This is a genomic window from Brevundimonas sp. GW821-FHT09G01 (assembly GCF_059416065.1).
The window spans coordinates 111,082-221,846 of the sequence record NZ_JBWKOL010000005.1; the positions used below are offsets into that span (position 1 = coordinate 111,082).

The following is a 110,765-nucleotide window of genomic DNA, read 5'->3' on the forward strand; positions in this document are numbered from 1 at the left end:
GGCCGATCTGTTCGCCCCTCTCCAGGGCCGCGCCCAGTTCGTGCCGGTGGCGGACGGCGGCTTCGGCTGAGCGTCCAGGCCAGACCCGGAAGTCTGGCGCGGGCGTTCTCCCTCCCCTCCTGGGGAGGGTGGCCGAGCGCAGCGAGGACGGGTGGGGAACCGAGCGCTCGGATACGCACCCCACCCTGTCGTCGCCGGCGCGCCGACATCCCTCCTCACAAGGGGGAGGGAGATCCGGACCTCCATCCTCAAAAGATACGCGGCGGTTCATCCTGAGCGCGCACATTCTGGCCGCACAAGCTCATGTTCTTAAAAAAGAAAATCGTCGTCCACCGACCTGAGCCCGCCTTGGAAGGAGGCCCCGCTAGACTCCGTCCATCCCGTCCGTCGCGGATATCGTAGTTTATGTTTTAGCCGACTTTGGAAACGCGTTTTCGCCGCCCGAACCCTCCACGATCCGATGCGCCGGCGCGGGGCCCCGACGCCGGTCCGAAGGGGGCGGATCCGCCCACCGGAAACGCCCTTAAAACCTCGCATTCCCGTGGAAATTTCCTATATTCTGACTGCTTCGGCGCGGATCGGATTCGCGCCGCCTTCCGGGCCCTTCGCCGGGCCGCTTTACCGACCGATTGAATGACCGATCAGACCCCCGACGACGCTGTCGCCCCGGCCGAATACGGCGCCGACTCCATCAAGGTCCTCAAGGGCCTGGACGCCGTGCGCAAACGCCCCGGCATGTATATCGGCGACACCGACGACGGCTCCGGCCTGCACCACATGGTCTATGAGGTGGTCGACAACGCGATCGACGAGGCCCTGGCCGGTCACGCCGACCTGGTCGAGGTCATCCTGAACGCCGACGGCTCGGTCACCGTCACCGACAACGGTCGCGGCATCCCCACCGCCATCCACGCCGAGGAAGGCGTCTCGGCGGCCGAGGTCATCATGACCCAGCTGCACGCGGGCGGTAAGTTCGACCAGAACTCCTACAAGGTCTCCGGCGGCCTGCACGGCGTCGGCGTCTCGGTCGTCAACGCCCTGTCCGACTGGCTGAAGCTGGTCATCTTCCGCGAAGGCAAGCGCCACGAGATGCGCTTCGAGCGCGGCGACACCGCCGAGAGCCTGAAGGTCACCGGCGACGCCCCCATCCGCACCGAGGGCGCCAAGGCCGGGGAGCTTCTGACCGGCACCCAGGTCACCTTCTTCCCGTCGCTGACCACCTTCTCGCACATCGACTTCGACCTGAAGACGCTGGAGCACCGCCTGCGCGAGCTGGCCTTCCTGAACTCGGGCGTGGTCATCAAGCTGCGCGACGACCGGCACGCCGAGAAGTTCGAGGAGATCCTGCACTACGAGGGCGGCGTCGAGGCCTTCGTGCGCCACCTGGACAAGTCCAAGTCGCCCATCCTCAAGGACGTCATCGTCATCCGCGGCAAGAAGGAGGGCATCGAGCTCGATCTCGCCCTCTGGTGGAACGACAGCTACCACGAGACCATGCTGTGCTTCACCAACAACATCCCGCAGCGGGATGGGGGCACCCACCTGTCGGCCTTCCGCGCGGCCCTGACCCGCGTCATGGGCGGCTATATCGAGGCCGCCGGCGCGGCCAAGAAGGAGAAGGTCTCGGTCTCCGGCGAAGACGCCCGCGAAGGCCTGACCTGCGTCCTGTCGGTCAAGGTTCCGGATCCCAAATTCAGCTCCCAGACCAAGGACAAGCTGGTCTCGTCCGAAGTCCGCCCGGCCGTCGAGGGCCTGTGCCAGGAAGGCCTCGCCACCTGGTTCGAGGAACACCCGGTCGAGGCCAAGCTGGTGGTCGGCAAGATCATCGAGGCCGCCGCCGCCCGTGAAGCCGCCCGCAAGGCGCGCGACCTGACCCGCCGCAAGACGGCGATGGAGATCAGCTCCCTGCCCGGCAAGCTGGCCGACTGTCAGGAACGCGACCCGGCCAAGTCCGAACTGTTCATCGTCGAGGGCGACTCCGCCGGCGGCTCGGCCAAACAGGCCCGCAACCGCGAGAACCAGGCCGTCCTGCCCCTGCGCGGCAAGATCCTGAACGTCGAGCGCGCCCGCTTCGACCGCATGCTGTCGTCGGAACTGATCGGCACCCTGATCCTGGCGCTCGGCACCGGCATCGGCCGCGACGACTTCAACGCCGACAAGCTGCGCTACCACAAGATCATCCTGATGGCGGACGCCGACGTCGACGGCGCCCACATCCGCACCCTGCTGCTGACCTTCTTCTACCGTCAGATGCCGGAGCTGATCGAACGCGGCCACGTCTACATCGCCCAGCCGCCGCTCTACAAAGTCTCCAAGGGCAAGCAGTCGCGCTACCTCAAGGACCAGACGGAGATGGACTCCTACCTCATCGAGGAAGGCTCCTCCGACGCCGAGCTGGACCTGCCCACGGGCGAGCGCCGCACCGGCCTGGACCTGCAGGCGCTGGTGCGCGAGGCCAAGGCCTTCAAGGCTGGGGTCGATCGCCTCAGCCAGCGCGCGCCGACCTTCGCCATCGAGCAATCGGCCCTGGCCGGCCTGTTCGCGGAAGCGGGCGGGGATCCGGTCAAGGCCGCCGCCCGCCTGAACCTCTATGCCGAGGAGGGCGACGGTCCGTGGACCGGCGGTCCGGGCGCCCAGGGGGCCGTGGCTTTCGAACGCGTCCGCCGCGCCGTCACCGAGCGCATCGTGCTGGAAGAGGCCCTGATCCGGTCGCTGGACGCCCGCCGTCTGGCCGAACGCGCCACCGCCTTCGAGGGCCTGTTCGACAAGCCCGCCGTCTTCCGCCGCAAGGACAAGTCGGTGACCATCCGCGGTCCGCTCGACCTGCTCGAGGCCGTTCTGGACGCGGGCAAGAAGGGCATCGCCATCCAGCGCTACAAGGGCCTGGGCGAGATGAACCCCGAGCAGCTGTGGGAGACGACGCTGGACGTCAACGCCCGCACCCTGCTGCAGGTCAACGTCGCGCACGAGGAAGAGGCCTCCGACCTCTTCGCCAAGCTGATGGGCGACGTGGTCGAACCGCGCCGCGAGTTCATCCAGGAAAACGCCCTGGACGCCGCCGTCGACGCTTAACGAAATCGGCCTCGATGGGCAGCGTCCATCGAGGCCTGGATTCCGTTCCGCTCAGAAGGGCTACGGCCGTCCGGCTTCGATGAAGGCCCGGATCGTCGGGAAGGAGCCTGAGCTCGACCGCGAGCCGTCGCAGGCGATCTGCTTCAGGAAGTCGGGATTGGTGTTCGGCCGCAGCGGCTCCCAGGCGGCGCCATCCTCGGGATAGTCCTCGTGGGTGCCGTCGGCCTCGAACTCGCTGGACCCGGCGGTCCGCCATTTTCCGGCCGCGCAGTCGAACTGATAGGTCTCTTCGGTATGGGTCAGGTCGCCCGGCGGCGCCGTCATCGGCACCGAGGCGGCGCGGATCGACGTGATCGCGTCAGTGACGACGATGCTGTCCACGTCGGTCAGATAGGCCCGCGCCGCGGTCCTCGAATAGGGTTGCCAGTTTTCCGCCAGGACAGGCGTCGCCGTCGTGGCCAGGGCGACCGCGGCAATCAGCATGAATTTCATTGGATGATCTCCCCAGATCCTCTTTGTCCGCCATGATGCGCCAGACGCGGCGTTTGGCAAGCGGAGTGAGCTCAGGCCGCCTCGCGGGCCGCGCCTTTCGTTCCCGCCAGCGGTTCGAAAAGCCAGCGGGCCAGATGCCGCACCACCGGCGCGGCCACCCCGTCTCCGGTCAGCTTGCAGGCGGCGCTGTACGAGCCGGGCAGGCGATAGGCGTCCGGCAGGCCCATCAGCCGGGCCGTCTCCCGCGCCGTCATAAGCCGCGAACGGACCCGCCCCGCCTCGATCACCAGCAGGGTCTGGCGGCTGGAGCCGCCGCCCGGCGTGCGCAGGCAGCCGGCCATGTCGAAGCGCACCTCGGCCCGCTGCAGCCGGCGGCCGTCCGCGTCGCGCCGGGTGCGTCGGTACAGGGCGCCGACCTGACGCCCGCCCGCCGCGCGCGCGGCCTCGACCTTGGCCCGGTTGACCGGCGACATCAGGCTCAGCAGCCGCGCCGTCTGCGCCTCGGAATGCCAGTTCAGGTGAGCGCCGTCTGTTTCGGTCACGGCGGCCAGGCCGGCCACCGGTTCGACCGGTTCGGGCAGCCGCCACCACAGCATCCGCCGGCGCAGGGCCTCGGGCAGCCGCTCCGTCGCCCGCCGCAGATTGGCCGGGTGGAAGGGCGCTTCCGCTCCGTCGGCCAGCAGGGCCGGGTCGATGGCCACGTCGCCGCGCACCCCGATCACGAACAGACGCGGCCGCGACTGGGGCACGAAGCGGTCGGCGTTGATCACCAGGGCCCCGACGGCGTAGCCCGCCTCATCCCAGGTCCGGCACAGGATCTCGAAATCCCGCCCGCCCCGCGAGGTCAGGGCGCCGCAGACATTCTCGATGGCCACGATCCTGGGGCCCCGGCCCTCGCGCGCCAGGCCTCTGGCCAGATCCCAGAAGGCGTGGAAGGTCCCCGAGCGGGCTCCGCCCAGCCCGGCCCCCGCGCCCGCCAGCGACAGGTCCTGGCAGGGGAAGGAGCCCCACATCAGATCGGCCTGCCCCGGCAGGTCGGCGGGCGTCACCGCGCCGATGTCGCCGACCGCCAGTTCCTCGCCACCCCAGTTGGCGCGATAGGCGACGGCCTTCTGCGGGTCGATATCGTTGGCGAAGGTGCAGCGCCAGCGCTCGCCCAGCCCGGCGCGGAGCATCCCGCCGCCGGCGAAGAACTCATAGGCCTCGAAGGCGGCGGAGCGGGGCGATTCGATCATTCGGCGCACAGTCTGCGGCCTCGGCGGCGCCGGGTCCACCAGAGCGCCCTCCAAACCCGCCCGGAAGGCGAAGTGCGTTGATCCGACAACGGAAACGTGGCTTTCTCGGCGCGTTCTGGAGTCCCCTGTGCCGGTCGACGATCGCTCCCGCCCCGTCTCGTATTCGTGGGACGTCACGACGCAGTCCGACCCGGATGCGTTCGACGGCTATCACCAGAGCATGCGTGACATCTACGACGTCGAGGGCGTCGACCCGGACGCCCGCGCCGGCTTCGTCAGCCGCACCATGGGCTCGGTCTTCGACAACGGCAGCATCGCGCGCGGCTATTCGGTGCCGCAGACCCTGCGCCGCACAGCCGGCACGGTGCGCGCGTCCGGGCTGGACGCCATCAACGTCTTCGTCCTGTTCGCGCCGCTGGTCGGCGACGCCGACGGCGCCGATATCCGCTCCTCGGCCGGATCGATCCATTTCCGCGATCTCTCGCGGCCGTCGGTGTCCCGGGCCGAGGCCATCGATCTGGTCACCCTGATGATCCCCCGCATCGCCGCGCCGCTGTGGATGCGCGACGGCAGGATTCACGGGCTGGCGATCTCGCCCGACAATCCGATGGGCCGGCTTCTGGCCAGCCACCTGTGCCTGCTGGCCGATACGGCTTCGGGCCTGCGCCATGACGAGGGCGCGGCCGCCGTCGAGGCCGCCCTGCTCATCGCCGAACGCGCCGTGGGCCGTCACAGCACCGCCACGCCCGAGCAACTGTCCGCCATCCACGCCACGGTCCGCCACCGCGCGACCCGCTTCATGCGCCAGCGGCTGCTCGACCCCCAGTTGACGGTGCAGGACATCGCGGCCGCGTCGGGGGTGTCGCGCACCACCCTGTTCCGCGCCTTCGCCCCGGGCGGCCTGCGTCGCTACATGCTGGACCTGAGGCTGGACGGCGCGCGCGCGGCGCTCGGCGGCCGGGACCCGCGCCGCCAGACGGTGGCCGAGGTCGCCTATCGCCACGGCTTCGCCAGCGCGGCCCATTTCGCCCGCCTGTACCGCGAACGGTTCGGCCATGCGCCGGGAGAGATGGCGGCGCGCCGGCTCGAGACCCGGGCCCTCGCCGAGACCCCGCGCGGCCCCTTCCGGCACGACATGGTGGTCAACTGGCTGCGCGGCCGCACGACGCTCGGCGCGCGCGCGCCGCGGGTCCTGCGCTCAGCCTGACGGTTCGCTCTCGCGCCGGGCGCCGGGCGACGAGCCGAAGGCCTTGCGAAAGGCGCGGCTGAAGTGGGAATCGCTGGCGAAGCCGCAGGCCTGGGCCACCTCGCTCACGGTCGGACGCGGTCCGGTCCGGCGCATCAGCAGGTCGCGGGCATGCTCAAGCCGCCTTTGCCGGATGTAGGCCTGCACCCCGCCGACGGGTTGAAACGCCCGATACAGGCTGGAGCGCGAAAGGCCGAGGGCGTGCATCAGACTGCCGGCGTCCAGGTCCGGATCCAGCAGCCGCTCCTCGATCAGCCGCGCGGCGGCCAGCATCTCCGGATCGCCCGCCATCCCCGCTGGGGCGGCCGGCTCCGGAGGCCGCTCCAGGGCGGTTCGCGCCAGCATCAGGATGGACTCCACCACCACGGAGGCGTCGTCGGCGCGGGGGCTCGCGGCCAGCCCGGCCAACTCCTCGATCAGGTTGATGATCAGGGTGGTGAAGGCCGAGGGCGTAACCGGGCGCAAGGGCTTCAGATCCGCCAGCCATTTCGGCGCCGAGGCGCGGTCCGTGGCGAGGATCAGCCGCCCGCCGCCGTCGGGTTCGGGCTCCAGCGCCGACAGCGCGCCCATGCGCAGCCGCGCCGTATCACCGCACCCGTCGACCACCAGGCCGACGCGCTCTTCCGACCCAGCATCCGGCGCGGAGAGGGCCTCGCGATCGAGGAAGACCCAGGAGGCCGGTCCGGCGTCGGCCGACGCCGTGGAAGCCCCCTGATACGCGCTCATACTGCTCCCCATTCATCAGGCCGCCGAGGCCGCGGAACGGATCCCCGCCCGATGCCGGCGGGGAACCATGCCGGACGCCGCGCGATCCTCGCAAGTCCTTATCCTGAAACAGGAAAGCGAGGCGCCGACGGTGGAACGCCGGGACAAGCGGTTGGGACGGACGGGCATGGCGAGCGGCTCGGCGAGGCGTCTGGCAAGGCCTGTGTTCGCCCGCTGTCCGGACCCCATCTCCAGCGCCTCGCCGCCCGGCGCGCTGACGAGATCGACAACGCCCTCATCGCCGCCGCCGCATAGCCTGGGTCGCGTGTCGCGGCGGACGCCGCCGGGACACCTTCAGAACGCGATGCGCTGAAGGCGTGAGCCGGGATCGTCATGTCTGGAAGGGATGGCTCCGGCCTGGATCACGGATCCAGAAGAAGCGAATGGCGCACCCGAAGAGATTCGAACTCCTGACCCCCAGATTCGTAGTCTGGTGCTCTATCCAGCTGAGCTACGGGTGCGCACGGCCGCGAACGGCGAGGGCGGGTCTCTACCCCACGTATGCCGGGGGGGCAAGACCCGGATCGACTGTTTTCCGGGACGATTTCATGGCGGGCGCGTCAGGGGTTTCGTTCGGAGCGTTGAAGCGGCAGGGTGCCGCCCCGATTTAGGGCGTTCCTCCCCGCCGCATCAGCCGAGTTCTCCATGCCGTTTCGTCCGACCCGTCCCTTGCGTGTGCTGGCGGCGACCGCCGTCGTTCTCGGGATGGCGCTGTCGGGCTGTACGGGCTGGACCGCTCCCGCCGCCCCGGCGCCCGCGTCCGTGGCGGCGGTCCAGGCTCCCGTCGCCCCGCAGGCCAAGGGGCCGTTCATCGCCGCCGCCAATCCGTTGGCGGTGGAGGCGGGCATGCGGGTCCTGAACGCGGGCGGCTCGGCGGTCGACGCCGCCGTGGCCGTTCAGGCGGTGCTGGGCCTGGTCGAGCCCCAGTCGTCCGGCCTGGGCGGCGGCGCCTTCATGATGGTCTATGACGCCGCCACGGGCGAGGTGACCAGCTACGACGGCCGGGAGACCGCCCCCGCCGCCGCGACGCCCGAACTGTTCTACGAGAACGGTCAGCCGCTCGACGTCATGTCCGCCGTGCTCAGCGGCCGCTCGACCGGCGCGCCCGGCGCGGTGTCCATGCTGGCCATGGCCCAGAAGGAACACGGCCGCCTGCCGTGGAGCGCCCTGTTCGGCGACGCAGAGCGTCTGGCCCGGGACGGCTTCACGGTCAGTCCGCGCCTCGCCGGCATGATCGCCCTGACCCGGGGGCAGGCTCGCACCCGCTGGGCCGACGCCTATTTCACCAAGGCGGACGGATCCCGCTACGTCGCCGGCGACACCCTGAAGAACCCCGAGTACGCCCGCACCGTCGCTGATCTGGCGGCGCAGGGGACAGAGGTCTTCTACCGCGGCCGCATCGCGCGCGAGATCGCCGCCACGGTGGCGCAGGACCCCCGCCCGGGCGCCCTGACCGCCGCCGACATCGCCGCCTACCAGCCGATCGAGCGTGGAGCCCTGTGCCGCCCCTACCGCATCTATGTGGTCTGCGTGCCGCCGCCGCCGTCCTCGGGCGTGGCGGTGCTGCAGCTGCTGGCCATGGCCGAGCGTACGCCGGACATCGACGCCGGCCCCGACAGCGTCGCCGCCTGGACCGCCTTCGCCCAGCTGCAGCGGCTGATGTACGCCGACCGCGACCGCTATGTCGGCGATCCGGCCTTTGTCGGTGTGCCGGTGCAGGGGCTGCTGGACCCGGCCTATGTCGCCTCACGCGCGGCCCTGGCCCCCGGCCTGACCGGCGCCGCCCAGTCGGGCACGCCGCCGGGCGGAGCGCTGACCGGACCGGACGCCACGCGTGAGCCCGCGGGCACCAGCCACATGGTCATCGTCGATGCGGCCGGGAACGCGGTCAGCATGACCACCACGGTCGAGAGCATCTTCGGCTCGGGCCGGATGGCGGCGGGCTTCTTCCTCAACAACCAGCTGACCGACTTCTCCTTCTCGCCCGCCCGCGCCGACGGCGGCCCCGCGGCCAATGCGGTGGCGGCGGGCAAGCGGCCGCGCTCGTCGATGTCGCCCATTATCGTGCTGGACCGCGAAGGCCGGCTGGTCGGCGCCTTCGGCTCGCCCGGCGGTCCCTCGATCCTGGCCTACAACACCAAGGCCCTGATCGCCGTGCTGGACTGGAACATGCCGGTCGCGGAGGCCTTCGCCCTGCCCAATCTGGTGGCGCGCGGCGACGGCTTCGGCGCCGACACGGACCGCTTCAGCCCCGCGCTGCGGGACGGCCTGAACGCCGGCGGGATCACCCTGCGTCCCAACGCCAGTGAGAACTCCGGCCTGCACGGCGGCCTCTGGCGGCAGCGGGCGGACGGCCAATGGGCCTGGGACGGCGCGGCGGACGACCGGCGCGAGGGCGTGGCGAGGACGCAGTAGGAGGCAATGGGCAGTAGGCGGATAGGCGATAGGGAAGGCCGAGGCGGACGAGCAGCGGGCCTACTGCCTACTGCCTATTCCCTACTGCCTCACTCGGGCTTGATGCTCAGCTGGAAGGCGATCAGCCCCTCGGACACGTCGGTGTCCACCCCGGGCCCGGCCCGCAGGCCTTCGACGCCGATCTCGCGATAGACCAGGCCGACCGAGCTCTGGACCGCGCCCCGGCGCATGGCCACGCCGATCGAAGCGTCCCCCATGAAGTTGCCGCTGTCATGGCTGACGCCCGAGCGGGCGTAGTCGCCGTCGCGGTTGCGGGCGAAGTTGTAGCCGACGGCCCGGCCCGAACCGGCGGCGTAGATGTACCAGCGCTGGCGCTCGCCGAAGGCTTCCGTCCCGTCGGGCACCATCCGATCCAGATCCGGCCCGATGCGCAGGGTGGCGCCGGCCTCGGTCGAGCCGCCGCGGCTGCCCACGCCCACGCCGATATGCGGCGTCAGGGTGACGTCGAGGCCCGAGCCGGTCTGGCCCAGGGTCTCGGTCCAGCCGCGCACATAGGTCAGGTCATAGTGCTCGGCGTCATAGGCGGCGGGATCCAGCGGTCCCGGAGGCAGGGGCGCGCCGTCCTCGCGGCGGACGCGGCCCTCGGTGCGCAGGCGCAGGCGGTCGTTGTAGGCGCCGCCCTCGAACCAGACGTCCCGGTTGGACGCCGCCCAGGGCGAGGCGCGGTCGCGCGGCGCATAGCCGGTGCGGTCGGCGACGGTGTCGAACCCGCGCGCATCCGCCTCGGCGAAGCGCTCCTCGCGGTCCAATTGGGTCAGAAGGTCGGAGACGTTGGTGGGCCGGTCGCGGGCCACGGCCCAGGGATCCGGAACGGCGACCTGTCCGGACACGGCTTCGCCCGCGACGGCCGGGGCCGTGCAGGCTGCGAACACCAGAAGTCCGGCCATGGCCGTAATACGCATCAACGGTCCCCTCAGTCCGTTAACAGCCTCGACCCTGCACGATCCGGGGCGGCCCGCCAACAGACATTTTCACGACACTCTTCCGCCCCTTGAACGTCAGCCTTTGGACGCGGTTCCTGACGGACGCCGCTTCCCGTCAGGGCGACAAGAGAGAACCCGCCGCGGCGGGGCCGGGCGGGTTCCTGTCTCATGGCGATGTCGGAGGCCTTACTGGCAGGCCAGGCACTCGTCGTAGTCGGTGCGGGCCGCCGAGAAGAGGTCCGGCTGGTTCGGATCGACCTCGGCCTCGACCTTGTCTTCCGAGCCCGCGAAGGACGCGCGCTGCACCGACTTGGAGCGCAGGTAGTAGAGCGACTTCACGCCGGTCTCCCACGCGCGCCAGTGCAGCATGTGCAAGTCCCACTTATCGACGTCGCCGGGGATGAACAGGTTGATCGACTGGGCTTGGCAGATTTCCGGGGCGCGGTCGGCCGACAGTTCGACGACCCAGCGCTGGTCCAGTTCGAAGGCGGTCTTGAACACGCCCTTCTCGTCCTCGCTCAGCTGGTCCAGGTGCTGCACCGAACCTTCGTGCTCGAGGATCGAGTTCCACACCGCCTCGGTGTCGATGCCCTTCTCGCCCAGCAGGCGCTGGAGGTAGGGGTTCTTGACCGCGAACGAGCCCGACAGGGTCTTGTGGGTGTAGATGTTGGCCGGGATCGGCTCGATGCCGGCCGAGGTGCCGCCGCAGATGATCGAGATCGAGGCGGTCGGGGCGATGGCCAGCTTGTGCGAGAAGCGCTCCATGACGCCGCGCTCGGCGGCGTCCTCGCAGGCGCCCTTCTCTTCGGCCAGCAGGCGGCTGGCCTTGTCGGCCTCGCGGCGCAGGTGCTTGAACAGGCGCATGTTCCACGACTTGGCCATGGCGCTTTCAAAGGCCACGCCCTGACCCTGCAGGAAGGAGTGGAAGCCCATCAGGCCCAGGCCTACCGAACGCTCGCGCTTGGCCGAATAGACGGCGGCGGCCATGGCGGGCGGGGCGCGGCGGATGAAGTCTTCCAGCACGTTGTCGAGGAAGCGCATCACGTCCTCGATGAACTTGGGCTCTTCGCGCCACTCCAGGAAGGTCTCGGCGTTGACCGAGGACAGGCAGCAGACCGCGGTGCGGTCGACGCCCAGGTGGTCGCGGCCGGTGTGCAGCATGATCTCGGCGCACAGGTTGGACTGCTTGACCGACAGGCCCAGGTCCTTCTGGTGCTGCGGCATCTGCCGGTTCACCGTGTCGGAGAAGATCAGGTAGGGCTCGCCGGTTTGCAGGCGGATCTCGAGGATCTTCTGCCACAGGGCGCGCGCGTCGACCGTCTTCATCACTTCCTTGTTCTTGGGCGACAGCAGGTCGAAGGTCTTGCCGTCGCGAACCGCCTCCATGAAGGCGTCGGTGATCGAGATGCCGTGGTGCAGGTTCAGGGACTTTCGGTTGAAGTCGCCCGACGGTTTGCGGATTTCGAGGAACTCCTCGATCTCCGGGTGGTGGATGTCCAGGTAGACGGCGGCCGAGCCGCGGCGCAGCGAGCCCTGCGAGATCGCCAGCGTCAGCGAGTCCATCACGCGGATGAAGGGGATGATGCCCGAGGTCTGGCCCGCGCCCTTGACCTTCTCGCCGATGGAGCGGACGCCGCCCCAGTAGGTGCCGATGCCGCCGCCGTTCGAGGCCAGGGCCACGTTTTCGTTCCAGACGCTCTGGATGCCGTCCAGCGAGTCGCCGACCGCGTTCAGGAAGCAGCTGATCGGCAGGCCGCGATCCGCGCCGCCGTTCGACAGCACCGGGGTCGCCGGCATGAACCACAGCTTCGACATATAGTCGTAGACGCGCTGGGCGTGCTCGGCGTCGTCCGAGAAGGCCGTGGCGACCCGGGCGAACATGTCCTGGTAGCTCTCGCCGGCCAGCAGATAGCGGTCCTCGAGGGTCTTCTTGCCGAAGTCCGTGAGCAGATCATCCCGCGAACGGTCGATCTGGATCGAGGGAACGACCGACAGATGCGGGCGGGCTTCGCCGTCGGCGTCCGCAACCGTCTGGAATTCCATCGTCTTCAACGCTTCGCCGCCAGCCATTTGATCGTCGCCCTGAACAAAAATCTAAGAGGTATCCCCGCGCTCCGAACCACAAGACCTAGTGGCTGAAGCGCTCCCCAAGCCCACATATGGGGCGCAGATGGCTAACCAACCGTCAACGGGCTTGACGATCACTTTCTATCCGAATCGGCTTCAAGGCGGGGGATGAGCCTGTGGACAGGCCGCGACGCGGGCATGACAAGGCGCTGTCGATTTGAATCACGAACGCGTGAGGGGAACGTCCCACAAACGGGACCGTTAGCTTGGCCATGACCGGGGAACAGCAAGTCGTTTTTTGGCGCCGCGCACTGCGCATCGCCCGCACCGAAATCGCCGCCTTGAGCGCGCTTCTGATCATCGCCTTGGGCGTCATGACCTTTGTCGAGGTCGCCGACGACATGACCGAGGCGGACGGCCAGATGTTCGATCAGGCGGTGCTGCACTGGCTCCAGCCGGTCGCGGGACAGCCGCGCGGCCCCTGGTGGCTCCAGGAGGCGGCGGCCGACCTGACGTCCCTGGGCGGCATCTCCGTCCTGACCCTGTTCGCGGTGATCGCCTTCAGCTTCCTGCTGATCCAGCGCAAGCGGCTGTCGGCCCTGCTGCTCGTCGTCGGCCTGGCCGGCGGCGTGGCCCTGAGTGAAGGCCTCAAGGCCCTGTTCGAGCGCGCCCGCCCGCCCGCCGCCTATCAGGCGGTCGAGACGCTGAACGCCAGCTTCCCCTCGGGCCACGCCCTGCTGTCGACGGTCTTCTACCTGACGCTGGGCGTCATGCTGACCCGGGCCTTCCCCCAGAAACGATTCAAGGCCTTCGTGCTGGGCAGCGCCATCCTGATCGCCCTGCTGATCGGCCTGACCCGCGTCTACCTCGGCGCCCACTGGGCCACCGACGTGCTGGCCGGCTGGTGCGCCGGCGCCGCCTGGGCCATGGCCCTGTGGCTGGTCGCCTATGCGGTCGAGCGCCGGCAGGTCGTCCACCACGCGCCGCTGCAGGACGACGAGCCGGGCTGAGCCCTAGACCTGGAACACCCGATAGGGCTGATCCCCCAGCGTTCGCAGCACCGGCAGGGCCACGTTGTAGACCGGCACGCCCTTGTGGGTCCGGCCCTCGGGCGCGCCGCGGTGGGCGTGGCCGTGGACGACAAGGCTGACGTTGTCATAGCGGTCGATGGTCTCGCCCAGACGTGAGGAGCCGAGGAAGGCGTGGATTTCGGGCGGCTCGCCCATCACGGTGTCGACGACGGGGGCGTAGTGCAGCAGCACCACCGAGCGCTCGGTGCGCAGCATGCGGATCGAGTTCTCGATCTGGTTGGCGTCCTCGACCGCCTCCTGCACGAAACTCTTGATCGTCGCCTCGCCGAAGGGGCTCAGCATGTAGCGGCCGAAGCCGCCGACGAAGCCCTTGCCGCCCGCGAAGCCGACGCCCTCGATCTCGAAGGCCTGGCCGGTCAGCATCTGGACCCCGGCGTCGCATAGCATCTTGGTCACATGCTCGGGCTGGCCGCATTCGTGCTCGTGATTGCCCAGCACCCCGACCATGGGAATCTTGCAGGCGCGGATGTCCTCCAGGAGGATCTCCACCTCGCGCGTCTTGCCGAAATTGGTCAGGTCGCCGCACAGGCACAGCACGTCGGCGTCGTCGGACACGCGCTCGAACAGTTCGCGGTGCGGCCGCTCATGGTTTTCGCCCACATGCAGGTCGCCGACGGCGGCCACGCGCAGCTTTCTGGTCGGTCCGGGCTCGAGGCCGGGCTGGGGCGTCTGGGGATCGACGGGGGCGTCAGTGGATGGGGTCATGCCGCTCCTCAAGCCCCTTGCCGACGATGTCGCCGAAGCCCCATTCGGTGATGTCGGCGATGTAGTCGCGCGGGCTGAACAGGCGGCCGCGGCAGACCTTCACCCGCGGCGCCGGCAGGTCGACCTGGGCGCGCAGCCGCTCGTTCAGCTCGACGATCAGCCAGGCCGGAACATTGTCCCGCTCGGTGGGGTAGGCGAAGCGGAAGTTCAGCAGATGGGCGAACAGCACCTCCCAGTAGAGGTCCATCTGGTCCAGCAGGCTCTTCCAGTCGATGGCCGCGGACTGTTTCAGGATGACGTGGTTCACATCGGCCCCGTCGTAGCGGTAGCGGTCCTGGATGAAGACCTTGGACAGGATCAGGGCCGTCGGCGGGGTGATGCCGACCGTGTGGCCGTAGACCTCGATCGTGTCGCCGCCGAACCAGCTGTCGTTCACGGCGATGGTGCCGTTCGACATGGCGAAGATCACGTCGAAGAAATGCTTCTCGTCCTTCCAGACCTTGGCGATCCAGCGCTCGTCCTCGACGTCGGTGCGGTACCCGCGCGCCTGGAAGTAGGCGAGGATGCGCGGGTAGTCCCCGGGCTTGCAGAAGACGTCCAGGTCCTTGGTCGGGCGGCTGATGCCCGTATAGGCCGTCACCGCATAGGTGCCGGACAGCAGGAAGGGTATGCCGCTCTCCTGCAGCAGCCGAAGCGACTCCTCGTAGAAGGCCAAGGCCTCCTTCGGCGGATGGAAGCTCGGGTCGGCGACGGTGTCTGACATTCACGCACTCCTCCCGCGACGGGGAACCGGCGCGGCGAAAAAACGGCTCCGCCGGTCCGGGGGTTCCGTCTCGTCGGGGGACTCCCGCGTTACGTGAAGTCCCTCATCCGCCCTCAGGCCAGTTTGTTTACGGATTGACCTTAACCGTAGTCGCTCGGGTTGGAGCCGGGAGGGCTTCGGGTTGAAGGGTCGTTGGCGTCTGTTCAGACATGAGGCAGGCCGGGTCGCAGGCCCGCCGCCCTGGCTCTATGTGCTGCTCTTCGCCCTGTCGCAGCTGATCGGCCACTGGAGCGTCGCGACCTACGGAACGGTCGCCGTCTGGTTGTCCAACGGCGTCATGGTCGCGGCCCTGCTTCAGCTGCACCGTCGCCCCGCGATGATGGTGCTCACCGCCTGTTTCGCGATCAACCTGCTCTCCAACACCTTCCGGGGCGATCCCGGCGTCTTCCTCTGGATCAATGCGGTTCTGAACCTGGGCGAAGCGGTGCTGGCGGCCCTGATCGCCCGCCGCTACTGCGGCGCCGCGCTGGACATGCGCCGCCCGCGTCGGCTGTTCCGCTTCATGGCCATCTCCGTCACCGCCGTGGCAGCCACCGCCATGGTCGGCTTCAGCCTGGCCTGGGCCCTGCGCCATCCGCCGCTGACGATCTGGCTGTTCAATCTGCAGTCCTTCCTGATCATGGAGGTGATGGGGCTGCTGCTGGTCACGCCGGTGCTGCTGCTGTTCGCCCGCGCCCATCGCTTCAAGGGCTTGGCCCGCGCCTCGGCGCCCGAGGCCGTCGCCCTGATCGCCGTGATGACCGTCGTCACCGCCGCCGTCTTCCTGCAGAACGACTACCCCCTGCTGTTCCTGACCCTGCTGCCCATGCTGCTGATCGGCCTGCGCCTTTCGCCGACCATGACGGCGACGGCCCTGATCATCACGTCGGCCATCAGCGGCGCCGCCACCCTGACCGGCTATGGACCCGTGCAACTGGCCCACCTGCTGGACATTCCAGGGCTGGAAGCCGTTCCGGACCTGCTGCGCCGGCTGGGCATCTACAACCTCTACATGCTGGCCATGGTGGCGACCGTCCTGCCGCTGTCGACGGTGATGAGCGAGCGCCGCCGGCTGGAGGCGCGCCTGCGGACCCGCACCCTGGTCGCCCAGGAGGCCCGCCGCCGGGCCGAGGACGCGGCCGCCGCCCGCTCGCGCTTCCTGGCCGTGATGAGCCATGAGATGCGCACGCCCCTGAATGGCGTCGCGGGCTTCGCCGACCTGCTGGCCGCCCGCCCCGGCCTGGACGCCGAGGCCCTGCGCCAGATTCGCCAGATCCGCGAGTCGAGCGACGGCCTGCTGATGCTGGTCGAGGACATTCTGGATTTCGCCCGCGGCGACGACGCCCTGTCGCCCGAGCCGCTCGACCTGGCCGCCGTGGCGCGCGAAGCCATGACGCCCAGCCGCGCCGCCGCCGACGCGCGCGGCCTCACGCTGACCGTCGATGACCGCCTGCCGATCCGGGCGCGGTTCGCCTGCGATCGCCGCGCCCTGCGCCAGGCCGTGCATCCGCTGATCGCCAACGCCGTGAAATTCACCGAGGCGGGCGAGGTCTCCGTGCGTCTCGACCGCGTGGCCGACGGCGTCGTCATCCGTGTCGCCGACACCGGCTGCGGCATCCCGCCTGAAGTCCTGCCGGACCTGTTCGAAGCCTTCGCCCAGGGCGACGCCTCGATCCGCCGCCGTCACTCCGGCGCCGGCCTGGGCCTGGCGCTCGCGGCGCGTCACGTGGGCCGCCTGGGCGGCCGCATCGACGTGGACAGCGTTCCCGGCGAGGGCGCGACCTTCACCCTGCACCTGCCGCTGGTCCGTCTGGCCGACGCGGAGCCCGAGCCGGCTCCGGTGGTCGAACTGCGCCCGGTCCCCGAGGTCGAAACCGAAGCGGCGATCGAGCGGGTGCCGCGCATCCTCGTCGTCGACGACCATCCCGTGAACCGCGAGATCGCCCGCATCATGCTGCAGGCCTTCGGCTGCGAGGTGATCGAGGTCTGCGACGGAATCGAGGCGGTCGAGGCCGTTCAGGCCGAGGTCTTCGATCTTGTGCTGATGGATGTCCGCATGCCGCGCATGGACGGACTTGAGGCCACCCGCCGCATCCGCGCCTTGCCGGGCGCCGCCGGACAGCTGGCCGTCGTCGCCATGACCGCCGACGCCATGCCCGAGGACGTGGTGCGCTGCCTCGCCGCGGGCATGAACGCCCACCTGGCCAAGCCGGTGAACCAGGCGGGACTGTTCGACGCCGTCAACCGCGCCCTTACCGGCGCCCTGCCGCAGGCCCACGTCAGCCGGGCGGCCTGATCTACTCCGCCGGAAACCGTTCGGCCCAGAACGTCTGAAGTTCGGGCAGGGCGTCGACCCGTCTCACGACCTCGGCCATTCCCGGCGCGACCTCGGCGAACCGGCCGCGGCCCGGGGTCCAGCGGCTGGCGGTGGCGACATAAAGGTCCAGCACCGTCAGCTCGTCGCCCAGCAGCCAGCGGCCGGGCTCAAGCTGGCTGTCCATCACGCCCCAGCAGTCCGCGATCCGTTCGGCGGTGCGGGTCCGGATCGTCGCCTGCGCCGACGGATCGTCGCCGCCCAGCCGGGACGGGACATCCCGGACCCAGAACATCGAATAGATCGAGGCGGGGATGAAGCTCATCCAGCGCAGGAACTGCGCCCGGCGCGGGTCGCCGGGCTCGGGCGCCAGCACCGCCTCCGGGTGCTGTTCGGTCAGCCAGATCAGGATGGCCGCGCTCTCGGTGACGGTCTCCCCGTCGGGGGTGATCAGAGCCGGGATCTGCCGCATCGGATTGACCGGGGCGACCTTGTCTCGCTCCCGGTCGCCCTCCCAGGTGACCGCCTCGATCACCTTGTAGGGGGCGCCGATCAGGGTCAGGGCGGCCTCGACGGGCACCGAGCCCGAGCCGGCGGCGCCGTAGACGGTGTAGGTCATGACAGTCCTCCTTGGGTCGGAAACCTGCACCCGGCGGCGGGGCTGCGCACCCAAGTCCTTGGCCTGGCGGCATAAGTCCGGCTTGAGACTGTCCCCGGCTCCATCCCCAGAAGACTATGGCTCAGCTACTACATCTAGCGTCTGTGAAAAATGTGATCGCAAAATAGCCTTGTTTCGGCTTGGCGCCGGGGCCGCTCGCCCGCATGGTGAAAACCACTTCCACGGATTCGCCGTCAGAGCTCCCACGATGAACGCGCATGTCTCGCCCACCGGTCTTGTCTCGCCGGGCCTGTTGACCCCTTCGGCCGCCTACAAGCCGTTCCGCTACCCGTGGGCGTTCGACATGTGGAAGAAACAGCAGCAGGTCCACTGGATGCCTGAAGAGGTGCCGCTGGGCGAGGACATGAAGGACTGGGCGGTCAATCTGACCGACAGCGAGCGCAACCTGCTGACCCAGATCTTCCGCTTCTTCACCCAGGCCGACATCGAGGTGCAGGACAACTACATGGAAAAATACGGTCGGGTGTTCAAACCGACCGAGGTCAAGATGATGCTGGCGAGCTTCGCCAACATGGAGACCATCCACATCGCGGCCTACGCCCTGCTGCTCGAGACCATCGGCATGCCCGAGAGCGAGTTCGGCGCCTTCATGGAATACGAGGCCATGCGGGACAAGCACGACTACATGGGTCAGTTCGGGGTCGAGACGAACGCCGACATCGCCCGCACCCTGGCCATGTTCGGCGGCTTCGCCGAAGGCCTGCAGCTGTTCGCCTCGTTCGCGATGCTGATGAACTTCCCGCGCCAGAACAAGATGAAGGGCATGGGCCAGATCGTCAGCTGGTCGGTGCGCGATGAAAGCCTGCACTGCGAAGGCATCATCAAGCTGTACCACGCCTTCAACAAGGAGACGGGCGCGGTCACCCCCCAGGTCGCCGCCGACATCGTCGAGTGCTGCCGCACCGTGGTCGAGATGGAAGACAAATTCATCGACCTGGCCTTCGAGATGGGCCCGGTGAACGGCATGGTCGCCGACGACATCAAGCAGTACATCCGCTTCATCGCCGACTGGCGCCTGCGTCAGCTGCACCTGCCCGAGCTGTTCGGCGTCAAGGAAAACCCGCTGCCCTGGCTGCAGTCGCTGCTGTCGGGCGTCGAGCACGCCAACTTCTTCGAAGCCCGCGCCACCGAATACTCCAAGGCCGCGACCAAGGGCTCGTGGCACGGCGCCGAAGGCGTCTGGGGCTCGTTCGACGCCCTGATGAAGAAGCGTCAGGAAGAGACGGAGGCCTGAGCCTCCATCTAGCGGCTCGCCGCCGCCGTCACTCCCCGGTGACGGCCTCCGGCAGTTCGGTGCTGCACGAATAGGCGGCGCAGTATTCGGTCCGCATCCGCGCGGCCATGCGCTCGTTGGCGGCGAAGAACTCGGGGCTCTGGGCCTCCATCTGGTGCAGCGTCGGGAACATCACGTAGCCGGTCGGCTTGGCCAGCTCGCGCCGGTCCGCCGGCAGCAGGGTCTGCACCACGGCCAGCGGCATGACCGCCCGCCGGGCGGCGCCGTCGGCGGCGTAGGCCCGGTCGACCATCCCGCCCACGGCGGTCATCCGATCCAGATCGACGCTGCGGCTGGCCCGGTACTGGGCCGACCGGTTCTCGGCCTCGCCCATGTAGGACAGGCTGCGGCGGACCACGGCCACGTCGGCGTCGCGCACCGGCTCGCCGGCGTAGGGGCCGGGCGCCGGCGGCGGGGTGAAGCTGATGACGAAGGTGATGGGCGCGGGCGCCGGACGGCCGTCATAGGTCTGGGGCAGGACCGTGTATTTCGACAGCAGGCGCGGCACGCCGGCTTCGAAATTCAGCCCTTCCGGCGCGACGGCGACCTGGCGGCAGCGCTGCAGCGTGCCCGAGATCGAATATTCGCAGCGCATCTTCACCTTGCCCGGAATGCGCGCCATGCGGGCGAAGGCGGGATAGGCCTCGGCCAGCTCATCGGCCGACGGCCGGGCGGTGAATTTCGCCGGGACGATCTCGGGTCCCTTCTCGCACGCGGTCAGGCTCGCGACGACCGCCAGCACGGCTAGTCCCGGAAGCGTCCGGTTCAGCATGGATGTCCCCCTTGAGCCGGCGCCGTCCCCTCCGGCGGCGCGGTCCGGTTCCTTATCGCGTCGATATCGCCGGTCTGGCAAGCCGGGCATGGCGCCGAACGTGACCCCCGCCGGGGCGGCGGTTGCGCTAGAAAGGCGATCATGACCGCACCCAACGTCGCCCTCGTCGGCTTCGGCTACGCCGGACAGACCTTCCACGCCCCCCTGATCGCCGCCTGCCCGGGTCTGCGCCTCCACACCATCGTGACCAGCCGGCCGGATGAGGTCGCGGCGGCCTGGCCCGGCGCCCGCGCCGTCCCTGCCTTCGAGACCGTGCTGGCCGATCCGGAGATCGCCTTGGTCGTCCTCGCCACGCCCAACGCCCTTCACGCGCCGCAGGCCCGGGCCGCGCTGGAGGCGGGCAAGGCGGTGGTCGTCGACAAGCCCTTCGCCCTGTCGCCGGCCGAGGCGCGCGCGGTGGCCGATCTGGCCCGGGCGAAGGGGCTGTTCCTGTCGGTCTTCCACAACCGTCGCTGGGACGCCGACTTCCTGTCGCTGCAGCAGCAGATCGCCTCGGGCGTTCTTGGGGCCGTCCGCACCTTCGAGAGCCATTTCGACCGCTTCCGGCCCGAGGTCCGCGACCGCTGGCGCGAGCGGGACGGCCCCGGCGGCGGCGTCTGGAACGACCTGGGTCCCCATCTGATCGATCAGGCCCTGGTCCTGTTCGGCCGCCCGCTGGGCGTCTCCTGCGACCTGGCCGTGCTGCGCGAGGGCGGTCAGGCCGTGGACTGGGCCCACGCCGTGCTGCGCTATGCGGACAAGCGGGTGATCCTGCACGCCGACATGACCACCCCGGCGCCCGACCTCCGCTTCGCCGTCCACGGCGCGAAGGCGAGCTGGCTCAAGTCCGGCCTCGACGTGCAGGAGGATCAGCTGAAGGCGGGCCTGCCCGTCGGCGGGCCCGGCTGGGGCGTTGATCCCCGTCCCGCCATGGTCGTCGACGGCGCCACGGGCGCGCGGGCGCCGGCGCCCTGTCCGCCCGGCGACTATCCCGCCTACTACGCCGCCGTCGCCGCCGCCCTGACCGGCCAGGGACCGAACCCCGTCCCGCCCGAGCAGGCGCTGGCCGTCATGGAGGTGCTGGAGGCGGGGATCGAGAGCGACCGGCTCAGGGCCGAGGTTGCGCTCGCCTAGGGGCGGACGGAATCGGCGGGCGGGGCGGACAGGACCGGGCACTCGAACTGGGTGCAGTACAGGGCCCTCAGGCGATCCATTTGCGCCCGGCTGACTGCTTCGGACTGATCGCTCGCGCTGGCGATGGCCTCGTCGGAGGGAGTCGTCGGAGGCGGGCCTCCGGCAGCCATGACGGCCAGCTGGGCGGGTGACAACAGACGGGCCATCGTGAGGACGGTCGCTGTCTTGTCGCGTTCGAGGAACTCCTCGTGGGCCTGCACCAGCATCGCGCGCACCTTGTCGACCCGATCCGCATCGACGTCGATGTGCTCCAGCGAGTCGAGGAAGTCGGCCCGGATCGCCGGCGCCAGACGGTCGGCGATGACCCGGGCCGCGGCAAGATGCGCGGTGTCGGGTTCGGGGCCTGTCCAGGGCGCGATGGGATCATACGGCCGCGTCCGGAAGCGGATGGGGAATTGGACGGTCGACTTGGTGTCCTGGCCGTCGACCACCCGCGGGTTCACGCGGTACAGCGACTACAGCGACAGACCCGCGCGATCAAAGCCCAGACCTCGCGGCTTGACGTCCACGACCTCGCAACGGTCCAGCCCGCCGCTGGCCAGAGCCGTGCAGCGTAATGTCACCTCGCCCTCCTGGCCGATCGCAGTGGCGAACTCCGGATAGGCCGCGCTCAGCTCTTCTCCGCTGGGAACTGAGGCCCAGGTCGGATCGGTGACCGTCGCGGGGCGCGGCGGCGCGGGCGGCGGCGTCTGGGCGCTCGCCGTTCCCGTCATCAGCATCAGACCGGCCGGCAGGGCCGCCATCCACGTCGCACGCATTCCTTCCCCCTCAGGTCCCCGGCTGGACATACGGGATTCGCCCGAAGAAGCGCCGCTCGTCACCGCGCGGATCGTTCTCCATCCGCGAGGCCCGGTCCAGCACCATCGTTTCGCGGCGCTCCAGCGAATAGGGCGTCCAGCGCGGCAGGCCGGGATGGTTGGGATCTCCGTTGCGGGCGAAGGCCAGCAGGGCGTCCGCCATCCGGTCCGCCATGGCCTGCCCCTCCGGCCCGGAAGCGCCAGAGCCTTCGGTCTCGACATTGTCCAGCATCAGCGGGATGTCGGAGGTGTGCCAGGCTCCCGTGCGGCCGTTGCTCCGGCGGCTGGGGAAGTCCAGCTGGTAGACATACGCCGGCGCCCCCTGCGCGGCCCGCGCCTCGGCCTCGATCACCGCCGCGCGCCACGACCGCGCCGCCGTCGTGGCCCGGATCAGCACGTCGTCGGGGCTCAGCTCAGGATGTTCGGCGCGGTACCAGGCGACGACCTCCTCGGGCGCCACGTCGATGCGCATCTGCGACGGCGTCAGCCTGGCGGGCAGGCTGTCCCACGTCAGCCCGGCGTTGGCCGGATCGTCGCCGAGGAAGGCCAGGGTCTCCTCGCGGCAGTTGCCGATCATCATCGGAATGGACGCCGACTGCGCCGGGGCGTCGGGCCAGAACGGGTGCCGCGTCAGGCTGCGCCCATCCAGCACCGGCCCGAAATACAGAGAGCCGCCGAGGATGGGGTCGGTCGCGCCCGCCGCCTCGATCAGCCGCTCGACCGGCAGGGTGCGCACCTCTTCGATCCGGTCAGGCGTCAGCCCCAGCGCCTCCAGCCAGACCTGCCCGCGCCGGGTGGCGTTCAGCGGGCCGGACACCGTCACCTGCTGACCGCTCATGGTCACGGCGCGGTGGAACAGGCCCGCCGCCGCGGGCATGGCCATCAGGGTGGCGATCTTGGCGCCGCCGCCGGACTGGCCCACCAGGGTGACGCAGCCCGGGTCGCCGCCGAAGGCCGCGATATTGTCCCGCACCCACTCCAGAGCCAGCACGAGATCCAGCTGGCCCAGATTGCCGCTGTCCTCGAACCCCGGCGCGATCCGCGCCAGAGGCGCATAGCCGAAAGGTCCCAGCCGGTGGTTGACCGTGACCACGACCACGTCGCCCCGGGCCGCCAGCCGCGCCCCGTTGGTCAGCGGGCTGGAGCCCGACCCGGTCGAATAGGCCCCGCCGTGGATGTAGACGATCACCGGGCGGCGGCCCGGACGGGTGTCCGGCGTCCAGACGTTCAGGCGCAGGCAGTCCTCCGCCTGGTTCGGCTCGCTACCCCGCTGGGGCGAGGCGGGGCCGTAAGCGTCGGCGGCGTAAGGTTCGCTCCACGATGCGGAGCGTTGCGGGCGGGCGAAGCGTCCGGCCCGACCGTAGGGCACGCCCTTGGCGGCGGCGACAAGGCCGTCGGCGAACAGGCGCACGCGCCCCGAGGTGGTCGGGACGATCATGGGAATGCGCGTTCGAGCCGTTGCTCCGTTCGCCCCAGCGATCAGCACGACCCCCGCCGCCCATCCCAGTCCTTGCCCCAGTCCCCGACGGGTCAGATCCCCGCGTACCACTCGTACCCCCGGTCTTCCCAATAGCCGCCCTTGCCCCGGCCGAGATGGGCGAAGCTCTCCACCACCTCGATGCGGCGGATGTATTTGGCGTGCTTGTAGCCCAGCTGCCGTTCGACCCTGAGCCGCAGCGGCGCCCCGTGCGGCACGGGCAGGGTCTCGCCGTTCATCAGGTAGGCCAGGATGGTCTGCGGATGTCGGGCGTCGATCAGGTCGATGCTCTCGTAATAGCGCTCGCCGTCCTCGCGTTGATCCAGCGCGTCGAAACAGTGGAAGACCACATAGCGGGCCTCGGGCTTCAGCCCGGCCTCGTCCAGCAGGGTTTCCAGCCGCACGCCCGTCCATTCGGCGATGGAGGTCCAGCCCTCGACGCAGTCATGCTTGGTGATCTGGGTCTGGCCCGGACGGGCGCGTAGCTCGGCCAGCGACAGCGACAGGGGCCGCTGGACGAGCCCGCCGATCTCCAGCCGGTAGTCGGCGAACCCGTTCGCCTTCAGCGCCAGATAGTCCGACGCCGCTGGATCGACCGAGCCGTTGGGCCGGAAGTCCGGCGAGATCTCGGCCTTGCTGTAGGTCGGCGCCAGGGCGTCCCGAGGCACCACCAGCCGCTGCGCCCGTCGGGTCAGCCCCTCGGCCATCCGCCGCGCCTGATCCGTCACGGCGTAGACGGCGCGGTCGCAGGCCGACAGGGCGGCGGCCCCGGCGGTCGCCAGCGCTCCGATGAGCCATCGGCGGCGGTTCATTCCGTGTCTCCGGCGTTGCGCTCGATCCGGAACCAGCCCGTGACCATCGCCCGCATGTTGTTGGCCAGTCCCGTCCAGATCACCAGCCCGACGTGGATCAGGATGAAACCGACGATCAGCCCGGCGGAGATGAAATGCAGCGTCCGCGCCGACTGCCGTCCGCCCATGATCTCCAGCAGCACCCCGCCGACGGCGTTGAAGCCCGGCGACATGGACAGGCCGGTGATCAGCATCATCGGCAGGACGATCAGGACCATCGCCAGATAGGTCAGCTTCTGGATCACATTATAGACCCGCGCCCGGTCGTCCTTCGGGAAGTCGAATTTCGCATGCTCGACCACCGAATGCGGCAGGTCGCGGATATCCGCCTTCGTCGGCCACAGCCGGCGGGGGAACCGGCGCGAGAGGAAGCCCCAGGCCAGATAGACCAGGCCGTTGGTCACGAAGATCCAGGCGAACAGGAAATGCCAGCTGCGCGCCGTGGCCAGGTCCCGCACCGACGGCAGCATCAGCCATCCGGGCGGCGCCGGCGGGCTGAACCAGGGATCCGCGAAGGTCGAGCGCAGGCCCCAGTACAGGTGCGGATGCGCCTGCAGGATGTTCAGCCCGGTCATCAGCAGCACCACGACCGCGACGACGTTCAGCCAGTGGGTGATCCTGACCCACGCCGGATGTCGGAACGTCTCGACCCGCCCGTCCGCCAGCAGGCGGTCGGCGTACGGATCAGGCGGCGGGGCCGGGGTCTCGGTCATGTGGGCCGGACGGTGTCACGCCCCAGCGGCGTGTTCAATCGGTTCAGTACCGAGGCGCGACCGGCGCGGCGGGCGTGATGCACTGGCGGCGACTGGCGCGGCAGGCGGCGACTTCGGCCTCCCAGGCGGCGCGGTCTCGCTCCCACTGGGCCTGGGCCGCGTTGGCGGCGGCCACGTCGGCCTCCCACTGGACGCGGGCGGTGCTGGAACGGGCGCTGTCCGCCTCCCAGCGCTGGGTCTCGCTGTCGAAGCGGGCCTGTTCGGCGGCCTCCGCCTGTTCGGCGGCGGCGTTGCGGGCCGCGATGCTCTCGTTCAGCTTGGCGGTGGCTGAAATCTCGGCCGGATCCTGGGCGGACTCCGGGGCCGAGTGATAGGTCTCGCCGCGCAGGCGCAGCCACTCGTCCGAGCCGGGCGCCGGCGCGGCCGCCTGCGGTTCCGCGACCGGCTTTGCGGCCTGGGCTGCGGTCTGGGCCACGGCGGGGGCGGCTGCCATCGTCAGGGCAGTGATACAGGTCAGGACGATACGGATCATGTCAGGTCTCCTGAAGCGGGACGTCGCGGACAAGCTGGACCGTTTCGAGGCGCCCCGCGAGGGTTAACGCCATTCACGCGATTTGGCTCAGTTCGGCAGGCGCAGTTCGAACGTCGTGCCCGACGGCCCGGTCTCGACCAGGGTCAGGGTTCCGCCGTTGTTGACCGCCAGCTCGCGCGAGATCGTCAGGCCCAGTCCGCTCCCGCCGGACGCCTTGCCGCTGACGAAGGCCTCGAACAGCTTCTCCGACAGGCGCGGCGGGATGCCCGGCCCATCGTCGCTGACCAGGATCACGCAGTCGCCGTCGGCGGTCGAGCCGCTCACCCGCACCGTGCCGCGCTTGTCCGTCCGCGTGGCGTCGCCCTCGATGGCCTGCCGGGCGTTGCGCATCAGATTGACCAGGATGCGGTACAGCTGGTCGGGATCGGCGTGGACGTTGAACCGCGGGGGCAGGCTCTTCACCAGCCGCACTCCGTCCGGGGACAGCCCCGCATCCTCGGCGGCGAGCGTCAGGGCGGCGGCCAGCGGCGCGCGCACCTTCTGCGGCTCCGGCTCTTCGCTGCGCCCATATTCCAGCACGTTGCGCGACAGGGCGGCGGCGCGGCTCAGCGCCCGTTCCAGCCGCGGCAGGGCCTTGGCCACCGCCGGGTCCGGCGAGTCCGCCAGCCGCTCGGACGCCATCTGGGCCGAGGTCAGCATGTTGCGCAGGTCATGATTGATCTTGGCCACCGCCTCGCCCAGGGCCACCAGTCGGGCGCGCGAGCGCAGGGAGTGGCGCACTTCTTCCTGCATCCGGGCCAGTTCGCGCTCGACCCGACCGATCTCGTCCTGCCGGTCGCTGGGCGGATCGCCCTCGCTCTCGGGGTCCTCGGCGAAATGCTCGATCGAGCGGGTGACCCGCCGAAGCGGCTGCAGCACCAGGAAGGCCAGGCCGGCGTACAGCAGGGCCCCCGCCACCAGGGAGACGAACAGCGAGGTGATCAGGCTGTTCAGCAGGAAGGTCTTCAGCTCCACCTTCAGCGGCTGGGCCGGGGCCAGGATCTCGATGAAGTCGCCCGAGCGGTAGCGCGGCCGCGCCTGCACCCGGATCGAGCGGTCAGGGTGGCCGAACAGGGTCTGCCACGGGTCGATCAGCCGCGCGACGGGCCGTTGCCTGCGCAGGTCGATCAGGTCCGGCGTGCGGGGCAGGTTGGGGGCCTGCAGCAGCAGCCGCCGCACGCCCTGGTCGCCGACCACCACGGCCTGCACCCCGCCGATGGCCAGCAGCTGTTCGGCCGTGTCGTCCTCGACCGCGGAATAGGGCAGGGCCTCGACGCCCACGGACGCCAGCTCCGCCGACTGCAGCCGGTCCAGCAGCCAGCGCTCGTGGAAGCTGGCGGCGCTCGGCGCGATGATCAGCACCTCGACCGAGGCGGCGAAGACGAAGGTCAGCAGCAGCAGCCGCCACGCCAGCGCGTCCGGCGCGTGGAATTTCACGTGCTCGCGCCAGTCGGCGGGAACACGCAATCCCTTGCGGACATCGCTCAGAAGGGCGCGCAGGCGCGTCATGCTCCCCCTAACGCAAGGCTTGGCTGAAGGGCTGCTTGTCTCACGTCGCGGCCTTCCGGCCCAGAGCCGCCTGCAGCCCCTTCATCGCGAACGGCAGCACCACCGCCAGCACGAAGACCCCGGTCATGGGCGCCCAGAACTGGCCGAACAGGGCCTGGAAGTCCGGGTTGGGGTCGGTGGCCAGCAGGCTGTTCAGCCGGGCGCCGATCCAGCAGTAGATAATGTGCGCCGGCAGCAGGCCGATCACGGTGGCGATGGTGTAGGGCGTCAGCCGCACCGCCATGACGCCCGCGGCGATGTTGATCATGTGGAACGGCACCACCACCGCCAGCCGGCTGGCCAGCACGTACCAGAACGTATCCTTGTCGATGGCCGCGCAGACCTTCTGCATCAGCCCCTGGTCGCGCTCGGCCTTCTCCCGAAGACTGCGGCCCAGCGCCGTGCGCGCCACGCCATAGACGATCAGGGCGCCCACCGTGGCCGCGATGGAGGTCGACACCCCGCCCACCCACGGCCCGAACAGATAGCCCGCGGTGATGGTGACGAAGAAGACGCCGGGCACCACGCTGGCGGTCAGAATGGCGAACACGGCCATCAGGGCCAGCAGGCTCAGGATGTAGTTGTCGGCGGTGAAGGCCCGGAATTCGGCCCCGTGGTCGCGGATGGTGTCCAGGGACAGGTAGCGATTCCAGCCCATGCCGAAGATCAGGGCGATGACGGCTCCGAGCACGATCAGGGGCAGGAAGCGCTTCAGGCGGGCCATATTCTCTCCGTACAGGGGCGGCTGGAGGGACGCTACGGCGTTGACTCCGGCGGATCGTCCCCTTATACGCCCGCCCTTCCTGCGGCGGACGCGTTCCGTCGTATCTCAGTCACTTAATCCCAGGAGCCGACCGTGAAGCGGACCTATCAGCCGTCGCGACTCGTGCGCAAGCGCCGTCACGGCTTCCGTTCGCGGATGGCCACCAAGAACGGTCAGAAGATCGTTCAGCGCCGCCGCGCCAAGGGCCGCAAGCGCCTGACGGCTTAAGTCGTCGGCGCTCGCGCGGGCGCATGACCGATGACCTCAAAATCCATCGCCTGACGTCGCGGCCCCAGTTTCTGGCGGCCGCGAAAGGCGTTTCAGAGGCCCGCGGCGCCGTGGTTGTGCAGCGCCTCGACCGCGCCGACGGAAACGCCGCCGTCGGCCTCGGCTTCACCGCCACCCGCAAGATCGGCGGGGCCGTGGTCCGCAACCGCGCCAAACGCCGTCTGCGTGAAGCCGCCCGCGCGCTTGCGCCGCAGTTTGGCGTGGCCGGAAGCGACTATGTCTTCATCGCCCGCATGGGGACGGCCGACCGCCCCTGGGACCGTTTGCTTGACGATGTGAAATCGGCGCTTACAAGGCTGGCGACCCCGCGGTCGGCGCCTCAACCCGCGCCCTCGACGCCCGCGCCCGCCGGCCAGGATTCCTGATCTCCATGCCCCCTCAGTCCAATAGCCGTAACACGATCATCTTCTTCGTGGTCGCGGCGCTCCTGTTCGCCGCCTACGTCATGCTGGTCGTGCCCGCTCAGACGGCTCAGCGCCGCCAGGCGCAGCAGGCCGCCGCCGAGAAGGTCGGCGACGCTCCGGCCGCTGGCGGAGCCGCTGGCACGGCGTCGCCCCCGCCCGCGACCTTCGTCGCCGATCGCACGGCCGCGCTCGGCGCCGGCCCCCGCGTCCGCATCCAGACGCCGACCCTGACCGGCTCGCTGTCGCTGACCGGCTCGCGCATCGACGATCTGTTCCTGACCAAATACCGCGAGACGATCGACAAGGACTCGCCGCCGGTGGAGCTGTTCCGCCCGCAAGGCATGCGCCACGCCTTCTTCGCGGAATTCGCCTGGGGCGGCCCGAACATCCCCGGCGGGGTGCCGACGGCCGCGACCGCCTGGCAACTGACCGAGGGCTCGGTCCTGACGCCGACGACCCCGATCAAGCTGGTGTGGGACAACGGTCAAGGCCTGCGCTTCACCCGTCAGATCACCGTGGACGAACAGTATCTGTTCACCGTCACTGACACGGTCTCCAACTTCAGCCCGCGTCCGGTGACCCTGAACGCCGTCTCCGGCATTCAGCGTCAGGGCATCCCCGACGACCTGGGCAAGAACCAGGTCCTGCACGAGGGCGCCATCGGCACCTTCGGCACCGATGGCAACTACGCCACCACCCAGCTCAAGTACGGCGCCTGGGCCAAGAAGCCGAATCAGGAGCACAGCTCCACCGGCGGCTGGATGGGCATCACCGACAAATACTGGCTGGCGGCGCTGATCCCGAGCCAGGATGAGAAGATCGAGGGCGCCTTCCGTGTCGTCGATTCGGCCCATGCCGACATCCACCAGGCCAACATGGTCGGCGAAGCGCGGACCATCCAACCGAACGCCACGATCACCGAGACGACCCGCCTGTTCGCCGGCGCCAAGCGCAACGAGATCCTGGCCGGCTACGAGAAGAGCCTCGATCTGCCGCGCTTCATCTACGCGATCGACTGGGGCTTCCTGTTCTTCCTGACGCGACCGATCTTCCTGCTGGTCGAGTTCTTCTACGGACTGGTCGGCAATTTCGGGATCGCCATCCTGCTGCTGACCCTGACCGTGCGCCTGATCATGTTCCCGCTCGCCAACAAGAGCTACGAGAGCATGTCCAAGATGCGGAACCTCCAGCCCAAGATGGAGGAGATCAAGAAGAAGCACCCTGACGACGCGCAGAAGCAGCAGCAGGAGCTGATGGCCCTGTACCAGAAGGAGAAGATCAATCCTCTGGCCGGCTGCCTTCCGCTGCTGCTCCAGATCCCGGTCTTCTACGCCGTCTACAAGATGCTGTTCGTGACCATCGAGATGCGGCATGCGCCCTTCTTCGGCTGGCTGCGCGACCTGTCGGCGCCGGATCACACCACCATCTGGAACCTGTTCGGCCTGATCCCCTGGGATCCGTCGACGGCGCCCCTGATCGGCAATCTGCTGGTCAGCCATCCGGGCGGCGGCTTCAGCCTGGGCCTCAGCGTGCTGGCCATCGTCTACGGCGCGACCATGTGGCTGCAGATGGCCATGAGCCCGCCCGCGCCGGATCCCATGCAGCGCAAGATCTTCCAGTTCATGCCGGTGGTGTTCACCTTCATCATGGCCAACTTCCCGGCCGGCCTGCTGATCTACTGGGCCTGGTCCAACGTGCTGACCATCTTCCAGCAGTACATCATCATGCACCGCTTCAAGGCCGAGAACCCGATCGACACCTTCCTGGCCCGGTTCCAGAAGGCGAAGGTCTAGTTGGACGCTTTCACCCCAGAGGAACTGGAACAGGCGCGCATCCTCTTCGCGCGTCCGGCGACCTTCGTCATGGGCTGCGCCAAGATCGAGCAACTGCCCGATCCCGACCTGCCCGAGATCGCCTTCGCGGGTCGGTCGAACGTGGGCAAGTCCAGCCTGATCAACGGCCTGGTCGGCATGCACAAGCTGGCCCGGGCGTCGAACGAGCCGGGGCGCACGCGCGAGGTCAATTTCTTCGACCTCGACGGCAAGATGCGTCTGGTCGACCTGCCCGGCTACGGCTGGGCCAAGGCGTCCAAGTCGACGGTCAAGAAGTTCCAGGACCTGGGCCGCGACTACCTGCGCGGCCGGGTGACCCTGAAGCGGGTCTATCTGCTGATCGACGCCCGTCACGGGCTGAAGTCGGTGGACACCGAGGCGCTGGACGCCCTCGACCTCGCCGCCGTCAGCTACCAGATCGTCCTGACCAAGGCCGACAAGCTGAAGAAGGGCGAGGCCGAAAAGGTCCAGGCCGAGACCCTCAAGGCCATCGCCAAACGCCCCGCCGCCTTCCCGGCGGTCATCGTCACCTCGGCGGAAAAGGGCGACGGCATGCCCGAACTGCGCGCCGAGATCATGCGCACCACGGGCGTCGAGCTCTAAACGGCTTGCGCCTGTTCGCGCCCGGTGATCGGGTGCGTCCATGCAGACCCGCCACATCCAGACCGACGGCCTGACCCAGCAGATCCTCGAGGCCGGCTCCGGCCCGCTGGTCCTGCTGGTCCACGGCTTCCCCGAACTCGGGATCAGCTGGCGCGCCCAGGTGCAGGCCCTGGCCGGGGCCGGCTATCACGCGGTCGCCCCCGACATGCGCGGCTATGGCGGGACCGACAAACCCGCCGAGCGCGAGGCCTATTCCATCCTCCATCTGGTCGGCGACATGGTCGATCTGGTCCGGGCGCTGGGCCATCAGGCCTGCACCGTCGTCGGGCACGACTGGGGCGCGCCGGTGGCCTGGCACTGCGCCCTGATGCGGCCCGACGTCTTCACCGCCGTCGCCGCCCTGTCTGTGCCGCTGCAGCCGCGCCGGGCCAAGGGGCCGCCCACCGTCGCCATGGCCGCCATCACCAAGCGCGCGGGCCTGGGCGAGCTCTACATCAACCAGTTTCAGGCCCCGGACGCCCACGCCGTCTTCGAGACCGACGTGGCGGCGGGCCTGCGCAAGGGCTTCTGGGCCTATGACGGCGCCACCCCGCCGGAGCTGCAGTCGACCGGCTTCATCCAGCCCGGCGAAAACTTCATCTCCACCGTCCCCGAGGACGCCCCCCTGCCGCCGTGGATGAGCCCGGAGCATTTCGCGGAATACGTCGCGGCCTTCTCGGCGGGCGGCTTCCGCGCCCCGCTGGACTGGTATCGATGCATCGACCTGAACTGGTCGCTGACGGCCTTCCTGCAGGAGGCGCGGGTCCGCGTCCCGGGCGCCTTCATGGTCGGCGACCGCGACCCTGTCCGTCATTATTCGGGCCAGCACGAGGCGGGACTGAAGGACATCGTCCCCGACCTGCGCTCGCAGGTCGTCGTCCCCGGCGCCGGCCACTGGATCCAGCAGGAACGGCCCGAGGCGGTGAACGCCTGGCTGATCGATTTCCTGAAGGGGCTCTAGAGCCCGCCGATCGCCTCGGCCGTCACCTCGAGGCTGTGCAGCCGGGCGTCCAGATCGTGGATCATGCCGGTGACCATCACCTCGTCCACCTTGGTCAGGGCGATGAACTCGGCCAGCTTGGTCCGCACGGTCTCCACCCCGCCGACGGCGGCGTAGGTCAGGCGGCTCTCGACCGCCGCGATCTGACGGGCGTCCAGCACCGTGGTGATGTCGTCCACCGCCGGCTTCAGCTTGCCGGGCTTGCCGGTGACCACCGCGGCGAAGGCCTGCTGCATCGAGGTCGAGACGCGCTGCGCCTCCGCGTCGCTGTCGGCGGCGAAGACGTTGATGGCGGCCATCGCATAGGGCGCGGCCAGTTGCTTCGACGGCCGGAACCCGGCGCGATAGGTCTCCAGCGCCTGGAGCAGAAGCTCGGGCGCGAAATGGCTGGCGAAGGCGAAGGGCAGGCCCAGGTGGGCGGCCAGTTCGGCGCTGAACAGGCTGGAGCCCAGCAGCCAGACCGGCACCTTGGATCCCGCCCCCGGCCAGGCGGTGACCCGCTGACCCTCGACCGGATCGCCCAGGAAGTTTTGCAGCTCCATCACGTCGCGCGGGAACTGGTCGGCGGCCTCGAAATAGCGGCGCAGCGCCCGGGCGGTCTCGCCGTCGGTGCCGGGCGCGCGGCCCAGCCCCAGGTCGATCCGGTCCGGATAGAGGGCGGCGAGGGTCCCGAACTGTTCGGCGACCACCAGCGGCGCATGGTTGGGCAGCATGATCCCGCCCGATCCGACGCGGATGGTTTGGGTCTGGCTCGCCACGAAGCCCAGCGCCACGGCCGTGGCCGCGCTGGCGATGCCGGGCATGTTGTGGTGTTCCGCCAGCCAGAAACGCTTGAACCCCGTCCTTTCGGCGGTCCGGGCCAGTTCGGCGGTTTCCAGCAGGGCGCGGCGGGCGTCTCCGCCCTCCACGATAGGCGACAGGTCGAGCACGGAGAAAGCGGTCATGGCCGACAGATCGGGTCCCGCCGTCGGCTTTCAAGACCCGGGGCGGTTACGGATTGCGATCATCGCCATTCGAAGCGTCGCGCCTTGGCGACCGGCGGCCCGCCGCCTAGGTTCGGCTCACGGAGGACCCCATGACCATCCTCGCGCTGACCCTCGCCGCCGCCGTGTCCATCGCCGGGGCCCAGACCCCCGCCGGAGAGCTGGCGGGCCGCTGGGAAGGACGCGTGAACGTCGGCGGCCAAAGCCTGCGCGTGGTGCTGAACGTCGACGCCGTCGGCGGGGCGACGATCGACAGCCCGGACCAGGGCGTCAACGGCCTGCCGGTCAGCGGCCTGTCGGTGCAGGGCGGGGTGGTCCGCTTCGCCGTGCCCGCCGCGGGTGGAAGTTTCGAAGGCACGCTGACCGACGCCGGCCGGACCGTGAACGGCGTGCTGAGCCAGGGCGGGGCCAGCCTGCCGCTGGTCCTGACCCGGGTGATGGAGCTGGCGCCGTCCGCGCCGCCGCCGCCGCCGGTGATCACGCCCGCCGCCGCGCCGTCACGGCCGCAGACGCCGGTCCCGCCCTTCCCCTATCGCAGTCAGGACGTGGTCATCGCGACCCCGACCCCGGGCGTGCAGCTGGCCGGGACCCTGACCCTGCCGGAGGGCTCCGGCCCTTTTCCCGCGGTCCTGCTGATCACCGGTTCGGGCCAGCAGGACCGCGATGAGACCGTCTTCGGCCACAAGCCCTTCCTGGTCCTCGCCGACGCCCTGACCCGGCGCGGCGTCGCCGTGCTGCGCGTCGACGACCGGGGTGTGGGCGGCTCGACCGGTCCGGTCGCGGAGGCCACCAGCGCCGACTTTGCCGTCGACGCCGAGGCGTCGGTGGCCTTCCTGGAGGCGCGCGCCGACATCGCGCACGACCGCATCGGTCTGATCGGCCACAGCGAGGGCGGGACCATCGCGCCGCTGGTCGCCGGGGCCGATCCGGACGTGGCCTTCCTCGTCATGATCGCCGGGCCGGCGGTGTCCGGCGGCGACCTGCTGGTCGAACAGTCGCGCGCCATCCAGCAGGCTTCGGGCCTGCCGCCCGCGACGGTCGAGGCCAATGTCGCCCTGCAGGCCCGGATCATGGCGGCCGTCGCGGCCAACGCCGGATCGGCGCGGGATGTCGCGGCGGCGGTCGATCCCATCTTCGCCGAAGCCGGCCTGCCCGAGGCCCAGCGCCAGGCCGCCGCCGCCCAGGTCAGCGCCCCGTGGACCCGCTGGTTCGTCGCCCACGACCCCCGGCCGTCGCTGGCGGCGCTGCATATCCCCGTGCTGGCCCTCTACGGCGGCAAGGATGCCCAGGTCCCGGCCGAACAGAACGCGACGGCCCTGCGCGCGATCCTGCCCTCGGCCGAGATCGTGGTCCTGCCGAACCTGAACCATCTGATGCAGCCGGCCGTGACCGGGCTGCCGGCGGAGTACGCCGGCATCGCCACCACCCTCGACCCCCAGGCCCTGAAGACCATCGTCGACTGGGTGGCGGCGCGATAAACGCCGCGCCCTGGATGGCGGATCAGACGGGGTGGGTCGGTTCCGGCTTCGTCGGCGCCGGCTCCGGCGTCGACGGCGTGTCGGGCAGGGGGATGAACTCCAGGTCGTCCTCGGCGGGCAGGGCCATCCGCCCGGCCTTCCAGTCTTCCTTGGCCTGGTCGATCCGGGCCTGGGTGGACGAGACGAAATTCCACCAGATCACACGCGGCCCGACCGGCTCGCCGCCCAGCACCATGACGGTCGAGGGGCGGATCGCCTTGACCGTGGGCTCGGCCGTGGGCTCCAGCACGATCATCTGGCCTTCGTGGAAGATCCGGTCGCCGACCTCGATCTCGCCCTTGGCGACATACAGGGCGCGCTCGGAATAGCCGCCGGCTCCCGTGCCCGGCGGCGGCGCGGTGCGCACCCCCTCGGCCAGCTCCCAGTGGACGTAGAACAGCGGCGACGAGATCGGCGCGGCGGCCTTGGCGCCGTAGGCCTCGCCGGCCACCAGCCGCGCGAACAGGCCGCCGTTCTCATAGGCGGGCTGGCCGTCCTCCCCCAGGTGGTGGAAGGCCGGGGCCGTCTCCTCATGCTCGGTCGGCAGGGCGATCCAGGCCTGCATCCCGTGCATGGGCCCGCCCTGGCTCTTCTTCAGCGGATCGGTGCGCTCGGAGTGGACGATGCCGCTGCCGGCGGTCATCCAGTTGACCTCGCCGGGCCGGATCGCCTGCGTCACGCCGGTGTTGTCCCGGTGCATGATCTCGCCCTCGAACAGATAGGTCAGGGTCGACAGGCCGATGTGCGGGTGCGGCCGCACATTGATCGCCTCGGCCCCCGGCGCGAACTCGGCCGGCCCCATCTGGTCCAGGAAGATGAACGGGCCGACCATGCGGCGCGAATGGAACGGCAGCACGCGTCCGACCTCGAACCCGCCCAGGTCCTTGCGCCGCGCGTCGATCACCATCTCGATCATGTCAGTCTTCCCCGTCCGGCCCTGTCGAGCCGAACGGCACTATCCGACGTGCGGGGTCACGATGCCAAGAGGCAGGGTGGTCACATTCTTCACGCCGCGCGTGACGATGTGGCTCTCGCAGTCCGACACGATGGCCAGGCTGAGAAGCTTCTCGCGCAGGAATTTGTCGAAGGCGTGCATGTCGGAGGTGATGATCCGCAGCACATAGTCCTCGCGGCCGGTGATGGTGGCGCACTGCACCACCTCCGGCCAGTGGGTCACGGCGGCCTCGAACAGGTCCAGGTTCTCGCGCGACGGCAGGCTCAGCTTGACGATGGCGTAGACCTCGAAATCCAGGCCCAGCTTCTCGGCGTCCAGCAGGGTCACCCGCTTGCGGATGAAGCCCGTATCCTCCAGCCTCTTGATCCGGCGCCAGCACGGCGAGGCCGACAAACCGACCCGGTCGGCGACCTCGGCGACCGACAGGCCGGCGTCCTGTTGCAGGATGTCAAGAATCCGGGCGTCGACGGGATCCAGCTCTTCGGCCAAGGCGTTTCTCCACTTGTTATTATGACGCAATAAAATACCCCTGATCGGCATAGTGCAAGGTCGAAATCGAGCGAGCCTTGGCACGGGCCTCGTGCTAGATCGAGGCTTGAGGAAAACGCGGTCGGATCAACCGGACAGCAGGACGGAATGAAGAAGCCCAATACCCCCCAATTGTCCCTGCGCGTGCCCGAGCCTTCGGGCCGTCCGGGCGACGCCCCTGACTTCAGCCATCTCCGCTTCGACCCCGCCGGCGCGGTCGACCGCCCGGACGTGGCGACCACCCCGTACGAGATGCGCGACCACGCCTTCAAGCTGGTCCGCGTCCTGGACGACGACGGCAAGGCGGTCGGTCCGTGGGATCCGAAGCTGGACCCGGAGACCCTGCGCAAGGGTCTGAAGGCCATGATCCTGACCCGCGCCTTCGACGACCGGATGCACCGCGCCCACCGTCAGGGCAAGACCAGCTTCTACATGAAGTGCACGGGTGAAGAGGCCATCGCGGTCGCTCAGGGCATGATCCTGGGCCGCGAGGACATGGGCTTCCCGACCTACCGCCAGCAGGGGCTGCTGATCTCGCGCGGTTATCCGCTGGTCGAGATGATGAACCAGATCTATTCGAACGCCGCCGACCCCATCAAGGGCCGCCAGCTGCCGATCATGTACTCGTCCAAGGAGTACGGCTTCTTCACGATCTCGGGCAATCTGGGCACCCAGGTGCCGCAGGCCGTCGGCTGGGCCATGGCCAGCGCCTACAAGGGCGACGACAAGATCGCCATCAGCTGGATCGGCGACGGCGCCACGGCCGAAGGCGACTTCCACAACGCCCTGACCTTCGCCGCCGTCTACCGCGCCCCGGTCATCCTGAACGTCGTCAACAACCAGTGGGCCATCTCGTCCTTCATGGGCATCGCCGGCGGGCTGGAGACGACCTTCGCGTCCAAGGCCATCGGCTACGGCCTCCCGGCCCTGCGCGTGGACGGCAACGACTTTCTCGCCGTCTGGGCCGCGACCAAGTGGGCCGAGGAGCGCGCGCGCACCAACCAGGGCGCGACGGTCATCGAGCTGTTCACCTACCGCGGCGCGCCGCACTCCACCTCGGACGACCCCAGCCGCTATCGCCCGGGCGACGAGCACGAGAAATGGCCGCTGGGCGATCCGGTCGAGCGCCTGAAGCAGCACCTGATCGCGCTCGGCGAATGGTCCGACGACCAGCAGGCCGAGGCCGAGAAGGACGCGGTCGAACAGGTCCGCGCCGCCGGCAAGGAGTCCGAGGCCATCGGCACGCTCGGCCAGTCGCGCCCCAGCGTGAAGACCATGTTCGAGGAGGTCTATGCGACCGAGGACTGGCGCCTGATCGAGCAGCGCCGCGAGGTGGGAGTCTGATCATGAGCGAGCAAACCACCTTCACCGAAGCCGACCGCAACGACGGCGTCGAACCCGACATGGTCACCGCCTCCAACGCCCCGGCCTCGACCGCGCCCAAAGGCGACGTCGTGCCGATGAACATGATCCAGGCCCTCAACTCGGCCATCGACACCAAGATGTTGGAAGACCCGAACGTCCTGTCGTTCGGCGAGGACGCCGGCTATTTCGGCGGCGTCTTCCGCGTCACCGACCAGCTGCAGCAGAAGCACGGCCTGACCCGCAGCTTCGACGCCCCGATCAGCGAATGCGGCATCGTCGCCGCCGCCATCGGCATGGGCGCCTACGGCCTGCGTCCGGTCGTCGAAATCCAGTTCGCCGACTACATCTACCCGGCCTACGACCAGATCGTCTCGGAAGCGGCCAAGCTCCGCTACCGCTCGGGCGGCCAGTTCACCTCGCCGATCACGGTCCGCAGCCCCTACGGCGGCGGCATCTTCGGCGGCCAGACGCACAGCCAGTCGCCGGAAAGCCTGTTCACCCACATCGCCGGCCTGAAGGTCGTGGTGCCGTCCAACCCCTATGACGCCAAGGGCCTGCTGACGGCCTGCATCGAGGACGACGACCCCACCATCTTCTTCGAGCCCAAGCGCCTCTACAACGGCCCCTTCGACGGCTGGCACGAGAAGCCGGTTTCGCCGTGGAAGGCCCAGGACCTGGCCCAGGTCCCGACCGGCAAATACGTCGAACCGATCGGCAAGGCGCGCATCATGAAGGAAGGCGCCGACGTCACCATCCTGGCCTGGGGCACCATGGTCTGGGTGTCGCTGGCGGGCGCCGAGCACGCGGGCGTGGACGCCGAGGTCATCGACCTGCGCACCCTCGTGCCGCTGGACATCGAGGCCATCGAGGCTTCGGTGAAGAAGACCGGCCGCTGCGTCATCGTGCACGAGGCCCCCAAGACCTCGGGCTACGGCGCCGAGCTGTCGGCCCTGGTGCAGGAGCGCTGCTTCTACCACCTGGAGGCCCCCATCGCGCGCGTGACCGGCTGGGACACCCCCTATCCGCACGCCTTCGAGTGGGAATACTTCCCCGGCCCGCAACGCGTGGCCGACGCCCTGAAAGCCACCATGAGCGGAGGTCGCTGACATGGGTCGTTTCGTCTTCAAACTGCCCGACGTGGGCGAAGGCACCGCCGAGGCCGAACTGGTCGGCTGGCACGTCAAGGTCGGCGACGTGGTCGCCGAGGACCAGATCGTCGCCGACATCATGACCGACAAGGCGACGGTGGAGATCACCGCCCCGGTCAGCGGCAAGGTCCTGGCCCTTCACGGCCAGCCCGGCGAAATGGTCCCCGTGCGCGGCCCCCTGGTCGAGTTCGAGGTCGAGGGAGCCGGCAATGCGTCCGACGCCGAACCCGCCCCGGCGCCGAAGGCCGAAGCCGCGCCGGCCCCGGCCGCCAAGGCCGATCCGGCGCCCGCCGCCGCCGCTCCGGTCGCGCAACCGGCCACCGGCGCCAACTACGTCTTCAAGCTGCCGGACGTGGGCGAAGGCACCGCCGAGGCGGAGCTGGTCGGCTGGCACGTCAAGGTCGGCGACAGCGTGTCCGAGGACCAGATCCTCGCCGACATCATGACCGACAAGGCCACCGTCGAGATCACCTCGCCCGTCACCGGCGTCGTCGTGGCCATCCACGGCGAGGCCGGTCAGCAGGTCCCCGTCGGCGGCCCGCTGGTCAGCTTCCAGGTCGAGGGCAAGGGCAATGTGGCCGCGGCCGCGGCCCCTGCGCCGCAACAAGTCGAGGCCGCGCCGGCGCCCGCCGCCAAGCCGGCGCCTGCGCCCAAGGCCGCCCCGGCTCCGGTCGCCGCCGACAGCAAGCCGCGCACCCTCTCCGACCGCAACCAGCGCCCGCTGGCCTCGCCGGCTGTCCGCAACCGCGCCCGCGACCTGGGGGTCGAGCTGCAGTTCGTTCCCGGCTCCGGCCCCGCCGGGCGCATCGAGCACGCCGACCTGGACGCCTTCGTGGCCTCGGGCGGTTCCGCATCATCCGCCTCCGGATCGACCGGCTCGACCTACGCCAGGGCCGAGGGGACGACCGAGGTCCGCATCATCGGCCTGCGCCGCAAGATCGCGGAGAAGATGGCCGAGAGCGTCCGGCGCATCCCCCACATCACCTATGTGGAAGAGATCGACGTCACGGCCCTGGAGGAGCTTCGCGCCCACCTGAACGCGACCAAGTCCAAGGACCAGCCCAAGCTGAACGTCCTGCCCTTCATCGCCCGCGCCATCGTCGTGGCCCTGCGCGACCAGCCGCAGATCAATGCGACCTACGATGACGAGGCCGGGGTCCTGACCCAGCACGCCGCCGTGCACCTGGGCATCGCCGCCCAGACGCCGAACGGGCTGATGGTGCCGGTCGTTCGCCACGCCGAGGCCCGCGATCCCTACGACACCGCCCTGGAGATCGCCCGCGTCTCGGGCGCCGCCAAGGACGGCTCGGCCAAGCGCGACGAACTGTCGGGTTCGACCATCACCATCACCTCGCTGGGCGCCTTGGGCGGCCTGGTCCACACCCCGATCATCAACCACCCGGAAGTCGCCATCGTCGGTCCCAACAAGATCGAGGAACGCGTCGTGGTGCGGAACGGCCAGATGGTCGTGCGCAAGATGATGAACCTGTCCTCGTCCTTCGATCACCGCATCGTCGACGGCCACGACGCGGCCGTCTTCGTCCAGCGGATCAAGGGGCTTCTGGAACATCCCGCGACGCTGTGGATGTGAGCTTCGGCTCGCTGATCCCGGCCGCCGCCGAGGCGAACCTAAGGAAGGGAGGCTGTCGATGACGTTCAAGGTTCTGATCGCCGCCACCGTCGTGGCCGTCTGCGCCACGTCGCCTGCGTTGGCGTGTTCGGTTGGCAAGATGAGCCCGCGCGAACTGAGGGCTGAACAGGCTCGGGATCTGCGCGACGCGGACTTGGTCTTCATCGCCAAGGTGAACGGCCAGGGAGCCTCGGACGACCCGGATACCAACGTCGTCTCCTTTGAGCCGGTCGAACGGGTTTCGGGCGCCGGGGCGATGCCCGAGAGGCTGTTGGTCGGCGTTTTCTTCTGCCTCCCGTTGCCCCAGGTCGGCTCGACCCAGGTGATCCTGATGCGGTCTGCCGACATTTCCGGCGCGCCTGACCGAACCAGCCCCGTCCTCGGCTACTACGACGTATCGGACATCGAGCATCCCAGCCTGCGCCAGCGGGTGGAGTGGGCCCTGCAAAGAGCGAATAGCGAATGACCCAGACCCTGAAGACCAAAGTCCTCATCATCGGCGCCGGCACCGGCGGCTATGTCGCCGGCATCCGTTGCGGCCAGCTGGGCCTGGACACGGTTCTGGTGGACGGCGGCGACGGCCTGGGCGGCACCTGCCTGAATGTCGGCTGCATCCCGTCCAAGGCCATCATCCACGCCGCGGGCAAGTTTGAGACGGTGTCCAAGGCCGCCGACGGTGGCACCCTGGGCATCACCGCCGCCAAGCCGGCCATCGACCTGAAGCAGACCGTCGCGTGGAAGGACGGCATCGTCCGCAAGCTGAACAACGGCGTCGCGGCCCTGCTCAAGAAGGCCAAGGTCAAGGTCATCAACGGCTGGGCTGCGTTCGCCGACGCCAAGACCTGCACGGTCAGGACCGCCGACGGCGACATCACGATCACCGCCGAACACGTCATCCTGGCCACGGGCTCCGAGCCGGTCGAACTGCCCTTCCTGAAGTTCGGCGGCGACGTCATCTCCTCGACCGAGGCCCTGTCGCTGGATGCCGTGCCGAACAGGCTGGTCGTCGTCGGCGGCGGTTATATCGGCCTGGAACTGGGCATCGCCTTCCGCAAGCTGGGCGCCGAAGTCGTCATCGTCGAGATGGCCGACCGCCTGCTGCCGCTCTACGACAAGGCCCTGACCGACCCGGTCGCCAAATGGCTGGAGAAGCACGGCGTCGAACTGCATCTCGGCGCCAAGGCCGGGTCGTTTGAGAACGGCGCGCTGAACGTCACCGCCGCTGACGGCAAGGCCCTCAAGATCAAGGCCGACAAGGTCCTGGTCACCGTCGGCCGCAAGCCGCGCACCCAGGGCTGGGGGCTGGAGAACATGGGCGTGGCCATGGCCGGTCCGTTCGTGAAGATCGACGACCGCTGCGCCACCAGCATGCGCAACGTCTGGGCCGTCGGCGACCTGACCGGCGAACCCATGCTGGCCCACAAGGGCTCGGCCCAGGGCGAGGTGGTCGCCGAGATCATCGCCGGCCACGACCGCAAGTTCGATCCCGTCACCATCGCCGCCGTCTGCTTCACCGAGCCGGAGATCGTCTCGGCGGGCCTCGGTCCGCAGGACGTGGCGGGCCGCGACGACGTCATCCAGGCGGTCTTCCCCCTGATGGCCATCGGCCGCGCCCTGGCCATCGAGGCGGGCGAGGACGGCGGCTTCGTGCGCGTCATCGCGTCCAAGACCGACCACCGCCTGCTGGGCGTCCAGGCCGTCGGCCAGCATGTGTCCGAGATGTCCAACAGCTTCGCCCAGATGCTGGAGATGGGGGCCGTGCTGGAAGACGTCGCCGGCGTCATCCACGTCCACCCGACCCTCGGCGAGGCCTTCCACGAGGCGTCCCTGCGCGCGCTGGGACACGCCATCCACATCTGACAGCTTGACCACGCGTCAGGTCTCATCAGACCGTACGGGTCCCCTGAGGCCTAGGATGGCGGCTTAAAGGAGATCGCCATGCTGATTCTCATGCTTGCCGCCCTCGTTCAGGACCCCGCTCCAGTCAAAGGCCCGTGGGTGGATTTTTCGACAGGGGCGAACCGCGTCCATGCGGACAGGGCCTCGATTTTGACTCAACACGACCGCGTCCGTCTGACCCTGACGGTCCAGGGTCCCGATGGCGCGCGACGTGAACGGGACTACTGGTTCGATTGCGCGGCGAGAACCTATTCGTCCGCGACCTGGCGAACGCTGAACGCGGCGGGCGAGGTGGACATGCGCGGTCATAGCCAGCTCCGGCCCGCCTACCGCCCCGTCAGCGGCGAAGTGGAATCCTATCGCGCCCTGGCGTGTGACGGTGACGACGGCGGCCGCCCGACGGTGGCGGAACTGCCGCGCTGAACCTTCGCCCAACCGTCACAAACCTCTGGTCTAAGCGGCGCACCTCACCCGTTGTCCGGAGACTGACGATGACCCGCACCCTGCTCGCCGCCGCCTCGGCGGTCGCCCTTCTCGCCCTCGGCGCCTGTGGCGACAACGCCGGCGCCCCCGGTTCGCAAGCGCCGCGCGCGGGCATCTGGGCCGCCGGCTCCTCGACCGTCTTCCCCTTCTCCACCCGCGTGGCCGAAAACTTCCAGCGCACCTCGGGCGGCGCCGCCCCGCGCGTCGAATCGCTGGGCACGGGCGGCGGCATCCAGGCCTTCTGCCAGGGCGTCGGCCCCTCGACCCCGGACATCGCCAACGCCTCGCGTCCGATGAAGAAGTCGGAGTTCGAGCTGTGCCAGAAGAACGGCGTCACCGACATCGTCGAGATCAAGATCGGCTTCGACGGCATCGTCATCGCCACCGCCCGCAGCGGCAATAGCTTCAACTTCCGCCTGGAAGACCTCTACCTCGGTCTGGCCAAGGAAGTTCCGGGCGCCGGCGGCGCGCTCGTCGCCAACCCGGCCACCACCTGGCAGCAGGTCAACCCGGCCCTGCCGGCCCAGCGCATCCAGGTCTACGGCCCGCCGCCCACCTCGGGCACCCGCGACGCCTTCCTGGAGCTGGGCATGGCTCCGGGCGCCAAGGAGATCCCGTCGCTGGCCGCCCTGGCCGCCGATGACAAGGACCGCTTCGAGACCCTGGCCCACACCGTCCGCGAGGACCAGCTGTGGATCGACTCGGGCGAGAACGACAACGCCATCGTCCAGACCCTGACCCGCACCCCGGGTTCGCTGGGCGTGTTCGGCTTCTCGTTCCTCGAGCAGAACATGGACACGGTGAAGGCCGAGACCATCGACGGCGTCGCCCCCTCGGCCGACACCATCGCCGACGGCTCCTACCCGCTGGCCCGCAGCCTCTACATCTACGTCAAGAAGCAGCACGTGGGCGTGACCCCGGGCCTCGAGCAGTTCGTGATGGAGTTCATGTCCGAGGCCGCCGCCGGTCGTGGCGGCTACCTGCAGGACCGCGGCCTGGTGCCGCTGCCCGAGGACCAGCTGGTCGCCCAGCGCGCCATCGCCCAGGCGCTGACGGTCATGACCGCGCCGACGAAGTAGGATCGGCCCCGCCGATACGAGAAAGGCCCCGGAGCGATCCGGGGCCTTTTCTGTCTCTGGTCTTCGCCCGTCGCGGATCGTCCGCTCGCGTAACCATAGGGTGTGTCGTTAACCTGCGATGTGTTACAGGTTGTATGTGCCGGTTTCGCCAATGCGCCGGCCCCGTCGGCGTCGTCTCGAACTCCCCCCTGACCGCGAGGCGGCGCCGACGGAAGGTTCCGGCGCTTTACGCCGCCGCTTTGCGCCGCAACCGCGCGATCCGGCGCAGCCGCCGCCAGAAGCGCCCGCGATCCGGTTCGGGATAGGGCTGCAGGTTCTCGATGAATTGCTCGGCCGAGGCCCGCCAGCTGAATTTCTCGGCATAGGCGCGCACCGTGGCCCGGTCGCACTTCAGCGCCTCCAGGCATGCGGTCCGCAGGTCCTTGTCGATCGCCCCGGCGTCGGAGCCCGGGATGATGTCGATCGGGCCGTGCGCCGGATAGGCGGCCACCGGCGTGCCCGTGGCCATGGCCTCCAGGATCACCAGGCCGAACGTGTCGGTCCAGCTCGGGAAGACGAAGACGTCCGCGTCGCGGAAGCACCGCGCCAGCTCCTCGCCGAACCGGGCGCCCAGGAATTTGGCCTCCGGATACTTCTCCTGCAGCTCGGCGCGCGCCGGCCCGTCGCCGACCACGATCTTGGTGCCGGGCAGGTCCTGTTCCAGGAAGGATTCGATGTTCTTCTCGACCGCCACCCGGCCGACGTTCAGGAAGAAGGGCCGCGGCCAGTCCTTGCCGCCCAGCTCGTCATAGATGCGCGGCAGGTCGGGGTTGAACTGTTCGGTGTCCACGCCCCGCGTCCACGGCGACACGTTGCGGAAGCCGTGCGCCGTCAGCTCGTCGCGCAGGGTCGGGGTGGCGACCATCAGCCGTCCCGACGGCTTGTGGAACCACTTCATGTAGGCGTAGCCGACCTGCACCGGAATCGGGAACCGGGCCGAGACGTACTCGGGGAATTTGGTGTGGTAGCTGGTCGTGAACGGCAGCTTCCATTCCACGCAGATGCGGCGCGTGGCGATGCCGATGGGGCCCTCGGTGGCGATGTGAACCGCCTCGGGCTCGAAGGCGCGCAGCCGTTCGCGGATCTCTTCCTCGGCGCCCAGAGCCAGCCGGATCTCCGGATAGGTGGGGCAGGGGATGGTCTTGAACTGGCTGGGCTCGACGACCTCGACCTCATGGCCCATGGCCCGGCATTCCGCCGTGATCCGGGACAGGGTGCGGACGACGCCGTTGACCTGGGGCTCCCAGGCGTCGGTGGCCAGAACGATGCGCATGTGGGCCGGGAGGCTCCGCCGTTGATCGGGCAACCGGTCTAGCGGTTTGCGACGACGTTGGCGAGACGCGGTTAAAGCGGCAACGCCGTCGTCGCCTTCACCTCTTCGAGAACGGCGTAGGTTCGGGTCTCGCGCACGCCGGGCATCCGCACCAGCACGTCGCCCAGGAAGGCGCGGTAGGCGTCCATGTCGCCGACGCGGGCCTTGATCAGATAGTCGAAGCCGCCGGCGACCATATGGCACTCCAGCACCTCGGGCTGGCGGCGCACGGCCTCGGCGAAGGCCTCGAACATGTCGCCCGTGGTCCGGTCCAGCAGCACCTCGACGAAGATCATCAGCCCCCGCCCGACCTTGGCCGGATCGATCAGGGCGGCGTAGCCGGTGATCACTTTCTTTTCGCGGAGCCGCCGGACCCGCTCGAAGCAGGCCGCGGCCGACAGATTGCACCGCCGGGCCAGTTCCGCGTTGGACAGACGGCCGTCCTCCTGCAGCGCCTTGAGCAGGCGGCGGTCCACCGCGTCGAGATTATCCATCGCCAAAACGGCTCCCGCGCCGAACGATCTTCGGCTCCTGAGAGTATCATACGATGCACATTCGGCAGTGTCCGCCATATATGCGCTTCAAGCTCAGGACATCCCGCCCATGACGACCGCCTTCTCCCCCTCCAGCGTCGCCGGCTGGGACACCCTGGATCACGGCAAATTCGCCGACGAGACCGCGACCGTCCGCAGCCTGCTGGACCGCATTCCCCTCGACGCGGGCGAGCGCGCCGCCGTCCTGGCCTCCGCCACCGACCTGGTCGAGCGGGCCCGCGCCAGCGTGAAGAAGCAGGGCGTGGTCGAAAGCTTCCTGCAGGAGTTCTCGCTCGGCACCCGCGAGGGCCTGGCCCTGATGTGCCTGGCCGAGGCCCTGCTGCGCACCCCGGATGAAGAGACCCGCGACCGCCTGATCGCCGAGAAGATCGGCTCGGCCGACTGGGCCAGCCACCTGGGCCAGTCCGACAGCCTGTTCGTCAACGCCTCGACCTGGGGCCTGATGCTGACCGGCAAGCTGGTCGACGTGGACGAAGAGGCCCGCACCGACCTGCCCGGCTTCCTCAAGCGCATCGTGGGCCGCCTGGGCGAGCCGGTGATCCGCGAGGCCGTCGCCGCCGCCGTCCGTATCATGGGCGAGCAGTTCGTGGTCGGCCGCACCATCGAGAGCGCGCTGAAGCGGTCCAACAAGGAAGGCTGGCTCTGCTCCTTCGACATGCTGGGCGAAGGCGCCCGCACCGCCCACGACGCCGAGCGCTACGAGAAGATCTACGCCGACGCCATCGAGGCGGTGGGCAAGACCTCCAAGGGCCAGGGGCCCGAGGTCGGCCACGGCGTCTCGGTCAAGCTGTCGGCCCTGTCGCCCCGCTACGAGGCGACGCATGAGGCCCGCGTCTGGTCCGAGCTCTATCCGCGCATCAAGCGCCTGGCCCTGATCGCGGCCAAGTACGACATCAACTTCACCATGGACGCGGAGGAGGCCGAACGCCTCGCCCTGTCGCTGAAGCTGCTGGACCGTCTCGCCCGCGAGCCCGAACTGGGCGGCTGGACCGGTCTGGGCCTGGCGGTGCAGGCCTATCAGAAGCGCTGCCCCGAGGTGATCCGCCGCGTGGCCGAGCTGGCGAAGTCGTCGGGCCGCCGCCTGATGGTCCGTCTGGTCAAGGGCGCCTACTGGGACACCGAGATCAAGCGCGCCCAGCAGTTCGGCCGCACCGACTATCCGGTCTTCACCACCAAGGCCGCGACCGACCTGAACTACCTGGTCTGCGCCCGCCTGATGATCGAGGCCGCGCCGCACATCTACAGCCAGTTCGCGACCCACAACGCCCACTCGCTGGCCGCCGTCTACAAGATGGCCAGCGAGCGCGGGGTGAAGATCGAGTTCCAGCGCCTGCACGGCATGGGCGAGGCCCTCTACGACGCTGCCCGCGACGCCTTCGGGCCCGTTACGGTGCGCGCCTACGCTCCCGTCGGCGGGCATGAGGACCTGCTGCCCTATCTGGTGCGCCGTCTGCTCGAGAACGGCGCCAACTCCTCCTTCGTCCACGCCCTGCTGGACGAACGCGTCCCGGCCTCCGCCGTCGCCGCCGACCCCATCACGACCGTCGAGGCCCATCCCGACCGTCACGCCAAGATCCCGACCCCGAAGGATATGTACATGGACCGCCAGAACTCGCTGGGCCGCGACTACAGCCAGGCCGCCGACCGCGAGCGCCATGCCCGCGCCCTTGAAAAGGTCGACAGTGAGAAGCTGACCTCCGGCCCCCTGATCGGCGGCAAGCTGAAGGCCGGGACCCACGCCCAGGACGTGACCAATCCCTTCGACACGACCCAGGTCCTCGGCCACGTCTCCGAAGCCACGGCCGCCGACATCGACGCCGCCGTCGACGCCGCCGCCCGCGCCCAGGTCGCCTGGGACCGCAAGGGCGGCCTGGGCCGCGCCCCGGTGCTGCGCGCCATGGCCGACGCGCTCGAGGCCGACATGGATCGTCTGGTCGCCCTGCTGTCGCGCGAAGCCGGCAAGACCCTGAACGACGCCGTCGCCGAAATCCGCGAGGCCGCCGACTTCTGCCGCTACTACGCGATGCTGGCCGAACGCGACTTCGGCGGCCCGACCGAGCTGAAGGGCCCGGTCGGCGAGATCAACCAGCTGGTCCTGCATGGCCGCGGCGTCTTCGCCTGCATCAGCCCGTGGAACTTCCCGCTGGCCATCTTCACCGGCCAGATCGCCGCAGCCCTGGCCGCCGGCAACGCCGTCCTGGCCAAGCCCGCCGAACAGACCCCGCTGATCGCCGCCGAAGCCGTGCGCCTGTACTACAAGGCCGGGCTGAACCCCGACCTGCTGGCCCTCGTCCCCGGCCGGGGCGAGACGGTCGGCGCGACCCTGGTCTCGCACCCCGGCATCGACGGCGTCGCCTTCACCGGCGGCACCGACACCGCGACCCTGATCAACCGCTCCCTGGCCGCCCGCCCGGGCGCCATCATCCCCTTCATCGCCGAGACCGGCGGCCTGAACGGCATGTTCGTGGACACCACGGCGCTGAAGGAACAGGTCATCGACGACGTCATCCTGTCGGCCTTCGGCTCGTCGGGTCAGCGCTGCTCGGCCCTGCGCCTGCTCTATGTCCCGCATGACGCCGCCGACGCCCTGATCGAGGGTCTGAAGGGCGCGCTGGCGGCCCAGGTCGTGGGCGACCCCTCCGATCCCGCCACCGACATCGGCCCGGTCATCGACGCCGACGCCAAGGCCGCGCTCGAGGCCCACCTGACCCGTCTCGGCGGCGACGCCAAGATCATCGCCCGCGCCGAACTGCCGGCGGGCGCGGAGAAGGGCCACCTGTTCGCCCCGACCATCGCCGAGATCCCGACCCCGGACTATCTGGAGCGCGAGGTCTTCGGCCCGATCCTGCACGTCTGCCGCTACGAGCCTTCGAAGCTGAAGGAGACGGCGTCCAAGCTGGCCCAGCGCGGCTACGGCCTGACCCTCGGCGTCCACAGCCGCATCGAGGCCTTCGCCGACGAGGTCGCGCGCCTGGTCCCCGCCGGCAACGTCTACATCAACCGCTCGATCATCGGCGCGGTCGTCGGCGTCCAGCCCTTCGGCGGCGAAGGCCTGTCGGGCACCGGTCCCAAGGCGGGCGGCCCCTACAGCCTGATCCGCTATGCGTCGGAAAAGGCCATCAGCAACAACATCTCCGCCCAGGGCGGCGACCCGGCGCTGCTGAACCTGTAGGCGCGAGGCGTCAGGTCCCGGCGCCTCATGGCGGCTTTCCGGTCACGGCTTTCCTCCCTAGTCTGGCGACAGGTCCAAGGGAGTTCGCCATGAAACGTCTGGTCGCCGCCGCCGCCTTCGCCGTCCTGGCCGCCTGCACCGCCGCTGAACGCGAAGCGCCCGCCGCACCCGCGGAACCCGCCCCGCCGGCCGCGGCCGCCGCGCCTGTCGCCCAGGCCGCGCCGCCGCTGTCGGCCTATGTCGGCAAGTATCCGTTCGATGAAGTGGACGGGGTCGCCTTCATCGACCATCCCGACGTGCGCCGGGCCCTGGAGACGTCGGGCGCTCCGGCGGAGGCGATCGCGCTGGCGCGTGACCGCGACACCGTGGTGGTTCCGATTTTCCGCACCGAGACCGCCCTGGTCGCCTCGGGCTACGACCCCCGCGCCGGCGGCAGCGTGAACTGGAATCTGGCCATCACGCCGAACGGCGAACAGGCGGTCGTCTGCTATCAGTCCGAACCGATCGGCCACATGTACGAGAACGGCCGCCGCACCCACCCGGTGCAGCCGCGATGCGCCAGCGACCTGGAGTCGGCCGGCGACCAGCTGTTCGAGTGGCCGTCGAACTGAGCGGGCCTGCGCTGTCCGTCTTGAACTGGATCGGCGGGGATGGGGCTCAGCTCTCCGCCGACCACGGCGGCGGCGTGTTCGCGGGGCGCCAGCAGGGTTCGATCACCGCCGCCAGATCCACGGCCCAGCCAGCGGGCGTGCCTTCCCCGGCGTCCCCGATGTAGATCGAGCGCCTGAAGTGTTGCTGGAACTCCACCCGGACAGCGTCCGCGTGGAGCGTCAGACCCTCCAGGTAGTCGGCCACCGTGGGATCGTGATCGAAACGGGTGACGGCATTGGGCGTCCACCGTGCATCGGATGCGCGCCCCAGCGCCGCGACGGCCCCGGGGCAGGCGCGCAGGTCGGCCTCCAGCCACTCCGTCCCGAGCTCGGCCAGGGCGGCCCGGATCAGCGGGGTAGAGGTCGCGCCCCGTTTGCCCAGCTCATTGAGGAGGTAAAGGCCCCGTTGGCGGAGCCGCTCCATCCCGGGCGGGGCGGGCGCCCGCACCATGCGGGCTCTCAACCGCGAAGCGCACTGATCCCCGACCGCTTCTCCGTCAACGCAGCCTTCGGCGACGGCGATGGCGTAGACAGGCCATCCATAGTCGTCCCCGGTGTAGACGATCCTGATGATCGAACGATCCCGGATGGATGGGGACGGAAAGTATGCGGTCGGGTCGAACGCCAGCGCCCGAACGGGATCGCGGAGGTCGAAGACGGAGACGCTCTGCTGATCCTGCGCCAGAACCGGCTGCGCGAGGGCGCCGAGGACTAGTGGCCACAGGGCGATATGGAGCGGAAAACGCATGGCAGGCACCCTGCCTCCGACGGCCGGTATCCGCAACGCGGCGTGGGCGGCCCCGCCCTTGGTCCGCGTCAGCGTCGGAACATGTCCATCGTGCCCAGATGGATGCTGCCGACGGGGATCAGGTTGGCGCTCAGGCGGACGTTCCCGGTGAAGCCGCCGGTCCGGCGTCCGTTCAGGGTGTAGATCATCCGGGCGCCGTCCGTCCGCATGGTGACCACCAGCCCGCCCCGGCGCAGCTGGCAGTCCGTCGGCGCGCCGTCGAGCGCGCAGGCGATACCGGCCGGTCCCCGCGGGGTGACGCTCAGGGCCATCTCCACGCGTCCGCTGTCGGTCTTGACCGTGATGTTGGCACCTTCCGCCGGCGTCATCCGCAGGGTCCAGTTCCCCAGAACCTCGGCGCGCTGCAGGGCCTGCGCGTTCGCCGCTCCCGCCGCCATGCAGGCCGACAGCAGCACCGCCACGCCCCGTCGCCGGTATCCCGCCATGCCCGTTCACCCCTGCGTTCAACCGAAGGCTAGGGCGCGCGCTGACGGTGTGGCGAGTTAACTTTTGGACAGGCCCGGCTGGCGCGAGGCCCTTCCATTCCGCCCGCGACCTACGAGAAGACTATCGGCGCCAGACAGGCCTCAGACTTGGCCTGTGATGCAGGAACCAGCCGATCATGAAGAAGCCGAAGGCCAACGCCATGAGCAAGGCGAGTCCCCAGGCCTCGTTCTGGGAGATGAAGAAGATGCGGCCATGGTTCGACATCTCGACCGTGAGATGTTCAGACCGGGCTGAACCCCGCCTGGCGAAGTTTAGGAATTGCTCGAAGGCCAGCACCCACGTCATTATCGACGCGCCGACGAGCCCCCACTTGATCATTTCGGCCAGCCCCCCGCGCGGCTGAGGGCGCTGGGGGCGGGGCGGCCGATCTTCTCGCCGATCCAGCGGGCGGTCCCGATCAGGGCGTCCAGGTCGTAGCCGGTCTCGAACCCGGCCCGCTCCAGCATGTAGACCAGGTCCTCGGTGGCGATATTGCCCGTGGCGCCCGGCGCGAACGGACAGCCGCCGATGCCGCCGACCGAGGCGTCCAGCACGTCCACCCCGGCCTCGATCCCGGCATGGGCGTTGGCCAGGCCGGTGTTGCGGGTGTCGTGGAAATGCAGGCGCAGGACCGCGTCCGGCGCCGCCTTGCGCGCCGCCTCGACCTTGCGGGTGACGGCCCAGGGGTCGCCGACGCCGATGGTGTCGGCCAGGGCGATCTCGCCGACGCCCAGCGCCGCGATCCGGCCTACCAGATCGGCGACCTGATCGACCCCGACCTCGCCGTCGAACGGGCAGCCCCAGACGCAGGACAGGGTGGCGGACAGGGACGGCGCGGCGCCCGCGGCGGCCCCGGCGTTGGCCCGGCCGGCCACGATGGCGGCCAGCATCTCGACCTGCTGGTCGACGGTCAGTCCCTGGTTCTTCAGGCCGAAGCCGTCGGTGGCGGACATGGCGACGTTGACCTCGTCCACCGCCGTGCCCAGCGCCCGGTCATAACCCTTGCCGTTCAGGACCAGCCCGATGCGGCTGCGGCCCTCCTGATGGGGCAGGGCGGCCATGACCTCCTCGGCCCCGGCCATCTGGGGCACGTATTTGGGATGGACGAAGCTGACCGCCTCGATCCGCCGCGCCCCGGCCGTCTCCAGCCGCGTCACCAGATCGGCGCGGACGGCGGGCTCCAGGATGGCCTTCTCGTTCTGCAGGCCGTCGCGGGGACCGACCTCGACGATGGTGATCCTGCGGCTCACCGGACGGGCTCCGCGGGGTTCAGGGTCGGGGCGGGCCCGTCGCCGGGCGGGGCGTAGACGAACAGGTCCACGTCGTCGCCCTGCGAGTAGTTGTAGCCCCGGACCTCGCCGACGGCCCGGCCGGGGACGCCCGTACGCGCGGTGGCGGCGCGGAAGGCCTCCGCCTCGCGTTCCTCGACGATGGCGGGGCGGCCCTCGGCCAGGGCGCGGGCGGCGCCCTCGGCGTCGGTCAGTTCGGTGTCCCGACCGGTCAGGAAGACGAAGCTGGGCTCATGATAGCCGGCGATGGCCACAGGGCCGGGCCGTCCCTGACGCGGGTGCAGGTCGGCGCGGTACAGGACCTTGTCCAGCTGGGGCGAGACCGACAGCGGGCGCAGCTGACGCAGCGTCCCGGCCAGCGCCCCGTGGGCGACGACGCCCAGCACGATGCTGACCAGAACGGCCGTCACCGCCGCCCGGTGCATCAGCAGGAAGGCCCCGATCAGGGCCGCCAGCACGGCGAAGACGATGGTGATCGTGGCCCAGGTCTGGGCGGTCGACTTGCCGTATTCGGTCAGGCCGTAGACCACCCCCGCGGCCAGCAGCACGCCGACCAGCACGGTCAGGGCGGCGCCGATGTAGCGCGACAGGTTGCCGATCGGCCGGGTCAGGGCCGCGCCCGCCAGCAAGGCCAGGGCTCCGTAGGCGGGCAGGGTGTAGTGAGCCAGCTTGGTCGGGGTCAGCTCGAAGATGATCCAGGCCGGGACCAGCCAGCACACCAGGAAGCGGATCGCCGGCTCGGCGCGGCGGCTCCACCCGGTCGACAGGGCGGCGGGCAGCAGCAGGGTGGCGGGGAAGAACATCACCAGCGCGCCCAGCACATAGTAGCCCGGAGGCGCGCCGTGGCTCTCGTGGCCGCCCGCGATCTTGGGCGCCAGGTCGCCGGCGATGGCCTCGCGCCAGAAACCGCCGTCGGTGGCGATGGTGATGGCGATCGCCCAGGGACCCACCAGCAGGGCCACCAGCGGCAGGCCCCAGCCCCAGCCCAGCCGCTTGAGCCAGCGGAAATCCCGGTCCCATGCCGAGACCGCCAGCATGGCCGGTGCGATGACGATCAGGCCGATGGGTCCCTTGATCAGGATCGACAGCCCCAGGCCCAGCCAGAACATCAGCTTGTGCGGTCTCTGTGGCGTCTCCCCGGCCCGGGAGGCCAGGTAGATGCGCGCCAGCCCCGCCATGGCCAGGGTCACGGCTCCGCACAGCATGGCGTCGGTCTTGGCGATCCCCGCCTCGGTCGACAGCAGGAAGGAGGCCCCCATGATGGCCCCGGACAGGAAGCCCGCCCGGGCGCCGAACATGGCCTGCCCCACCCAGGCGATGGCCGCCGCGGCCATCATGGCCCCGAGGATGGAGGGGATGCGGTAGGGCTGGATGTCCCGGTTCTCGACCTGGGAGGTGGCGGCCACGGCCAGGGCCTGCATCCAGTAGATGCCGACCGGCTTCTTCCAGCGCGGATCGTCCTGGAAGCGGATGTCGACATAGTCGCCGCTCTCCAGCATCTGCGAGGTCGCCTGGGCGTAGCGGCTTTCGTCGCGGTCCAGCGGCGGCAGTAGGGCCAGGACGGGCAGGCCGGCGAACAGCGCGATCAGCGCCGCCAGCACGGGGCCCCGCCATCCGGCGATGTATCGGTCGAGGTCAGGGCGCGTGATCGGAAGCGTCATGGGAGCGTCTTATCACGCCGGTTCCGCCGCCGTCATGCGTGTGCGGAGCATGTCTCCCGCGCGGCGTCAAAACCGGCTAGACAGCGGTCATGACCGAAGCCGTTCCCGACATCTCCGTCGTCGTCCCCGTCCATGACGAACAGGGCGCCGCAGGCCCGCTGGCGCGCGAGATCGCCGCCGCCTTCGCCGGGCGCTCGTTCGAGATGGTCTTCGTCAATGACGCCTCCAGGGACCGGACGCTGGAGGAGCTGCGCGCCCTGCAGGCCGAGCTGCCGCAACTGCGGGTGCTCAGCCACGGCTCCAACGCGGGCCAGAGCCGCGCGGTGCGCACCGGGGTGCTGGCCGCCCGCGGCGCCATCGTGGTGACCCTGGACGGCGACGGCCAGAACCCGCCGGCCGACGCGCCGAAGCTGGCCGACCTGCTGGCGGCCTCGCCGCCCAACGTCGCCCTGGTCGGCGGCGTCCGGGCCAAGCGGCAGGACTCGGAGGCCAAGCGCTGGGCCTCGCGCTGGGCCAACCGGATCCGCAAGAAACTGCTGGGCGACGACGCCGACGACACCGGCTGCGGTCTGAAGGCCTTCCGCCGCGACATCTTCCTGCGCCTGCCCTACTTCGATCACATCCACCGCTACCTGCCGGCGCTGATGATCCGCGAGGGGTATGAGAACCGCTACCTGGACGTCGATCACCGCCACCGCGAGACGGGCCAGTCCAAGTACACCAACTGGGGCCGGCTGATGGCCTCGTTCTCGGACCTGCTGGGCGTGATGTGGCTGAAGTCCCGCTCGCGCCGCCCCGGGGCGATCAGCGAGTTCTAGGCCTCCGCGTCGGGACGTTCGCCTGTCAGGCGACCGGGCGTAGCCGTATGGAGCGAACCGGGTTATCTATCGTTAACAAGCGCGGCCGTTACCGGCCGTGGATGCTGGAGCCCCGCCCATGTTGGTCGCCCTGCCGCTGCTGGTGATCCCGGTGATCCTGTACAACATCGTGGTGCTGTCGAGCCTGTTCACCGGCGGCGACCACGTGAACCTGGCCGCGGGCGGCGCCGACGCCATCCTGCGCGATCCGATGTTCTCGATCCCCATGGCCTCGGGGACCAGCTGGAACGTCGGCGTGGGCGACCTGATCCTGTTCCTGTCGCTGATCCTGCTGTTCTTCGAACTGCTGAAGTCGACCTCCAGCCAGAAGGTCGCGATCGTCAATCACGCCCTGTCGATGGTGCTGTTCATCGTCGTCCTGGTCGAGTTCCTGCTGATCAAGGGCTTCGCCACCTCGACCTTCTTCCTGATCGTGGCGATGGTCATGCTCGACGTGCTGGCCGGCTTCATCGTGACCATCATCTCGGCCCGCAAGGATCTGGATTTCGGGGGAGCGGCCTAAGGCGGAGGAGCTCTCTTGTCCCCATCGACATCGCGATTGTCGTGGCTGTGCTGGAGGTCGTGACCCCAACGAATTTCTGAGTGGTCCACTTCGTGGAACCCACCGAACATATCCGTGAAGGTTGCGCGCACTCGAATAACAAAGCTTCCCGTGCCCGCCTGCACATTGGCCCACTCGTTTGCAAATTCCGCTTTCTGGGTTTCGATGAACCACAAGCGGCCGTCGCCCGGAGCGAGGTCGTCAACGCGCAGCATCTCGTCGCAGATCAGCTGCTCAAGCGGGAACCGAAAAGGCCTGCCGCCAACATATTGAATGGTGCCGCCAATTCGCATTGACCGAGCAGCGGTCAAACCCTTGTTCTCATAGTTCCAGTTAAATCTAACGCTGTCTCCAAGGTCTGTGACGTTGGAAAACCTGGGCTTGGGAACATGGGCTCGCAACTCTTCCCGAGCGACGAGGTGAGACAAGTCGAGGCTTTCTCGAGTTTGTCTCAACGCGCGCTGAGTCATTATCAGGCTCCCGGCGAGACCCGCGACGGTCAGCCAGCCCAAGAAGATCTGCCAGCGCGTCAGATCGACCATTTGGTTCGCGGCTCGAACTTCTTCCCGATGAGCCTCAAGCTCTCGATCGGCGCGGTCTTCCTGATGTTCAATCAGCGCCGCATTGGGAGCCGCCGCTGCGGCGGATGTCAGGATGGCGATCGCCGTAAAGGTCAGAAGTCGCATAGTGCTCCGGGCGTCGCTGGAAGCGAAGTATCGCTCAGATGGAAGCGGCAAGCTAAAGTCTGAGACAGTGAAGCCCAAGTCTGGTCGCGCTAAGCCGCAAGCTCAGGAGAACCCGACGAAGATCAGGGCGACGACGGTGATATCGAAGGCGCGGGTCAGGAAGGTCAGCATGGAGGGGTCCGGAAACGGGTCGATCTGACCCGGTTTCAGCAAGGACCGTGCCGGTTTCCCTAGATGTCCGTGTCTTCCGTCCGACCCGGTTTGGGACGGCGTTCGCCGGCGCCGGAATACTCGGCGCCGAGGTAGGCGCTGCGGGCCGCGTCGAGGACGGGCGGGCCGCCCTTGAGGCCGCGCCGCTGGCCTGTCTGACCGATGACCTGGGCCGCGAAGATCGCCGCCGACCCGTCCGAGGGCGGGGTGGGGGCAGGTCTTGCCGGGGGCTCGGCGTCTTCTGCCGGAAACGCGACCGGGACCAGGGCGCGCGAGGCCGAGGCCGCGCGACGTTCGGCCGCCCGGCGGTCCGCGGCGCGGCGATCACGGCCTTCGACCGGGCCGACGCTGCGGATCTCGTCCGTCATCCCTTGGACAGCTTGTCGAGCTGGGCGCGCATCTCGTCCATCTGGCGGCGCATCTCGTTCAGCGGATCGGCGGCCGGAGGCGGCGTTTCAGTCTCGGCCGGGGCCGGCTGGCGGGCCACGGCGCTGAAGCCCGGCCACATCTTCATCGCCTCGGTGAACAGGGCCATGTTGCGCTTCACCGCCTCGTCCATCAGCCCGGCGCCCGGCGTGCCGCCGAAGGCCCGCGAGAACTGGCCGCGAATCTGCTCCTGCGAGCGCGAGAAGTTGTCGAGCGACATCTCCAGATACGAGGGCAGCACGCCCTGCATCTGGCCGCCGTAGAAGCCGATCAGCTGACGCAGGAACTGGACGGGCAGCAGGGCCTCGCCGCGGCTCTCTTCCTCGAAGATGATCTGGGTCAGGATCTGACGCGTCAGGTCGTCATTGGTCTTGGCGTCATAGACCACGAATTCGGTGCCCTCGCGGACCATCCGCGCCAGGTCTTCCAGTGTGACGTAAGCCGAAGTCGCCGTGTTGTAGAGCCGCCGGTTGGCGTACTTCTTGATGACGACGTTGTCTCCCGCACCGGACTTCTTGTCAGCCACGCGCTGTCCCCGTTCCTGTTGCAACGCCACAGTGTCCGCGCTGCGCGTGCGAAAGTCTAGCCGACCCCGGCGGCGGCGGGCGCGAGGACGACGCCGACCAGCACGGCGGCCCAGTGCACGGTCGCGCCGGTGACGACGAAGCCGTGCCAGATGGCGCGGCGGTACTTCACCTTCGGGCTGACGAAGACGAAGACGCCGGCGGTGTAGATCAGCCCGCCGATGACCAGCAGGGCCAGGGCCGCCGGGTGGACGGTGTCGACCATGGGCTTGAGCGCGACGACCGCCAGCCAGCCGAAGGCGACGTAGACGCAGCTCCAGAAGACGTCGGACAGGCGCGGCAGCAGCACCTTGGCGAAGGCGCCGGACAGGCCCACGGCCCAGACCAGAAGGGTGAAGCCGACGGCCCAGGCCCCCTCGAACCGCTGGGTGGTGAAGGGGGTGTAGCTGCCCGCGATCATCAGGAAGATGGCCGCCTCGTCCAGCCGGCGCAGGACGGGCCGCGCGGCGCAGGGGCGGATCTGGTTGTAGACGGTCGAGGCGGTCAGCATGGCGACCAGGCACAGGGCGTAGACCGCGATGGCCACCGCGGCGCCGACGCCGGCATAGAGGGCCGCCAGCACCGCCAGCAGGCCGCCGCCGACGACCGCCAGGGTCAGGCCTACCACATGGACGATCAGATCCGCGGTCTTCTCGGCGGGTGACAGATAGTGCTCGATCATGTCGAGTTCGTCCGGCGTGCAGACGTGGCTCAGCAGGCGTTTCAGACGCATCTTCATGGTCCCTTCTAAGACCGGACGTCGTACTTCGTTCCGGGAAATGTAAGCCTGGGCCAGTGACCATCAGGTGAATGGCGGGAAGGGGGCTGACGAAGCGACGGCGATGCGGCAAAAGCGCCACAAGATTATTCCCCGTGGAGTGAAATCATGTCCCAGGTCGTCATCGTCTCCGCCGCCCGCACCCCCGTGGGCAGCTTCATGGGCGCGCTGGCCGGCCTGCCCGCCTCGCAGCTGGGCGCCCTCGCCATCAAGGCCGCGCTGGAGCGGGCCGGGGTGGTGCCGGACGAGGTCGACGAGGTCATCCTGGGCCATGTGCTGCAGGCCGCCGCCGGGCAGGGGCCGGCGCGTCAGGCCGCCATGGCCGCGGGCCTGCCCAAGGAGGTTCCGGCCTGGAGCCTGAACCAGATCTGCGGCTCGGGCCTGCGCGCCGTGGCCATCGGCGCCCAGCAGATCGCCACCGGCGACGCCCGCATCGTGGTGGCCGGGGGCCAGGAGAGCATGAGCCAGGCGCCGCACGCCCAGCAGCTGCGCGCCGGCCACAAGATGGGCGACGTGGCCTTCGTCGACACCATGATCAAGGACGGCCTGTGGGACGCCTTCAACGGCTATCACATGGGTCAGACCGCCGAGAACGTCGCGGCGAAGTTCGACATCACCCGCGAGGCCCAGGACGCCTTCGCCCTGGCCAGCCAGCACAAGGCCGAGGCGGCGCAGGTCGCCGGCCGCTTCGACGAGGAGATCGTCCCGGTGGTGATCGCGGGCCGCAAGGGCGAGACCGTGGTCGACAAGGACGAGTACATCCGCCCGGGCGCGACCCTGGAGGCGATGGAGAAGCTGAGGCCCGCCTTCAACAAGGAGGGCAGCGTCACCGCCGCCAACGCCTCGGGCCTGAACGACGGGGCGGCGGCCCTGGTGCTGATGAGCGCCGGGGAGGCGAAGGCGCGGGGGCTGACGCCGCTGGCCCGGATCGTCTCCTCGGCCACGGCGGGCGTCGATCCGGCGATCATGGGCACCGGCCCGATCCCGGCCTCGAGGAAGGCGCTGGAGAAGGCCGGCTGGACGGTGGCCGACCTGGACCTGGTCGAGTCCAACGAGGCCTTCGCGGCCCAGTCGCTGTGTGTGGTCAAGGAACTGGGCCTCGACCCGGCCAGGGTGAACGTCAACGGCGGCGCCATCGCCATCGGCCACCCCATCGGGGCGTCGGGCGCGCGCATCCTGACCACCCTGCTGTTCGAGATGAAGCGCCGCGACGCCAAGAAGGGCCTGGCGACCCTGTGCATCGGCGGCGGCATGGGCGTCGCGATGTGCGTCGAGCGCGACTGAGGCCGGGTCAGCCCGGGTCGCGGGTGAAGACATCCAGCCGGCGTCCCGCATGGTGCAGCTCGACCCGGCTGTAGTCACGGGTCAGCAGCAGGCGGACCCGCGCCAGCTCGCGCGCCTCGGCCTCGTCGCTCGCGTCGAGCGGTTCCTCGATGGGGGCGCCGCCCGACAGGTGATGCAGGCGCAGGCTGTATGCGGACATGAGGCTTTCGCGCGGCGGAGGCGGAGGATCGGTGAAGTCGTGGTCGAGGACGCCGCGACCCGTGTCACGGGGACACCTCAGCTCACGACCCGCCCAAGCTGCGGCATTCCGAAATGAATAGATAGGGAATTCCGTCCCGTATAACTACTTACATTTCTGTGTGTCAGCCTGACCGGCCCAGGGCGGACCAGCCGAAGTCGAGCAGGGGGCGGGTGTCGGCGGCGAAGGCCGCCAGGGTGTCGGGCAGGTCCGGCGAGGCGATCTCGGGACCGGTCAGCGGACGGGTGACCAGCCAGCGGGTACGCTTTAAAGTCGTATCCAGCGGGCCGCCGGCCTGGGCCTCGAAGCCCTTGGGCATGCGCTTGACCGGGTCGCCCGGGCCGAGCGCCAGCCCCGCCTTTGCCAGGGCGGCCTCGACCGCCGCCCAGCGGGCCGGGTGGGCGACGATGGCGCGGCGCATGGCGTCGATGTCGGGCCGCTCATCCAGATAGAAGCCGGCGGCGGCGAAGGGGCCCTTGCCGAAGGGCCCGTCCTCCGCGCCCGCCGCCTCGGACGGGTGGGTCGAGGGATCCAGCGGGTCGATGGCGTCGGGATCGAAGCCGGGCCGCGAGCCGCCCTCGGGCTCGATATGGATGTAGATCATGCCCGGGCTCATCCTGGCCCCGTCGCGGGTCAGGGTGGCCGAGACGTGGGTCTTGTAGGGACGCTTGTCCCTGGAGAAGCGGGTGTCGCGGTGGATGCGGAACACGCTCTTCTTCGGATCGCCCGACAGGGGCAGGCCGCGCGCCTCGCAGGCCGCCGAGGTCGCGGCGATCAGCGCCGCCAGGGCGGGCTTGAGCCGGGCGTCGTAGGTCCCGCGATGGGCGGCGAACCAGTCGCGGTCGTTGTGGGCGGCCAGGCCGGTCAGGAAGGCCAGGTCGGCGGGGTCGAAGCCGGGGAAGGTGTCGGTCATGGCGCGATCCTGATCCTTTCCGGCCTTCAGGAGAAGATGGGGATGGCGCCCGGCGGAGCGGCTCCCATATGTGATCGACACCGTTGCGGAACCCGGAGGCCCGACCATGACCCAGCCCCTGAAGATCGATTTCGTCTCCGACGTCGTCTGTCCATGGTGCGTCGTCGGCCTGGGCGGGCTGGAGACCGCGCTGGAGCATCTGAAGGCCGAGGGCGTCGAGGCCGAGGTCGCCTTCCGCCCGTTCGAGCTGAACCCGCAGATGGCGCCCGAGGGCGAGAACATCGTCGAGCACATCGGCAGGAAATACGGCTCCACCCCCGAACAGTCGGCCCAGAACCGGGCGATGATCACCGAGCGCGCGGCGTCGGTGGGCTTCGACATGCGCATGACGTCGGACAGCCGGATCTGGAACACCTTCGACGCCCACCGCCTGCTGCACTGGGCCGGCGAGACGGCCCCGGACAAGCAGGCGGACCTGAAGAAGGCCCTCTTCCGCATCCACTTCACCGAGGGCCGCAACCTGACCGACGCGGGCGAGCTGACCACGGCCGCCGAGGCCGCCGGCCTGGACCGCGCCGAGGCCGCCGAGGTGCTGACCTCGGGCCGCTATGTGCAGGCGGTGCGGGCCGAGCAGGACCTGTGGCGCTCGCGCGGCATCAGCTCGGTCCCCGCCGTGGTGGTCGAGGGCAAATACCTGATCTCGGGCGGCCAGCCGCCGGAGGTGTTCGAGGACGCCCTGCGCAAGATCGCGGCGGAGACGCGGGGCGAGGCCGTCCAGGCCTGAGGTCTTCGCCGGGGCGCCGGCCTTCGACGCCGCGCGCCCGACCTTTCACGCAGCCGCCTTTCGCCGCCGTCGCGGCGCCGCTGGGTCCCGGCCTTCGCCGGGATGACGATAGCGTTGGGGGCGGGTCGAAGGCCCTCACGGAGGGCCGGCGGGGGCCTTTCCAATGGGCAGGCCGGGCAGGATGAAGCCGGCCGAAGGCTCGGCGGCCGGGCCGGATGGAAAAACACCGTCCGAAGCGTCCGATGCGTCCGATACTTCCGCCAGCGCGGCCTCGTAATCGGCCCGCGCGGCGGCCACGATGGCGTCGCCCAGCGCGCGGGTCTCGCGGCTCTCGGCCTTCCGGCGCTCGCTCTGGGCCTTGTCGTAGAGCCGGTTCAGGTGCGCGTCCTCGGCGTCGACGGCCAGGCGGACGCGGCGCCAGCGCAGGGCCTCGGCCGCGTCGCCGTGCAGCACCGCCCGCATCATCCGGCGGAAGGCGACCAGCGCCAGCTCGCCCAGAGGGATCTGGTCCAGGTCGCCGTTGACCCGCTCCTCCAGCGCCAGCCCCTCGTCGTCGGGATCGAGCCGCGCATTGGGCGGCGTCCACGGCTGGTCGATCCGGCGCCAGCCCTCGTCCGCGGCCCGCGCCCGCAGGGCGCTCAGGCCCACGCCGTGCCGCCGGCAGCATTCCGGGGCCGAGACGCCCGACAGATAGTCCTCGCGGACCTGCGCCCAGACCTCGTCCGGGGCGGTGCGGCGGCCGTCGCCGGAGCCGGTGAAGAGGGGGGCGTCGTCCATGTGGGGGCTCCCGTGGGGTGGATACGGGCGGGAGTATGGAACGGCGGTACGTCAGATTTGGACGGGGGTGGGGGCGAAAGCGTGCGAGTGAGGCGGCTATGCCTTCTCTTCGTAGGCCAGCACGGAGCTAATCGATGGAATCAACTTGTGTTCAAGCTCCTCTGGCGAGGAGAAGAGAATAATCCTCTGGCCAGAAATATCGAACGGCGTATCTGATGTTGTTCTGGCAACGAGAATGGTCGGCTTGCCGAGAGCTTGAGCTATGCCGAGTTCGTAGAAAACATTCGGGTTTCGACTTCCGATGTTTGCGATAACGATTCTGGCCTTGACAATATTTCTTATTATGTGGTGGAGAATTTCTCCGGCCGCATTCTGTTCATCGCCTCTAACTGCGCTGAATCCAGCTTTTGCGCATGCCTGCTTAATAGCAGAAAAAGTTTCTCCTTCCTCGTCAGAGAATGGAGTTAGAACAAATATTTTCCAATCGTCTCGCTTGGTACGCGAAGGATCAATCCCGAAAGACGATAGAAACTGCTTCGGGTTGACCGCTCGGTTTCCAAAATCTTGATAAGTTGCTTGAGATTCGATCAGGAGATGGTTTGCATCTTTCCATCGTTGTTCGGTCGCCAGCATATCGGCGGTGAGGTCTGAAATTTTCCGTTCGAAGGACGCGCGCATAAGCGAGAGTTCGGCATGCCTACGGTCCGAATCGTATTGCGCCTGAGATCGCTTGGCCAATCGTAGCTGCAGTAATGCAGCGAGCCCTCCAATCGTTGCGGCGGTTGCAGATACGGCAAGTGCAGCGATGCCTATAATGTTGCTGCTAATCATAGCGTCACCCAAGCATTAACGGACGCAATAACAATACCGATTGAGAAGAGATATGCAGGCGCAGCGAACGCCAACGTAGTGAGGTTGTTGTCTTTAATGAATGCTCTATCAGACCGTTTGCAACATACTATGACAACGGCCGATATTAGTACGCAGCCGAACAAGAAGGCGAAAACGGTTTTGACGTCGATTGGAGCGGATCCGAAGCGAGCAGAGGCAATGATGCTGGCTGCCGAGAATGAGAACGCCAAGAATGCGATATCGACGGGAAACATGATGATTGCTCGCGCGAGATCGACATCCTCGACCTTTTGATCAAGGAACAAGCGCAAGCAAAATTTCATCAGCACCAGGCTGCTTGGAAGTATAAATTCGCCCACCGGTTTTCCCCGTCTCGCCAATAAGTAGCGAGCCCGTAACTGCGGTCAAGATAGTGCGACTGCTGGAGGGCTGACCTTCACCTCGAGACCTCCGTTCCCCGGGCGCGGACCTCGAACCGGCCGTTCCCTACGGCCAGCGATCCCCCGCCGCCCGCGCGATGAAGTCGTAGTGGAAGGAGTCCTCCGCCGCGTCGGCGAAGGAGACCCCGGCGGCGCCGAGGTCCAGCTGGTCCGCGGCGACGGCCCAGTCGAGGTGGGCGAGGACGTCGTGAATGGCGGCCTGGCGTTCCGACTCCAGCATGCGGGCGATGATCTCGCGGCCGTTCCTGTCCAGCGACAGGAGCAGGGCCTTGCGGGCCTGTTCCTCGGCGGACAGGGGCAGGTCGCGGGTGTTGGTGCGCTCGGCATGGCCGTTGGCGCGGATCTGATCGGCCTCCACGTTGAGGCGCGAGACCTCGACCAGGCCGTCGATGAAGGCGCGATAGGAGGTGCGGTCGGTCATGGGGGGATCGTGCACCGGGATGGCGGCGGCGTCAGCCCCCTCCGCCATGCTGCGCCCGTTCCCCCTCCACCATGCTTCGCATGGTCCCCCTCCCCCAGAAGGGGGAGGAGAGGCGACGAGCTTAGACCTTCACCTCGATGGCGCCGCCGCCGGCGCGGAACTTGGCGCTCATCTCCGCCATACCGGCCTCCGCTTCCGCCAGCGAGCCCCCCGCGTCGTTCTGCGCCTGCGCATCCCGGCGGATGTCCTGGCTGATCTTCATCGAGCAGAATTTGGGGCCGCACATGCTGCAGAAGTGGGCGGTCTTGTGGGCCTCCTTGGGCAGGGTGGCGTCGTGGTATTTGCGGGCCGTCTCGGGGTCGAGGCCGAGGTTGAACTGGTCTTCCCAGCGGAACTCGAACCGGGCCCGTGAGAGGGCGTCGTCGTGCAGGCGGGCGGCCGGGTGGCCCTTGGCCAGGTCGGCGGCGTGGGCGGCGATCTTGTAGGTGATGACGCCGTCCTTGACGTCCTGACGGTCGGGCAGGCCGAGGTGCTCCTTGGGCGTGACGTAGCAGAGCATGGCCGTGCCGAACCAGCCGATCATGGCCGCGCCGATGGCGCTGGTGATGTGGTCGTAGCCCGGGGCGATGTCGGTGGTCAGCGGCCCGAGCGTATAGAAGGGCGCCTCGTGGCAGTGTTTCAGCTGCTCATCCATGTTGGCCTTGATCTTGTGCATCGGCACGTGGCCGGGGCCCTCGATCATGACCTGGCAGCCCTTGGCCCAGGCGATCTTGGTCAGCTCGCCGAGGGTGCGCAGTTCGGCGAACTGGGCCTCGTCATTGGCGTCGGCGATGGAGCCGGGGCGCAGGCCGTCGCCCAGGCTGAAGCTGACGTCGTACGCCCGCATGATGTCGCAGATGTCCTCGAAGTGTTCGTACAGGAACGACTCCTTGTGGTGGGCGAGGCACCACTTGGCCATGATGGAGCCGCCACGCGAGACGATGCCGGTGACGCGCCTGGCCGTCATCGGCACGAAGGGCAGGCGCACGCCCGCGTGGATGGTGAAGTAGTCGACGCCCTGTTCCGCCTGTTCGATCAGGGTGTCGCGGAACACCTCCCAGGTCAGGTCCTCGGCGACGCCGTTCACCTTCTCCAGCGCCTGATAGATGGGGACGGTGCCGATGGGGACCGAGCTGTTGCGGATGATCCAGTCGCGGATGTTGTGGATGTTGCGGCCGGTCGACAGGTCCATGACGTTGTCGGCCCCCCAGCGGGTGGCCCAGACCAGTTTGTCGACCTCGTCGTCGACGGAGGACAGGACGGCGCTGTTGCCGATGTTGGCGTTGATCTTCACCAGGAAGTTGCGGCCGATGATCATCGGCTCGACCTCGGGGTGGTTGATGTTGTGCGGGATGATGGCCCGGCCGCGGGCGATCTCCTGACGCACGAACTCGGGGGTGACGAAGTCGGGGATGCTGGCGCCGAAGCTCTCGCCGTCGCGGATGCAGGGGGCGTTCTGCTCGCGGCGCAGGTTCTCGCGGATGGCGACGTATTCCATCTCGGGCGTGATGATCCCGGCCTGGGCGTATTCGTACTGGGTGACCGGACGGCCCTCGACGCCCTTGAAGACCTGGTGGTTGGAGACGTCGAAGCGGGGGGCCAGGTGCTTGCCGCTGGCGTGACCGTTGTCCTCGGGCTTGACCTCGCGCGGGTGTTCGACACGGGCGATGTCGCCGCGGTCCAGCTGCCAGCTGGACTTCACCAGGGGCAGGCCCTTCTTGATGTCGATGGTGACGGTCGGGTCGGTGTAGGGGCCGGAGGAGTCGTAGATCGTGACCGGCGGCTCATTGGCCGACGGGTGGACGGCGACCTCGCGGAAGGGGACGCGGATGTCCGGGTAGAGTTCGCCGGCGACATAGACCTTGCGCGATCCTTCGCGCTCGCCGGTGGGGATGGACCCCGTCTCCTTCATCACCGCCTCGCGGGCGTCCTTGAGCGCGAGCTCGACATTTGGTTCGTGGCTATCGCTCGCGACGCGGTCGCTCGCTGCTTGAGCCAGGTTGGGCTCTTCGGGCAGGGCGGTCCCGGTCTTGGGGGGCGTGACGGAGATGTTCATGGCGGCCTCGAATGTGGAGGTCCGCCGACGTCGGGCGCGGTGGTCCTGTCGCGTGGACCAGAAGCGTACTCATCCCTTCGCCGGCATGACCCGGATCAGGTTCGACGGGTCAGAGGAGAAACCTCTATCTCAGCCGCTCGCTTGCGACCCCCCGGAGAACGGAAGCAGCCTTACGCCTCCGGGGGGATCGGTTCAACGGTCGGGTCAGTTGCGGCTGGGGAAGTTCCCCTCGATGCAGATGCAGTAGCTCAGCGTCAGATAGGGCTGCATCAGCGAAAGGGGCTGGGACATGCCGGCCAGGCCGATGGAGTCGGGCGCGAGCGGGCCGCGAGTCCCCTTCTCCCTGGGCGCATAGATGTTGATGTCGTTGCCGCTGGAGTCGGCGGCCTTGCCCAGGATCAGGCCAGGTCCCGGCGCGGCGGATTCGGCCGAGGCGTCCGTGGTGACCAGGCCGTGGGTGTGGCGCGGCATCTGCGCCTCCTGCAGGGTGGTCTTTTCCATGCCGCCTATCGAGGCCATCAGATAGTCGCCTCCGCCCAGGGAATGGCCGTCGCCGAGCACGGCGCGGCCGGCGAGGTTCGGCAACATGAAGGTCTGCCGTCCATCGCCGCCGTACATGGTGCCGAGCAGCGCGAACAGGGCGCTCTGCTGCGAGATGCTCATGGTCTGTCCCTGGCATTTCTGCCAGCCGCGCGGCGCGAACGTGAACGCGAACGATTGAACCGTGCCCATAAAGGCGTCCATTGTGTCTTCCCCCTGCCGGATGCGGGCGCGCCCGTCCGGCCCTGACGTCGATATAACGTCCAGTTGCCAAAGGCTTATCCCAACACGCCAGCCGGGTTCCGGCAATGCCCGGGCGTCCCAGGGGTTGCGAATTCAGTCCCGCCGGGCAGGGTGAGGCATGGATATCGCCCGCCCCTATGACACCGCCGACCGCGAGGCCTGCCTGGCCCTGTTCGACAGCAATACGCCGCGCTTCTTCGATCCGTCGGAACGGGCGGACTTCGAGCGGTTCCTGGACGAGATGCGCTGGCCCTATCAGGTGATCGAGCGTGACGGGCGCATTGTGGCCTGCGGCGGCCATGCGATGGAGGCCGACGGGAAGACCGTGGCGCTGTGCTGGGGCATGGTCGAGCAGGGACTGCACGGGCAGGGGCTGGGCCGCAGGCTGACCGAGGCGCGGCTGGCGGCGGCGCGGGCCGAGCCGGGCGCGACCGGCGCGCGGCTGAACACCGGGACCCTGACCACCGGCTTCTACGAACGGTTCGGCTTCGTCGTGGAGCGGGTGGTCAAGGACGGATACGCGCCGGGCAGCGACCAGCACGACATGACGCTGAGCTTCTGATCAGTTGCGGCTGGGGAAGATGCCCTGGACCGCGATGCAGTAGTTGTTGACCAGGAAGGGCTGCATGATCGGCGCGGGCTGGTTGCCGCCGGCCGGCCCGACGCCCTGCAGAGGCTCGGCGGCTCCGGCGGGGGCGTAGACATGGACGGTGACGGCGTCGCCCGAGGTCGGGTCGCTGCCGTTCGCTGTGCTCAGCCACTCGTTGGAGCCCGGCGCCGACGCGGTGGAGCCGTTCACGGAGGTCATCATCAGGTGCATGTGCGCGGGCAGGTTCTGCACGGTCAGGGTCACGGCCTCCGACCCGCTGGACTCGCCGATGGTGTAGGTGGAGCCCCCCGGCAGGTGGCCCTGCCCCAGGAGGATGCGGCCGCGGGTGTCGGGGATGGCGAAATTGGTCGCGCCGTTTCCGCCGTAGGTGGTGCCGATCAGCGCGAACAGCGTCTGGTACTGGGCGATGGGCAGCAGGGAGCCGTCGCAGATCTTCCAGTTGCGGGGCGCGAACGGGAAGGCGAACGGCTGCAGCACGCCGATAAAGACCTCACTCATGGATCGTCTCCCTGGACAGGACGAGGGGGGTCAATTGCGGGACGGGAAGATGCCCGAGACCGCGATGCAGTAGTTGATCACGAGGTAGGGCTGCATGATGTTGAACGCCTGAGAGCCGCCGGCGATGCCGATCGACTGGGGCGCCAGGGTCGTGTTGGCCGGGCCGGGGCCGTAGACCTGGACGGTGAGGGCGTCGCCGCTGGTCGGGTCGGACCCGTTCGCGGCGGCCAGCATCAGGCTGGAGCCGGGCGTGGCCGAGGTGGCGGCGCCGGTCGCGGCCATCAGGCCGTGGGTGTGCTGGGGCATCTGCGACTGCAGCAGGGTTTCACGTTCGACGCCCGCTGCTTCACCCATGACATAGCTGGCGCCGGTGGTGCTGGTCCCCTGGCCGGTGGCGGTGCGGCCGTTGAGGTTGGGCAGGGCGAAGGTGGTGACCCCGTCGCCGCCGTAGGTGGTGCCGATCAATGAGAACAGCGCTGAGTTCTGCGCGATGGACAGCAGCTGGCCGCTGCAGAACATCCAGCCTCGCGGCGCCCACTGGAACGCGAACGGCTGGATCGTACCGAGGTAGACTTCCATAGACCCTCCCTGCCGGGACGCTTGAATGCGTCCTTCCGGCGCCTGGCGTCGGGTAACGTCAGGTTGCTGTGGGGCATACGAACACCCGAATTCCGCGCACGGCAATGCCCGAAAGGCCCGCAGTGCGTGAATTCGTACCGGCGTTACTCGGGGAAGGCGATCAGAAGGCGGTCGAGCGCGGCCTCGATGCGGACCCAGCCGGCGTCGTCCAGGGCCACGCCGCCGACGCCGGGACGGGCGTCCGCCGACAGGGCCAGGTGCTGGACGGCGGCCAGCAGCACGGCGTTGAGGGCGACGGGATCGCCCTCGGGCGGGACGCGCAGGCGCGGGCGGCGCTCGCGCATCCAGGCCTGCAGCACGGTGGAGCGGTCGGCCTCGATCCGGTCCAGCAGGGGCGAAGCCTCGACCAGGGCCCAGGCCATGAGGCGCAGGGTCAGGGGACTGGCCCGGAGCGCGGCGACCCAGGCCGACAGGCTGAGCCGGGCGAAGGCGCGCAGGGACTCGGATTCAGTCGCCGGCGCGGCGTCCAGGCTGCGGACCAGGGCGCCGTGGGCGCGGGCGGCGATGCGTGTGACCACGCCGTCGACGCCCTCGAAATAGCGATAGACCAGCTTGCGGTCGCAGCGCGCCTCGGCGGCCAGGGTCTGGACGTTCAGGCCGGGAAAGCCGTCGCGCAGCAGGATGCGCTCGCCCGCCTCGACGATGGCGGCTTCGGTGGCGCTTCGGTCGCGCAGTCTGATCGGCGATTCGCCCATGGGGGCAGTCTCGGACCGGTCGCCTGAGTCGGACAAGGGGCCGATGACAAGGAAGGGGGAGAAGGTGCGGCCCCGGTCTGCGTCGGGGGGCGTGGCAGAGACCGGGGCCGCGAAAGGACTCTGTCGAGCGCGCATCGCCGCAAGGTCCAATGCGATAACAGGGATCGCAAAGAACGGTTCCGGACATGCGAATCATTTTTCGCGCGGGGTGCGCGGCGCGGTAGAGAGGGGCCTCGCCACGGAGCCGCCCCATGCATCTCGCCCGTTTTCCCCGCGTCCGCCTCGCCCACCTGCCGACCCCGCTGGAGCCTCTGCCCCGACTGTCGGAGGAGCTGGGCGTCGAGCTGTGGATCAAGCGCGACGACTGCACCGGCCTGGCCGGCGGCGGCAACAAGACCCGCAAGCTGGAGTTCCTGCTGGGCGAGGCCTTCGAGCAGGAGGCCGACACCCTGGTGACCCAGGGGGCGGTGCAGTCCAACCACGTGCGCCAGACCGCGGCCGCCGCGGCGGCGCACGGGCTGAAGTGCGAAGTCATCCTGGAGGAGCGGACCGGGTCCAGGGCGGCCGACTACGTCGACAACGGCAACGTCCTGCTGGACCGGCTGTTCGGGGCGGTGATCCGCCGCGTGCCGGGCGGGACGGACATGGCGGCCGAGCTGGAGAAGACGGCGGCCGAGGTGAGGGCGCGCGGCGGGCGGCCCTATGTCATTCCGGGCGGCGGCTCCAATCCGGTGGGGGCGCTGGGCTATGTCGACTGCGCGCGCGAGATCGTGGTCGGCGCCGACGAGCTGGACCTGAGGATCGACCGGATCATCACCGCGACCGGCAGCGCCGGGACCCACGCGGGCCTGGTGGCCGGGCTGGCGGTGATGGGGGCGGACATCCCGGTGCTGGGCATCGGGGTGCGGGCGCCCAAGGCCAAGCAGGAAGAGAATGTGCTGAAGCTGGCGCGCGAGACGGCGGCCCTGCTGGGGCGGCCGGACGCGGTGACGGCGGAGATGGTCGTGGCCGACTGCGACTATGTCGGCGAGGGCTACGGCCTGGTGGACGGCGCGGTGATCGAGGCGCTGAAGCTGGCGGCGCGGACCGACGGGATCGTGCTGGACCCGGTCTACAGCGGTAAGGCGATGAAGGGCCTGATCGCCCTGGCCAAGGCGGGCCGGTTCGAGGGCGAGACGGTGGTCTTCCTGCACACCGGAGGGGCGCAGGGCCTGTTCGGCTACGAGAGCGAGATCGGGGCGTCGCTGTGAAGACCCTGGGCGTCCTGGGCGGTATGGGGCCCGCCGCGACGGTGGCCTTCCTCGCGCGGGTGCAGGCGCTGACGCCCGCCGAGGGCGATCAGGACCACATCCGCATCATCGCCGACATCAATCCGCAGGTGCCGGACCGCAACCGGGCACCGGACGCCGCCGAGGCGGTTCTGGCGGGGATGGCGCTGCGGCTGCGCGACGCCGGGGCGCGGGTGCTGGCCATGCCGTGCAACACCGCCCACGCCCAGGCGGCGGGCATCCGCAAGGCGGGCCTGCCCTTCATCGACATGATCGCCGAGACGACGGCGGCGGCGACCGCGGGCGGGGCCAGGAAGATCGGCGTGCTGGCCACCCCGGGCGGGGAGGCGCTGTACACCCGGGCGCTGCAGGCGACGGGGGTGAAGATCGTGCGGTTGGGCGGCGCCGACCGCGAGGCCTTCATGGGCTGCGTCTATGCTGTGAAGCGCGGCGATATCGGCGAGGGGCCACGCGCGGAGATGAAGCGGCTGGCGGCGGCGCTGGTCACGGCGGGGGCCGAGGTGGTCATCGCCGGCTGCACCGAGGTGCCGCTGCTGCTGGGGACGGATGACGTGACGGTCCCGCTGGTGGACTCGGCGGAAGTGCTGGCCGCGGCCTGCGTGAAGGCCTGTCTGTGAGCGAGACCGGGACGCGCGCGGCCCGCAAGCGGGCGGCGGTGCAGGCCCTGCTGACGCCCGGCGAGACCGTGGTCTGGACCGGCGCGCCCCGGGGACAGCTGTTCCTGTCGCGGCGGCAGGGCGCGGCGATCGCCTTCAGCCTTGTGTGGTGGTTGGTCCTGCTGTCGGCGGCCTGGTCGATGCGGGCCTTCGCCGACAGCCCGCTGCTGATCGTCATCGGCCTGTTCGTGGCGATCGGGGCGCTGCAGGACAGCTGGCGGACCGGAAAGTGGTTGGCCGGCCGGATCGGCGAGCACTATGCGCTGACCGACCGGCGCGTGCTGGTGCTGGACCGCAAGGGCGGGCTGAAGGCCGAGGTCGGCCTGCTGACGGCGCATCCGTTCCGCGCCGCTCCCGCCACGGGCGCCCGGGGCGCGATCCTGCTGGGCGAAGACGCGCCGCTGGTCGACCTGACCCAAGGGCGGGTGTTGCGGATCAATCCGGAAGAGGACGCGCCCCGGCTGTCGGACCTGGCGGGGCATCTGGCGGTGCTGGAGCTGATCCGGACGACGGCGGCGGCGTGGGAGACGCGCGGCGTCGCTGCGCCAGGCTGAGGCTCCGCGCCGCGAACGCGGTCTGGACAGGGCAAATCCGGCGAGGCAGCGTGCTTCACGGTTACGGTTGAGGCCTCGTCATGTTGCTGTTTGTCTTCGTCGCGTCGTTGGCGCTGACCCCCCAGACGCAAGAGGCGCCGAATTTCGAGGAAGCCGATGTCAGTCGGCTCGAGACCTGCGTGTTCGGCGGCGACGATATGTCCAAATGCGGTGATTTCGCTGTTGAAGTCGCCGCGCTTGAACAGTGCGCCGCCCGGACCAATCTCGATGACGGCCCGGAAAGCTTCGTAGAGCAATGGGTTGAATGCGAGGGCGTGCTGCCTTGCATCCTGCAAAAGCCCCGGCCGGGCCAGTCGAGGCTGGCGTTGCGGAACTGTTCCGCGCGGGGCGTCGCCTCACGCAAGATCATCGCTCACCGTTGGTGGCCGGCCATAGACGCCAGGCTGGGAGAGGCGGACCGACAAGTGCTTGTCCAAGTGCAGAAGGCCTATCTGGACCAGCTTGAAATCCCGTCTGAGAGCGACGATCCCCTGCGGGCCAGCGCGCGTCAGGCCGGCAGTTGGGACAGTTGGCTGCGGTTTCTGCGTCTGGCGCAGATCACGGGCAAGCCGACCGTCTGAGCCTCGCCAGCCTTGCTCCGAAGCGCGGCGCGCGGCAGTGATGCCCGGGTGAACAGACAATCGCTGATTATCGACTGCGACCCCGGCGTGGATGACGCCGTGGCGCTGATGCTGGCCTTCGGGGCCGAGGAATTCGAACTGCTGGCCGTGACCACGGTGGGCGGGAACGTGCCGGTCGAGAAGACGGCGCGGAACGCGCGGATGCTGCGCCAGATCGCCGGACTTCAGAAGCCCGAGCGCGAGGACGTGCCGGTGTTCATGGGCGCGGGGGAGCCGCTGCGCCGGACCCTGGGCACGGCGGCGGAATTCCACGGGCCGGAAGGGACCGGCGACCTGGAGCCGTTCGAGCCGGACGCGCCCGTGGCCGAGGGCCATGCGGCGGACGCCATCCTCGCCCTGGTCAACGCCCGCCCGGCGAAGTCGGTGGCGCTGGCGGTGCTGGGGCCGCTGACCAATCTGGCGCTGGCGCTGCGCAAGGATCCGGCGCTGGCCGGGCGGCTGGGGCCGGTGGCGGTGATGGGCGGGGCGCGGTCCGAGGGCGGCAACATCACCGCCTCGGCCGAGTTCAACATCTGGGCCGATCCGGAGGCGGCGGCCGAGGTGCTGGCGACCGAGTGCGATGTCGTGATGTTCGGACTGGACGCGACCCATCAGGTGCGGGCGACGGACGAGCGGATCGCGGCCCTCGAGGCGCTGAAGACGCCGATGGGCGGCACGGCGGCGGCGATGATGCGCTTCTCGCAGGCGGTGGAGCGCCGGATCGTGGGGTGGGACGCCCCGCCCGTGCACGATCCCTGCCCGGTGGCCTGGCTGCTGAAGCCGGAGCTGTTCGTACTGCAGCCGTGCCGGATCCGGGTGGAGACGGACAGCGACCTGACCCGCGGCCATACGGCGGTCGAGTTCCGCGAGGGCGTGGCGGGCGAACCGCTGCGCCACCGCTGGGCGGTCAGCGCGGACGCGGACGGGGTGTTCAGCCTGATTGCGGAGAAGTGTGCATGAGGATCACCGTCGTCGGGTCGATCAATCTGGACTTCGTCGCCTCGGCGCCGAAGCTGCCGCGCGCGGGCGAGACCGTGACGGGCGCCGAGCTGGCGCGGCATCCGGGCGGCAAGGGCGCCAACCAGGCGCTGGCGGCGCAGCGGCTGGGGGCGGAGGTGTTCCTGATCGGCCGGGTCGGGCGCGACGCCATGGCCGAGGAGGCGCTGGCGCTGCTGCTGGCCGACGACGTGGACGCCGGCGGGGTGGTCGCCGACGCCGAGGCGCCGACGGGCGTGGCCCTGATCGCCGTCGCGCCGGATGGCGAGAACCAGATCGTGGTGGCGGCGGGCGCCAACCACAGCGCCTTCCCCGAACAGCTGCCGCAGCGGATCGAGACCCCGCTGATCCTTCAACTCGAATTGCCGATCGAGACGGTCGAGGCGGCGGTGGGGCGGGCGACGGACTTCGTCTGCGTGAACCTGGCGCCCGCCCAGCCGGTGTCGGACCAGCTGCTGCGCCGGGCCGACCTGATCGTGGTCAACGAGACCGAGGCGGCCTTCTACGGCGACTTGCTGCATCACGGCGGCGGACGTGTGGTGGTGACCCTGGGGGCCGCCGGCGCGGTCATGTACCAGCGCGGGGCCGAGATCGCGCGGGCCGCCCCGCCCCGGGTGCGGGCCGTCGACGCCACCGGCGCGGGCGACTGTTTCGTCGGCGCGATCTGCGTCGCCCTGCTGGAGGGAATGGAGCCCGAGGCGGCGCTGCGCTTCGCCTGCGCGGCGGGGGCCGTCGCCGCGACCCGGCCCGGCGCCCAGCCCTCGATGCCGACGCGGGACGAGGTCGAGGACCGGCTCTAGCCCTCCCGGGGATGGAGCGACGGACTTCCGCCCGCCCCCGCGTGAAAGGATCGCCGGTCAGGATCCGGCGGCCGACCTTTCATTACGAACTTGAAATCCGACCCGGGCTTCGCCGCTGTTAGGGTCGCGAGGTTCAGATCACTGTCCTTGGGGGACCCCATGATGACCCGCACCGCCGCCCTGCTGGGCGCCTCGCTGCTCGCCCTGACCGCCCCGGCCTTCCCGGCCCTCGCGCAGGACGCGGCGACCATCACCGTGCCGCCGCTGCAGTACACGCATCGCCAGCTGGCCAACGGGCTGAATGTCTATTCCATGCCCGACGCGACCGCCGGAACGGTGACCGTGCAGGTCTGGTACGACGTGGGCGGCAAGGACGATCCTGAGGGCCGCTCGGGCTTCGCCCACCTGTTCGAACACATCCTGAGCCGCAAGACGGTCAACCTGCCCTACGGCCAGATCTCGACGCTGGTCGAGAACGCGGGGGGCAGCCGCAACGCCTCCACCGGCCAGGACATGACCAACTACTACGAGACTGTGCCGCCGCAGTATCTGGAGACGATGCTGTGGACCCACGCCGAGCGGATGGCGCGGCCGGTGGTCGACCAGGCCGTGTTCGACGCCGAGCGCTCCATCGTGAAGGAAGAGCTGCGCCAGCGGGTCTATGCGCCGCCGTACGGCCGGCTGGACCGCTTCGTCATCGGCGACAACGAGTTCGACCGGTCCATCTATCGCCGCAGCGTGATCGGCTCGATCGAGCAGCTGGACAGCGCCACCATCGACGACGCGCGCGCCTTCCACGAGGCCTATTACCGCCCGGCCACGGCGACCCTGATCGTGTCGGGCAATTTCGACCAGGCGCAGCTGGACCGCTGGGTCGACCAGTATTTCGCCGAGATCCAGAACCCCGCCCGCCCGGTGCCGGTGTTCGAACGTCCGGTGTCGCCGCCGCGCACCCAGCCGCGTCTGGTCGAGGCCTATGCGCCGAACGTGCCCCTGCCGGCGATCGCCGCCATCTTCCCCGGCGTGAAGGCGTCGGATCCGGACGCGGCGGCGCTGGACGTGCTGTCCGGCATCATGTCGCGCGGCGACAGCTCGCGCCTGCACCAGGCGCTGGTCTACGGCAGCCAGCTGGCCACCAACGCCAGCTTCGGCGCCGACCAGATGGAGGAGGCGGGCACGATCACCGTCCAGGCGACCGTGGCCCAGGGCAAGGCGATCCCCGACGTGGAGGCGGCGCTGAACGCCCAGCTGGCCCGCGTCCGCGACGAGCCGGTGACCGCCGCCGAACTGGCCGAGGCCAAGATGGAGATCGTGGCGTCGGCCCTGCGCCAGCGCGAGACGGCCTCGGGCCGGGCCTTCATCCTGGGCCGGGCCCTGGTCGACGAGGGCGATCCCACGGCGCCGGACGCCAACCTGGCCGCCGTGCAGGCGGTGACCGCCGCCGACGTGCAGCGCGTGGCCCGCAAATACCTGGACGAACAGGCGCGGGTCTCGATCCGCTATCAGGACGAGAGCCAGCGTCCGGCGGGCGTCAGCGAGGACAGCTATCGCAACCCGGTTCCGGTCCCGACCTTCCTGAGCGTGCCGCCGGCCGTCCTGCCGCCGAACGAACTGCTGCCCGAGGGGCAGCGGATGGCGCCGCCGGCCGCGGGCGCGCCGCGTCCGATGGCGACGCCGCATGTGGTGGAGCGGACCCTGTCCAACGGCCTGCGGGTGATCGTGGCCAAGTCCACCGACCTGCCGATCGTCAACGCCCAGCTGGTCATCGGCGGCGGCGCGGCGGCGGATCCGGCGGACCGTCCGGGTCTGGCCTCGATGACCGCCGGCCTGGCCACCGAGGGCGCGGGCGGACGCTCGGCCCCCGAGATCGCGCGCACCCTGGAGGCGCTGGGCGCCAACATCGGCGGCGGCGCGGGACAGGATGCGTCGGCGGTCTTCATGTCGGCGCCCGTGGCCGCGGCCGATCAGGTCGGGGCCGTGCTGGCGGACGTGATCCAGCGCCCGGACTATGCGCCCGAAGAGGTGGCGCGCAACCGCACGCGGGCGGTCAACGCCCTCAGGGTGAACCTGCGCCAGCCGGGGCCGCTGGCCAATCTGGTGCTGAACCGCCTGGCCTTCGGCGCCTCGCCCTACGGCGCGCCGACCTCGGGCACGCCGACCTCGATCGGGGCCGTGACCCGCGAGGAGATCGTCGCCTTCCACGACCGCTGGTGGCGGCCGGACAACGCCGCCCTGATCATCACCGGCGGCATGGAGCCGGAGGAAGCCTTCGCCTTCGCCGAGCGGACCCTGGGCGGCTGGACGCGGCCGTCAGGCGCCGTGCCGGCGACGGGCCCTCGCGCGGGCGCCGTTCCGGGACCGCGCGTCGTCGTGATCGACCTGCCGGGCGCCGGTCAGGCAGCGGTGGCGGCGGCGGTGCGCGGACCGCGCCGGGCCGAGGACAGCTTCTATCCCCTGTCGGTGGTCAACAGCATCATGGGCGGCGGCCAGAACGGCCACCTGTTCCAGGAAGTGCGGGCCAAGCGCGGCCTGAGCTACGGCGCCTACTCCTCGCTGGGCGCGCGGCTGGACGGCGGCATGCTGAGCGCCACCACCCAGACCAAGAACGAGAGCGCCGCCGAGGTGGTGGGCCTGGTGCTGGCCGAGTTCGACCGGCTGAAGACCGAAGCCGTGACCGAACAGGCGGTGACCGACCGAGAGGCCTTCCTGACCGGCGGCTTCTCGCGCAACGTGGAGACGACCGGCGGCCTGGGCGGGGTGCTGGCCGAGGCCGTCACCTACGGCCTGCCGCTGACTGAGATCGGGACCTACGCCGGCAAGATCAACGCGACGACGCCGGAGACGGTGCGCGCGGCGGCGCAGGGTATCGGCTCGGACCAGGCTTATGTGGTGGTGGTGGGCCAGGCCTCGATGTTCATCGACGCCCTGCGCGCGGCGCACCCGGACGTGGTGGTGATCCCGGCGGCGGAGCTGGACCTGGACAGCGCGACGCTGGGGCTGTGAGCAGGGGTAGGGGTTAGGCCCTAGGCCCTAGGGGTTAGGAGGACGGTGGGGGTTGATCAACCCTAGCCCCTAGCCCCTAGCCCCTAGCCCCTACTTGCTCCGGAAGGCGGCGATCGCGTCGACCGTCTTCTTCACCTGCGCCTCGATGCCGGCCCAGTCGCCGGACGTCAGGGCGGCGTCAGTGATCAGCTTGGAGCCCATGCCCGCGGCGACGATGCCGCTGCCGAACCATTTGGCGATGCTGGCCTCGTCGGGGTCGACGCCGCCGGTGGGCATGATCTTGGTCCAGGGCATGGGGCCGAGCACCGCTTTGACGAAGTCCACGCCGCCGACGCTGGCGCCCGGGAACAGCTTGACGATCTCGCAGCCCAGCTCGTGCGCCTGACCGATCTCGGTGACGGAGCCGCAGCCGGGGAAGTAGGCCGTCATGCGCCGGTTGCAGACCCTGGCCACGTCCGGGACGAGGCAGGGGCTGACGATGAAGCGCGCGCCCCGGTTCAGATAGAGGCTGGCCGTGCCCGCATCGACGACGGAGCCGATGCCGAGGATGATGTCCGGATCGGTCTTCTGCAGCTCGCGCGCGATGTCGCCGAACAGGTCGACGGCGAAGTCGCCCCGGTTGGTGAACTCGATGGCCTTGGCCCCGCCGCGCGAACAGGCGCGGATGACGTTCAGGCAGACCTCGGGATCGGCGTTGTAGAAGACGGGGGCCACGCCCTGTGCTTCGAGGGCGGTGAGGACGGCGAGGCGGTCGTGGCGCATTTCAATCTCCGCTCATCCCGGCGAAAGCCGGGATCCAGTCCTTTGGGCGACCGGTAGAGCCCATGATTCGTCATGCTTATCCCACCCGGACCGCCAGGCGAAAGCACTGGGTCCCGGCTTTCGCCGGGATGAGCGGAACTTATTGTTTCGCTAGCGCCACGATCCGCTCGACCAGCGCGCTCTCCGGATCGAACAGCGGGTCCAGGACGGTGAAGTGGTTCAGGCCGGGCAGGGCCTCGTAGCGGGTCTGGACGCCGTTGTTTCCCCAGTGGTCGGCCATCATCCGCGACTGGCGCAGGAACTCGGGGCTTTCGTCGGCGCCGACGACGCAGTCCAGGATCGTGCCGCCCGGCGTCGAGCCGTCGGGGATCGGCCAGAAGATCGGCGACAGGGCGGCGGCCTCGTTGGCGTCCAGGTCCAGCGCCATGTTCAGCGAGGTGTGGATCAGGGGGCGCAGGTCGAAGACGCCGCTGATGGCGACGGCGGCGGAGGCGCGGGCCTCGCTGAGCATGCAGGCGGCCATGTGGCCCCCGGCGGAATGGCCGAAGACCACGGGGCGCTTGCCGCCGTTGCGGGCGCGGATCAGGTCCACGGCGGCGCGTACCTGCTTCAGGATGGCGCCTAGCCGCACGGCGGGGGCGAGATCGTAGGACGGGATGGCGAGGCTGACGCCGTGCTGAAGGAAGGCGGGGGCGATCCCGCTGAACCAGTCCTTGTCCAGCGCCTGCCAGTAGCCGCCGTGCAGGAAGACGGCGACGGGAGCGTCGGGGCCGGCGGAGAACAGGTCCATGACTTGGCGGTCGCCGGGGCCGTAGGCGAGGGTCTCGGGCGCATGGGCCGCAACGGCGGCCTCGGCGGCGGCCTTCCAGCGGTTCAGGACGGCCGGATGGTCCGGCACGCGGGCGCGGTTATTGTACTCGGCCTCGTAGTCGATCTCGCCAACCGCCTTATCAGCCACGTCGCCATCCGCTAGACCACCCCCGAACCGCCAGGAGAGACAGCCGCCATGATGACCGCCATCTTCGTCTTCATCAAATGCGAGCTGGGCCACGCCAACGACGTGGCCGCCGACATCGTGGACAACGTCGAATACGTCTCGGAGGTCTATTCGACCTCGGGCCAGTACGACCTGCTGGCCAAGTTCCAGCTGCCGAAGGATCTGGACATCGGCACCTTCGTGACCCGGTCGGTGCAGACACGGCCGAACATCCGTGACAGCTTCACCGTGATCACCTTCTCGCCGTTCCTGCCGACCAAGGGCTAGGGTTCTGCAGACATTCGGAGGACGTCGCGCGTGAACCGTATCCTCCTGAGTGTGATCGCCGTCGCCATGATCGGCTGCGCGCCACCGTTCGGGGGACCCGACCCGGTCTTTCCGATCAGCGCGCGGGACCGGGAGGGCGCGGCCTGGTTTCCGCAGGCTCTACAGGAGACGATCCTGCGATGCGGACCTTTCGGACCGGGCGCCCGGCGGGAGCTGATGGACGAGCACAAGGCCGCCTGGTACGGCGGACATCTGGCCGCCGCGGGGGAGGCGCCGCTGTTCCGGAGCAACGGGCGGAGCCTGCGCTTCACCTGGCTGAGGACCTTCGATGCGCCGGTGGTGATCCGTCTGGACACGGGGGCTGACGGCGCGGTGACGATGGCGGCGACCGAACTGTCCGGGCACGGCGGCTATGAGCCGGGGACGATCGCGAGGCGGATCGAGCGCCGCCTGTCCACCGGCGAGGTCGCGGCCCTGAAGCGGGTGGTGGAGCCGACCGGGGTCCTGAAACAGACGGCCGCCACGTGCGACACAGGGCTGGACGGCGCTCAATGGGTTGTCGAGTCCAACGGGCCGGACGGCTATCGCTTCGTGGAACGGCAGTCGCCTGAGAGCGGGCCGGTGCGCGTGTTCGGGCTGCACCTGATCGGGCTGACGGGCTGGGCCTACGACAGCGTGTACTGAGGCCAGGTCGTCAGGTTTTCGCCCGTTCAGGCCTGGCGCGGGCAGGGCGGGCGGGACGACCCTCGTCGCGGGCCTCTTCGGCGTCATCGTCGTCGCCGACCTTTTCCTCCACCGTGGCCGAGAGGCGCTGGAACACGCCGAGCCCCACCAGAACGAGAACGGCCGCGACGATCAGGGCGGTCGGATAGAGCATCTGGGTGATGTCCTCCCGCGCGGTCTTGAAGACCATGACCAGGCCTTCGAGGAAGAGGGCGATGATGATGGTGGAGAGGAATTTGGTCAGGCTGCGGCGCGCCTCGGAGGCGCTGCGCCGTTCTGACCCGCGACGGACCTCGTCCTCGAACAGGTATTTGGCCACGTCGAAGACGGCGATGGCGACGATGACGTAGCCCAGGGTGTCGAGGATGGCGTCCGCCGAGCTGTCGCCGGATGAGGTGAAGGCCCCCGCCGCTTCCCTGAGACCGAGGACGACGAGGCCGATGGCGAGCAGCATCAGCAGCAGGCTGGCCGCCGCGAAGACGGCGCGGGTGATGTAGGTCATGCAGGCTCCTTCTTCGGCGTAACGCGATCACGGGTTCGAGCGTTGCCGCGACGTCACCCGTGGTCAAACGCAACGGAGTGCTGCTAGCGTCGTCGAAAGAGGAAACGCGGCCCCCGCCTGCGGGGGGATGACGGGGATTCAAATGACCGATCTCGAGACCTTCCGCGCGGAGACCCGCGCCTGGCTGGAAGAGAACTGCCCGCCGGAGGTGCGCGGGCCGCTGGACAATGACGAGGACCGGGTCTGGGGCGGGCGCAATCCGACCTTCAAGACGCCGGCCCACAAGCTCTGGATGGAGCGGATGGGCGCGCGCGGCTGGACCGCGCCGGAGTGGCCCAAGGAATACGGCGGCGGGGGGCTGAGCCGCGAGGAGGCCAAGGTGCTGGGCTCCGAGCTGCGCCGCATCGGCGCGCAGATGGCGCTGTCCAGCTTCGGCATCTGGATGCTGGGCCCGGCGCTGCTGCAGTTCGGGACCGAGGAACAGAAGAAGCGCTTCCTGCCCGAGATCGTGCGCGGCGAGATCCGCTGGTGCCAGGGCTATTCCGAGCCGGGCGCCGGGTCGGACCTGGCCAATGTGCAGACGAAAGCAGAGGACAAGGGCGACCACTGGATCGTCAACGGCCAGAAGATCTGGACGTCGTACGCCGACAAGGCCGACTGGATCTTCTGCCTGGTGCGGACCGATCCGGCGGCGCCGAAACACCTGGGCATCTCGTTCGTGCTGTTCGACATGGCCACGCCCGGCGTGACGACCAAGCCGATCACCCTGATCAGCGGCAAGAGCCCGTTCTGCGAGACCTTCTTCGACGACGTGCGCGTGGAGAAGGAGAACCTGGTCGGGACGCTGAACCGCGGCTGGGACGTGGCCAAGGCGCTGCTGGCCCATGAGCGGACCATGATCGGCGCCATCGGCGAGGCGGGCGGCGGACGGCCGCTGGGCCAGGTGGCGACGGACTCCATCGGCAGCGACGACGAGGGCCGGCTGGACGACCTGATGCTGCGCGCGCGGGTGGCCGAACTGGAGATCGACGCCGCGGCCTTCCGTCTGGCGATGGAGCGGGCGGGCGATCAGATGAAGGCCCGCCAGGCCCATCCGGCCATCGCCTCGATGCTGAAATACTACGGCTCGGAGCTGAACAAGCGCCGCCACGAACTGTTGATGGCGGCGGGCGGCGCCGAGGCGCTGGAGTGGGAAGGCGAGCGGTCGCGCAACGGCACCGCGGCCCGCGACTGGCTGCGCACCAAGGCCAACTCGATCGAAGGCGGCACCAGCGAGGTGCAGCTGAACATCATCGCCAAACACCTTCTGCAACTGCCGGGAGCCTGACGCCCATGCCGCTGATCCTGACGGAAGAGCAGACCATGCTGAAGGAGGCCGCCGACGGCTTCCTGAACGAGAATGCGCCCATCGCCCACCTGCGGAAATTGCGCGACAGCCGCGACGCCGACGGGGTGTCGCGCGACCTGTGGAAGGCGTTTGGCGAGATGGGCTTCGCCGGGGTCATCATCCCCGAGGAGCACGGCGGCTCGGGCCTGGGCGCGGTCGAGGCCGGGGTGGTGGCCGAGGCGTTGGGGCGGACCCTGACGCCGTCGCCCTTCATGGGCTCGGGCGTGCTGTCGGCCAAGGTGCTGACCGACGGCGGCTCGGCCGAGCAGCAGGCGGCCTGGCTGCCCCGGATCGCAGCGGGCGAGGCGATCCTGTCGCTGGCCGTCGACGAGGGCGCCAAGCATGCGCCGTCCAGGATCGCGACGGTGGCCGAACGCGCGGGCAACGGCTTCAAGCTGAACGGCGCCAAGGGCTTCGTGCTGGACGGCCACGTGGCCGACGCCCTGATCGTGGCGGCCCTGACCGAGGCCGGCCTGACCCTGTTCCTGGTCGATCCGAAGACCCAGGGCGTGGAGATCGAGCGCACGGTGATGGTCGATGCGCACAATGCGGCGCGGGTGACCCTGACCGATGTCGAGGTCGATGCGGACGCGGTGATCGGCTCGGTGGACGGCGGCGAGGACCTGCTGGAAGGCGCGCTGAACCTGGGCCGGGCCTGCGCGGCGGCGTCGCTGAACGGCGCGGGCGACCAGGCCTTCCAGGTCACGCTGGAGTACCTGCGGACCCGCCAGCAGTTCGGCAAGCTGATCGGCGAGTTCCAGGCGCTGCAGCACCGGGCGGCCCACCTGTACAGCGAGATCGAGATCGCCCGGGCGGCGACGATCGGCGCCCTGCAGGCGCTGGACGCCGGCAAGCCGAACGCGGCGCTGGCCGTGTCGGTGGCCAAGGCCAAGGCGGGCCGGGTGGCCGAACTGGCGGTGCAGGAAGCGGTGCAGATGCATGGCGGCGTGGGCATGACCGACGAGTTCGACGTCGGCCTGTTCATGAAGCGGGTGCGGGTGCTGAACGAACTGCTGGGCGACGCGGGGTTCCACCAGGAGCGGATGGCGCAGAGCCAGGGGTTCTGAAGCCCCGAAAGCGTCACAATGGCGGGCGGAAGTAGGGGCCAGGGGGGACTCTCATGCGCGCCTTGCTGCTTTCCATCATCCCGACGCTGATCGCGGGCGCCGCACTGGCCCAGGCCGGTCCGGGCCCGGCCGAAACCTTCGCCGAGGCCAGGGCGATCTGCGAGACCGACGGCGGAGCGCTGTGGGGCGCGCGCCTTTGCACGCCGGTGCTGCTGGTCGATCCGGCGACGCGCACCGTCCATACGGCCCGGCGCGGCGACAGCGACGCCCTGAAGCCCGAGGGCGGTTTGTTCGTCGGAACCCTGCCGGAGACCGTCAACATCGCCAACACGGCGGTGGACTGGGACGGCGTGCGCTGGGCCATGCTGATCCGGCCCCTGCCCGAAGATCCGACCGAGCGCCGGGCGCTGCTGGCCCATGAGATCTGGCACGGGGTGCAGAGGGACCTGGGCCTGCCGGCGGGATCGCCGACGCCGGAACACCTGTCGACGACCGAGGGGCGGGTGCTGATGCGGCTGGAATGGCGGGCGTTGGCGGCGGCCTTGCGCGCCGCAGACCCGGCCGCCCGGGACCAGGCCGTGGCGGACGCGCTGGCCTTCCGCGCGGCGCGGCGGACCCTGACCGCGCAGGCCGGGGACCAGGAACGGCAGCTGGAGATGAACGAGGGACTGGCGCAGTATACCGGCGTGCGCCTGTCGGGCGGCGACGCCGTGGCGGAGGCGCTGAAGGGGCTGGCCCTGGCGGAGGAGCAGAACAGCTTCGTACGCAACTTCGCCTATTTCTCGGGCCCACCCTACGGCCTGCTGCTGGACGCGGCCGCGTCCGACTGGCGGCGGGGACTGGGCGCCGGGGACGACCTGGGCGCCCTGCTGGCCGCGCGGACCGGCGCACCGGCCGTCGAGGCCCCGGCGGCGGAGGCCCGCTATGACGGCGTGGGGATCCGGGCCGACGAGGCGCAGCGCGCCGAACGGGCCCGCGCCGTGGCGGCGGCCTGGACGGCGAAGCTGGTGGACGGACCCCGCCTGACGCTGGCGTTCGAGGACATGAACATCAGCTTCAACCCGAGCACCATCGTGGTGCTGGGCGGCAACGGCGCCGTCTATCCGACGCTGCGGGTGGTCGACAGCTGGGGCGTGCTGAAGGTGACGGACGGGGCGCTGATCGACCCGAACTGGAAGCGCGTCACCGTCGCCGCGCCGACCTCGGCGGATGGGCGCGAGGGACCGGGCTGGACCCTGCGGCTCAATCCGGACCGGGCGCTGGAGCCGGGCGATCGTCCCGGGGACTTCCGGCTGCGCGCGCCCAGGCCCTGACGGAGCCGCCCTCTCCATTCTCCTCAAACTCCGCTCCCCGCCGACCGGGGGTAGTGCGCCGCCCGTCGCCCCGCTAAACCTCCCGCAAGGGAGAACGCCACATGACGACGCGAGCCAACGCGCCTCAGTACCTGACCGGCTTCGGCAATCATTTCGCGACCGAGGCCGTGCCCGGGGCGCTGCCGGAGGGGCGGAACTCGCCGCAGCGGACGCCGATGGGGCTGTACGCCGAGCAGCTGTCGGGGACGGCCTTCACCGCGCCGCGCAGCGAGAACCGCCGCAGCTGGCTGTATCGCCTGCGGCCCTCGGCCCAGCACCCGGCCTATAAACCGTTCGCGCAGGGGCGGGTGCGCTCGGGGCCGTTCCATGAGGCGCCGCCGTCGCCCAACCGGATGCGCTGGGACCCGCTGCCGATGCCGGGCGAGCCGACCGACTGGGTCGAGGGGCTGGTCACCTACGGCGGCAACGGCGATCCGGAGGCCGGGATCGGCACGGGCATCCACCTGTACGCCGCCAACCGCTCCATGACCGACCGGGTCTTCTACTGCGCCGACGGCGAGCTGCTGATCGTGCCGCAGGAGGGGGCGCAGGCCTTCGTCACCGAGATGGGCCGGATCGACGCCCGGCCCGGCGAGATCGTGGTCATTCCGCGCGGGGTGCGGTTCCGTGTCGAGGTCTCCGGACCCGTGCGCGGCTATGTGTGCGAGAACTACGGCGCGGCCTTCCGCCTGCCGGACCTGGGGCCGATCGGCTCGAACGGCCTGGCCAATCCGCGCGATTTCGAGACGCCCGTCGCCTGGTTCGAGGACGTGGATCGGCCGACCGAGTGCGTGCAGAAATTCGGCGGGCGGCTGTACGTCACCCTGTTCGACCACAGCCCGCTGGATGTCGTCGCCTGGCACGGCAACAACGCGCCGTACAAATATGACACCGCCCGCTTCAACACGATCGGGACGGTGAGCTTCGACCATCCGGACCCCTCGATCTTCACGGTGCTGACCAGCCCGTCGGACACGCCGGGGACGGCCAACGCCGACTTCGTCATCTTCCCGCCGCGCTGGATGGTGGCCGAGGGCACGTTCCGGCCGCCGTGGTTCCACCGGAACGTCATGAGCGAGTTCATGGGTCTGGTGACCGGCGAGTATGACGCCAAGGAGGGCGGCTTCGCCCCCGGCGGCGCGTCGCTGCACAATTGCATGAGCGGGCACGGGCCGGACCAGGCCAGCTATGACAAGGCGGTCGCCGCCGAGCTGAAGCCGGTGAAGATCGAGAACACCCTGGCCTTCATGTTCGAGACGCGCATGCCGATCCGCACCACGGAATGGGCGCAAACCAGTCCGACGATGCAGCTGGACTACGACGACGTCTGGACCGGATTCACCAAGGGAGCCGTGAAATGAAACGACTGATGATCGCCGTGACGGCCCTGCTGGCCGCCGCCTGCCAGCCGATGCCGGCCACCGACGGCGCCGCGACCGCCGCGCCGCAACAGTCCCAGGCCAGCGCCGCGGGCAGCACCGACGCGGCCCTGTGCGCCTCCCAGGGCGGCAAGATGCTGCCGCAGGGCCGGATGCAGACCGTGCGCTGCGTGATCACCTACGCCGATGCGGGCAAGCGCTGCACGACCGGCTCGGACTGCCAGGGAGACTGCCGCATCGAGGACGTCGCCGGAACGCCGAACGCGGGCGCCCCCGCCGTCGGCCAGTGCCAGGCCGCCAGCGGCCGCTTCGGCTGCTACACCACGATCGAGAACGGCAAGGCGGAGCCGACGATCTGCGTCGACTGACGCGCTGAGCGCCGCGCAAGCAAAAGGCCCCGTCGCGAGAGCGGCGGGGCCTTCTTCGTTCGTCCGTGGACGGAACGGCTTAGTGGGCCGGAGCCGGGGCCGGCGGAGCGGTCATCTCGCCCGAGGGGGTGGTGCTCGGGGTGTTCGAGGTGGTCATGCCGCCGTCGGCGTTGCCCGCCTGTTGCTCGATACGGTCGGCTTCGGTGTTGAGGGCCTTCTCCTGGGCCTCGTTCGGGGTCGCGGCGGCCTGGGCCTCCAGCGCGTCGGCCTGGGTTTCGGCGGCCTTGTCGGCCGAGCTTTCCCCGCAGGCGGCGAGGCCCACGACGGCGAAGGCGGCGACGGCGGCGATGGTGAACTTGCGCATGTGAACTAACTCCCTGTGTTCGGGGAGGTAAACACCGTTAGGTCCGGAAGGTTCACGCGGCCGTGACACTTCCGTGACCTGTCAGGCCGCGAAGGCGACCCGCGCGGCGCCCAGAAGGGCGGCGTGCTTGTGAAGGATCACCTTCGTGGGAATGGCCGCCATATAGTCCTGGAACCGGCCCTTGCGCTCGAACCGCTCGCGGAAGGGACTGGCCTTCAGGAAGGGCAGGATGCGCGGGGCGATGCCGCCGGCGATATAGATTCCGCCGCGGGCGCCGGTGGTCAGGGCGATGTCCCCGGCCACGGCGCCCAGGATGGCGCAGAAGCGGGCCAGGGTGGCGCCGCACTGGCTGCGCGGATCCTCCAGCGCCTCGGCGGTGATCTGGGCCGGGTCGTCGATATGGGTCTCGCGCCCGTCGATCTCGGCCAGGGCCCGGTGCATGTTGAGCAGGCCGGGACCGCAGATCAGGCGCTCGATGGAGACCCGATCGTAGCGGCGGCGCAGGATGCGCAGAATCTCGTCCTCGACCGGATCACCCGGGGCGAAACAGGCGTGGCCGCCCTCGGAGGGCATGGCGATCTCATTGCCGTGCTGGTCCCGCACCAGGGCGGAGACGCCGAAGCCGGTGCCCGGCCCGAGCACGGCGATGGCCGAATGCGGCGCGCCCTCTTCCGGACCGCCCAGCGAGGCCAGCTCGGACGGCGGCACGATCGGCGCGCCCCAGGCCAGGGCCTCGAAATCGTTGATCAGGCGCACCGGCTCCAGGCCGAGCGTGCCCAGTTCGGTCTCCGACACCCGCCAGGGCGAGTTGGTCAGGTCGATCTCGCCGTCGGTGACCGCGCCGGCCACGGCGATGACGCCGCCGGTGGGCTTGACCTCGCAGCCGTCGATGAAGGCCTTCACGCCCTCAAGGAAGGTCGGATAGCGCTCGGCCGGGAAGCTTTCGTGATGCTCGAGCACCGGCTTGCCCTCGATCATGTGGGCGATGGCGAAGCGGGCGTTGGTGCCGCCGACGTCTCCGACGAGCAGGGTGCGGTCCCAGTTGACGGTCATGAGCGCTGTCCTTGAATCCCTTGCCGCGCGGCGGCTTCTTCTTGATTGGCGTCAGGCATCGACGGCGCGGTCGACGATATTCGGGTCGGGCGGGGTGTCGATGCTGACCGGGCTGCCGGTCGGGGTCGTGAAGCAGACCGAGGCCCCTTCCTCGGCGGTCGAGACGGTCTGGCGGAAGACGCTGAACAGCTCGCGGCCGTAGCCCCAGGCCGAGCCCTCGGCGTGGGCCTGGGTGCGGTGGGCGGCGGGGCGTTCGCGCAGGCCCGCGACGCCGATGGTGGTCAGCACCCCGGCCTCGGCGTCCAGCCGGATGATGTCGCCGTCCTTCACATGGGCCAGGGGGCCGCCGGCGAGAGCCTCTGGCGAGACGTGGATGGCGGCGGGCGTCTTGCCGCTGGCGCCCGACATGCGGCCGTCGGTGACGAAGGCGACCTTGAAGCCCTTGTCCTGGAGCACGCTGAGGGCGGGCGACAGGCTGTGCAGCTCGGGCATGCCGTTGGCCTTGGGGCCCTGGAAGCGCAGGACCACGACCACGTCGCGGTTCAGCTTGCCGTCCTTGAAGGCTTGCAGCGCCTCTTCCTGGGATTCGAAGACCGCGGCGGGGGCCTCGACGATGCGGTTCTCGGGCTTGACCGCCGAGACCTTGATGACGGCCCGACCCAGGTCGCCCTGGACGAGGCGCAGGCCGCCGTCCTTCTGGAACGGGTCGGAGGCGGGACGCAGGATGTCGCGGTCCAGGCTCTCGGTGACGCCGTCGCGCCAGACCAGTTCGCCGTCGACCAGCGAGGGCTCCTGGAAATAGTGCTGGATGCCCTCGCCCATGACGGTCGTGACGTCGGAGTGGATGTGGCCCGCCTGGGCCAGTTCGCGGGTGACGAAGGCGACGCCGCCGGCGGCCTGGAAGGCGTTCACGTCGGCTGAGCCGTTGGGATAGACGCGAGCCAGCAACGGGGTGGCGGACGACAGCTGGTCCATGTCGGTCCAGTCGATCAGCACGCCCGCGGCGCGCGCCATGGCGACCAGGTGGATGGCGTGGTTGGTCGAGCCGCCGGTGGCCAGCAGGGCCACGATCATGTTGACAACCGACTTCTCGGAGATGACGTCGGCCATGCGGCCCCGGCCCGTGCGGGCCAGCTCGACCGCGCGCTTGGCGGCGGCGGCGGTTAGGGCGTCGCGCAGGCCGGTTTCCGGATGGACGAAGGCGGTCGAGGGCAGATGCAGGCCGCCCAGCTCCATCATCATCTGGTTGGAGTTGGCGGTGCCGTAGAAGGTGCAGGTGCCGGGCGAGTGGTAGCTGCCGATCTCGCTTTCCAGCAGGGTCTGACGGTCGACCTGGTTCTGGGCGTAGAGGGCGCGGACGCGAGCCTTCTCGGCATTGGGGATGCCTGAGGGCATGGGTCCGGCGGGGGCGAAGACGACCGGCAGGTGGCCGAAGGCCAGGGCGCCGATGAACAGGCCGGGGACGATCTTGTCGCAGACGCCCAGCATCATGGCGGCGTCGAAGGCGTCGTGGGTCAGGGCGACGCCGGTGGACATGGCGATCACGTCGCGGCTGAACAGCGACAGCTCCATGCCCGGACGGCCCTGGGTGACGCCGTCGCACATGGCGGGGGTCCCGCCGGCGACCTGGGCGGTGGCGTCGACCTCGCGCACGGCGGCGCGGATGATTTCGGGGAAGCGCTCGAACGGCTGGTGGGCCGAGAGCATGTCGTTGAAGGCGGTGACGACGCCGACGTTGGGCTGGCTGCCCGACATGGCGTGCAGCTTGTCCTTGATGGGCGCGCCGGCGAAGGCGTGGGCCCAGTTGGCGCAGCTGAGCTTGGCGCGGCCGATCCCGCTGTCGCGGGCGGCGTCCATGCGGCGCAGGTAGTCGGCGCGGGTCGCGTGGGAGCGCTCGGTGATGCGGGCGGTGACCTGAGCGACGACGGGATGGAGCTTGGGCATCAGGCGGTCTCCGTCCACAGGACTTCGAGCGGGACGTTCGCGGCGATCAGGGCGGCGATGGGCTGGGTCGTCGGGTCGCCCGCGGCCTCCCGTTCGAACACGGCGCGCTTCTGCTTGCCGGTCAGGGCCAGGACCACCCGGCGCGCCTGCATCAGATAAGGCAGGTTGATCGACAGGCGTTCCAGGCTGGGCGCCATGCCGTCACGGCCGTGGGGCACCCCCAGCACGGTCGGCGCCAGGGTCGGGGTGAGCAGGGTCTTCAGCGTCGGGCTTTGGGGGAACATGGAGCAGATATGGCCATCCTCCCCCATGCCGAGAAGGACAGCGTCGAGGCGGCCGCCCTCGGCGGCCAGCGCATGGGCGGCGACGATGGCGGCGCGATCGACGGTGACCTCGGGCGTATAGAGGGGCACGAAGCGGGCGGCGGCGGCCGGACCGATCAGCAGGGTGGTCTTGAGCAGGGCCGCGCTGGAGTCCGGCGAGGTCTCGGGGACATAGCGTTCGTCGATCAGGGTGACGGCGACCTTGGACCAGTCGATACCGGCGGCGGCCATGCGGGCGTAGATCGGCGCGGGGGTCGAACCGCCGGAACCGGCGAACACGGCCTTACCGGTTTCGGCGACGGCGCCCGACAGGGTTTCGGTCAGCCGCGCGGCGCAGGCCTCGGCCCATGTCGCGCCGTCGGTGAAGACTTCAATCTCAGGCATCCGACGAATTCCATTCCCGGCCGGTGCGGGCCATCAGCATGTCGGCGTCCGCGGGACCCCAGGTTCCGGCGACGTATTCCTGGGGCTTGATGTCGCCGTCGGCCCAGGCCTCGGAGACCTCGTCGACCCATTTCCAGGCCTGTTCCGCCTCGTCGCGGCGGACGAACAGGGTGGAGTCGCCGTGCAGGGCGTCCAGCAGCAGGCGCTCATAGGCGATGCGGCGGCGGGGCGGCTTGTCGCCCTTGCCGCCCACGCCCCACGACAGGCTCATCTTGATCGGCTGCAGCTGCATGCGCTGGTCGAGGCCGGGCTTCTTGTTCATCACCGTCAGCGAGATGTCTTCCTCAGGCTGCAGCTCGATGACCATGCGGTTGGCCTGCACCTCGCCGCGGTCGTCGCGGTCGAAGATGGAGTGCGGCAGCGGCTTGAACTGGATGACGATCTCGGTGCGCTTCTCGGGCAGGCGCTTGCCGGTGCGCATGAAGAAGGGCACGCCCGCCCAGCGCCAGTTGTCGATGTCGGCGCGGATGGCGACGAAGGTCTCGGTGTCCGACGGCTGGCCGCGTTCCTCGTCATAGCCCTTGGCCGGCTTGCCCTCGCTGGTTCCCGCCACGTACTGGCCGCGCACGGTGACGCGCTCGGCCTCCTCGTGGGTGATGGGGCGCAGCGAGCGCAGGACCTTGACCTTCTCGTTGCGGACCGAGTCCGGGTCGAGGTCGGACGGCGGCTCCATGGCGACCAGGCAGAGCAGCTGCAGCATGTGGTTCTGCAGCATGTCCCGAAGGGCGCCGTACTCGTCGTAATAGGGCCAGCGGTCGCCGACGCCGACCGTTTCACCAATGGTGATCTGGACGTGGTCGATCGACAGGTTGTTCCACAGCGGCTCGAACACCGTATTGCCGAAGCGCAGGGCGATCAGGTTCTGGACCGTCTCCTTGCCCAGGTAGTGGTCGATGCGGAACACTTGGTTCTCGCGGAAGGCGTGGGCGACGGCGTCGTCGATCTCCAGGAAGGATTTCAGGTCGCGGCCGACGGGCTTCTCCAGCACCACGCGGTCGTTCGGCCCCGCCATGCCGGCCTCTTTCAGGGCGGTGACGATGCGGCCGTAGAGGGACGGCGAGACGGCCAGGAAGGAGGTGACCCCGGCGTCGCCGACCTTGGCCTTGAGCGGCTTCAGGCTTTCGGCGCTGGTGGCGTCGACCGGCAGATAGTCGAGGCGGGCCTCCATGCGGGACCAGGCGGCCTCGGACCAGGCGTCGTCGGCGCGGGCCTTGCCCTCGACCGAAGCGCGGACCTTTTCGACGTACTCGTCGCGGCTCTCGTCCGAGCGGGCGGCGCCGATGATCTTCAGATCGTCGGGCAGCAGGCCGTCATGCTCGAGGAAATAGAGCGAAGGCAGAAGCATCCGCATGGCGAGGTCGCCGCCGCCGCCGAACAGCACCAGGGCCGCCATTCGTGCTCCTTCACTTGTTGAACCCTTCGGGATGAAGGGTCTTTGGCCGCTTACGCCCGCCTAGCCAACAGTGGCGCGGCGGGCTGAAACACCATGTGACGGCCAAGGTGGAAAAGCGAAACGGGCGCCGGGTCAATCCCCGGCGCCCGCAGCGGTTCCGATTAGTGAGGCGCCGGGCCTACGGCACTTCGGTGATCAGCAGGGTGGCGGGCTGGTTGCCGCCGCCGTAGGTGCCGACCCAGATGTCGTAGGTGCCGGACGCCGGCTTGGCGAAATAGACCTGGGCGTTGGTGCCGCCGCCGCTGTCGTCGTCGCAGTACCACTGGCCGTCGGGGCCGTTGACCACCAGGGTGGTGTCCGTGTTCGCCTCGGTGCGGATGGCCAGCGGCAGCGAGCCGGCGCTGTAGGTGATCTCGTAGTCCGGCGCGGTGGCGATCGAGCCTTGGCAGGACGAGGACACGTTCGAGGCCGAGAGGGAGCCGCCGGCCGTCAGGCTGACGCGGTGCGGATCGGGGGTGAAGCCCGAGCTCAGGCTGACTTCGCCGAAGGTCGCGGTCAGGGTGGTGTCGGGAGAACCGCCGTCGCCGCCTCCGCGGTCGCCGGACAGCTCGGTGATGTTCAGGGTCGCCGAGGTCGTGCCGCCGCTGAAGGTGCCGACCCAGATGTCATAGGTGCCCGAGCGCGGGCTGTTGAAGGTCACCTGCGGGTTGGTTCCGCCGTTGGAATCGTCGTCGCAGTACCACTGACCGTCCGGACCGTTGACCACCAGCGTCGTGTCCGAGCTGGAGACCGCGTAGATGTAGAGCGGCAGCGAGCCGGAGCTGTAGGTCAGCTCGAAGTCGGGGGCGCGGGCGATCGAGCCGCGGCAGGGCGAACCGATGGTCGAGGCGTCGATGGAGCCGCCGGCGGTCAGGGAGACCGAGTGAGGATCGGGGGTGAAGCCCGAGCTCAGGGAGACGTCGCCGAAGGTCGCCTTGGCGGACGGATCCTGCGCCTGGGCCGCGGGCGCAACCAGCAGCAGCGCGGCCGTGGCGGCGATGAGAGACCGGATCAGCATTTCCTTATTCCCCAGGAATAGTTTGAACGAACAGCGTTGCACGACAGCATCTGTCCGGCAAGGCGAGCGGCCTGTGCAGGGAGACTCTTGGCGTAAGACCCTGGATCGCACTACTTGCGAAACATGACAAAGGTTCTGATCATCGGCGCGGGGCACGCGGGCGGCACGGCGGCGGCGCTGTTGCGCCAATACGGCCATGAAGGCCCCATCGTGCTGGCGGGCGAGGAGCCGGCGCCGCCCTATCAGCGACCGCCGCTGTCGAAGGCCTGGCTGAAGGGCGAGGCCGACCTGGAGGCGCTGCTGCTGCGCCCCGAGAGCTTCTACGCCGAGCAGGCCATCGAACTGCGCACCGGGACGACCGCGACGGCCATCGACCCGGCGGGCAGGACGGTCGCCTTCGCGGACGGGACGGTCGAGACCTATGACGCGCTGATCCTGGCCACCGGATCGACGGCGCGGCGGCTGGCCCTGCCGGGCGCTGACCGGGCGGATCTGCTGGAGCTGCGCACCCTGGCCGACGCCGAGCGGCTGAAGGCAGCGCTGGGGCCGGGCAAGAAGCTGGCGGTCGTGGGCGGCGGCTATGTGGGTCTGGAGGCGGCGGCCTCGGCCCGGGCGCTGGGCGCCGACGCGGTGGTCATCGAACGGATGGACCGGGTGCTGGCGCGCGTCGCCTCGCATACGCTGTCCGAATTCTTCACCGGCTATCATCGCAAGCACGGCGTCGAGATCCTGACCTCGGCCGAGGTGACCGGGTTCGAGGATGCGGGCGTGCGGCTGGCGGACGGGCGGCTGATCGAGGCCGACGCCGTGCTGGTCGGCGTCGGCGCCCTGGCGCGCGAAGGGCTGGCGCGGACGGCCGGGCTGCACTGCCTGAACGGGGTGGTGGTGGACGGCGAGGCGCGGACCTCGGATCCGGCGATCTGGGCCGTCGGCGACGTGACCTACCGGCCCGTGCCCGTGCATGGCGGGGCGATGCATCGGCTGGAGAGCGTGCCCAATGCGCTGGAACAGGCCAAGCAGGCGGCCTCGGCCATCGTCGGCCGCGCGGCGCCGACGCCGGAGGCGCCCTGGTTCTGGTCCGACCAGTATGATCTGAAGCTGCAGATCGCCGGCCTGCCCGACGGGGCGGACCGTCAGGTGGTGCGCGGCGACGTGGAGGCGGGCGCCTTCGCCGTCTTCCACCTGGCTGGAGACCGGATCGTCTGCGTCGAGGCCGTCAACGCGCCGGCCGAGTTCATGGCCGGGCGGATGATGATCGGCAAGGCGACGCCGGTAGACGGGGGCCGGCTGGCGGACCTGTCCGTGTCGATGAAGGCGGTGGCGGCGGGCTGAGGCCTGTTTCCATCGCGGCGACGCCGCGGCGATACAGTGACCAGAATTATGCGAATGTGTCGCAAAAGCGGTTGCGACATCCGGCAAAGATGATACTGCGAGCCGCTCGCAATATCTTCCTCCCCGGAATCGCTCCCATGACCCAACGCGCCGATGCGCTCCGCTCGCTCCTGTTCGCCTCCAGCGCCGCCGGCATGCTGCTGGCCGCCGCCCCCGCCGTGGCCGGCGATCCGGATCCGGCGGCCGATCCGCAGCAGCAGGACACCACCACCCTGGGCACCGTGACGGTGACGGGCCAGCACGTCCGCCGCGAACCGACGTCGCCGGAGTTCGTCGCGCCGCTGGTCGACACCCCGCGCGCGGTGACCATCATCCCGCAGCAGATCATCGAGCAGACCGCCGCGACCTCGCTGCAGGACATCCTGCGCACCTCGCCGGGCATCACCTTCGGCGCCGGTGAAGGCGGCCAGCCGCTGGCCGACCGTCCGTTCATCCGCGGCCAATCCTCGGGCAACAACATCTTCGTCGACGGCATCCGCGACTCGGGCGGCCAGCAGCGCGAGGTCTTCAACCTGGAACAGGTCGAGGTCGTGAAGGGTCCGGACTCGGTCTACTCGGGCCGCGGCTCGGGCGGCGGCAGCATCAACCTGGCCTCCAAGGCCCCGCGCCTGCAGGACTTCACCCACTACGGCCTGGGCGTCGGCACCGACGGCTACCTGCGCGGCACCATCGACCAGAACTGGAACCTGGGCGGCACCGCAGCCCTGCGTCTGAACCTGATGGGCGCGGAGGGCGATGTGCCGGGTCGTGACTCGGTCGACTACGACAAGTGGGGGCTCGGCCTGTCGCTGGCGGCCGGCCTGGGCACGCCGACCACGGCGACCATGAGCTACTACCATCTGGAATCGAACCAGATGCCCGACTACGGCATCCCGCTGTTCACCAAGATCAACATCCGCACGACCGACAGCGGCGTGCTGGATGTGCCGTACGACAGCTTCTACGGCCTGCATTCGCGCGACTATCTGACCAATACGGTCGACACCTTCACCTTCGACGTGAAGCACCGCTTCGGCGAGCACGCGGAACTTCGCAACGTGACCCGGGTGTCCCGCACGCTGAACGACTATGTCGTCACCAATCCCGGCGACGGCGGCAGCATCACCGCGACGCCGCCGGGCGTGGCCCTGATCGGCGGCGTCTACTGGATGAAGCGCGGGACCAAGTCGCGCTGGAACCCGAACGACACGATCGCCAACGTCACCGACCTGCACGGCCGGATCACCACGGGCGGCCTGCGTCACAGCTATGACATCGGCCTGGAACTGGGGCGCGAGAAGAACCGCAACGCCTCCTACACCGTCACGACGATCAGCGGTTCGGCCTGTCCGGCTCCCCTGACCGGCTTCGACTGCACGCCGCTGTACGATCCCAATCCGCAGGATCCGTGGACCGGCACGATCACGCGCGGCCTGATCAGCACCAACACCACCGATACCGTGGGCCTGTACGCCCTTGACTCGATCGAGATCGGCGACCGCTTCATCGTCAACCTGGGCGTCCGCTACGACGACTATTCGGTCGAGGGGATCAACGCCACGGGCACCGTGGCCGCGCCGGTCTACACGCCGGTCGCCGCCGACTGGGACTTCGTCAACTACCAGGTCGGCCTGGTCTACAAGCCGACCTCTAACTCCAGCGTCTACGTCTCCTACGCCACCTCCTCCACGCCGCCGCTGATCGCCGCGGGAGACCAGAACACGGGCGGCAACGGCACGGGCTCGGGCACGCTGACCGGCGTCCTGGATCCGGAAGAGACCGCCAGCTGGGAAATCGGCGCCAAGGCCAACCTGTTCGGCGACCGCCTGGCCCTGTCGGCCGCGGCCTTCCACCTGACCCGCGAGAACGCGCAGATCCTGGTCGGCCCGCTGCCCACTGATTTCGCCCAGGCCGGCGAAGTCGAGGTGCGGGGGATCGAGCTGGGCGTGTCCGGCAACATCACCCGCGAATGGCAGGTGTTCGGCGGCTACAGCTGGATGGACTCCGAACTGGTGAAGGGCGCCGTGACGATTGTCGGCGGCGTGCCCGTGCCGAGCGCCTTCGAAGGTCTGCCGCTGGCCAACACGCCGGAGCACTCGTTCAGCCTGTTCAGCACCTACCGGGTGACCCCGAAGCTGAGCCTGGGCGGCGGCGCCTACTATGTGTCCAAGAGCTTCGGCGGAAACCAGGGCGGAGCGGGCGGCGGCGCCAACCGCGTCTTTGCGCCGGAGTACACCCGGGTGGACCTGTTCGCCTCGTACGACATCACCGACACCGCGTCGCTGCAGCTGAACGTCCAGAACGCGGGCGACGAGGAATACATCCTCCGCACCAACGGCGTGCACCACGCCGATGTGGCGCCGGCTCGTCAGGCGATCCTGACGCTGAACCTGCGCTACTGAGGTCGCTGAATCTGCGCGGCGGGCTATTTCGGCCCGTAGGTCCGTTCGCGTAGAACGCGGGGGTTCAGGTTGGTCTTCCCTGATGGCCTGACCCCCCCGGGTCTTTCCGTGTCCGGATCGCCGGCGCGACCAAGGAGGCGGCGCATGCTGCTGCACATTCCAGAGGTGTTCTCCAAGGCGGAGGCGGCCAGCCTGCGCGCGACGCTGGACGCCGGGCCGTGGGCCGACGGCAATGTCACCTCCGGCCATCAGTCGGCGACCGCCAAGGTCAACCGCCAGCTTCCCGAGGACTCGCCCCAGGCGCGCGAGGTCGGGGCGCTGGTGCTGCAGGCGCTGAACGCTAATCCGATGTTCGTGTCGGCCGCCCTGCCGCACACGATCTTTCCGCCGCTGTTCAACCGCTATGAGGGCGGCGAGCATTTCGGCGTCCATGTCGACAACGCCATCCGCCAGCGCGGCGGCCTGCGCATCCGCAGCGACCTGTCCTGCACCCTCTTCCTATCCGAGCCCGACGAATACGAAGGCGGCGAGCTGATCATCGAGGAGATGTACGGGCCGCAGTCGGTGAAGCTGTCGGCGGGGGACCTGGTCCTGTATCCGTCCAAGAGCCTGCACCGGGTCACGCCGGTGACGCGTGGGGCGCGGGTGGCCAGCTTCTTCTGGCTGCAGAGCCTGATCCGCGACGACGCCGACCGCGAGACCCTGTTCCGGATGGATGTGGCCATCCAGCGGGTCAACGCCGAGAAGGGTCCGAAGGACCCCGCCGTACTGGAGCTGACGGCGGTCTATCACAACCTGCTGCGGCGGTGGGCGGAGGTCTGAGGGCCGGCTCGGGGCCTTCGGCGGGGCGCTCAGTCGGTGGGGCCGGAGCGTGGGAAGTGATTAGTGGTTAGTGATTAGTGGGTGGCTGACCCGACGGCCTGAGTCAGAACCACCACCGCTCGTGACGCCGCGAACCACTAATCACTAACCACTAATCACTTGCTGGGCGCGCCGCCCGCCACAGGAGCTGGGTCAAGCCGTCAGTAAACGTCCCGCCGGTACCGCCCGGTCTCGGTCAGATCGCGCAGGGCTTCGACGCCGACCACGGCTTCCAGCGCCTCGTGCACGCCCTTGGACATGCCTTCCAGGCTGCCGCAGACCATGAGGGTCGCGCCGCGCGAGAGCCAGTCGCGCAGGGTCTCCGCCTGCTCCGCCACGACCGCCTGCACATAGCGGCCCCCCTCGCCATTTGGGCCGGCGTCGCGCGAGAAGACGCGGTCCAGCCGGGTCAGCAGGCCCGAGGCCTGCATCGCCTGAAGCTCGTCATCCAGGAAGGCGTCGTGGGCGCGGGTGCGCTCGCCGAACATCAGCCAGGCGCCGCCGTGGGCCTGACCCTCGCGGGCCTTCAGGTGGGCGCGCAGCCCGGCCAGGCCGGTGCCGTTGCCGATCAGGATCAGGGGCGTGGCGGCGTCGGGGCCGTGGAAGCTGCGGTTGGTGCGGATGCGCATGCCGACCTCGGCGCCGGGGGCGAGGTCGCGGGTCAGCCAGCCGGAGGCGAGGCCGGGCGTGCCGTCCGGGCGAGTCATCCGGCGGACGATGAACTCGGCGCGACCGGTCGAGGCCAGGGAGGCGACGGAGTATTCGCGGCTGCCCTGGGCCGGGTCGGGCAGGCCGATCTCGGCGATATCGCCCGCGGCCCATGACGGCACGTGATCGATCGGCTCGAAGGCCAGCAGGTGCGCCTCGCCGCCGGGACTGCCGGGGTTGAGCAGGCGGCGCCCGGCCAGACGCCAGCGGTCGTAGGCGGGCGGGGTCCAGTCGGCCTGGACGGCCTGGCCGGTGATCAGGCCCAGCTGGTGCTGCCAGTGGCGGATCGCGCCGGTGTCGCCGCCGTCGACCTCGACATGGTCGAACAGGGGCGCGGCGCCCGAACGGCGCAGCCAGCCGTCCAGCGCCCGGCCGAAACCGCAGTAGTCGGCGTAGGTGCGGTCGCCCAGCGCCAGCAGGCCGTAGGACAGGCCCTGGAGGTCGGCGGGGGCCTTCATCACCTGACGCACGAACCACGACATGCTGTCGGGGGGATCGCCCTCGCCGGTGGTGGAGGCGACAACCAGCAGGCGGCCGGCGGCCTTCAGCTCGTCGGGCTCGAGATCGCCGAGCAGGGCGACGCGGGCCGGGGTTCCGGCGTCGGACAGGCTCTTGGCCGTCATCCACGCCAGCTCCTCGGCGAGGCCGGTCTGGCTGGCGAAGGCGACGAGGACGGCGTCCGCGCCCGCCGGCGGCGCCAGCGCGGCGGCCTTGCGGGCGGCGGCGCGTTTGGCCAGCGCCCGGCTGACGATGACCCAGAGGACGCTCAGCAGCCACAGGCCGACGGCCACGGCGGCCCATGTCAGACGCCCGGGATCGGTGGTCACGCGCCCTCGTCCAACATGGCGGCGAAGGCGGGGGTGACGATCTCCGTGACGCCGTCGTAGCCGCGCACGACGAAGGCGGCGGCGATCTTCATGGCGGTGGCGAAGGCGGGGCCTTCCGTCGGCCCCATGACGGTGAGGGCCGTGGCCATGGCGTCGGCGTACATCGCCGTTTCGGCCAGGACGGTGACGGAGGCGACGCCGTTGTCGACCGGCTGGCCGGTGCGGCCGTCGATGGTGTGGCTGTAGACCCGGCCGTAGGATTCGAAGCTGCGGATCCAGTCGCCGGAGGTGGCGACGGCGAGATCGAAAAGGGCCGCGACGGTGCGCGGGCCGGGGGCGTCCGGCCCCTGCTGCAGCTCGACCCACCAGGGATGGCCGTCCGGCTTGACGCCCCGGCCACGCAGTTCGCCGCCGATCTCGACCAGGTGGTGGGCGGCGCCCAGCTCGGCCAGGCGGTCGGAGACGCGGTCGACGGCGTGGCCCTTGGCGATGCCGGACAGGTCCAGCTTCAGGCCGCCGATCTGCTGCACGGCGCGGCGGTCGCGGTTCAGGCGCAGGCGGCCCCAGCCGGACAGGGCCAGGGCGGCGGCGATGTCTTCCTCGTACGGCGTGGTCGGACCGGTGCCGAAGGCGTTCAGCGGGCGGGGGCCGGGCGGGCCGAAGCCCCACAGATTGACCAGGGCGCCCAGCGTCGGATCGACCGCGCCGTCGGTGTCGTCGGCGATGTCCATGGCCTGGTTGAGCAGCAGCCAGAAGGGCTCGGACACCGCCCAGAAGCCTTCGGGCGCGGCGTTGAACCGGGCCAGTTCGGAGCGCGGGTCCCAGTGGCTGAACAGGCTGACGATGCGGGCCAGTTCGGCGTCGATGGCGGACTGGAAGGTCGCCCGCTCGGCGCCCTCGGGCGGAACCAGGCGGACGGACCAGTCGGCGCCCATGCTCGTGCCCGCGAAGTCCCAGATCAGCGTCGAGGGTGGACGGGCCGGCGTCTGGCCGTGGGTCGGGATGAGGACCCGGTTGTCCGGGCGCGGCGCAGCGTCGCCGCCCACGATGACCGTGGGCGGCGCGCTTTTGCTGGAGAGAGGGCCTCCGAGCCGGGTCAGGGCAGGACTTCCACGACGCCGTTGTACTGGGCGTTGTACGCCAGCTGCTGGCCCTGGGCGGGGATGCGGACCGAGGCGTTGACCCAGTACATGCCCGGCTCGGGCCAGGTGACGGTGAACGCGCCGTCGGCGCCGGTGCGGACGGTGATCTCTTCCGGATTGTCGCGGTAGCGGGTGCCGCCGCGGGCGATGGTGACTTCCAGGTCGGCGGCCGGCTGGCCGTCGCGCACCAGCTTGAAGGTCGCGGCCTCGCCGGCGACCAGGTCGTTCGGATGGGTCACCGGGACCAGTTCGATGCCCTGGCCGGTCGGGGCCAGCGCCGTGGTCGAGGTCGCGCCGAGGGTGACGAAGGTCTCGATGCGGCTGTTGTTGCGGGTGGCGACGACGTCGGTGGCGTCGGCCGGGATGTTGGCGGCCATTTCAGCCTCGGTCCCGCGCCAGCGCTTCTGCTCGCCGCCCTGCTTGTAGCTGACGATGACGCCGCCCATGACGTTGGCGACGCGGTAGGTGCCCTGCTGGGTCAGGTGCAGGTCGAAGGTCGAGCGGTAGCGGGCGCGGCCCATGTTCTCGGGCGCGACGGTCGAACCGTCCGGCGCGGTGATCACCAGGCCGGCGAGGTTCATGGCGGCGTGGTCGGGGATGAAGACGCCGTTGGACATGCCGGCGTCGAAGCCGACCCAGGCATCGGTTCCCGACAGGCTGGTCGAGGTCGGGGCCAGCCAGGCGCGGTGGGCCTGGGCGGACATCGGCAGGGCGAGGGCGGCGAGGGCCGCGATGATGGCGATGGACTTCTTCATGGCGGCTTCCTTTAGCGGGTGACGGCGACGCTGACGGCGCCCAGTTCGGTGCGCCCGGTTCCCTGGGCGGTGTTGGCGCGGCCCCAGACGAAGGGCACGCGGACGACTTCACGGCCGCCCAGTTCGCGGGCCGCCTCGACGACCACGGAATAGTTGCCGGCGGGCAGGTCCCGCAGGCGGGCGGCGGGGATGCTGACGGTGTGACGGCCCGGAGCCTTGGTGGCGCTGGAGACGCCGTCGGCCGGCAGGGTCATGCCGCGCCCCAGACCGCGCCACCAGGTGCGCATGTCCTTGAGCCAGTCCTTGCCTTCGGCGACGTTGGAGACCTCGTACCAGACGGCCAGGGTGCGCACCGGCGTGGCGGCGGCTTGCCCGGCGCCCGCGCGCTCGATCCACAGCGCGACATAGGGGCGGTGATAGGCGGCGCCGGTCTGCTGCGGCACGGTCACCGTGACGTTCAGGTCGGCGGCCATCGCCGGGGCGGCGAAGGTCCCGAGGGCGGCGGCGGAGGCGGCGAGGGTCAGGGGACGCATGTCGGACTCGTCAGTGAATGAAGATCAGGGCGATGATGACGGGGATCAGCAGACCCAGACCCAGAAGGGGCCAGGTCGAGGGGCGCTGCTTGGCGTGCATCCAGGTCAGGGCGAAGCCGGTGACGGCGAAGACGATGCAGGCGGCGGCGAAGACGTCGATGAACCAGAACCACACCTTGCCGGTGTTGCGGCCCTTGTGGAGGTCGTTGAGGTAGGCGATCGGGCCGCGGGTGGTGCGCTCGCGCGCGGCCTCGCCGGTGGCGCGGTCGATGGTCAGCCAGCCGTCGCCGCCGGGCTCGGTCAGGGCGATGTAGACCTCTTCCGGGGTTGTCTCGGTGGGACGGCCCGCGATGGAGACCTTGAAGTGGTCCGAGGCCCAGCGGGCGACATAGTCGGGGGCGGGATCGGTGGTCTCCTGCGGGAAGGTCGACAACCGCTCCAGCAGGGGGGCGGGCAGGGTCCCGGCGGTCTCGACGGTGGAGACCTGACCGGGGATCGAGGCCGCGTGATTCAAGGTGATGCCTGTGACGGCGAACAGCATCAGCCCGATCAGGCTGACGGCCGCCGAGATCCAGTGCCACTGATGCAATTGCTTCAGCCAGAACGACCTTGCGGCGTTCAGGGCCTTCTTCGGCTTCGGAGCTGTCGCGGCGGCGTCGGTCACGCCCCGGCTTGTGCCGAAGTTGAGAACCGTTTGCAAGATGGCGCGCGTGCGACCTTTGGGAGCGCTTTCCGAGAGGCGAGGAGCATCGATCTCCATCAGTGGTTGATCTTGCCGCTGCTTTGGATTGAATCGGGGCGACGGGGACGGATGCGGGAGGCGGCCTTGACCTATTGGACAGATCGTTTCGGCGGGAAGCTGGTGCTGGTCCTGCTCGACAACAAATTCAGTCCGTCGATCAAGAAGGGGCGCAGCCTGTGGGGGCTCCAGCGCGATCTGACGTACAGGACCGGGGACGGAGACGACCTGATCACCGTGCCCGCCGGCTTCGTGACCGACCTGACCTCCATACCGCGCTGGGGCTGGATTCTGCTGCCGCCCGACGGCCCCTGGGTGAAGGCGGCGATCGTCCACGACTTCCTCTACGCCACCTCGGGCACGGGACAGTGGAAGCGTCGCCAGGACGGGCGGACCCGCGCCGAACCCTACGACCGGGCCGAGGCCGACGGCGTCTTCAGGGAGGCGCTGGAGAACCGCGGCGTCGATCCCGTGCGCCGCTTCATCATCTGGGCCGCCGTCCGGGTGGGCGGAGCCAAGGGGTGGGGAACGGACGATTCGCGCCAGCCGGTCTCGGCGGCCGACGAAGCCTTCGTCCTGGACCGATAACGGCTCAGCGCGTGAACCGCACGCCCGCAGCCAGGGTGCGGGGCGGGGCGAAGCCGGCGACGCCGGTTCCGGTCTCGGACACCTCGATCTCCGCATCGAACAGATTGGAGGCCGCGACCCACAGGACGGCGGCGTCGGTCAGGCTCCAGTCGGCGCGCAGATCGACGGTTCCGCCGGCGTCCAGCACCCGGCTGTTGAGGTCGTCCTCGAAACGGTCGCTCTCCCAGCGCAGGTCGGCGGCGAGGGTCAGGCGGTCCGTGGCCCGCCAGTCCGCCCCGGCGACGGCGCTGAAGCGCGGGGCCTGGGCGGGGCGAAGGCCGGTCAGCTGGGCCGCGGCGGACCCGCCGTCCACCTCGGCGTCGGTCAGCGACAGGGCGGCGCGCAGACTGAGGGCGTCGGTCAGGGTCAGGCGGCCGTCCAGCTCGATCCCCGTCGCCTCGATGGTCCCGGCGTTCTGGCGCTGGCGCAGGACGCCGCCCGCCGGAACGAAGCCGGCGCGCGGGAAGGTGGCCGGGCCGGTCCCGATGGTGACGTTGACGATGGCCTGATCCAGCTGGGTCCAGAAGGCGGTGGCGGTCAGGGAGGCCCGGGCGCCGGACCAGCTCCAGCCCGCCTCGACGCCACTGAGGGTCTCGGGCTTAAGGGCGGCGTTGGCTTCGGTCAGGTCGTTGCCGACCCGGAAGGGACGGTGCAGCTCGTTCAGGGTGGCGGGGCGGAAGCCGGTGTAGGCGGCGGCGCGCAGGGCCTGACCGCCACCGATGTCGCGTCGGACCCCGAGGCGGGCGCTGACCACCTCGCCCGAGCGGTCGGGGTCGGTCTCGTCCAGGGTCGGCAGGCCGGTGGCGAGGTCGCGCTCGAGGCGATGGCCGTCGGCGCTCTCCCAGCGGTCGGCGCGCAGGCCGCCGGCGACCAGCCAGGGGCCGTGGGTCCAGGAGCCCTCGGCGTAGAGGCCCATCACCGAGGTTTCGCCGCCGGCAATCCGGTCGCGGGTGAACTGGCCGCCCATGTAGCGGAAGCGCTCGTGGGTCTCGCCCTCGGTGAAGCGGGCGTCGGCGCCCAGCTCCCATTCGACACGGGCGACGCCGCTGAGCGTGACATGGCGCAGGGCGGCGTTGACGCCCCATCCGGTCGCCGGGGTTTCGTACTGGTCGTTGGCGGGGGCGGTGGTCGCGCGGTCGGCGGCGACGGCGACCGAGGTGTTGGCCAGGTCGCTCTCGCGGCGCCAGGCCTGCAGCCGCCAGCCGGGACGGTCGGCGGAGGGCTGGACGGCGGCGGTGGCGGACAGGGCGTTTCCGCTGGCGGTCGAACGGGCCCCCGCGAGGCCGGAGCCGCGATCCTCCTCGAAGGCGGAGGCGCGCAGGGAGACGACAGCCGGACCGACGGGGAGGTCGGCGCGCACCGCGCCGCTGCGGACCTCCAGATCCAGGGGCGTGTCGGCGGCGCCCGCGGCCGCGCCGCGCACCGGGACGTAGCCGTCGCTGGTCTCGTAGAGGCCTGAAGCGACGATCCGCGCGGCGCCGACATTCGTCGCGCCCGAGGCCGACAGGCGCGCGCCGCCGCGTTCGGCTACGGAGGCGTCGACGGTCCAGCCCATGTCGCGCTCGCGCAGCTGGATGACCCCGGTCAGGGCCCCCGCGCCGTAGGGACCGGCGCCGGCGCCGCGCACGATGTCGAGCCCGGCGAGGCTTTCGGTCGGGACCTGGGACCAGATCACCCAGCCGCCGAAGGGGTCGTTCAGCGGCGCGCCGTCCAGGGTCACCAGCGTCCGGCCCGCGCCAGAGGGAGCGATGGCGCGCAGGCTGATGCCCTGGGTGGTCGGATTGGCCGCGAGGCTGGAGGTGCGGCGGAACAGGGAGACGGCGGGAACGGAGGCCAGGGCCTCGTCCAGCCGCTGCTCGGCGCGCAGGTCGCGGTCGTCCAGGCGGATGACGGCGAAGGCTGCCTCGCCCGCCGCCGGGGGCAGGCGCGCCCCGGTGACGACGACTTCGGGCAGGTCGGTGGGCGGGGGCGGGGGAATCTGCAGCATGAAGCGCTACAATACGCCGGCAGCGTCGGGGTTGCGCCCCCTCAGGCCGCGACAGCTGCTTCCGCCGTGGGTGTGGCCGACATCACGCGGCGGATGGCGTTGAGCAGGACGTCCGGCTGGATCGGCTTCTGCGCCACCCCGTCCATGCCGGCGGCCAGATAGTCGGCCTCGTCGCGGGGATCGGCGTTGGCGGTCAGGGCGAGGATGGGCAGGCCCGAGACCGGACCGGGCAGGGCGCGAATGGCGCGGGTGGCCTGGACCCCGTCCATCACCGGCATCTTCACGTCCATCAGGACCAGGTCGAAACGGGCGACCTGGACCCGCTCCACCGCCTCGCGTCCGTTCTCTGCGGTCTCGGAGGTGCAGCCGAACAGCTCCAGCACCTTGCCCGCGACGAAGCGGTTGGTGGCGTTGTCGTCCACCACCAGCACATGCAGGGTCTCGTGCGGCGTCGGCGGGAGGGGGCTGTCCTGCGCCGTCGCGACCTCGGCGGAGGCCAGCGGCAGCCGCAGGTCGAAGGTGAAGCGGGCTCCGCCACACGGCGACCGCTCCACGGCGATCCGGCCCTCCATGCGCTCGACGATCTGGCGGCAGATGGCCAGGCCCAATCCGGCCCCGGCGCCCGCGCGGCCCGCGCGGCCTGTGTTGAAGGGGTCGAAGATGGAGGCGGCGGCGTCCTCGGTCACGCCCGGGCCGCTGTCGTCGACGGTGACGACCATGTGGGCGTCGCCGCCCTCGGGCGCCGCGGCGATCCGGACGGCGACCTGGCCCGCGGGGGTGAATTTGATCGCATTGCCGATCAGGTTGTTGAGCAGCTGCTTGAGGCGCACCTCGTCCGCGACGACGTGGCCGGCGTCCGGGGCGTCGCAGGTCACGGTCAGGGCCAGCGCCTTCTCTTCCGCGCGCGGGCCCCACAGGGCGGTCAGGTCCCGGGCCACGGCCTCCAGCGACACCGCCCCGGTTTCGAAGGTCATCAGCCCGGCCTCGGCGCGGGACATGTCCAGGGCGTCGGTCAGCAGGCGCAGCAGGCTCTGGCCAGAATCGAGGATGGTGCGGACGTAGGGCCGCATGGCCTCCTGCGTCAGCTCGCGCTCCATCAGGGCGGCGACGCCGAGGACCCCGTTCAGCGGGGTGCGGATCTCGTGGCTCATGACCGCGAGGAATTCGGACTTGGCGCGGCTGGAGGTGCGGGCCTCCTGCTCGGCGCGAGCCAGATCGCGGGCCAGGACGCTCATGGCCTGGGCGCGCTTGCGGTGGATGGCGCTGCCGGCCTGGAGCAGGTGGACCCCGGCGCCGACGCCGCTGTAGCGCCCCTTGGTCACGACCACGAAGCCGTTCAGCAGCGCGCCCAGGTTGGCGGCGTCGATCGACTCGAACAGGGTCTCGGCGTCCGCGTCGGCGTCGAGCACCCGGGGGGCCGGGTCCATGAAGCTGGAGGCCGGGCGGCGGGCGTAGAGGGCGCGGCCGAACTCGGCGGCCATGCGCAGGGTGAAGGCGTTGCGCTCGACCAGCCCGACCGGGCGCTGTTCCGCATCGACGACGGCGATGGCCAGGGTGTCGGGTTCGCGCTCGAAACGCTCGAAGACATGAGCGCCCGGAGTCTCCGGAGAGATCGGCTCGGCGCCGCTGGCGAAGTCTCCGATTCTGGCCATGCACGCATACTCCCGATGTCCGGGAGTCCGATACGGGCCGCCACTTAATACGAGCTTTGCCGTACGTGAATGTTTCGAGATATTCTCTTGAAAATCAGTCCGTAAGCGGAGCTTGGAAGCGCTTCAGCAGATCGGCGGCGAAGACCGACAGGGTGTCGTCGCGGGCGCCCATGACGATCACCCGGTCGCCGGGCCGGGCCAGGTCGACGATGCGGTCGCCGCAGGCGTCGCGGGTGGGCAGGGCCTCAGCCTTGCGGCCGGCGGCGCGGACGCCCGAGGCGATGTCCTCGCTATTCACGGACCTGTCGGTGGTGCCGCCGTAGTAGACGGGCTCGGGCATCAGCAGGACGTCGTCCTCGCGCATCAGGCCGGCGAAGCCGTCGATGAACTCAGACTTCATCAGCTTCAGCGGGCCGAAGCCGTGCGGCTGGAACAGGATCAGCAGGCGGCCGTCGAAGGCGTGCAGCGTCTTCAGGGTGGCGGCGATCTTGTCCGGGTTGTGGGCGAAGTCGTCGATGACGGTGACGCCGTTCGCGGTCCCGACCACCTCCATGCGGCGGCGGATGCCGGAGAAGGTTTCGAGCGCGGCGGTTGCCTGATCCAGCGGCACTCCCAGCGCGCGGACGGCGCCGAGGGCGGCCAGGGCGTTGGCGACATTGTGGGCGCCGGGGACGTTCAGGGTGACCGGATGTCTGGCTCCGCCCTGCTCGGTCAGGGTGAAGCGCATGCCCGTCGGCCGGGGCTCCAGGTCATGAGCGTTCAGGGTCGCGCTCTCTTCCCCCAGCGCGAAGGTGACGACCTTCTCCGGCGGCAGGGTCTGGGCCAGGGCGGCGGTCTCGGGATTGTCGAGGTTCAGCACGGCGGTGGCGGCGCGGGCGGTGAAGCCGCCGAACAGCTCGCGCAGCTCCTCCATCGACTTGTGGTCCAGCGAGATGTTGGAGACCACCGCGACGGTCGGGTCGTAGCGGGCGATGGAGCCGTCTGACTCATCCACCTCGGACACGAACAGGTCCGGGCCGCCGACCAGGGCGCTGGCGAAAGGATGGTCGGCGTCGGCGAAATTCTTCATCACCGCGCCGTTCATGACGGTCGGCGCGCGCCCGGCTTCGTGCAGGATCCAGGCGATCATGCCGGTGATGGTCGACTTGCCGCTGGTGCCCGCCACGCCGATCGAGGTCGGGGCGGCGTTGAACAGTTCGCTGAGCAGTTCGGGCCGGGTCTTGATGGTCGCGCCGGCGGCCCTGGCGGCGCCGATGTCCGGGACGGTGTCCTCGATCGCGCCGGTGGCGACGACGATCTGGTCCGCGCGGGTGACGCCCGAGCCGTCCTGGGGGTGCAGGGTCACGCCGTGCGCTTCCAGCCAGGCGAACTTGTCCGGCGTGCGGCCCTGGTCGCGCGAGCGGTCCGAGCCCTCGATCCGGTTCCCGCGCGCCTGCACGATCATCGCCAGCGGCAGCATCCCCGAGCCGCCGATCCCGCAGAAGAAATAGTCGTTCGCCATGAAGGCTGAGTAGAGGGCGAAAGCGGAGAGGGGAAGGGATTGGTTCGCGGGCGCGGCGCGGACTATGAAGGAGGTCGCACAGTCCGGGGATCGCGTCTTGAAGATCGGCATCGTCAACGCCAGCTCGCGCTTCTCCAAGGAACGCGGCGAGGCCATTCAGGCGTGGTTCGCGGCCAATGTGCCGGAGGACTCGATCAAGGTCGTCTTCCATCCGGCGACCTTCCAGAAGCACGGCCATTTCGGCGGCGACGACGCGACGCGCGCCAACGCCTTCGTCGAGTTCGCCAACGATCCGCGGCTGGACGCCGTCTGGTTCGCGCGCGGCGGCTACGGCTCGTGCCGGATCGCGGAGGCGGTGCTGCCGCGCCTGACGGACGAGGCGCGCAAGAAGCGGTATCTGGGCTATTCCGACGCTGGCAGCCTGCTGGCCATCCTCTACAAGGCGGGCTTCCCGCATCTGGCGCACGGGCCGATGGCCTCGGACGCGGTGCGCCATGACGACACCGCCTGGCGGGCGCTGAATTGGCTGAAGAGCGGGGCCTCGTCGTCGTGGGAGCCGTCGCTGCGCACGGATTCCCGCCCGGCGGTCGCCTTCAACCTGAGTATCCTGGACGCCCTGGTCGGCACGGCGCTGGAGCCGGACCTGACCGGCCATGTGCTGATGCTGGAGGACGTGTCCGAGCCGCTGTACCGGATCGACCGGATGATGTTCCACCTGACCGGCCAGGCCTCGATCCGGCGCGTGGCGGGCATCCGGCTGGGCCGGGTGTCGGAGGTCGTGGAGAACGACCCGGACTTCGGCCTGACCGCCGAGGAGATCACCCGCTACTGGTGCCAGCGCTCGGGCATTCCCTATCTGGGCGCCGCCGACATCGGCCACGACGGGGCGAACAAGGTGGTGCCGTTCGGACACCGTTAGGACACATTTTGCTCGCGTCGGCGGCGAAGAGGATGGACAGCGGTGTCAGTCCTGGGCCATTAACGCGCCGGTAACCCTGAGGTCTTGGATCCGGGGTTCGCGGGGGTACGGGGGATGCCGGCCTCGCAGGCGGGCCGGTCGGCGTCGGGGGGCGCCGGCCGGTTCGTCGTTTCAGGACACGATCAGCGCGGCGTCACGCCGCTGGCGCCGGCCGCCCGCACGGGCCATCTTGGGCTCCGATGAACCGCCGCACCCTTCTGATCCGCGCCGCCGGGCTGCTCGCTGTCGCCGGCGGAGCATGGTGGGCGCGCGATCACCTGCTGTGGCCCAAGCCGCGCCTGACCTTCGGGCCGGAGGGGGCGACGCCCTGGCTGCCCTATGCGCGGCGCTCACCCACGCCGACGGTGCGGATCGAGGTGGGCGGCCGCACGGTGCTGGCCCTGATCGACACCGGCGCCCAGTATTCCGTCATCGACCGCGCCCTGTTCGACGCCCTGCCCAGCGAGGGCCGCTCGCTGTTCGACATGCCGCTGGTGGCCTATGGCGTCGGCGGCGGGGCGCAGGTGGGGCGCGGGACCTCGCTGGACCTGACCCTGCCGGGGCTGTCGATCAAGGGGCTGCGAGCGGCGATCCTGAACCTGGGGCCGCTGGCCTCGGAGGAGGGCCTGCGGACGCCGCTGATCCTCGGGCAGGACGTGCTGGGCGAGGCGGTGCTGGCGCTGGATCCGGCGCGCCGGTACGCGCGGCTGGTGCGCCGCGAGGCCTTCGTCCGTCCGCCTGACCTGATCGAGGCGGCGGTGCGGCGGCAGGGGACGGCCCTGGTCGCCGAGCTGACGGTCGAAGGGGCCGCCGTGAGCGCCGTGGTGGACACCGGCGCCTCGTCCCTGCTGGGGCTGAGCCGCGAGGCCGCGCACACGGCGGGACTGCTGGACGGGCGGCCCCAGCGCGAGGGGGGCAGCCTGGTGCTGGGCGGCTCGATGCGCTCGACCATCGTGGAGGCGCGGACGGTGACCTTCGCCGACCAGCTGTATCACCGCGTGGACGTGGGCGTGTTCGACCAGCCGCCGCTGCCCAACTTCCCGGGCGGCCTGGTGGGAATGGAGGCGTTCAGGGACCGGCGCGTGGCGCTGGACCTGGGCAAGGGCACGCTGCACCTGTCGCGGGCGCTGGACCTGACGGTGGGTTAGGGGCGGGTCTGGCCCGTGCCGCGGACCACGTATTTGTAGCTGGTCAGCTGTTCCGCCCCGACCGGGCCGCGAGCGTGCAGGCGCGAGGTGGAGATGCCGATCTCGCCGCCGAAGCCGAACTCGCCGCCGTCCGCGAACTGGGTGGAAGCGTTCCACATGACGATGGCGCTGTCGACGGCGTTCAGGAAGGCGGCGGCGGCCTGGGCGTCCTCCGTCACGATGGCCTCGGTGTGGCCCGAGCCGTAGCGGCGGATATGGTCCACCGCCTGATCGAGATCGTCGACCACGCGCACGGCGAGGACGGGGGCCAGGTATTCGGTGGTCCAGTCGCCTTCGTTCGCCGCCGCGATGGTGGGGACCAGCGCCCGGCTGTCGGCGTCGCCGCGCAGGCTGCAGCCGGCGGCTTCGAGCGCGCTGGCCAGTCGAGGCAGCAGGGCCGAAGCGCAGGCGCGGTCGATCAGCAGGGTTTCGGTGGCGCCGCAGACCGAGACGCGGCGCATCTTGGCGTTCAGGACGATCCGCTCGGCCATGCCCGGATCGGCGGCGGCGTGGACATAGGTGTGGCACAGGCCCTCGAGGTGGCCGAGCACCGGCACGCGCGCCTCGGCCTGCACCCGCGCGACCAGGCTCTTGCCGCCGCGCGGGATCAGCAGGTCGACGGTTCCCTCGAGCCCGGTCAGCAGGGCGCCGACGGCGGCGCGGTCAGGCGTGTCGACCAGCTGGACCGCGTCGGCGGGCAGGCCGGCGGCCTGAAGCCCCTCGACCATCGCGGCGTGGATGGCCAGCGACGACGACAGGCAGTCCGAGCCGCAGCGCAACAGGGCGACATTGCCGGAGCGCAGGCACAGGGCGGCGGCGTCCGCCGTCACATTGGGGCGACTCTCATAGATGATGGCCAGCACGCCGATGGGGGTGGAGACGCGGGCGATGTCCAGGCCGTTGGGCCGGGTCCAGCGGGCGGTCTCGCGGCCCAGCGGATCCGGCAGGCCTGCGACCTCCGCTACGGCGTCGGCGATGGCGGCGATGCGGGCGGGACTGAGCGCCAGCCGGTCGATCAGGGCCTCGGACAGGCCGTTGCCGCGGGCGCGGGCGATGTCCTCGGCGTTGGCGGCCAGGATGGCGTCCGAGCGGGCGCGCAGGGCGGCGGCGGCGGCGAGGAGCGCGCGGGTGCGGACCTCGGGCGGGGCCATGCGGATCGTCTCGGCGGCGGCCCGGGCGCGGCGGCCGCGCTGAAGCATCTGTTCGGCGATGGCGGTCATGCGTCGCCCTCCAGCACCAGGTCGTCGCGGTGGATGGCGACCTGAGGCCCCCTGTAGCCGACCAGTCCCTCGATCTCGCCGGTCTGGCGGCCCTGGATCAGGATCATCTCCTCGGCGGAGAAGGCGGCGAGGCCGACAGCGGCGGACCGGCCGTCGGGGGTGACGACGCGGACGCTGTCGCCCCGGTCGAAGCGGCCCTCGACGGCGCGGACGCCCGAGGGCAGCAGGCTCTTGCCGGCGCGGAGCGCGGCCACGGCGCCGTCGTCGACGACCAGCCG

General features: G+C 69.8%; 108 protein-coding genes, 1 tRNA gene and 1 riboswitch (2 of these 110 only partly in view). Of the genes, 48 read left to right on the top strand and 61 right to left on the bottom strand.

The annotated features are described in order from the left end of the window. Positions 1-70, top strand: partial view of a DNA replication/repair protein RecF gene (recF, locus tag AC07NB_RS11325; RefSeq protein WP_494571060.1) — the final stretch only. It extends 1,055 nt beyond the left edge of the window; the window shows 70 of its 1,125 coding nt (coding positions 1,056-1,125); its start codon lies beyond the left edge, outside the window; the stop codon is at positions 68-70. A 563-nt stretch (positions 71-633) separates the two neighbouring features. Continuing rightward, entirely contained in the window at positions 634-3,072 is a 2,439-nt protein-coding gene (gyrB, locus tag AC07NB_RS11330) for a DNA topoisomerase (ATP-hydrolyzing) subunit B (protein ID WP_291837566.1), read from the top strand. A gap of 60 nt (positions 3,073-3,132) precedes the next feature. Here the strand turns inward: gyrB and AC07NB_RS11335 are convergent, their stop codons facing one another. Both AC07NB_RS11335 and AC07NB_RS11340 read right to left on the bottom strand, forming a co-directional pair. After that, on the bottom strand, positions 3,133-3,564 hold the full coding sequence (locus tag AC07NB_RS11335; protein ID WP_494571061.1) for a surface-adhesin E family protein: 432 nt from the start codon (positions 3,562-3,564) through the stop codon (positions 3,133-3,135). Between the two features lie 71 nt (positions 3,565-3,635). After that, the gene (locus tag AC07NB_RS11340; RefSeq protein ID WP_494571062.1) at positions 3,636-4,799 is read right to left on the bottom strand and encodes a DNA cytosine methyltransferase; all 1,164 of its coding nucleotides are present in this window, start codon (positions 4,797-4,799) and stop codon (positions 3,636-3,638) included. Positions 4,800-4,926: 127 nt separating this feature from the next. Between AC07NB_RS11340 and AC07NB_RS11345 the strand changes: the two genes are divergently transcribed. Next, positions 4,927-6,006 carry a helix-turn-helix domain-containing protein gene (locus tag AC07NB_RS11345; RefSeq protein WP_494571063.1) on the top strand — a complete coding sequence of 360 codons (1,080 nt, stop codon included), beginning with the start codon at positions 4,927-4,929 and terminating at the stop codon, positions 6,004-6,006. Here the strand turns inward: AC07NB_RS11345 and AC07NB_RS11350 are convergent. Further along, the gene (locus tag AC07NB_RS11350) at positions 5,998-6,771 is read right to left on the bottom strand and encodes a helix-turn-helix transcriptional regulator (RefSeq protein ID WP_494571064.1); all 774 of its coding nucleotides are present in this window, start codon (positions 6,769-6,771) and stop codon (positions 5,998-6,000) included. The genes AC07NB_RS11345 and AC07NB_RS11350 overlap by 9 nt on opposite strands. 423 nt (positions 6,772-7,194) lie before the next feature. Further along, positions 7,195-7,271: transfer RNA gene (locus AC07NB_RS11355), tRNA-Arg, on the bottom strand. Positions 7,272-7,455: 184 nt separating this feature from the next. Here AC07NB_RS11355 and AC07NB_RS11360 point away from each other — a divergent pair. Next, positions 7,456-9,225, top strand: coding sequence for a gamma-glutamyltransferase family protein (locus tag AC07NB_RS11360; protein ID WP_494571065.1), 1,770 nt, complete (start codon positions 7,456-7,458; stop codon positions 9,223-9,225). Between the two features lie 89 nt (positions 9,226-9,314). On the opposite strand, the gene AC07NB_RS11365 is transcribed toward AC07NB_RS11360, so the two are convergent. Together AC07NB_RS11365 and AC07NB_RS11370 are read right to left on the bottom strand one after the other, a co-directional pair. Beyond that, positions 9,315-10,187, bottom strand: a complete 873-nt coding sequence (locus AC07NB_RS11365; RefSeq protein ID WP_492312183.1) for a lipid A-modifier LpxR family protein — start codon at positions 10,185-10,187, stop codon at positions 9,315-9,317. A gap of 207 nt (positions 10,188-10,394) precedes the next feature. Beyond that, a complete protein-coding gene (locus AC07NB_RS11370) occupies positions 10,395-12,278 on the bottom strand; it encodes a ribonucleoside-diphosphate reductase subunit alpha (protein ID WP_492312184.1) in 1,884 nt (627 codons plus the stop codon). Between the two features lie 338 nt (positions 12,279-12,616). Here AC07NB_RS11370 and AC07NB_RS11375 point away from each other — a divergent pair, with 338 nt between their 5' ends. Next, complete coding sequence (locus AC07NB_RS11375) at positions 12,617-13,285, top strand: phosphatase PAP2 family protein (RefSeq protein WP_367118037.1); 669 nt, start codon at positions 12,617-12,619, stop codon at positions 13,283-13,285. Positions 13,286-13,288: 3 nt separating this feature from the next. Here the strand turns inward: AC07NB_RS11375 and AC07NB_RS11380 are convergent, their stop codons facing one another. Together AC07NB_RS11380 and AC07NB_RS11385 are read right to left on the bottom strand one after the other, a co-directional pair. Then, on the bottom strand, positions 13,289-14,071 hold the full coding sequence (locus tag AC07NB_RS11380) for a metallophosphoesterase family protein (protein WP_492312186.1): 783 nt from the start codon (positions 14,069-14,071) through the stop codon (positions 13,289-13,291). Then, the gene (locus tag AC07NB_RS11385; RefSeq protein WP_492312187.1) at positions 14,055-14,834 is read right to left on the bottom strand and encodes a hypothetical protein; all 780 of its coding nucleotides are present in this window, start codon (positions 14,832-14,834) and stop codon (positions 14,055-14,057) included. Before AC07NB_RS11385 ends, AC07NB_RS11380 begins: the two co-directional genes overlap by 17 nt. Before the next feature lie 181 nt (positions 14,835-15,015). Between AC07NB_RS11385 and AC07NB_RS11390 the strand changes: the two genes are divergently transcribed. Beyond that, positions 15,016-17,169 (top strand): response regulator, encoded by a 2,154-nt coding sequence (locus AC07NB_RS11390; RefSeq protein ID WP_494571066.1) that lies wholly within the window; start codon positions 15,016-15,018, stop codon positions 17,167-17,169. Position 17,170: 1 nt separating this feature from the next. On the opposite strand, the gene AC07NB_RS11395 is transcribed toward AC07NB_RS11390, so the two are convergent. Beyond that, the gene (locus AC07NB_RS11395) at positions 17,171-17,806 is read right to left on the bottom strand and encodes a glutathione S-transferase family protein (RefSeq protein ID WP_494571067.1); all 636 of its coding nucleotides are present in this window, start codon (positions 17,804-17,806) and stop codon (positions 17,171-17,173) included. 247 nt (positions 17,807-18,053) lie between these two features. On the opposite strand from AC07NB_RS11395, the gene AC07NB_RS11400 reads away from it, so the two are divergent. Beyond that, positions 18,054-19,100: a ribonucleotide-diphosphate reductase subunit beta gene (locus AC07NB_RS11400; protein WP_492835663.1), complete on the top strand. Its 1,047-nt coding sequence runs from the start codon at positions 18,054-18,056 to the stop codon at positions 19,098-19,100. Positions 19,101-19,128: 28 nt separating this feature from the next. On the opposite strand, the gene AC07NB_RS11405 is transcribed toward AC07NB_RS11400, so the two are convergent. After that, positions 19,129-19,911: an energy transducer TonB gene (locus AC07NB_RS11405; protein ID WP_494571068.1), complete on the bottom strand. Its 783-nt coding sequence runs from the start codon at positions 19,909-19,911 to the stop codon at positions 19,129-19,131. A 141-nt stretch (positions 19,912-20,052) separates the two neighbouring features. Between AC07NB_RS11405 and AC07NB_RS11410 the strand changes: the two genes are divergently transcribed. Beyond that, positions 20,053-21,084 (top strand): oxidoreductase, encoded by a 1,032-nt coding sequence (locus AC07NB_RS11410; protein WP_494571069.1) that lies wholly within the window; start codon positions 20,053-20,055, stop codon positions 21,082-21,084. Here the strand turns inward: AC07NB_RS11410 and AC07NB_RS11415 are convergent. From AC07NB_RS11415 to AC07NB_RS11450, 8 genes are all read right to left on the bottom strand, one after another. Continuing rightward, positions 21,081-21,587, bottom strand: a complete 507-nt coding sequence (locus AC07NB_RS11415) for a hypothetical protein (RefSeq protein ID WP_494572578.1) — start codon at positions 21,585-21,587, stop codon at positions 21,081-21,083. The genes AC07NB_RS11410 and AC07NB_RS11415 overlap by 4 nt on opposite strands. 12 nt (positions 21,588-21,599) lie before the next feature. After that, complete coding sequence (locus tag AC07NB_RS11420) at positions 21,600-21,902, bottom strand: energy transducer TonB (protein WP_494571071.1); 303 nt, start codon at positions 21,900-21,902, stop codon at positions 21,600-21,602. Positions 21,903-21,912: 10 nt separating this feature from the next. Further along, entirely contained in the window at positions 21,913-23,379 is a 1,467-nt protein-coding gene (locus tag AC07NB_RS11425; protein WP_494571072.1) for a carboxylesterase/lipase family protein, read from the bottom strand. A gap of 92 nt (positions 23,380-23,471) precedes the next feature. Then, positions 23,472-24,230, bottom strand: coding sequence for a molybdopterin-binding protein (locus AC07NB_RS11430; protein ID WP_494571073.1), 759 nt, complete (start codon positions 24,228-24,230; stop codon positions 23,472-23,474). Next, complete coding sequence (locus AC07NB_RS11435; protein WP_494571074.1) at positions 24,227-24,982, bottom strand: cytochrome b/b6 domain-containing protein; 756 nt, start codon at positions 24,980-24,982, stop codon at positions 24,227-24,229. Before AC07NB_RS11435 ends, AC07NB_RS11430 begins: the two co-directional genes overlap by 4 nt. Before the next feature lie 43 nt (positions 24,983-25,025). Then, entirely contained in the window at positions 25,026-25,514 is a 489-nt protein-coding gene (locus tag AC07NB_RS11440; protein WP_494571075.1) for a cell wall hydrolase, read from the bottom strand. 87 nt (positions 25,515-25,601) lie between these two features. Next, positions 25,602-27,062, bottom strand: a complete 1,461-nt coding sequence (locus tag AC07NB_RS11445; protein ID WP_492312196.1) for a sensor histidine kinase — start codon at positions 27,060-27,062, stop codon at positions 25,602-25,604. Between the two features lie 40 nt (positions 27,063-27,102). Then, positions 27,103-27,825: a TVP38/TMEM64 family protein gene (locus AC07NB_RS11450; protein ID WP_492312197.1), complete on the bottom strand. Its 723-nt coding sequence runs from the start codon at positions 27,823-27,825 to the stop codon at positions 27,103-27,105. A 132-nt stretch (positions 27,826-27,957) separates the two neighbouring features. Between AC07NB_RS11450 and rpmH the strand changes: the two genes are divergently transcribed. From rpmH to AC07NB_RS11475, 5 genes are read left to right on the top strand one after another with little or no spacing between them, the layout of a single operon-like run. Continuing rightward, a complete protein-coding gene (gene rpmH / locus AC07NB_RS11455; RefSeq protein ID WP_123288089.1) occupies positions 27,958-28,092 on the top strand; it encodes a 50S ribosomal protein L34 in 135 nt (44 codons plus the stop codon). A gap of 23 nt (positions 28,093-28,115) precedes the next feature. Then, entirely contained in the window at positions 28,116-28,517 is a 402-nt protein-coding gene (gene rnpA, locus AC07NB_RS11460) for a ribonuclease P protein component (protein ID WP_492312198.1), read from the top strand. A 5-nt stretch (positions 28,518-28,522) separates the two neighbouring features. Continuing rightward, entirely contained in the window at positions 28,523-30,349 is a 1,827-nt protein-coding gene (yidC, locus tag AC07NB_RS11465; RefSeq protein ID WP_494571076.1) for a membrane protein insertase YidC, read from the top strand. After that, positions 30,350-30,991 (top strand): ribosome biogenesis GTP-binding protein YihA/YsxC, encoded by a 642-nt coding sequence (gene yihA, locus AC07NB_RS11470; RefSeq protein ID WP_291840783.1) that lies wholly within the window; start codon positions 30,350-30,352, stop codon positions 30,989-30,991. 40 nt (positions 30,992-31,031) lie between these two features. Then, positions 31,032-31,991 (top strand): alpha/beta fold hydrolase, encoded by a 960-nt coding sequence (locus tag AC07NB_RS11475; RefSeq protein WP_494571077.1) that lies wholly within the window; start codon positions 31,032-31,034, stop codon positions 31,989-31,991. Here AC07NB_RS11475 and AC07NB_RS11480 read toward each other — a convergent pair. After that, on the bottom strand, positions 31,988-32,974 hold the full coding sequence (locus tag AC07NB_RS11480; RefSeq protein ID WP_492312201.1) for an LLM class flavin-dependent oxidoreductase: 987 nt from the start codon (positions 32,972-32,974) through the stop codon (positions 31,988-31,990). The genes AC07NB_RS11475 and AC07NB_RS11480 overlap by 4 nt on opposite strands. A gap of 131 nt (positions 32,975-33,105) precedes the next feature. Here AC07NB_RS11480 and AC07NB_RS11485 point away from each other — a divergent pair, with 131 nt between their 5' ends. Continuing rightward, a complete protein-coding gene (locus AC07NB_RS11485) occupies positions 33,106-34,491 on the top strand; it encodes an alpha/beta hydrolase family protein (RefSeq protein ID WP_494571078.1) in 1,386 nt (461 codons plus the stop codon). A 22-nt stretch (positions 34,492-34,513) separates the two neighbouring features. Here the strand turns inward: AC07NB_RS11485 and AC07NB_RS11490 are convergent, their stop codons facing one another. Together AC07NB_RS11490 and AC07NB_RS11495 are read right to left on the bottom strand one after the other, a co-directional pair. Next, positions 34,514-35,446 (bottom strand): pirin family protein, encoded by a 933-nt coding sequence (locus tag AC07NB_RS11490; RefSeq protein ID WP_494571079.1) that lies wholly within the window; start codon positions 35,444-35,446, stop codon positions 34,514-34,516. A 39-nt stretch (positions 35,447-35,485) separates the two neighbouring features. Further along, positions 35,486-35,974, bottom strand: coding sequence for an Lrp/AsnC family transcriptional regulator (locus AC07NB_RS11495; RefSeq protein WP_291839544.1), 489 nt, complete (start codon positions 35,972-35,974; stop codon positions 35,486-35,488). A gap of 147 nt (positions 35,975-36,121) precedes the next feature. Between AC07NB_RS11495 and AC07NB_RS11500 the strand changes: the two genes are divergently transcribed. The 7 genes from AC07NB_RS11500 (at position 36,122) to AC07NB_RS11530 (ending at position 43,617) form a co-directional block, all read left to right on the top strand. After that, entirely contained in the window at positions 36,122-37,357 is a 1,236-nt protein-coding gene (locus AC07NB_RS11500; RefSeq protein WP_494571080.1) for a 3-methyl-2-oxobutanoate dehydrogenase (2-methylpropanoyl-transferring) subunit alpha, read from the top strand. Positions 37,358-37,359: 2 nt separating this feature from the next. After that, positions 37,360-38,484 (top strand): alpha-ketoacid dehydrogenase subunit beta, encoded by a 1,125-nt coding sequence (locus tag AC07NB_RS11505; RefSeq protein ID WP_494571081.1) that lies wholly within the window; start codon positions 37,360-37,362, stop codon positions 38,482-38,484. Between the two features lies 1 nt (position 38,485). Then, a complete protein-coding gene (locus AC07NB_RS11510) occupies positions 38,486-40,117 on the top strand; it encodes a dihydrolipoyl dehydrogenase family protein (RefSeq protein ID WP_494571082.1) in 1,632 nt (543 codons plus the stop codon). 58 nt (positions 40,118-40,175) lie between these two features. After that, entirely contained in the window at positions 40,176-40,622 is a 447-nt protein-coding gene (locus tag AC07NB_RS11515) for a hypothetical protein (protein WP_494571083.1), read from the top strand. Then, the gene (gene lpdA / locus AC07NB_RS11520) at positions 40,619-42,016 is read left to right on the top strand and encodes a dihydrolipoyl dehydrogenase (protein ID WP_494571084.1); all 1,398 of its coding nucleotides are present in this window, start codon (positions 40,619-40,621) and stop codon (positions 42,014-42,016) included. Before AC07NB_RS11515 ends, lpdA begins: the two co-directional genes overlap by 4 nt. 78 nt (positions 42,017-42,094) lie before the next feature. After that, entirely contained in the window at positions 42,095-42,478 is a 384-nt protein-coding gene (locus tag AC07NB_RS11525) for a hypothetical protein (protein WP_492312208.1), read from the top strand. Between the two features lie 68 nt (positions 42,479-42,546). Beyond that, positions 42,547-43,617: a substrate-binding domain-containing protein gene (locus tag AC07NB_RS11530; RefSeq protein ID WP_494571085.1), complete on the top strand. Its 1,071-nt coding sequence runs from the start codon at positions 42,547-42,549 to the stop codon at positions 43,615-43,617. A gap of 226 nt (positions 43,618-43,843) precedes the next feature. Here the strand turns inward: AC07NB_RS11530 and AC07NB_RS11535 are convergent, their stop codons facing one another. After that, the gene (locus AC07NB_RS11535; RefSeq protein ID WP_492312209.1) at positions 43,844-44,929 is read right to left on the bottom strand and encodes a glycosyltransferase family 4 protein; all 1,086 of its coding nucleotides are present in this window, start codon (positions 44,927-44,929) and stop codon (positions 43,844-43,846) included. Between the two features lie 71 nt (positions 44,930-45,000). Beyond that, positions 45,001-45,462 (bottom strand): Lrp/AsnC ligand binding domain-containing protein, encoded by a 462-nt coding sequence (locus AC07NB_RS11540; RefSeq protein WP_492835710.1) that lies wholly within the window; start codon positions 45,460-45,462, stop codon positions 45,001-45,003. 109 nt (positions 45,463-45,571) lie between these two features. Here AC07NB_RS11540 and putA point away from each other — a divergent pair, with 109 nt between their 5' ends. Together putA and AC07NB_RS11550 are read left to right on the top strand one after the other, a co-directional pair. Continuing rightward, a complete protein-coding gene (gene putA, locus AC07NB_RS11545; RefSeq protein ID WP_494571086.1) occupies positions 45,572-48,694 on the top strand; it encodes a bifunctional proline dehydrogenase/L-glutamate gamma-semialdehyde dehydrogenase PutA in 3,123 nt (1,040 codons plus the stop codon). An 89-nt stretch (positions 48,695-48,783) separates the two neighbouring features. Continuing rightward, on the top strand, positions 48,784-49,305 hold the full coding sequence (locus AC07NB_RS11550; protein ID WP_494571087.1) for a hypothetical protein: 522 nt from the start codon (positions 48,784-48,786) through the stop codon (positions 49,303-49,305). Positions 49,306-49,351: 46 nt separating this feature from the next. On the opposite strand, the gene AC07NB_RS11555 is transcribed toward AC07NB_RS11550, so the two are convergent. From AC07NB_RS11555 to AC07NB_RS11575, 5 genes are all read right to left on the bottom strand, one after another. Continuing rightward, positions 49,352-50,092, bottom strand: a complete 741-nt coding sequence (locus AC07NB_RS11555) for a hypothetical protein (protein ID WP_494571088.1) — start codon at positions 50,090-50,092, stop codon at positions 49,352-49,354. Between the two features lie 68 nt (positions 50,093-50,160). Next, entirely contained in the window at positions 50,161-50,577 is a 417-nt protein-coding gene (locus AC07NB_RS11560; RefSeq protein WP_494571089.1) for a hypothetical protein, read from the bottom strand. Between the two features lie 121 nt (positions 50,578-50,698). Continuing rightward, positions 50,699-50,956: a hypothetical protein gene (locus AC07NB_RS11565; RefSeq protein WP_494571090.1), complete on the bottom strand. Its 258-nt coding sequence runs from the start codon at positions 50,954-50,956 to the stop codon at positions 50,699-50,701. Next, entirely contained in the window at positions 50,953-51,867 is a 915-nt protein-coding gene (locus tag AC07NB_RS11570; protein WP_494571091.1) for a hydroxymethylglutaryl-CoA lyase, read from the bottom strand. Before AC07NB_RS11570 ends, AC07NB_RS11565 begins: the two co-directional genes overlap by 4 nt. Continuing rightward, complete coding sequence (locus AC07NB_RS11575) at positions 51,864-53,567, bottom strand: ArnT family glycosyltransferase (protein ID WP_494571092.1); 1,704 nt, start codon at positions 53,565-53,567, stop codon at positions 51,864-51,866. The genes AC07NB_RS11570 and AC07NB_RS11575 overlap by 4 nt, the downstream gene beginning before the upstream one ends. Positions 53,568-53,656: 89 nt before the next feature. On the opposite strand from AC07NB_RS11575, the gene AC07NB_RS11580 reads away from it, so the two are divergent. Beyond that, the gene (locus AC07NB_RS11580; protein WP_492312216.1) at positions 53,657-54,385 is read left to right on the top strand and encodes a glycosyltransferase family 2 protein; all 729 of its coding nucleotides are present in this window, start codon (positions 53,657-53,659) and stop codon (positions 54,383-54,385) included. A 118-nt stretch (positions 54,386-54,503) separates the two neighbouring features. Next, positions 54,504-54,947 (top strand): hypothetical protein, encoded by a 444-nt coding sequence (locus AC07NB_RS11585; protein WP_291837441.1) that lies wholly within the window; start codon positions 54,504-54,506, stop codon positions 54,945-54,947. Here the strand turns inward: AC07NB_RS11585 and AC07NB_RS11590 are convergent. The 4 genes from AC07NB_RS11590 to trhA all read right to left on the bottom strand — a co-directional run bounded on the left by AC07NB_RS11590 (position 54,944) and on the right by trhA (position 57,610). Further along, a complete protein-coding gene (locus tag AC07NB_RS11590) occupies positions 54,944-55,672 on the bottom strand; it encodes a hypothetical protein (protein WP_494571093.1) in 729 nt (242 codons plus the stop codon). The two genes, AC07NB_RS11585 and AC07NB_RS11590, sit on opposite strands and share 4 nt — an antisense overlap. Positions 55,673-55,902: 230 nt before the next feature. Further along, on the bottom strand, positions 55,903-56,250 hold the full coding sequence (locus AC07NB_RS11595) for a hypothetical protein (RefSeq protein WP_291837443.1): 348 nt from the start codon (positions 56,248-56,250) through the stop codon (positions 55,903-55,905). After that, a complete protein-coding gene (phaR, locus tag AC07NB_RS11600) occupies positions 56,247-56,834 on the bottom strand; it encodes a polyhydroxyalkanoate synthesis repressor PhaR (RefSeq protein ID WP_492312217.1) in 588 nt (195 codons plus the stop codon). Before phaR ends, AC07NB_RS11595 begins: the two co-directional genes overlap by 4 nt. 56 nt (positions 56,835-56,890) lie before the next feature. Next, entirely contained in the window at positions 56,891-57,610 is a 720-nt protein-coding gene (trhA, locus tag AC07NB_RS11605) for a PAQR family membrane homeostasis protein TrhA (RefSeq protein ID WP_291837447.1), read from the bottom strand. Between the two features lie 147 nt (positions 57,611-57,757). Here trhA and AC07NB_RS11610 point away from each other — a divergent pair, with 147 nt between their 5' ends. Then, entirely contained in the window at positions 57,758-58,933 is a 1,176-nt protein-coding gene (locus AC07NB_RS11610; protein ID WP_494571094.1) for an acetyl-CoA C-acetyltransferase, read from the top strand. A gap of 7 nt (positions 58,934-58,940) precedes the next feature. On the opposite strand, the gene AC07NB_RS11615 is transcribed toward AC07NB_RS11610, so the two are convergent. Continuing rightward, the gene (locus AC07NB_RS11615; protein ID WP_494571095.1) at positions 58,941-59,132 is read right to left on the bottom strand and encodes a hypothetical protein; all 192 of its coding nucleotides are present in this window, start codon (positions 59,130-59,132) and stop codon (positions 58,941-58,943) included. Positions 59,133-59,295: 163 nt separating this feature from the next. After that, on the bottom strand, positions 59,296-60,084 hold the full coding sequence (locus AC07NB_RS11620) for a DUF2461 domain-containing protein (protein WP_494571096.1): 789 nt from the start codon (positions 60,082-60,084) through the stop codon (positions 59,296-59,298). Positions 60,085-60,190: 106 nt separating this feature from the next. Between AC07NB_RS11620 and AC07NB_RS11625 the strand changes: the two genes are divergently transcribed. Next, positions 60,191-60,868, top strand: coding sequence for a DsbA family oxidoreductase (locus AC07NB_RS11625; protein ID WP_492312221.1), 678 nt, complete (start codon positions 60,191-60,193; stop codon positions 60,866-60,868). 135 nt (positions 60,869-61,003) lie between these two features. Here AC07NB_RS11625 and AC07NB_RS11630 read toward each other — a convergent pair whose 3' ends face one another. From AC07NB_RS11630 to AC07NB_RS11650, 5 genes are all read right to left on the bottom strand, one after another. After that, entirely contained in the window at positions 61,004-61,645 is a 642-nt protein-coding gene (locus AC07NB_RS11630; protein ID WP_494571097.1) for a hypothetical protein, read from the bottom strand. Between the two features lie 96 nt (positions 61,646-61,741). Continuing rightward, complete coding sequence (locus AC07NB_RS11635; protein WP_494571098.1) at positions 61,742-62,476, bottom strand: hypothetical protein; 735 nt, start codon at positions 62,474-62,476, stop codon at positions 61,742-61,744. 507 nt (positions 62,477-62,983) lie between these two features. After that, complete coding sequence (locus tag AC07NB_RS11640) at positions 62,984-63,406, bottom strand: DUF6547 family protein (protein WP_494571099.1); 423 nt, start codon at positions 63,404-63,406, stop codon at positions 62,984-62,986. A gap of 73 nt (positions 63,407-63,479) precedes the next feature. After that, the gene (gene thiC, locus AC07NB_RS11645) at positions 63,480-65,309 is read right to left on the bottom strand and encodes a phosphomethylpyrimidine synthase ThiC (RefSeq protein ID WP_494571160.1); all 1,830 of its coding nucleotides are present in this window, start codon (positions 65,307-65,309) and stop codon (positions 63,480-63,482) included. Positions 65,310-65,507: 198 nt separating this feature from the next. Further along, a riboswitch (TPP riboswitch) is annotated at positions 65,508-65,617 on the bottom strand. A 40-nt stretch (positions 65,618-65,657) separates the two neighbouring features. Further along, positions 65,658-66,197: a phage tail protein gene (locus AC07NB_RS11650; RefSeq protein WP_494571100.1), complete on the bottom strand. Its 540-nt coding sequence runs from the start codon at positions 66,195-66,197 to the stop codon at positions 65,658-65,660. A 157-nt stretch (positions 66,198-66,354) separates the two neighbouring features. Between AC07NB_RS11650 and AC07NB_RS11655 the strand changes: the two genes are divergently transcribed. Next, complete coding sequence (locus AC07NB_RS11655; protein ID WP_494571101.1) at positions 66,355-66,798, top strand: GNAT family N-acetyltransferase; 444 nt, start codon at positions 66,355-66,357, stop codon at positions 66,796-66,798. Here the strand turns inward: AC07NB_RS11655 and AC07NB_RS11660 are convergent, their stop codons facing one another. The 3 genes from AC07NB_RS11660 to AC07NB_RS11670 all read right to left on the bottom strand — a co-directional run bounded on the left by AC07NB_RS11660 (position 66,799) and on the right by AC07NB_RS11670 (position 68,678). Then, entirely contained in the window at positions 66,799-67,344 is a 546-nt protein-coding gene (locus AC07NB_RS11660) for a phage tail protein (protein ID WP_494571102.1), read from the bottom strand. 30 nt (positions 67,345-67,374) lie between these two features. Then, positions 67,375-67,923: a phage tail protein gene (locus AC07NB_RS11665; protein WP_494571103.1), complete on the bottom strand. Its 549-nt coding sequence runs from the start codon at positions 67,921-67,923 to the stop codon at positions 67,375-67,377. A 143-nt stretch (positions 67,924-68,066) separates the two neighbouring features. Then, a complete protein-coding gene (locus AC07NB_RS11670; protein ID WP_494571104.1) occupies positions 68,067-68,678 on the bottom strand; it encodes a TetR/AcrR family transcriptional regulator in 612 nt (203 codons plus the stop codon). 251 nt (positions 68,679-68,929) lie between these two features. Here AC07NB_RS11670 and cuyA point away from each other — a divergent pair, with 251 nt between their 5' ends. The 7 genes from cuyA to AC07NB_RS11705 all read left to right on the top strand — a co-directional run bounded on the left by cuyA (position 68,930) and on the right by AC07NB_RS11705 (position 76,635). Beyond that, a complete protein-coding gene (gene cuyA, locus AC07NB_RS11675) occupies positions 68,930-69,928 on the top strand; it encodes a D-cysteate sulfo-lyase (RefSeq protein WP_494571105.1) in 999 nt (332 codons plus the stop codon). Beyond that, positions 69,925-70,584 (top strand): cysteate racemase, encoded by a 660-nt coding sequence (gene cuyB / locus AC07NB_RS11680; RefSeq protein WP_494571106.1) that lies wholly within the window; start codon positions 69,925-69,927, stop codon positions 70,582-70,584. Before cuyA ends, cuyB begins: the two co-directional genes overlap by 4 nt. Continuing rightward, on the top strand, positions 70,581-71,177 hold the full coding sequence (locus AC07NB_RS11685; RefSeq protein WP_494571107.1) for a hypothetical protein: 597 nt from the start codon (positions 70,581-70,583) through the stop codon (positions 71,175-71,177). Before cuyB ends, AC07NB_RS11685 begins: the two co-directional genes overlap by 4 nt. 80 nt (positions 71,178-71,257) lie before the next feature. Beyond that, on the top strand, positions 71,258-71,797 hold the full coding sequence (locus AC07NB_RS11690; RefSeq protein WP_291836696.1) for a hypothetical protein: 540 nt from the start codon (positions 71,258-71,260) through the stop codon (positions 71,795-71,797). Positions 71,798-71,845: 48 nt separating this feature from the next. Next, the gene (locus AC07NB_RS11695) at positions 71,846-72,796 is read left to right on the top strand and encodes a nucleoside hydrolase (protein WP_494571108.1); all 951 of its coding nucleotides are present in this window, start codon (positions 71,846-71,848) and stop codon (positions 72,794-72,796) included. Beyond that, positions 72,793-73,632, top strand: a complete 840-nt coding sequence (locus AC07NB_RS11700; RefSeq protein ID WP_492312238.1) for a ribokinase — start codon at positions 72,793-72,795, stop codon at positions 73,630-73,632. Before AC07NB_RS11695 ends, AC07NB_RS11700 begins: the two co-directional genes overlap by 4 nt. Positions 73,633-73,794: 162 nt before the next feature. Continuing rightward, positions 73,795-76,635 (top strand): M16 family metallopeptidase, encoded by a 2,841-nt coding sequence (locus AC07NB_RS11705; protein ID WP_494572579.1) that lies wholly within the window; start codon positions 73,795-73,797, stop codon positions 76,633-76,635. 90 nt (positions 76,636-76,725) lie between these two features. On the opposite strand, the gene AC07NB_RS11710 is transcribed toward AC07NB_RS11705, so the two are convergent. Continuing rightward, positions 76,726-77,397 carry a bifunctional 4-hydroxy-2-oxoglutarate aldolase/2-dehydro-3-deoxy-phosphogluconate aldolase gene (locus AC07NB_RS11710; protein WP_494571110.1) on the bottom strand — a complete coding sequence of 224 codons (672 nt, stop codon included), beginning with the start codon at positions 77,395-77,397 and terminating at the stop codon, positions 76,726-76,728. Between the two features lie 139 nt (positions 77,398-77,536). Next, positions 77,537-78,355 carry an alpha/beta hydrolase gene (locus AC07NB_RS11715; RefSeq protein WP_494571111.1) on the bottom strand — a complete coding sequence of 273 codons (819 nt, stop codon included), beginning with the start codon at positions 78,353-78,355 and terminating at the stop codon, positions 77,537-77,539. 48 nt (positions 78,356-78,403) lie between these two features. Between AC07NB_RS11715 and AC07NB_RS11720 the strand changes: the two genes are divergently transcribed. After that, positions 78,404-78,661, top strand: coding sequence for an Lrp/AsnC ligand binding domain-containing protein (locus tag AC07NB_RS11720; protein WP_291838610.1), 258 nt, complete (start codon positions 78,404-78,406; stop codon positions 78,659-78,661). A gap of 30 nt (positions 78,662-78,691) precedes the next feature. Then, positions 78,692-79,345, top strand: a complete 654-nt coding sequence (locus tag AC07NB_RS11725) for a hypothetical protein (RefSeq protein WP_494571112.1) — start codon at positions 78,692-78,694, stop codon at positions 79,343-79,345. A gap of 10 nt (positions 79,346-79,355) precedes the next feature. On the opposite strand, the gene AC07NB_RS11730 is transcribed toward AC07NB_RS11725, so the two are convergent. After that, complete coding sequence (locus tag AC07NB_RS11730; RefSeq protein ID WP_494571113.1) at positions 79,356-79,886, bottom strand: GNAT family acetyltransferase; 531 nt, start codon at positions 79,884-79,886, stop codon at positions 79,356-79,358. A gap of 142 nt (positions 79,887-80,028) precedes the next feature. Here AC07NB_RS11730 and AC07NB_RS11735 point away from each other — a divergent pair, with 142 nt between their 5' ends. From AC07NB_RS11735 to AC07NB_RS11755, 5 genes are all read left to right on the top strand, one after another. Continuing rightward, positions 80,029-81,213 carry an acyl-CoA dehydrogenase family protein gene (locus tag AC07NB_RS11735; protein WP_494571114.1) on the top strand — a complete coding sequence of 395 codons (1,185 nt, stop codon included), beginning with the start codon at positions 80,029-80,031 and terminating at the stop codon, positions 81,211-81,213. A gap of 5 nt (positions 81,214-81,218) precedes the next feature. Continuing rightward, the gene (locus AC07NB_RS11740) at positions 81,219-82,340 is read left to right on the top strand and encodes an acyl-CoA dehydrogenase family protein (protein ID WP_494571115.1); all 1,122 of its coding nucleotides are present in this window, start codon (positions 81,219-81,221) and stop codon (positions 82,338-82,340) included. 53 nt (positions 82,341-82,393) lie between these two features. Then, positions 82,394-83,653: a hypothetical protein gene (locus AC07NB_RS11745; RefSeq protein WP_494571116.1), complete on the top strand. Its 1,260-nt coding sequence runs from the start codon at positions 82,394-82,396 to the stop codon at positions 83,651-83,653. A 101-nt stretch (positions 83,654-83,754) separates the two neighbouring features. Further along, positions 83,755-85,053, top strand: coding sequence for a homogentisate 1,2-dioxygenase (hmgA, locus tag AC07NB_RS11750; protein WP_494571117.1), 1,299 nt, complete (start codon positions 83,755-83,757; stop codon positions 85,051-85,053). After that, positions 85,050-85,439: a hypothetical protein gene (locus AC07NB_RS11755; protein WP_291840974.1), complete on the top strand. Its 390-nt coding sequence runs from the start codon at positions 85,050-85,052 to the stop codon at positions 85,437-85,439. The genes hmgA and AC07NB_RS11755 overlap by 4 nt, the downstream gene beginning before the upstream one ends. Positions 85,440-85,518: 79 nt before the next feature. Here the strand turns inward: AC07NB_RS11755 and AC07NB_RS11760 are convergent, their stop codons facing one another. The 6 genes from AC07NB_RS11760 to AC07NB_RS11785 form a co-directional block, all read right to left on the bottom strand. Beyond that, a complete protein-coding gene (locus tag AC07NB_RS11760; protein WP_291840976.1) occupies positions 85,519-85,803 on the bottom strand; it encodes a hypothetical protein in 285 nt (94 codons plus the stop codon). 81 nt (positions 85,804-85,884) lie between these two features. Next, positions 85,885-86,856 (bottom strand): glucokinase, encoded by a 972-nt coding sequence (glk, locus tag AC07NB_RS11765; protein WP_494571118.1) that lies wholly within the window; start codon positions 86,854-86,856, stop codon positions 85,885-85,887. A gap of 51 nt (positions 86,857-86,907) precedes the next feature. Beyond that, positions 86,908-88,800 carry a phosphogluconate dehydratase gene (gene edd / locus AC07NB_RS11770; protein ID WP_494571119.1) on the bottom strand — a complete coding sequence of 631 codons (1,893 nt, stop codon included), beginning with the start codon at positions 88,798-88,800 and terminating at the stop codon, positions 86,908-86,910. Beyond that, on the bottom strand, positions 88,800-89,507 hold the full coding sequence (pgl, locus tag AC07NB_RS11775) for a 6-phosphogluconolactonase (protein WP_494571120.1): 708 nt from the start codon (positions 89,505-89,507) through the stop codon (positions 88,800-88,802). The genes edd and pgl overlap by 1 nt, the downstream gene beginning before the upstream one ends. Then, positions 89,500-90,960: a glucose-6-phosphate dehydrogenase gene (gene zwf / locus AC07NB_RS11780; RefSeq protein ID WP_291837203.1), complete on the bottom strand. Its 1,461-nt coding sequence runs from the start codon at positions 90,958-90,960 to the stop codon at positions 89,500-89,502. The genes pgl and zwf overlap by 8 nt, the downstream gene beginning before the upstream one ends. Positions 90,961-91,138: 178 nt before the next feature. After that, positions 91,139-92,017, bottom strand: a complete 879-nt coding sequence (locus AC07NB_RS11785; protein WP_291837201.1) for a peptidase — start codon at positions 92,015-92,017, stop codon at positions 91,139-91,141. A 123-nt stretch (positions 92,018-92,140) separates the two neighbouring features. Between AC07NB_RS11785 and AC07NB_RS11790 the strand changes: the two genes are divergently transcribed. The 3 genes from AC07NB_RS11790 (at position 92,141) to AC07NB_RS11800 (ending at position 96,612) form a co-directional block, all read left to right on the top strand. After that, positions 92,141-93,349 carry an NAD(P)/FAD-dependent oxidoreductase gene (locus AC07NB_RS11790; protein WP_494571121.1) on the top strand — a complete coding sequence of 403 codons (1,209 nt, stop codon included), beginning with the start codon at positions 92,141-92,143 and terminating at the stop codon, positions 93,347-93,349. Positions 93,350-93,486: 137 nt separating this feature from the next. Next, positions 93,487-95,790: a TonB-dependent receptor gene (locus AC07NB_RS11795; protein ID WP_494571122.1), complete on the top strand. Its 2,304-nt coding sequence runs from the start codon at positions 93,487-93,489 to the stop codon at positions 95,788-95,790. Positions 95,791-95,934: 144 nt separating this feature from the next. Then, a complete protein-coding gene (locus tag AC07NB_RS11800) occupies positions 95,935-96,612 on the top strand; it encodes a Fe2+-dependent dioxygenase (RefSeq protein WP_494571123.1) in 678 nt (225 codons plus the stop codon). Positions 96,613-96,812: 200 nt separating this feature from the next. Here the strand turns inward: AC07NB_RS11800 and AC07NB_RS11805 are convergent, their stop codons facing one another. The 5 genes from AC07NB_RS11805 to AC07NB_RS11825 are packed head-to-tail and all read right to left on the bottom strand — an operon-like array spanning position 96,813 to position 101,280. Further along, positions 96,813-98,186: a sulfite reductase subunit alpha gene (locus AC07NB_RS11805; protein WP_494571124.1), complete on the bottom strand. Its 1,374-nt coding sequence runs from the start codon at positions 98,184-98,186 to the stop codon at positions 96,813-96,815. After that, the gene (locus AC07NB_RS11810) at positions 98,183-99,232 is read right to left on the bottom strand and encodes an FAD:protein FMN transferase (protein ID WP_494571125.1); all 1,050 of its coding nucleotides are present in this window, start codon (positions 99,230-99,232) and stop codon (positions 98,183-98,185) included. The genes AC07NB_RS11805 and AC07NB_RS11810 overlap by 4 nt, the downstream gene beginning before the upstream one ends. A gap of 50 nt (positions 99,233-99,282) precedes the next feature. Continuing rightward, the gene (locus tag AC07NB_RS11815) at positions 99,283-100,083 is read right to left on the bottom strand and encodes a DUF4198 domain-containing protein (RefSeq protein WP_291836112.1); all 801 of its coding nucleotides are present in this window, start codon (positions 100,081-100,083) and stop codon (positions 99,283-99,285) included. Positions 100,084-100,094: 11 nt separating this feature from the next. Then, positions 100,095-100,616 (bottom strand): DUF2271 domain-containing protein, encoded by a 522-nt coding sequence (locus tag AC07NB_RS11820; protein ID WP_291836109.1) that lies wholly within the window; start codon positions 100,614-100,616, stop codon positions 100,095-100,097. Positions 100,617-100,626: 10 nt separating this feature from the next. Further along, a complete protein-coding gene (locus AC07NB_RS11825) occupies positions 100,627-101,280 on the bottom strand; it encodes a PepSY-associated TM helix domain-containing protein (protein ID WP_492312257.1) in 654 nt (217 codons plus the stop codon). A gap of 162 nt (positions 101,281-101,442) precedes the next feature. Here AC07NB_RS11825 and AC07NB_RS11830 point away from each other — a divergent pair, with 162 nt between their 5' ends. Next, positions 101,443-101,943: a DUF1353 domain-containing protein gene (locus tag AC07NB_RS11830; RefSeq protein WP_494571126.1), complete on the top strand. Its 501-nt coding sequence runs from the start codon at positions 101,443-101,445 to the stop codon at positions 101,941-101,943. A 4-nt stretch (positions 101,944-101,947) separates the two neighbouring features. On the opposite strand, the gene AC07NB_RS11835 is transcribed toward AC07NB_RS11830, so the two are convergent. The 3 genes from AC07NB_RS11835 to AC07NB_RS11845 all read right to left on the bottom strand — a co-directional run bounded on the left by AC07NB_RS11835 (position 101,948) and on the right by AC07NB_RS11845 (position 107,122). After that, positions 101,948-103,969, bottom strand: a complete 2,022-nt coding sequence (locus AC07NB_RS11835) for a TonB-dependent receptor (RefSeq protein ID WP_494571127.1) — start codon at positions 103,967-103,969, stop codon at positions 101,948-101,950. Positions 103,970-104,010: 41 nt separating this feature from the next. Then, positions 104,011-105,621, bottom strand: coding sequence for an ATP-binding protein (locus AC07NB_RS11840; protein WP_494571128.1), 1,611 nt, complete (start codon positions 105,619-105,621; stop codon positions 104,011-104,013). A gap of 94 nt (positions 105,622-105,715) precedes the next feature. Further along, positions 105,716-107,122 carry a UDP-N-acetylmuramate--L-alanine ligase gene (locus AC07NB_RS11845; RefSeq protein ID WP_494571129.1) on the bottom strand — a complete coding sequence of 469 codons (1,407 nt, stop codon included), beginning with the start codon at positions 107,120-107,122 and terminating at the stop codon, positions 105,716-105,718. Between the two features lie 97 nt (positions 107,123-107,219). Here AC07NB_RS11845 and AC07NB_RS11850 point away from each other — a divergent pair, with 97 nt between their 5' ends. Together AC07NB_RS11850 and AC07NB_RS11855 are read left to right on the top strand one after the other, a co-directional pair. Further along, positions 107,220-108,041 (top strand): LD-carboxypeptidase, encoded by an 822-nt coding sequence (locus AC07NB_RS11850; protein WP_494571130.1) that lies wholly within the window; start codon positions 107,220-107,222, stop codon positions 108,039-108,041. Between the two features lie 239 nt (positions 108,042-108,280). Continuing rightward, positions 108,281-109,228: an aspartyl protease family protein gene (locus AC07NB_RS11855; RefSeq protein ID WP_494571131.1), complete on the top strand. Its 948-nt coding sequence runs from the start codon at positions 108,281-108,283 to the stop codon at positions 109,226-109,228. On the opposite strand, the gene AC07NB_RS11860 is transcribed toward AC07NB_RS11855, so the two are convergent. Both AC07NB_RS11860 and proB read right to left on the bottom strand, forming a co-directional pair. Next, positions 109,225-110,487, bottom strand: a complete 1,263-nt coding sequence (locus AC07NB_RS11860; RefSeq protein ID WP_494571132.1) for a glutamate-5-semialdehyde dehydrogenase — start codon at positions 110,485-110,487, stop codon at positions 109,225-109,227. The two genes, AC07NB_RS11855 and AC07NB_RS11860, sit on opposite strands and share 4 nt — an antisense overlap. Further along, positions 110,484-110,765 carry the end of a glutamate 5-kinase gene (gene proB, locus AC07NB_RS11865; protein ID WP_494571133.1) on the bottom strand. The gene runs 852 nt beyond the window's last position, so only the last 282 of its 1,134 coding nucleotides appear in the window; its start codon lies beyond the right edge, outside the window; the stop codon is at positions 110,484-110,486. The genes AC07NB_RS11860 and proB overlap by 4 nt, the downstream gene beginning before the upstream one ends.

Bases quoted from the DNA above. Each gene is read 5' to 3' on its own strand.
- gyrB (WP_291837566.1), top strand. From the start codon at position 634: ATGACCGATCAGACCCCCGACGACGCTGTCGCCCCGGCCGAATACGGC.
- AC07NB_RS11335 (WP_494571061.1), bottom strand. From the start codon at position 3,564: ATGAAATTCATGCTGATTGCCGCGGTCGCCCTGGCCACGACGGCGACG.
- AC07NB_RS11340 (WP_494571062.1), bottom strand. From the start codon at position 4,799: ATGATCGAATCGCCCCGCTCCGCCGCCTTCGAGGCCTATGAGTTCTTC.
- AC07NB_RS11350 (WP_494571064.1), bottom strand. From the start codon at position 6,771: ATGAGCGCGTATCAGGGGGCTTCCACGGCGTCGGCCGACGCCGGACCG.
- AC07NB_RS11360 (WP_494571065.1), top strand. From the start codon at position 7,456: ATGCCGTTTCGTCCGACCCGTCCCTTGCGTGTGCTGGCGGCGACCGCC.
- AC07NB_RS11365 (WP_492312183.1), bottom strand. From the start codon at position 10,187: ATGCGTATTACGGCCATGGCCGGACTTCTGGTGTTCGCAGCCTGCACG.
- AC07NB_RS11370 (WP_492312184.1), bottom strand. From the start codon at position 12,278: ATGGCTGGCGGCGAAGCGTTGAAGACGATGGAATTCCAGACGGTTGCG.
- AC07NB_RS11380 (WP_492312186.1), bottom strand. From the start codon at position 14,071: ATGACCCCATCCACTGACGCCCCCGTCGATCCCCAGACGCCCCAGCCC.
- AC07NB_RS11385 (WP_492312187.1), bottom strand. From the start codon at position 14,834: ATGTCAGACACCGTCGCCGACCCGAGCTTCCATCCGCCGAAGGAGGCC.
- AC07NB_RS11395 (WP_494571067.1), bottom strand. From the start codon at position 17,806: ATGACCTACACCGTCTACGGCGCCGCCGGCTCGGGCTCGGTGCCCGTC.
- AC07NB_RS11400 (WP_492835663.1), top strand. From the start codon at position 18,054: ATGAACGCGCATGTCTCGCCCACCGGTCTTGTCTCGCCGGGCCTGTTG.
- AC07NB_RS11405 (WP_494571068.1), bottom strand. From the start codon at position 19,911: ATGCTGAACCGGACGCTTCCGGGACTAGCCGTGCTGGCGGTCGTCGCG.
- AC07NB_RS11410 (WP_494571069.1), top strand. From the start codon at position 20,053: ATGACCGCACCCAACGTCGCCCTCGTCGGCTTCGGCTACGCCGGACAG.
- AC07NB_RS11420 (WP_494571071.1), bottom strand. From the start codon at position 21,902: ATGCGTGCGACGTGGATGGCGGCCCTGCCGGCCGGTCTGATGCTGATG.
- AC07NB_RS11425 (WP_494571072.1), bottom strand. From the start codon at position 23,379: ATGATCGTCCCGACCACCTCGGGGCGCGTGCGCCTGTTCGCCGACGGC.
- AC07NB_RS11430 (WP_494571073.1), bottom strand. From the start codon at position 24,230: ATGAACCGCCGCCGATGGCTCATCGGAGCGCTGGCGACCGCCGGGGCC.
- AC07NB_RS11435 (WP_494571074.1), bottom strand. From the start codon at position 24,982: ATGACCGAGACCCCGGCCCCGCCGCCTGATCCGTACGCCGACCGCCTG.
- AC07NB_RS11440 (WP_494571075.1), bottom strand. From the start codon at position 25,514: ATGATCCGTATCGTCCTGACCTGTATCACTGCCCTGACGATGGCAGCC.
- AC07NB_RS11445 (WP_492312196.1), bottom strand. From the start codon at position 27,062: ATGACGCGCCTGCGCGCCCTTCTGAGCGATGTCCGCAAGGGATTGCGT.
- AC07NB_RS11450 (WP_492312197.1), bottom strand. From the start codon at position 27,825: ATGGCCCGCCTGAAGCGCTTCCTGCCCCTGATCGTGCTCGGAGCCGTC.
- rnpA (WP_492312198.1), top strand. From the start codon at position 28,116: ATGACCGATGACCTCAAAATCCATCGCCTGACGTCGCGGCCCCAGTTT.
- yidC (WP_494571076.1), top strand. From the start codon at position 28,523: ATGCCCCCTCAGTCCAATAGCCGTAACACGATCATCTTCTTCGTGGTC.
- AC07NB_RS11475 (WP_494571077.1), top strand. From the start codon at position 31,032: ATGCAGACCCGCCACATCCAGACCGACGGCCTGACCCAGCAGATCCTC.
- AC07NB_RS11480 (WP_492312201.1), bottom strand. From the start codon at position 32,974: ATGACCGCTTTCTCCGTGCTCGACCTGTCGCCTATCGTGGAGGGCGGA.
- AC07NB_RS11485 (WP_494571078.1), top strand. From the start codon at position 33,106: ATGACCATCCTCGCGCTGACCCTCGCCGCCGCCGTGTCCATCGCCGGG.
- AC07NB_RS11490 (WP_494571079.1), bottom strand. From the start codon at position 35,446: ATGATCGAGATGGTGATCGACGCGCGGCGCAAGGACCTGGGCGGGTTC.
- AC07NB_RS11500 (WP_494571080.1), top strand. From the start codon at position 36,122: ATGAAGAAGCCCAATACCCCCCAATTGTCCCTGCGCGTGCCCGAGCCT.
- AC07NB_RS11505 (WP_494571081.1), top strand. From the start codon at position 37,360: ATGAGCGAGCAAACCACCTTCACCGAAGCCGACCGCAACGACGGCGTC.
- AC07NB_RS11510 (WP_494571082.1), top strand. From the start codon at position 38,486: ATGGGTCGTTTCGTCTTCAAACTGCCCGACGTGGGCGAAGGCACCGCC.
- AC07NB_RS11515 (WP_494571083.1), top strand. From the start codon at position 40,176: ATGACGTTCAAGGTTCTGATCGCCGCCACCGTCGTGGCCGTCTGCGCC.
- lpdA (WP_494571084.1), top strand. From the start codon at position 40,619: ATGACCCAGACCCTGAAGACCAAAGTCCTCATCATCGGCGCCGGCACC.
- AC07NB_RS11525 (WP_492312208.1), top strand. From the start codon at position 42,095: ATGCTGATTCTCATGCTTGCCGCCCTCGTTCAGGACCCCGCTCCAGTC.
- AC07NB_RS11530 (WP_494571085.1), top strand. From the start codon at position 42,547: ATGACCCGCACCCTGCTCGCCGCCGCCTCGGCGGTCGCCCTTCTCGCC.
- AC07NB_RS11535 (WP_492312209.1), bottom strand. From the start codon at position 44,929: ATGCGCATCGTTCTGGCCACCGACGCCTGGGAGCCCCAGGTCAACGGC.
- AC07NB_RS11540 (WP_492835710.1), bottom strand. From the start codon at position 45,462: ATGGATAATCTCGACGCGGTGGACCGCCGCCTGCTCAAGGCGCTGCAG.
- putA (WP_494571086.1), top strand. From the start codon at position 45,572: ATGACGACCGCCTTCTCCCCCTCCAGCGTCGCCGGCTGGGACACCCTG.
- AC07NB_RS11550 (WP_494571087.1), top strand. From the start codon at position 48,784: ATGAAACGTCTGGTCGCCGCCGCCGCCTTCGCCGTCCTGGCCGCCTGC.
- AC07NB_RS11555 (WP_494571088.1), bottom strand. From the start codon at position 50,092: ATGCGTTTTCCGCTCCATATCGCCCTGTGGCCACTAGTCCTCGGCGCC.
- AC07NB_RS11560 (WP_494571089.1), bottom strand. From the start codon at position 50,577: ATGGCGGGATACCGGCGACGGGGCGTGGCGGTGCTGCTGTCGGCCTGC.
- AC07NB_RS11565 (WP_494571090.1), bottom strand. From the start codon at position 50,956: ATGATCAAGTGGGGGCTCGTCGGCGCGTCGATAATGACGTGGGTGCTG.
- AC07NB_RS11575 (WP_494571092.1), bottom strand. From the start codon at position 53,567: ATGACGCTTCCGATCACGCGCCCTGACCTCGACCGATACATCGCCGGA.
- AC07NB_RS11580 (WP_492312216.1), top strand. From the start codon at position 53,657: ATGACCGAAGCCGTTCCCGACATCTCCGTCGTCGTCCCCGTCCATGAC.
- AC07NB_RS11585 (WP_291837441.1), top strand. From the start codon at position 54,504: ATGTTGGTCGCCCTGCCGCTGCTGGTGATCCCGGTGATCCTGTACAAC.
- AC07NB_RS11590 (WP_494571093.1), bottom strand. From the start codon at position 55,672: ATGCGACTTCTGACCTTTACGGCGATCGCCATCCTGACATCCGCCGCA.
- AC07NB_RS11595 (WP_291837443.1), bottom strand. From the start codon at position 56,250: ATGACGGACGAGATCCGCAGCGTCGGCCCGGTCGAAGGCCGTGATCGC.
- trhA (WP_291837447.1), bottom strand. From the start codon at position 57,610: ATGAAGATGCGTCTGAAACGCCTGCTGAGCCACGTCTGCACGCCGGAC.
- AC07NB_RS11610 (WP_494571094.1), top strand. From the start codon at position 57,758: ATGTCCCAGGTCGTCATCGTCTCCGCCGCCCGCACCCCCGTGGGCAGC.
- AC07NB_RS11615 (WP_494571095.1), bottom strand. From the start codon at position 59,132: ATGTCCGCATACAGCCTGCGCCTGCATCACCTGTCGGGCGGCGCCCCC.
- AC07NB_RS11620 (WP_494571096.1), bottom strand. From the start codon at position 60,084: ATGACCGACACCTTCCCCGGCTTCGACCCCGCCGACCTGGCCTTCCTG.
- AC07NB_RS11625 (WP_492312221.1), top strand. From the start codon at position 60,191: ATGACCCAGCCCCTGAAGATCGATTTCGTCTCCGACGTCGTCTGTCCA.
- AC07NB_RS11630 (WP_494571097.1), bottom strand. From the start codon at position 61,645: ATGGACGACGCCCCCCTCTTCACCGGCTCCGGCGACGGCCGCCGCACC.
- AC07NB_RS11635 (WP_494571098.1), bottom strand. From the start codon at position 62,476: ATGATTAGCAGCAACATTATAGGCATCGCTGCACTTGCCGTATCTGCA.
- AC07NB_RS11640 (WP_494571099.1), bottom strand. From the start codon at position 63,406: ATGGCGGAGGGGGCTGACGCCGCCGCCATCCCGGTGCACGATCCCCCC.
- thiC (WP_494571160.1), bottom strand. From the start codon at position 65,309: ATGAAGGAGACGGGGTCCATCCCCACCGGCGAGCGCGAAGGATCGCGC.
- AC07NB_RS11650 (WP_494571100.1), bottom strand. From the start codon at position 66,197: ATGGACGCCTTTATGGGCACGGTTCAATCGTTCGCGTTCACGTTCGCG.
- AC07NB_RS11655 (WP_494571101.1), top strand. From the start codon at position 66,355: ATGGATATCGCCCGCCCCTATGACACCGCCGACCGCGAGGCCTGCCTG.
- AC07NB_RS11660 (WP_494571102.1), bottom strand. From the start codon at position 67,344: ATGAGTGAGGTCTTTATCGGCGTGCTGCAGCCGTTCGCCTTCCCGTTC.
- AC07NB_RS11665 (WP_494571103.1), bottom strand. From the start codon at position 67,923: ATGGAAGTCTACCTCGGTACGATCCAGCCGTTCGCGTTCCAGTGGGCG.
- AC07NB_RS11670 (WP_494571104.1), bottom strand. From the start codon at position 68,678: ATGGGCGAATCGCCGATCAGACTGCGCGACCGAAGCGCCACCGAAGCC.
- cuyA (WP_494571105.1), top strand. From the start codon at position 68,930: ATGCATCTCGCCCGTTTTCCCCGCGTCCGCCTCGCCCACCTGCCGACC.
- AC07NB_RS11690 (WP_291836696.1), top strand. From the start codon at position 71,258: ATGTTGCTGTTTGTCTTCGTCGCGTCGTTGGCGCTGACCCCCCAGACG.
- AC07NB_RS11700 (WP_492312238.1), top strand. From the start codon at position 72,793: ATGAGGATCACCGTCGTCGGGTCGATCAATCTGGACTTCGTCGCCTCG.
- AC07NB_RS11705 (WP_494572579.1), top strand. From the start codon at position 73,795: ATGACCCGCACCGCCGCCCTGCTGGGCGCCTCGCTGCTCGCCCTGACC.
- AC07NB_RS11710 (WP_494571110.1), bottom strand. From the start codon at position 77,397: ATGCGCCACGACCGCCTCGCCGTCCTCACCGCCCTCGAAGCACAGGGC.
- AC07NB_RS11720 (WP_291838610.1), top strand. From the start codon at position 78,404: ATGATGACCGCCATCTTCGTCTTCATCAAATGCGAGCTGGGCCACGCC.
- AC07NB_RS11730 (WP_494571113.1), bottom strand. From the start codon at position 79,886: ATGACCTACATCACCCGCGCCGTCTTCGCGGCGGCCAGCCTGCTGCTG.
- AC07NB_RS11735 (WP_494571114.1), top strand. From the start codon at position 80,029: ATGACCGATCTCGAGACCTTCCGCGCGGAGACCCGCGCCTGGCTGGAA.
- AC07NB_RS11740 (WP_494571115.1), top strand. From the start codon at position 81,219: ATGCCGCTGATCCTGACGGAAGAGCAGACCATGCTGAAGGAGGCCGCC.
- AC07NB_RS11745 (WP_494571116.1), top strand. From the start codon at position 82,394: ATGCGCGCCTTGCTGCTTTCCATCATCCCGACGCTGATCGCGGGCGCC.
- hmgA (WP_494571117.1), top strand. From the start codon at position 83,755: ATGACGACGCGAGCCAACGCGCCTCAGTACCTGACCGGCTTCGGCAAT.
- AC07NB_RS11755 (WP_291840974.1), top strand. From the start codon at position 85,050: ATGAAACGACTGATGATCGCCGTGACGGCCCTGCTGGCCGCCGCCTGC.
- AC07NB_RS11760 (WP_291840976.1), bottom strand. From the start codon at position 85,803: ATGCGCAAGTTCACCATCGCCGCCGTCGCCGCCTTCGCCGTCGTGGGC.
- glk (WP_494571118.1), bottom strand. From the start codon at position 86,856: ATGACCGTCAACTGGGACCGCACCCTGCTCGTCGGAGACGTCGGCGGC.
- edd (WP_494571119.1), bottom strand. From the start codon at position 88,800: ATGCCCAAGCTCCATCCCGTCGTCGCTCAGGTCACCGCCCGCATCACC.
- pgl (WP_494571120.1), bottom strand. From the start codon at position 89,507: ATGCCTGAGATTGAAGTCTTCACCGACGGCGCGACATGGGCCGAGGCC.
- zwf (WP_291837203.1), bottom strand. From the start codon at position 90,960: ATGGCGGCCCTGGTGCTGTTCGGCGGCGGCGGCGACCTCGCCATGCGG.
- AC07NB_RS11785 (WP_291837201.1), bottom strand. From the start codon at position 92,017: ATGCTGATCCGGTCTCTCATCGCCGCCACGGCCGCGCTGCTGCTGGTT.
- AC07NB_RS11790 (WP_494571121.1), top strand. From the start codon at position 92,141: ATGACAAAGGTTCTGATCATCGGCGCGGGGCACGCGGGCGGCACGGCG.
- AC07NB_RS11795 (WP_494571122.1), top strand. From the start codon at position 93,487: ATGACCCAACGCGCCGATGCGCTCCGCTCGCTCCTGTTCGCCTCCAGC.
- AC07NB_RS11800 (WP_494571123.1), top strand. From the start codon at position 95,935: ATGCTGCTGCACATTCCAGAGGTGTTCTCCAAGGCGGAGGCGGCCAGC.
- AC07NB_RS11815 (WP_291836112.1), bottom strand. From the start codon at position 100,083: ATGAAGAAGTCCATCGCCATCATCGCGGCCCTCGCCGCCCTCGCCCTG.
- AC07NB_RS11820 (WP_291836109.1), bottom strand. From the start codon at position 100,616: ATGCGTCCCCTGACCCTCGCCGCCTCCGCCGCCGCCCTCGGGACCTTC.
- AC07NB_RS11835 (WP_494571127.1), bottom strand. From the start codon at position 103,969: ATGCTGCAGATTCCCCCGCCCCCGCCCACCGACCTGCCCGAAGTCGTC.
- AC07NB_RS11840 (WP_494571128.1), bottom strand. From the start codon at position 105,621: ATGGCCAGAATCGGAGACTTCGCCAGCGGCGCCGAGCCGATCTCTCCG.
- AC07NB_RS11845 (WP_494571129.1), bottom strand. From the start codon at position 107,122: ATGGCGAACGACTATTTCTTCTGCGGGATCGGCGGCTCGGGGATGCTG.
- AC07NB_RS11855 (WP_494571131.1), top strand. From the start codon at position 108,281: ATGAACCGCCGCACCCTTCTGATCCGCGCCGCCGGGCTGCTCGCTGTC.
- AC07NB_RS11860 (WP_494571132.1), bottom strand. From the start codon at position 110,487: ATGACCGCCATCGCCGAACAGATGCTTCAGCGCGGCCGCCGCGCCCGG.